Below are 112,450 nucleotides of genomic sequence, written 5' to 3'. Positions count from 1 at the left end.
CGCTGACACCACCAGGAGCCGCCCATCATGCGAGGCAAGAAGATACTCATCACCGGGGGGACCGGACAGGTCGCGAGGCCCGTCGCCGAATCGCTCGCCGTCGACAACGAGGTGTGGTGCCTGGGCCGGTTCGGCGACCCCCACGCCCGCGAGGCGCTGGAGGAAGCGGGCGCCCACACCGCCACCTGGGACATGGCCACCGATGACCTGGAGGGCCTGCCGCGCGACTTCACCCATGTGCTGCACTCGGCGGTGCACCGGGGCGACGGCAAGGACTTCGAGGACACCGCGCGCGTCAACGCGGTCGGCACCGCACGGCTGATGACCCACTGCTCCGCCGCCGAGTCGTTCCTGTACGTCTCGTCCGGGGTCGTCTACAACCGCGCCGACCGGACACATCGCTACCGGGAGAGCGATCCGCTGGGCGGGGCCGCGCCATGGCTGCCGACCTACCCCGTCGCCAAGATCACCGCCGAAGGCGTGGCACGCGGTCTGGCCGAGACACTCGGGCTGCCGACGGTGATCGCCCGCCTCAACATCGCCTACGGCCCGTACGGCCACGGCGGCGTGCCCATGATCCTGTTCCACCAGATGCGCAAGGGGCAGCCCTGCGCGGTGCCCCGCGAGGGCCAGAACTACTGCAATCTGCTGCACACCGATGACGTCGTGCGCCAGGTGCCGCTGCTGTGGGATGTGGCGCGGGCGCCCGCGCGGGTCGTGAACTGGGGTGGGGACGAGGAGGTCGGCATCACCGACCTGCTGGAGTACCTGTCCGCGCTCACCGGCGTGCCGGTGCGGCTGGACCGCGGCGACTACAGCCGGGAAACGGCCATCTTCGACCACGACGTCCGCCGGCGCCTGATCGGCGACTGCACCATCGGCTGGCGGGCCGGTATCGCCCGCACCGTGGCCGACCTGTTCGAGGAGTACCGCGACCGCATCGACGCGTACCTGGACGCGCACCGGGCCGGGACACCCCAGTGACCACGAGGAGTGGAGAACGAGCATGCGCAGGTCCGCAGATATCGACGCGCTTCAGCATGTGCTGTCCGCCGCCCTCGGGTCCCCGGACCCGGTGTGCTCCTTGACCCGACTGGACCAAGGAGCGGGCGCGTTCGCCGCCCTGGACCCCGCGGTGCTCGAGCGCCCCACCCTGATGGGCGGCGGGTCCCCGTACCACCCGACCAGCCCCGCCCCCGCCCGCCGCGCCCTCGATGAACTGGTCCGCCGCGCCGAGGCACTGGGGGTGTCCCAGGTCCTGGTGCCCAACGTGCGCCGCAGCGACGACACCGGCGGGCTGCGGGCGGCGGGGCTCGTTCCGATCGCCACCGAGAGCGAGTGTGTCGTCCGGCTGACCGGAGACGTGGACGAGGTCCTGCGGACCCGTATCGGCGCCGAGCGACTCGACGACCTCCGCCGCCGCGACCGCGAGGTCTCCCGCGAGATGACCTGGGAGCGGATCCGGCTGAGCGAGCTCGACGGGAGTCCCTGGGCGCGAGACGCCTTCGTCACGCTCCACCGGCGTCAGGCCGAGCGCCACGGCGGCCACGACAACCTGTACAGCGCCGACGCCCTCGACGCCCTGGCACACGGCCCGTTGGCGAAACGCACCGAGATGCTCGTGCGCCGCAGACAGGACGCCGTGGTCCAGGCCGGGCTCCTCACCACGTCCCACAACGGCCGGGGGATCTACTCCCTCACCCAGGCCATTGACCACGACGACCCCGCCGCACGGGACGGCCTCCTCGCCGCGTCCGTGTACCTGCTGTACCTCCACGCCCGGCGCTCCGGCCTGGAGTGGGTCCACCTCGGCCGGGGAGACGTCCCCCGCGCGCGCCGCCTCGGAGCCGATCTGTTCGTGCCCCTCGACCACTGGCTGCGCGCCCCCGGCCTCGCGTCCCCGGAGGGAGGGGGCGCGGAACACACGCTGTCGGAGTACGCGGCTCCCCCCGTCACGGGGGTGCCGGTCCCGGGCCCGGCCCGCTTCCGCCAAGTGCCCCGGTTCGACACGATCGACCTGTCCAGCAACACCAACCCGTTCCTGGGCGCCGCGGGCGAGTATCCCCACCTCGACACGACAGAGCTGGCCGCCACCTACCTGGCCACGATCGCGGCATTGCCCGGCCACGAGGGCGTGGACGCGCTCAGCGCGGACCACCTGCTGTTCAGCAGCGGCTCGGTGGACGGCGTCATGCTGCTCCTGGCGGCGCTGGCGTCACCCGGCGAGCGCGTCTGCGTCACGCCACCCACCTTCCCGCTCTACGGCCACTTCGCCCACCTCCTGCGCCTGCCCGTCGTCGACGTACCGCTGCGCGGCGACGACCTGTCCGAGCTCGACACCGACCGCATCCTGGCGGCCGATCCACGGGTGACCATCCTGTGCGACCCCAACAACCCCGTCGGGACCAGGCTCGACCCGGAGCAGGTCCACGAACTGGTGGCGCCCGGCCGGGGGCTGGTGGTGATCGACGAAGCCTATGTCGAGTTCAGCGAGAAGCCCTCGTACGCCCGGCTGATCGCCCAGCATGACAACCTCATCGTGCTCAGAACACTCTCCAAGGCATGGGGACTCGCCGGCGCGCGCTGCGGGATCGCCCTGGCCCAGCCCGGCATCATCGAGGCGCTGCGCCGGGTGCAGGTGCCCTTCGGGTTCACCAACGCCTCCCAGCACGCCGTGCGGGACCGGCTGACCGACGTACGGCGGGTGCTCGCCGGCATCCAGCGCATCCGCACCGAACGCGACCGGATGGCCTCGGCGCTGACCGAGCACCCCGCGGTGGCCCGGGTGTTCCCCTCCGAGACCAACTTCCTCCTCGTCCGGCTGCACAAGCACGAGCGCGTGATGGACCAGCTTCGGGGCGCGGGCATCGTCGTCGCCGACACCGGGCGGGTGATCCCGGATACCTGCCGCATCACCATCGGCGATCGGCGCGCGAACACCGCCCTGCTCGAAGCACTCACCTCCGCTCTGTGAGCCGTATCGTTCAGCGAAAGGATCCCGCTCGTGGGTAAAGATTCTCGCTCCGATATCCCCGTGTCCAGCACTGTCGTCGCCGAGGGTTACGCCCGCTGGAGCCCGCAGCTGCACAAGGAATTCGACACCAATGCCCATCATGGGTGGATCGGCCAGACGCTGGTGAAAGAGACCGATTCACTGCGCATCTGGGAGACCCACCTTCGGCCGGGAGAACGCATTCCCGTCCACCGGCATGTGCTCGACTATTTCTGGATAGCCCTGACAAACGGCCGGGCCCGCCAGCACTCGAGCGATGGCACCACCCACGAGATCTCTTATGGCCGCGGACAGACTCAGCATTTCCGCTGCCCCGCGGGGCGATACCATATTCATGACCTGAAAAACATCGGCGATGACGTCCTGTCGTTCCTGACCATCGAGACAAAGGGCGGGCCGAACGAGCCCATTCAGCTCCCGAAGGATTGAGCGGTGCCGGCCCGCGGGGCGCACGCGCCCTGCGGGCCGGCGGCTCAGCTCCCCTTCTTGGTGATCACGAACCGGTCGATGACCAGATAGTCGATCTCGGTGGCCAGGAAGCACTCCAACGCGTCCCGCGGCGAGCAGACGATGGGCTCACCGGCCACGTTGAAGGACGTGTTGAGCAGGCAGGGCACCTCCGTCCGCGCCGTGAAGGCACGCAACAGCCGGGCGAGCGCGGGGTTCTGCCGCTCGTTCACCGTCTGGGCCCGCGCCGTTCCGTCCACGTGACAGGCGCCGGGGATCCGCTCCTGGTACTCCTTCCGCACCGGAAAGACGAAGGTCATGTACGGGGACGAGGTCTTCTTGCCCATCGAGAAGACGCGTGGCGCCTCCGACTCGAGGATGACGGGCGCGAACGGCCGGAAGGGCTCCCGGTGTTTCACCCGGAGATTGATGATGTCCTTGATGTCGGGGAAGGCCGGGTTGGCGAGGATGCTGCGGTTGCCCAGCGCACGCGGCCCGAACTCGGTCCGGCCCTGGAACCATCCCACGACGTTCTTCCCGGCCAGCAGCTCCGCCGTCCGGTCGGCGATCGAGGCGGCGTCGGGCTCCTCCTGCCACTCGACGCGGTCCGCGTACTCCGCCAGCGCGTCCTGGACCTGCCGCTCGTCGTACGAAGGCCCCAGGTAGGGGGTGGTGACCGCGTCAGACGGCCGATTCCTGAGACCGGCGGCGTACACGGCCGCGCCGATGGCGACCCCGGGATCGCTGGCCCCGAAGCTGACCTCCATGCCGGTGAACGACGATCTCTCCAGCATCTTCGTGTTGGCCACGCAGTTCAGTGCCAGCCCGCCCTCGAAGAGCAGGGTGTCCAGGCCGGAGGCCGCGGTCAGCGCCCGCACCTGATGAGCGGTGACGGCCTCGACCATGTGCTGTGCCAGCCCGGCGACCTTGACGCGGAAGTCGAACTGCTCGCGCTTCTCGCTGTCACCGCCGAAAAGCTCGTCGAACAGCGCGTAGTAGGCCGAAATGTCCCGTGGGGTGGAGATGGTGTACGAGCCGTTCTCGTGCAGCCGCACAACGCGCTCGAGCAGCGGGTTGTGCTGCGGCGGCGGGCCGTACGCGGCCAGGCCCATCACCTTGTACTCGTCGTTGTTCGGTACGAACCCCAGATAGCGGGTGATCCTCCCGAACGTCACCCCGAGCGAGCTGGTCATGGGGACCGCGGTCCCGTCGAACAGGCGGACCACGCCGTTCCGCAGCTCGCCCATGACCGAGGACAGGGTCTCCGCCCGGCCGTCGCTCACCACGAAGGCGGCGTCGCCCCCGCCGGCCAGGTAGGCGCCGCACATGAGATGGGCCAGATGGTGGGGCACCAGGGTGAGCTTGTTGGGATCCAGCTCGTGGCCGGTGCGCTCGACGAAGTCGTGGTACACCGCGTCGGGGCTGAGCATGCCGGTGTAGAGCTCACCCGTGCTGCGCAGGGCGTCGAACTTGGCGGTGACCGGCATGTCGGAGTCACATATCCCCGAAATCATCTCCTCGGCCACCGTCGGCGAAAACCGCCAGGGGAAAGCGAAAACGTCGACCTGGTCGAGGTCGACACCGGCGGAGTTCAGACACCAGGTGATGGCGTGGGCCGGGAAATCGGAGGTCTTCTTGACCCGGCTCAGCCGCTCCTCCTCGACCGCCGCCACCACCTCGCCGTCGATCACCAGAGCCGCCGCGGCGTCATGACCCACCAAGAGATTACGGCCGACACCAGTCGCCCCGTAGAGACGGCCGAAAAGCTCCGCACCTCTGCTGAATCCGTTGTAACCGAGTACGATCACTGGCTCTCAGCCTCCCAAGCACGACGGTATCGGCGGTAGAACAGGCTACTCGGGCCGGATACTTGAGGGATAGGCATGATGCACAGGCAGATCGTGGATTTCTTTCCCGGGGATACGGCGGACCGGAAGATACCGCGAACCCGGGATACGGCGGACCGGAGAGAATTGCGCGCCGAATGCTTGACGGGCCCGGATCGCGGGCCGGCGCGGCCTTCGTTACGTATACTTTTGCGCATGTTGAGGTTGGAACGGCTCCGGGCCGACCACGCGCCTGCCCTGCTGGCCTTCGAGCGCGAGAACCGGGAGTACTTCGCTCGGACGATCTCGGACCGGGGGGACGCCTACTTCGAGGAGTTCGCATCCGTGCACCGTGCCCGGCTCGCCGAGCAGGACGCCGGTATATGCCACTTCCATGTCGTCGTGGACGACCAGGGGGAGTTGGTCGGCCGCGTCAATCTCGTGGACGTCGAGGAAGGGGGCGCCGAACTCGGCTACCGGATCGGCGAGCGCGCCGCGGGCCGGGGGATGGCGACCGCCGCGGTGGAAGAGGTGTGCCGCCTGGCCGCGACGGCGTACCGGCTCTCCGCCCTCACCGCGTACACCACCCTCGACAACGTGGCCTCCAGGACCGTGCTCGGCCGCAATGGATTCACCGTCGTGGCGGACGCCACCGTTGGCGGACGCCCCGGCCTGCGCCATCACCGCCGGCTCGTCGCGGAGCCCGGGTGACGTTGACCGGGGGCGATGGTTGGGCCTCGGCGACAGGAGCCTAACGCGACTGATCGAAGAGCCAGTCGATGACGACGTCGTTCTCATAGGTCTGTGCCCACGCGAAGTGCGGGCTCACCGGCGTCGTTCCGGGCGTGTAGCTGGTGAACAGCACATGGCTGCCGGCCCGGCGGGCCCGGTTCAGCAGGGCCCTGGACCGGGCTTCGAACTCCGCTTTGGGCAGGTCGTTGGCCCACTCCCCGCGGGTGATCCGCGCACCGGCGCTCTCCAGCGCGTTCATCAGCGTCCAGGTGCCGGGCTTTCCGAACCGTCCCTCGCGGTAGGGGACCACCGGGTCGTCGATGGAGTGATCGGCCCAGATCGGGATGTGTGTGATCCCGCCCATGGTGGACGGGTCGCCCCAGCCGGCGGTGGCCAGGGCCGCGGCGAAGGTGTGGGGGCGCCTCGGGAGCAGGTCGAAGATGCCTCGCCCGCCCGATGACAGGCCGACGAGATAGATCCGATCCGCGTCGACGGGACGCTGGGTGGTGAAGGCGTCGACGAGTTCGACCAGCGCCGCCCGGACCCTGGGGTCCGTCCAGTCCGTACCGTCGGGTCCGTCCATGGGGCGGGGGAGGGGGATTTGTGGGGCGAGCACGAACGCCGGGTGCCGACGCTGGCGTTCCGGCTTGGCGAAGGTGACGGCGACGCGATTGGCCGTGAGCTGGGTCATGTTGTTGTCGGCCACCTCGCCGCCGCCGTGCAGGGTGACGACGAGCGGATACCGGGTGGCCGCCCCCGGCCTCCGTACGAAGCCCTCCGGCTGGTGGAGCCGGAAGGCCAGCTCGAATCCCGTGGAGTCGGTGAACGATCCCGCCGTGAAGCCGTCGACCACCGGGGTGATGACGTCGTCGTTCCGGATCGCCAGCGGGCCGGCCGCGAGCACCAGGTCGCCGTCCGGGGTCCGCACATCGGCCACCTGCCTGATGGCGTAGGCGCGATGGAGCGGAAGGGGGTCGGTGCCGGAGGCCTGCGCATTGGGGTCGTTCGGGTCGAGCTCGATGATGAGGTATCTGCCCGGCCGTCCCGGGGTGTGGTGGTCGTCCGTCCCGGCCGCGGTGTTCGGGTAGACCCGGGTGACCGTCCGGGCCGCGCTCTGCCTGCCGAGGTCGGCGGTGACCTGGAACGCGGTGGGTGGGATGACGCCGCCGCGCGGGTCGATGGGGTTCGCGTAGTGGATGGCGACGGCGGTCACCCGCCAGTTGTTCCTGGGTGTCACCCGTGTGACGAGGGCGGTCCGCAGAGCGGGACCGGCTCCGGACGCCGCCCGTCGGCGCGGCGCCTGGGCATCGGCCGCCGCGGTGGCCGCGTTGCTCACCGCCGAGGCGGTGACGGTACCCGCGGCGATGGTGAGCGCCGTACGTCTGGTGAGGTCGCGCATGGGTCCTCCGTAAGGTGTCGGGCGGCCCGGGGGAGGGCCGGATGTGGAGCCGTTCGCCTGGTGCGGTGAACCGAGGAAGAGCCGTACGGCGTGGTGCGCGCCGACGCGTGGCGGGGCGGCGTCGTTCCGGGGGCGGGGCAGATGGCGAGGCAGGTGGCGGGGCGTCGCCGTGTCAGGGTGAGTCTCCAAGCCGTGGCCGAACGGTGTCCAGCATCCGGACCGGGATCTGTCGATGCGTCATGTGCATCAATCCGGCCCCGCCCGGCACCGCACAGCCCCGAACTCCTGGACGGGACGGCCGGGCCGGGCGCGCCCGTGCCGCCCAGCCTCATCGCGGACCTCGGGCCGGCCGGGGCGCGGCACGGCGCCTCGCGGGTCAGGGCATCGGGACGGCCCCCGCGGCGGCGGATCGCCCGCCGGCAAGGCGCGGGCGGGAAACACCAGTTGCGCGAGGGGTGTTGACGTCTCTCGCCACCTGCCTATCATCCATGCTTGTCCGAACTGCCGATTGTCGTTCGGTATCTCGAATGGCTATCGGGTGGGGCGGGCATGCCGTGGCACGAGGCACATCCGCGCGCATGTGATGCCGTACGTCCATCGTCGCCCCTGTGACTCCTCCGCTCATGCCAGAAGGAGAGTGATCCTCCATGTCATGGCGTCATCACGAGCACAGCCGCCGCGCGGCCCTGGCAACGGCCACCGGCCTGATCGCGGGGGCCGCGGCCCCCGCCGCCTTCGCGGCTCGCGCCGCCGCCTCCAGCGGCAACCCCGCGATCGCCGCCCCCACGGCCACCGCGGCGCAGTACACCAATCCGGTGATCTGGCAGGACTTCGCGGACATCGACATCATCCGCGTCGGCAACGCCTACTACTACTCGGCCTCTACGATGCACTACTCGCCGGGTGCGCCCATCCTCCGCTCGTACGACCTGGTCAACTGGGAATTCGCCGGTCACTCGGTGCCGGTGCTGGACTTCGGCCCCGCGTACGATCTGGGTGGCTCCCGCGCCTACGTCAAGGGCATCTGGGCGTCGTCGCTGGCCTACCGCCCGAGCAACCGGACGTTCTACTGGCTCGGCTGCGTGGAGTTCTCCACGTCGTACATCTACACCGCCCCGTCCGTCGAAGGGCCCTGGAACAGGCTCACGACCATCAACAACGCCTACTACGACGCTGGTCTGCTCATCGACAGCGACGACACCATGTACGTGTCGTACGGGAACACCACCATCAGCGTGGCCCAGCTCACCGCCGACGGGCGCGGCCAGGTCCGTGCGCAGCGGGTGTTCACCACGCCGTCGAGCGTCGGGACCCTGGAGGGCTCCCGCTTCTACAAGATCAACGGCAACTACTACATCTTCCTCACCCGTCCGGCGAACGGCCAGTACATCCTGAAGTCGACCAGTGGCCCGTTCGGCCCCTACACGATGCGGCAGGTCCTGCTCGACCTGCGCGGTCCGGTCCCGGGTGGCGGGGTGCCGCACCAGGGCGGGCTCGTACAGACTCCCGGCGGAGCCTGGTACTACATGGCCTTCGTGGACGCCTACCCCGGCGGCCGGATCCCGGTACTGGCCCCGGTCACCTGGACCTCCGACGGCTGGCCGGTGGTGCAGCTGGTCAACGGTGCCTGGGGCGCGTCATATCCCAGCCCTGCCGCCGCCCCGGCCCCGCCCCTCCGGGCCGCCCCGCTGACCGGCGTCGACACCTTCGACGGTACGACCCTGAAGCCGACGTGGGAGTGGAACCACAACCCGGACAACACCAAGTGGTCGGTGAACAACGGCCTGACCTTGCGCACCGCGACGGTCACGAACGACCTGTACGGGGCCCGCAACACCCTCACCCACCGGATCCAGGGGCCCACCTCCACCGCCACCGTCCAGCTCGACTATTCCGCGATGCGAGACGGCGACCGGGCCGGACTGGCGCTGCTGCGCGACTCGTCCGCGTGGATCGGTGTGAAACGGGACGGCGGTGCGACCCGGGTGGCGATGGTGAGCGGGCTGACCATGGACGGCAACTGGAACACCACCGGCACCGGAACGGAACTCGCGAGCGCCGCTGTCCAGGGCGGCCGCATCTGGCTGCGCGCCACCGCCGACATCCGCCCCGGCGCGGGACGGCCGGGCACCTTCTCCTACAGCACCGACGGCACTCGCTTCACCCCTCTCGGGCCCTCGTTCACCATGGGCAACGACTGGCGGTTCTTCATGGGCTACCGGTACGCCATCTTCAACCACGCCACCCAGGCACTCGGCGGCTCGGTCAACGTCTCCCGGTTCGAACTCACCACCCCCTGACCGGCCCTCTTTGGGCCACTGTCCGGACACGGACGCGAGCGCACTCGTACGGCCAATTCTGGGAGCGCTCCCAAGGTAACTCCCACCCCTTCGAGGAGAGAGATGAACCTCCACGAACGACGCGAACGACGCGAACGACACGAACGACACGAACGGCGCGGTCGACACAACCGACGCCGCGCCTCGGCGTTAGGGCTCATCGCCGCCGGTGTCATGGCGGTGGCCGGGACCGCCACCGCCGTACCCGCATCCGCATCCGGGTCCTCATCCGCACCCTCATCCGCACCCTCATCCCCCAAGGCTTCCACCCTGGGCGCACAGGCGGCGCAGTCCGGGCGGTACTTCGGGGCCGCCGTGGCCGCGGGCAAGCTCGGCGACTCGACGTACTCGACCATCCTGGACCGCGAGTTCAACATGGTCACACCCGAGAACGAGATGAAGTGGGACACCACCGAGCGGTCCCGCGGCTCGTTCAACTTCGGCCCCGCCGACCAGATCGTCAACCGTGCCCTCTCGCGCGGGCAGCGCGTACGGGGCCACACCCTGGTCTGGCACTCCCAGCTGCCCGGCTGGGTCAGCTCCATCGGCGACGCGAACACCCTGCGCAGCGTGATGAACAACCACATCACCACGCAGATGGCCCACTACAAGGGCAAGGTCTACGCCTGGGACGTGGTCAACGAGGCGTTCGCCGACGGCGGCAGCGGCCAGCACCGCCCCTCGGTCTTCCAGAACCTGCTGGGCGACGGCTTCATCGAGCAGGCCTTCCGCACCGCACGCTCGGCCGACCCCGCGGCCAAGCTCTGCTACAACGACTACAACATCGAGAACTGGAGCGACGCGAAGACCCAGGGCGTCTACCGGATGGTGCGCGACTTCACGTCACGTGGCGTACCCATCGACTGCGTCGGCTTCCAGGCCCACTTCGGCACCGGCGGCCCGCCGGCGAGCTTCCAGACCACCCTGGCCAACTTCGCCGCCCTCGGTGTGGACGTGCAGATCACCGAACTGGACATCGCCCAGGCGCCGACGACCGCGTACGCCAACACGGTCAAGGCCTGCATGAACGTCGCGCGCTGCGCCGGCATCACCGTCTGGGGCATCCGGGACACCGACTCCTGGCGCGCCGGGGAGAACCCCCTGCTCTTCAACGGCAGTGGCAACAAGAAGCCCGCCTACAACGCCACTCTGACCGCCTTGGGCGGCACCCCCGCGGCCAGGGCCACGGCCTCACCGGCGTCCTCCGCATCGTCCGCCTCCCCCTCCGGGTACTAACACCCTGCCCTGGCGCCTCGGCCTCCTCACCCAGGCCAGCTCCACCTGCTGATCGCACCGCGGGGGCGTCGCCGCCGCCCCCGCGGCCGACCGGCCCTTTGGTTGATTGCGCATGGCCCTGGGGGCACTCTGGAGTGCATGAAGGACCGCGTGACGCCGTCCGACGAGGCGCCCGCGCTGCCCGGAGACACGGGAACACCACTGGCTGTGACGGACGCGCTGGGCCGTGTCGTGGCGTGGAGCGCCGATGCGGCCCGGTTGACCGGCCTCGGCGCCGGTGATGCCGTCGGCCGTCCGGTGGCCGACCTGCTCGACACCCATCCCCACTGGCGGACCTCAGGCGCGGACGAGTGGCGCGGCACACTCGGGGTCCGGCGCCCGGAAGGCCGGCGCCGGCGGGTGCGGGGCCGGGCGTATTGCCTCCTGAGAGGGGCCGCCGAGGGGCCGCTCTGGCTGCTGGTCCAGGAGCCGGGGACGGTGTCCCGGGCGGAGCAGGTGTCCCCGACGGCCGAGGCGCTGGCGGACTGGGTCCTGACCGGCTCTCCTGTCGCCGTGGCGGTCTACGACACCGGGATGCGTTGTGTACGGCAGAACGAAGCGATGCGCCGGCTGACGGGCGTACCCGACGAGGAGCGGATCGGTCAGGGCCTGTCCGCGGCCGTGACCGGGGCCGATGTCGGGGAGTGGGAGGCGCGGATGCGCCGGGTGCTGGACACGGGGCGGGCCGAGGAGGGTTTCCTCCTCTCCGGGAGAACCGTGCGCGACCCCGACCACGACAGGCGTTTCACCGTGTCCGCCTCCCCGCTGCGCGACCGGGCCGGCCATGTGGTCGGTGTCTGCGCCACGATGATCGACTCGACCGAGCAGTACAGAGCCCGGGAACGGCTGGCCCTGCTGAACGAGGCCAGCACGCGCGTCGGCAGCACCCTCGATGTGATGCGCACGGGACAGGAGCTGACCGACCTGGTGGTTCCCCGGCTCGCCGACTTCGTCTGCGTCGACCTGGTGGAAGCGCTGCTGACCGGCGAGGAGCCGCCGCCGGGCCCGGTCCACGGGGTGGTGCTGCGCCGGGTGGCGCACCGGTCCGTTCGGGAGGGCACGCCGGAGGCCGTGGTCAGGGTGGGGGAGGTGGACTGGTACACGGCGAACTCGGCACAGGCCCGCTGCCTGGCCACTGGTCGGTCCGCGCTGTACCGGACCATGCGCGAGGCGATCTCCTGGATCGCGGAGGATCCGGCGCGCCTGGCCAAGGTGAAGGAGTACGGGATCCACTCCTGGATGATCGTGCCCGTGCGCGCCCGGGGCACGACGCTGGGTGTGGCGATGTTCCTCCGGTCGCGACGTGGTGAGCCTTTCGAGGCCGAGGATCTGTCCCTCGCCGAGGAACTGGTCGCGCGGGCCGCCGTCTGCCTGGACAACGCCCGGCGCTTCACCCGCGAGCACATGGCGGCCCTGACACTGCAGCGCAGCCTCCTGCCCCAGCGGCTGCCGGAACAATCCGCGGTCCATGCGGCGTTCCGGTATCTGCCGGGCGCCCCCGAACTCGGTGTGGGCGGCGACTGGTTCGATGTGATTCCGCTGTCCGGCGCGCGGGTGGCGCTCGTCGTCGGTGACGTCGTCGGCCACGGTCTCCAGGCATCCGCGACCATGGGTCGGCTGCGCACCGCCGTGCGGACTCTCGCGGACGTCGATCTGGCTCCGGCCGAATTGCTGACCCGGCTCGACGACCTCGTCATCCGGCTGGCCACCGAGTCCGAGACGGGGGCGGAGGGGATCGCACCCGGAGACACCGGCGCCACCTGCCTGTATGCCGTATACGACCCGGTGGCCGGCCACTGCTGCCTCGCCCGCGCGGGGCATCCGCTCCCCGCGGCGGTGTGGCCGGACGGGACAGCGGAGCTGCTGGAACTGCCCGGCGGCCCTCCGCTGGGCCTGGGTGGCCTGCCGTTCGAGTCGATCGACGTGGAGCTGCCGGCGGGCAGCCTCCTCGCGCTCTACACCGACGGCCTCATCGAGTCCCGGCAGCGCGACGCGGCCACGGGAGTCCATCGGCTGCTGCGCGAGCTGACCGGTGGGAGTGGCTCGCCCGACGCCCTGTGCGACCGGGTCTCCAGGGCGCTGTTCCCCGACCACCCCGCCGATGACGCCGCGCTGCTGCTGGCCCGGGTCCAGCGCCTCGACGTGGACCGGGTCGCCACCTGGGATGTGCCGGCCGAGCCCGAGGCGGTGTCGGTCGCTCGTGCGCGGGCCGTCGGTCAAATGCGCGAGTGGGGCTTGGAAACAGCCGGCTACGTCACCGAGCTGGTGGTCAGCGAGCTGGTCACGAACGCCGTTCGCCACGGTGGGACGCCCATTGAGCTGCGGCTCATTCGCGACCGTTCACTGATCTGCGAAGTATTCGACGGCAGTAGCACCGCGCCGCATCTGCGCAGAGCCCGGGTGTTCGACGAAGGCGGCCGTGGCCTGATGCTCGTGGCACAGCTCACTCAGCGCTGGGGCACGAGGCAGACACCGGGCGGCAAGCTCATCTGGTGCGAGCAGCCGCTGCCCTGACCTCGGGAACGGGTCCGGCGAGGTGCCTGAACCGTCACCTGAAGCTGGTCGGCCATGGGGCCCCGCGGAGGGCCCCTTCTCAGTCGTCGCGTGGGAGATGCGGCGGAAGGGCTCACGCTCGTCGCCGTGCAGGTCGAAGCCGCCCTCACCCGCACCATTCGGGCTGATGCGGTACGCGCCGTCACGTGAGCGCGGATGCCCCGGCTGGAAGGGGGCCTCGGCCTCCGCCCGCCGGTCGACGTCGTAGGCCCACTGCTCCTGCTCCTCCGGCTCGTCAACCCGCAAGTGGTCTGACAGCGACGCTCAAGCGCACCTGCGGCCACGGCTGGAGGGTCGGCCCCTACTCCGAGGAACACAGAGCGTGGTCGACGAGGCCGGCGACATCCCGGAGCTGGCGCCCTTCGGTGTCCTCATCGCCCGGTCGGCTGTGCAAGGAAACGGTGATGGCGCTTCGCCCGTCGGAGGCCGGCCACGCCGTATAGCCGAATCCATTGCCGCTGTGTCCCCAGTACCCACCACCGCAGGACAGCGGGGTCCACTCGAGGCCGAGCCCATAGCGTGTGCCCGGCGGGGATCCGTGGTCGGGGGGCACTTCGACCGTGTGCTGCATCTCGGCCAGCTGCGCGGGGGCCAGGAGCTCACCTCCTACCAGCGCGGTGAAGAACCTGTTGGTGTCCTCCTGCGTGCTGATCAGCGACCCGTCGGCGTCACCGTCGAAGGGCAAGTAGGCGATGGTGGTGTCGGTCATGGCGCCGCGCGGCCCGAACTGCTGGTAGTTGCGGGCGTGGGGGCCAGGGATGAGGGGCCAGTTGCCGGGGGCGAACGTGTGCGTGAGCCCCAGGGGACGCACGATTCTGTCCTGAACCTCCTGTTCCCAGGCATGGCCGGTGACCGCTTTGATCACCATGCCCACGAGGAGGTAATTGGTGTTGGAGTACTTCCAGCCGGTGCCGGGTGCGAAGGACGGCGGGTGCCGCATGGCGAAGGCGACGCGTTCCTCGGAGGTATAGGTGGTCCAGCGATTCTCGCGATATCCGGCGGCGCTGAGGTCCGGGACGACGTCACCGACGTAGTCGGGCAGCCCGCTGGTGTGCTGAAGCAGTTGGCGCAGAGTGATCCTGCGTCCGTCGTTGCCTTGGCCGTGCACGACGCCCGGCAGCCAGCTGTCCACCGTGTCGTCCAGCGACAGCCGTCCTTCGCCGACGAGTTGGAGCAACACGGTCGCCACGAACGTCTTCGTGGTGCTGCCGATCCTCACATAGCCGTTCCGAGGCACCGGCCGTCCGGTGCTGAGGTCACCGACCCCGCTGCGGGCCGTTCGCACTCCTTCGGGCGTTTCCAGGGTGACCGACACCCCCGTGACACCATCGGCATGAAGTGCGTCGGTGTCCTGCTGGAGTGGGGAAGGGCGGGCGGTGGCTGCGGTTCCGGACCCCGCCGGGCCGAGTGCGACAAGGGACGCGGCGGCGACGATGGTTACTGTCCGGCAGGTGGTCCTGCGACGGGTCATCGACATGCGTCCGAGCCTAGAAACGAGCGTGTCGGACCAGCCATCCGGCCAACCCGAGGTCTCGGCTTCGGGTTTTCCACAGTCCCCGTCCCGGATCAGGGCCACGGGCGGTTCCCGCCCATCGGGAGGAACGGCCCGATCGACGCGGTATCAGTGAATCAACACGCGCTTCCGGGTACGAAGCTCGGTCACGTAGCCCGCGCCAATGGCGAGCAGCGCAATGGAGGCCGCGGAAGCGGCGGCCAGCCATGCGCCACGCCGCATCAGGTAAGTGGCCCTCACCGACGGGGGATGCGGTGAGGGCCACTCACAGTGTGGCACGCCATAGGTGCGGAAGCGTATGTTCCGAGCGAGACAGACGCATATATCTACAACCGGAACTCGACGGCCCGCACGATGTCCCGTCACCCGCGCCGCTCGACCGGGCCGACCATGGCCGCCGGGTCGGCGATGCGGTCGAAGTCCTCCGGGGTGACGTCGCCGGAGGCCAGCGCGGCCTCGCGCAGGGTGGTGCCCTCGTCGTCGGCCTTGTGCGCGATGGCCGAGGCCCTGTCGTAGCCGATGACGGGGGAGAGCGCGGTGACCAGCATGAGGGACCGGTTGACGTCATCGTCGATCCGGTCGCGGTTGAGCCGGGCGCCCTCGATGCAGTACTGGCGCAGCTTGGCGCAGGCGTCGGTGAGGATGGTGGCCGCGTGCAGGAAGTTGTTGATGATGACCGGGCGCATGGCGTTGAGCTCGAAATTGCCCTGCGAGCCCGCGAAGGCGATGGCCGAGTCCTCGGACAGCACCTGGATGCAGACCATGACCATCGCCTCGCACTGGGTCGGGTTGACCTTGCCCGGCATGATCGAGGATCCCGGCTCGTTCGCCGGGAGACGCAGTTCACCGAGGCCGCAGCGGGGCCCCGAGGCCAGCCACCGGATGTCGTTGGCGATTTTCATCAGCGGCACGGCAAGGGCCCGCAGCCCGGCCGAGGCGCCGACCATGGCGTCCAGGCCGCCCTGCGCGGCGAACTTGTTGGCGGCGGTGGTGAACGGGTAGCCGGTGGCCGAGGCGATCTCGGCGGCGATCCGTTCGCCGAAGTCCGGTGGCGCGTTCAGCCCCGTGCCGACCGCCGTGCCGCCCGCGGCGAGTTCGTGCAGTCCTTCCGCGGACCGGGCGACCCGGTCGGCGGCCTGGTCCAGTTGCCGGGCGTAGCCGGACCACTGCTGTCCGACGGTGAGCGGGACCGCGTCCTCCAGGTGGGTGCGGCCGATCTTCACCACGTCGCGCCACTGGTCCGCCTTGGCCTCGATCGCCCGCTGGAGCGCCCGCACGCTGGGCAGCAGACGTTCGTGGACCGCCTTGACCGCGGCCACGTGCATGGCGGTGGGGAAGGTGTCGTTCGAGGACTGCCCCATGTTGACGTGGTCGTTGGGGTGGATGGGCGACTTGCTGCCCAACTCGCCACCGACCAGCTGGATCGCCCGGTTGCTGATCACCTCGTTGGTGTTCATGTTGGACTGCGTTCCCGACCCGGTCTGCCACACGTACAACGGGAAGTGGTCATCGAGCCTGCCCGCGATGACCTCGTCGGCCACCCGCTGGATCAGATTGGCCTTCCAGGCCGGCAGCCGCCCGGCCCGCCCGTTGACGACCGCGGCGGCCTTCTTGACGTGGCCGTAGGCGTGGTAGACGGCCTTGGGCATCCGGTCGTCCCCGATGGAGAAGTGGATCAGGGACCGCTGTGTCTGCGCGCCCCAGTACCGGTCCGCCGGGACGTCGATGGCGCCCATCGAGTCGGTCTCCCGGCGGGTCCCGGCCGCGTGCAGACCGATGGGCAGGTCGAGGATCTCCGGGGCGTCGTCGCCGCCCCCGGCCGAGGCGGGGTGGCGCGCGGTCATGACGCCGCTCCGTCGCCGTAGACGGGCTCCCACATGGCCTGGCGGACGGTCTGGGCGGGATCGGCCGGCTCGCTGGAGGCGACGCCCTCGCCGACCGCCGCCTTGACCACCGCCGTCGCGGTGGCCGCCGAGGACTCCCGCAGGTTCTCCACCGGCGGCAGCAGGGAAGCGCCCGGTTGCCCGAGGTCGACCTGGTCGGCCACCGCTTGAGCGGCCGCGAGCAGCATGTCCGCGGTCACCGTGGACACTCCGGAGACGATCGTGCCCAGGCCCAGTCCGGGGTACAGCAGCGCGTTGTTGGCCTGCGCGATCCGGTAGGTCACCCCGTCGTGTTCCACGGGTGGGACGGGGATGCCGGTCGCTATCAGGGCCTTGCCCTGCGACCAGGCGATGATGTCGTCCGGCATGGCCTCGATGCGCGAGGTCGGGTTGGAGAGCGGGAAGACGATCGGGCGCTCGGTCCCCGCGGCCATGGCCTCGACGACCTCGCGGGTGAACGCCCCGGGGACGGTGGAGGTGCCGAGCAGGATCGTCGGTTCGGCCCGGCGCACGGTCTCCAGCAGGGGGATCGCGCCGCCGTCGGCGGCCCAGTCGGCGACCTCCGACGGGTCGCGCGCGTAGGGCTGCTGGAAGTCGCGCAGGTCGGTCATGTCACGTGTGAGCAGACCCTGTTTGTCGATCAGCCAGACCTGCGCGGTGGCCTGCTCGGGGCTCGCGCCGTCGCGGATCATGGCATCGCGGAGCTGGTCGGCGATGCCCACCCCGGCGGTGCCCGCGCCGAAGACCACGAGCTTGTGGTCGCGCATCGGCACCCCGCCGACCTTGACCGCCGACAGGGCCGCGGCCAGGGTGATCGCACCGGTGCCCTGCATGTCGTCGTTGAAGATCCGGTAGCTGCGGCCGTACGTCTCCAGGATCCGCCGGGCGTTGCTCGGGCCGAAGTCCTCGAAGTGCAGCAGCGCGCGCGGGAACATCGACGAGGCCGTCCGGAGATACGTCTCGATGAACGCGTCGTAGTCGGCGCCGCGGACCCTGGGATGCCGGTTGCCGAGGTACAGCGGGTCCTTCAGCAGCGACTCACGGTCCGTGCCCACGTCCAGTGACACGGCGATGACACGGCGCGGATCGATACCGGCCGCCGCGGTGTAGACGGCCAGCTTGCCGACCGATATCTGGATCCCGCCCACGCCCCAGTCGCCGATGCCCAGGATCTGCTCGGCGTCGGTGCACACGATCAGGTCCACGTCCTCGGGCCCGAGCCGCAGAGTGGCGAAAGCCTTCTCCATGCCCTCCGGGTCGTCGATGGAGAGGAAGACGCCACGGGGGCGGCGGTACTCATGGGAGTACTTCTCGATCGCCTCGCCGACCGTGGGGTCGTACACGATCGGCAACAGCTCCACGAGGTGGTCGGTGAGCACCTTGAAGTACAGGGTCTCGTTGCGGTCGTGCAGCTGCTCCAGGTACACGTTCTTGGCCAGGTCACTGCCTTGAGATCGCAACTGCTGGTGGGCGCGTTGCGCCTGCTGCTCCAGCGTCAGCACCCCGGACGGCAGCCGGCCGGTCAGGCCCAGCTCGTCCCGCTCCGGCCGTGTAAACGCCACGCCACGGTTGAGGAGTGGATCCATCAGCGCGTCCGGAGTGGCAGGAGTCCGCGCGGTGCTCTTGGCCATGATGCCTGTCTCCCCAATGTGTGTGCATGCGTGTGCGTGTGTGCGTGTGTGCGTGTGTGCGTGCGGGCGCCGCCCGGCGCGCCCGCAGCCGGGAGAGGCCCGCGACGCCACCTCTACCGTGCGCACAGAGCCCCCGCCCCCGCTCGTCGATCTTTGAGCGAGGCGACATGGCATCCCGGGAGCCATCCCCTCCAAGGCCGTGGACGGCCTTGGACGGAACGTGCTCGAGCTCGGTGCATGGATTGACGTATGGGGGTTATCCATCCCGTTACGGACATACCTCGACGAAAGGCCTGTTATGAAGTTCGCGGTCATCGGCGGCACCGGGCTCATCGGGTCGCAGGTCGTCAAGAATCTGAAAGCCGCCGGGCACGAGGCGGTACCGCATTCGCCATCCACGGGAGTCGACATCATCAGCGGCAAGGGGCTGGACGAGGCCGTGGCGGGGGTCGACGTCCTCGTCAACGTGGCGAACTCCCCGACCTTCGACGAAGCCTCCCTGGCCTTCTTCCGGACTTCGATGGAGAACCTGCTGGCCGCGTCCCAGAAGGCCGGTGTCGGCCACTTCGTGATCCTCTCGATCGTCGGGGTGGACCAGGTGCCGGAGCTGGACTACTACCGGGCGAAGGCGCTCCAGGAGGAGCTCCTCGCGACCGGGCCGATCCCCTACTCGATCGTCCGGGCGACGCAGTTCATGGAGTTCATGGACGCCGCCATGTCCTGGACCGCCGATAGCGAGACCGTCCGGCTGCCCGCCACGCCGATCCAGCCGATCGCCGCCAAGGACGTGGCCGCCGCGGTGACGGATGTGGCCCAGGGTCCCCCACTGCGCGGCATTCGAAACATCGCGGGTCCCGAGGTCTTCCCCCTGGACGAGCTGGGCCGGATCACCCTGTCCGCCAAGGGTGACAACCGCACCGTCGTCACCGACCCGACCGCCGGCATGTTCGGCGCGGTCAAGGGCGACGTCCTCACCGACACGGGCGCCGACCTCGCCCCCACCCGCTACGCCGACTGGCTCTCCTGACCCGCGCGCCGCTACGGGGCGGCCCGCCGCACCCGAGCGCGCCCTCGCCGATCCGCGCACGGCGGACCTGGTGCGGGCGGCGGTGGCCCAGACCGGCCTGCGCGAGCGATCTACGCGGTGAAGGGCCCGTGGTCGACGAAGCGGTGCAGCTGGCGGGCGAAGGTCCGCGCTTCGCCGGGCGGCCAGGAGGCGAGGGAGTCCTCGATGTGCGCGGCGAGGCGCTGCCGCGTCGTTTCGATCGCCGCTCGCCCGGCTTCGGTCAGGGCGAGCAGGGTGGCGCGCCGGTCGGCGGGGTCGGGCTCGCGGCGTAGCAGACCGGCTTCCTCCAGGCGGGTCGCGCGGCGGGTGACGCCGGAGCGGTCCAGGCCGATCTCGTCGGCGAGACCCGCGGCGCTGCGCGGGCCGGTGCGGGCGAGCCCGCTGAGCACGGGGTAGGTCACCTCGTCCACGGCCTCGCCCAGGCCCTCGGTCAGGCGTCGGTGGATCTGCTCACGGGTGCTGCGCTTGAGCAGCGTTCCCAGCGCGTCGGCGATCTCGTGTCCCACATCGTTCGGCATGACCCCCAGACTAGCGTGCGCAGCGCACGCAATATGCGGTAGGGTGCAAACGCGTGCTCGGCGCACGCAGTTTTCGATCCTCCGAAACCGAAGGGCACCGTCATGACCACTGCCACCGCCACCCCCACCTCCCGTACCGACATCGCCACGGCCCTCACCGACCTGCTCTTCACCCCCGGTCTCGACCTGACCGAGGCCGTCGACCGGCACTTCGCCCCCGACTACCGCCAGCGCACCGACGGCCGCTGGGACGACCGCGGTGAGTTCATGGCCCACATCGCCCACCTGCGTACGATCGTCGCCGACGGATCGGTCCAGGTCCTCGACGAGCTCGCGCGGGGCGACCGCTACGCGGACCGTCATGTCATCGACGTCGTCAAGGCCGATGGCTCCACCGTGCGCACGGAGGTCTACCTCTTCGCCGAGTTCGCCCCTGACGGGCGCTTCCGCCGCATCGAGGAGACCACCCTCATGCTCGAGGGCGCCGACGCCGACCGAGGCCTGGGCAGCGCCCGCTGACACGCCGACACTCCCGGATTACTTCGATTCGACTCGTCCGAGTGGGCGGGGGTCGGCCGCCAGCGCGTCGCACGCCGCCCGCCACGCGGAATCCCCGGGGTTCAGCTGCGTGCGGAGGTAGGCCGAGGTGAGCCGCTGGACCGCGGACACGCGCTCGGGGCTCTCGTCGGTGGTCTCGGCGACGTCGTAGCCGGAGACCCCGCCGAGTCCGTGCTCCGCGTCGAACAGGGTGAGCAGGGACTTGGGGCCGGGGGACAGGAGGTACGGATCGGTGTGCCATTCCGGGCCCCGGACCGTCAGGTGGGGAGAGGCGTCCTTGTCGCCGGCGACCACGAGCGCGGGCGTGGTCATCGTGGAGAAGTCCGTGGTCAGGAAGAAGGGGAAGTTCTCGGCCGTGGACCCGGTGAGGGCATCGCCGCCCCTGCCGGGCGCGGCGAGCAGCACACCCGCGGTGATCCGGGGCTCGGTCAGGTTCACTTCCGTGCCGTCGTCCGGATCGGTGAGCCGGGCGCCCAGCAGCAGGCTCGCGGTGTGCCCGCCCATCGAGTGCCCGGCCACGGCCACCTTGCTCCGGTCGAGGCGCCCGGGGAGCTGTGGAACGGCGGCCTCGATCGCGTCGAGCTGGTCGAGGACGCGCATCATGTCCTCGGCCCGCGATCGCCAGAACAGCGGCGCGCCGGGGGTGTTGGGGTCCAGGCTCAGCGTTCGCGAGCTCAGATGGGTGGGCTGGATCACGACGAAGCCGTGTGCGGCCCAGAAGTTGACCAGAGGGGCGTATCCGTTCAGCGAGGAGAGGTGGTTCGAGTAGCCCTGGCCGTGCGAGAGGAGGATGACCGGCAGGTCGGCCCCGGTCACGGGCGCGGATACGCGCACTTCCAGGTCCACGGCCCGGCCGGGAGCCGGCAGTGCCACCGGGCTGACCGAGAGGACGGGAGTGGGTGAGCCGAAGGCGTCGGCCGCGTATGTCGATTCACTCATGAGGTGCGCATATCCCTTCAATGGCCTCTGCCGCCGGTTTCGTTCGGCCGGGGTGGATGAGGCGGTCAGGAGCGTCCGGCTTCGGGCGGTCGGGCAGCCGAGCGGCGCCGAAAACGGATCGTCGTTCCGATTAATGTACGGAGCGGCGTTCCGTTTTGTCAAAGCGGGCGGCGGAGCGCATCGCTCCGGAGGTCACATGCGCAGCGTCCCGGGGGCAGGCCGAGCGGCCTGCCCCCGGGACGCGACCAGCCTCAGGCCCGCCGCGCCGCCACGCAGCGGGCGTGGGCCGCCAGGAGGGCCGGCATCGCCAGTCGCGGGCCGTCCGGGTCCTTGGCCGCGTCGTCCCAGCGGCGCAGCGCGACCGCGTCCGCGGCCAGCGGATGGGCCGCGAACTCCGCCACCTCGCGCTCGTCCATCGGGCCGCCCTGGGCCTTCAGGGACGCGACCGACGCCGGGCTGAGCAGGGCGTGGTACGCCGCGTCGGTCGCCACCAGATAGCGCTTGGCCGGTACGTGCTGGGCGATGACCCACGCCGCCCGTTCGCTCACCCGGCGGCGGGCGAACTCGGCGCCCGCCATCTCGTGCGGCAGACCCGGGTGTTCGGCCCGGACCGATCGGGCCCGGCCGATGTCGTGCAGCGCCGAGGCCACCACCAGTTCGTCGTCCGCGCCCGCGTCCATCGCCAGCCACGCCGTCTGCAGCGCGTGTGTCCGCTGGTCGACGGCCTCTCCGCCGTACGGCAGGCCCGCGAGGCCGTCCACGAGCGCGGTCAGTTCCTCGTCCGTCAGCGGGTCCAGGGGGATACGGGTGGTCATCGCTCCTCCGTTCCGCGGATGGTCTCCGCCAGTTCCTCCGCGAGCCGCGGGGTGGCCGCGACCACACCCGACCAGCGGCGGGTGAGGTCCGGGTCGATCTCCAGCGGGCGGCCGCGCACATCGATCACCGCGCCGCCCGCCGCGGGGACGGTCACCATCGCGGCCGCCAGGTCCACGATCCGGTGGGTGTCGGAACCGGCGTCGGCGAACGCGTCCGTGGACCCCTCGGCCACCAGCACCGCCTCCAGGCAACTCGTGGACAGGATGCGGATCCTGGCCGCCCGCGTCGCCACCCGCCACCACGCGTCGGCGATGTGCCGCTGCGGCCGCAGCAGACTCACCGCCGCGCCGTCCAGCTCCGTACGGCCGCTCGTGCGGTACGGCGACGGCTGACCCGCCACCGTGTGCCAGCAGCGCCCGGTGTCCAGCCAACTGGTCAGCGCCTCGGTCGGCACACCGTCCACCGCGATGACACCCGCGAACGCGGACAGCGGGACACCCGAGGCGGCGTTCGCCGTGCCGTCCACCGGGTCGGTGACCAGGGTGACGGCGGATCCGTTGTCGATGCTGCCCAGTTCCTCGCTGAGCAGATTGATCCGGTGGGCGTTCACCACCTCGGCGATCGCGGTGTCCACCAGGATGTCCAGCCGCATCGTGGGCGTACCGTCCGCGCCCACCCGCACCTTCTCGGCCAGCTGGGCCCGGTCGTACGCCTCGCGCGCGGCGCGGAACGCGTCCGTGGCGGCGCGGGTCGCCGCGGCCAGCGCCGGGTGGACACCGGTCGGCAGCTGCGGTTCGGGCACCGGCCAGGGGATACGGCCACTCATGCCACGTCACCTCCCGAGTGCGAACCCGAGTGCGAACCCGAGTCCGTTTCCGAGTCCGTTTCCGAGTTCGTTTCCGAGCCTGCGCGCAGGACGGCCGCCACGACGGGCCAGGGGCGGCCCGGTTCGGCCAGCACCAGGTCGGCCCGCAGACCCGCCTCGAGGCGGCCGCGGTCCGGGAGACCGGCGACGGCCGCCGCGCCGCCGGTGACCAGGCCGACCGCCGCGGGCAGCGGCGCCAGCCCCTCCTCGGCGAGCAGCAGTGCCGCCGAGAGCAGCCCCGACGGCAGGTAGTCGGAGGCGAGCGCGGTGACCAGGCCGCGCCCGACCAACTCGCGGCCGGAGGCGTTGCCGTTGTGCGAGTTGCCGCGCAGCACGTTGGGCGCGCCCATCACCGTCGGCATGCCGTGCTCGTACGCGGCCTCCGCGGCGGCCACCGTGGTGGGGAACTCCGCCACCGCGCCACCCCGCATCCGCAGCTCCTCGATCTCCCCCGCCGAGCCGGGGTCGTGGCCGAGCAGCCGGATACGGCCCGCGCGGGCCTGCTCGCCGAGCCAGTCCAGCGCCTCCTCGCGGACGTCGAGCCGGCCGTCCCGGTCCTCGATGAGCCGGTCCACGTAGGCGCGGGCCTCGTCCTCGGTGACCCCGCGGGTGCCGACGAGATACCGCTCGTAGTAGCCGCGGTCCGCGTACTGCCCCTGGCCCGGGGTGTGGTCCTCGTGCGACACCAGGACCGGTCCGCGCTCGGCGCCCCCGATCCGCTCCAGCCGCTGCCGCAGCCCGGCCAGACCCTCCGGGCAGCGGACGTCCAGCCGGTGCAGGATCCGGTGGTCCACCAGGCCCTCGTCGGCGCGGCTCGCCACGGCCGCGCAGATCCGTCGCGCGTTCTCCAGGGTACGGCGCATGCCGCGCCCGCCGCTCTCCTCGAACGCCGCGCCGTGGTACGCCGTGGTGACACCGGCCGCGCGCAGCTTGCCCTCGAAGGACAACAGCGCGAATTCCAGGGGCAGTTCGGCCCCGGGGCGCGGCAGCAGCTCCTTCTCCAGACCGTCGCTGTGCACATCCACCAGACCGGGCAGACACAGCATCCCCTGGCCGTCGACGTCGGCCTCCACACCGGCCGGGTGCGGTGCGACCTCCGCGATCCTGCCGTCACGGACCGCGACCAGCGCGTCGTCCAGCACCCGGTCCGGCAGCACCGCCCGTACGTGTCCCAGCACGTAGTCCCGGGGCGGACCGCCCAGCGTCCAGCCCTGGGCCGGCGCCTCGGCCGGCCCCCCGCTCACCAGTCCCGTGCTCATGCCGCCGCCTCCAGCGTCCGATCCGGCGCGCCCTGCCGGGCGATCCGGCCGTCGCCGACGAACACCGCCCGGGACGCCAGCCGCCGGATGGCGTCCATGTCGTGGAAGACGGCGAGGACGGCGGCATCCCGCCCCGCCAGCGAGTCGACCAGTTCCAGTGCCGCCTCCCGGTTGGCCGGGTCCAGCGCGGACACCAGCTCGTCGAGCAGCAGCAGCAGCCGGCCGGGGTCGACGGGTTCACCGACCGCCCGCCGCGGCAGGGTGGACCGCTGCGCGCGCAGCAGGTGCGACGCCTCCAGGGTGTCCCCCTCGGCCTGCCGGAAGGCGTCGGCCGCGGTGGGCTCGTCGTACAGCCCGGCCTCGCCCGTCACCCGGTCGACGGCCAGCCGGAAGCGGGCGGTGATCTGCTCGGTGGACGCCCATGTGGCGGGCGCGTGGTCGCGCTTGCGGCGGACCAGGTCCTCGGCGGCGAGAATCGCCTCGAGTCCGCCACGTGCTCCCGAGTACCCCATCAGTCCTCCTCCTCGGCCACGACACCGGCCATGACACCGGCCACGGCATTGGCCACGACACTGGCCACGGCACCGGTCGCGTCGTCCACGGCATCGGTCACGATCGTGACGGTCGTGCTGCGCGGCAGGCCCATGACGCGGCCGTCGGGCGTGGCCAGCAGCAGATCGACCCCCGCGGGGAAACCGCCGACGGCCTCGGCGCGCGCCGCCACGAAGTCGTCCGGCACACCCTGCGGGGCGATGTCCCGCTCACCCGGTACGCCGGGCCCGGACAGCCGCCAGGCGGACGGTCCGCCCTCCAGCGCGGTCGCCGGCAGGCACAGCACGGCGCCGTCCTCCGGCGCCTCGGCGGTGCCCCGGGCCAGCCGAGGGATCTCCTCCGCCGCGACGGGCCGTACGGCGGCGACGAGCCGGGCCCTCTCCAGCGACACCGCGGGGGCGTTGGTGGCCACGTTCACCACGTCCGACCAGCGCCGCGAGCAGTCCTCCTCCAGGTCGTGGACACCGGTGCCGAGGTCCGCGAGCGCGAGGACCGGCAGCAGCGCGGACGGCACCACGCCGGGGACGTCCGAGGGGACCCGGGTCACCGTGGCCGGCCGCGCCAGGGCGTCGAGCACGGCGCGGAAGACGCCCTGTGCCTGGGCGGGGCGCAGCTTGGCCGCGGTCACCAGCTCCGCGGTTCCGGCGGCGTTCGCGGCGGGTGCCGGAACCCTCTCCACAGCGGTCACGTCAGCTCCTCGAACGCGACGACGGTCGGGGCGAGCTCCGCCCACTCCTGGTCCTCCCGCCGCTCCCGGCGCGTCGCGATCCGTTCGCACAGCGCGTCGATCTCGGCGGCCCGGGGGCGGCCGGACTGCGCCTCGGCGTCGAGCACCGCGGCGGCCAGCGCGGCCGCGCGGTCGTCCCCGAAGCGCATGGCCCAGCCGCGGTGGCCGGCGAGCTCCACCGCGGCCCGGCAGGCCAGGACGTCACCGAGCAGGAAGCGCTGCTCCAGGACCGGTTCGCGGACCTGCGCGGTCACACAGCCGACCTCGGGCCCCACCAGCACCCGTACCCGCGCGCCGTCGGCGAGGCAGGCGTCGGCCAGTTCGATCAGTTCGGCCCGCTCGGCCTCGGCCAGCAGGGCACAGCGATGCTCCCTGCTCATGACGTATGTCACCACTTCTCCTGGTTCATCGCGGTGTGACAACTCTCTGCGGTGTGACGGCCACGTCGGCGATGGCCGTACGGTCGTCGAGCTCGACCACGACCCGGACGGCGTCGGCGCGGGTCCGGGTACGGCCGCACATCAGGACGTTGCCGATCGCCTCGTCCCGGCTGGCGCTCTCCACCAGCCAGGCGGGCCGGCAGCTCTCCATGCCCAGCCGCCGAACCGCTCCGCGATCTCCAGATACCTGGTCGCACTCACACCGGGAACTGTGATCGGCCCACTCGTCCGGACAATCTGCCGACGGCCAACGAGACCGGACCGGGAAGGTGAACAACCGGGACAGTTGTTTCGCGATCCGAACCGGCCCCACCGGCGCCCCACCGGCGCCGCCCCGGCCGCCGGCCCCACCGGCGCCGGTGGGCCGTACGCTCGAGCCGACGGAGAATGTGTGGTCAGCCGGGCAAGGAACAGCAGCAACAGCAGCCCGCGGTCGGAGGAGCGATGTCAGGCGCGTGTTGTGCCCCCACGTCCGGGGGCGGCGAGGAGATTCCCGAAGCGTCCGCCGTGCGGGCCCGGGCCCCGGAGCGGGACCGGGTGCGGGGGCTGCGCGCCATGCTGCGCATCCCCGGAGGGACGTTCCGGATGGGGGGTGACGACGCGGACGCGTTTCCCGAGGACGGTGAAGGCCCGGTCCGGGAGGTGCGGCTGTCACCGTTCCTCATCGACGCGACCACCGTCACCAACAGGCAGTTCGCGACATTCGTGCGCAGCAGCGGCTACCGGACCGACGCCGAGCGCCACGGCTGGTCCTTCGTGTTCTACGCACTCGTCCACCCCGGCGCCCGGCGCATGGTGCGCGACGGCACGGTGGCGCAGGCGCCCTGGTGGCTCGCGGTCGACGGGGCGTGCTGGCGGGCCCCGTACGGGCCGGGGTCGTCATGGACCGATCTGTCGAACCACCCCGTCGTCCACGTCTCCTGGCGCGACGCGTCCGCCTACGCGGAGTGGGCGGGCAAACGCCTGCCCACGGAGGCGGAGTGGGAGAGGGCGGCGCGTGGCGGCCTGGAGCGCTCCCGTTACCCCTGGGGGGATGAGCTCCTGCCTCGGGGACAGCACCGCTGCAACATTTGGCAGGGGCAGTTCCCGCAGGTCAACACCGGTGAGGACGGGTATCTGGGCACCGCGCCGGTCAAGGCCTACCGGCCCAACAACTTCGGCCTGTACAACACATCCGGCAATGTGTGGGAATGGTGCTCCGACTGGTGGAGCACCACATGGCAGGTGGCCGACCGCCCGGAGACCCGCCAGGACCCGGCCGGACCTCCCACCGGGGAGGCGAAGGTGATCCGCGGCGGCTCTTACCTGTGCCACGCGTCGTACTGCAACCGCTACCGCGTCGCCGCGCGCACGTCCAACACACCGGACAGCTCCACCGGCCACATGGGGTTCCGCTGCGCGGCTGATCTGCCTCCGACCCGCTGACGGCGCCTTGGTTGACACCACTTCGGGAGCGGGTGAGACTTACACCGCCTACTGGTAAGACCAGTTAACCGGAGCGTCCTCGGACCGAAACGTCCACGCCAAGGAGCGTCCTGGATGACCAACGCCTCTCCTCATGCGCCGTCCGTGGGCGGCACCTTCCACGGCAGGATCGGCACCACCTACGAGGAGTCGACTCCCTGGTGGCCCGAGCAGCAGACGCTTCCCGAGGACACGCCCAACGTCGTGGTCATCGTGCTCGACGACGTCGGCTTCTCCGATCTGGGCTGCTTCGGCTCGGACATCGACACCCCCGCCATGGACGCCCTCGCCACCGGTGGCCTTCGCTACGCCAACTTCCACACCACCACGCTGTGTTCGCCGACCCGTGCCTCCCTGCTGACCGGCCGGAACCACCACTCCGTCGGCATGCGGATGCTGTCCAACTTCGACACCGGCTTCCCCAGCGGCCGGGGGCGGATCACCACGGCCGCCGCGACCCTGCCCGAGGTGCTGCGCGACAACGGCTTCAACACCATGGCCGTCGGCAAGTGGCATCTGGCGCCGATGGAGCAGACCACCCCGTCCGGGCCGTACACCCAGTGGCCGCTGTCGCGCGGGTTCGAGCGCTACTACGGATTCCTGGAGGCCGAGACGGACAGCTTCCACCCGGAGCTGTTCTACGACAACCACGCCGTGGACCCGCCGAAGACCCCGGAGGAGGGCTATCACCTCAGTGAGGACCTGGTCGACCGGGCGATCGAGTTCGTCCGCGACCAGACGTCGGTCACTCCGGAGAAGCCCTTCTTCCTCTACCTGGCATTCGGCGCGGCGCACGCCCCGCACCAGGCTCCCCGGGAGTACGTGGAGAAGTACCGTGGCCGGTTCGACCACGGCTGGGACGCCGAGCGCGCCACTCGCCACGCCCGCCAGCTCGAACGGGGCATCCTGCCACCCGGCACCGAACTGGCGCCGCGCAACCCCGGGGTCGTTCCGTTCGACGAGCTGTCGGACGACGAGAGGAAGCTGTCCGTACGCCTCCAGGAGGCCTACGCGGCGATGCTCGACCACACCGACCACCACATCGGCCGGCTCATGGAGTTCCTGGAGCGGATAGGCCAGATGGAGAACACCATCACCATCCTGCTCTCGGACAACGGGGCCAGCCAGGAAGGCGGGCAGAAGGGGTCGCTCAACCCCACCGCGTTCCAGAACGGCATCGCCGAGGACGTCGAGGAGATGGTGGCGCGGATCGATGACATCGGCACCACCCGCGCGCACGCCAACTACCCCTGGGGCTGGGCACAGGCGGGCAACACCCCGTTCAAGCGCTACAAGCAGAACACCCACGAAGGCGGCGTCCGCTGCCCGCTCATCGTGCGGTGGCCCCGGGGGCTGCCGCGCACCGGCGAGGTCAGGCAGCAGTTCCACCATGTCAACGACATCGTCCCGACCCTCTTCGAGGTACTCGGTGTGCGGGCTCCCGAGGTGTACAACGGCATCCCCCAACTGCCCATCCACGGTGTCAGCATGGCGTACACCTTCGGCTCGCCGACCGCGCCCACGCGCAAGGAAGCCCAGTACTTCGAGATGTTCGGGCACCGCGCGATCTGGCACGACGGCTGGAAGGCCGTCGCCTTCCACCAGCGCGGAACGTCCTTCGACGACGATCAGTGGGAGCTGTACCACCACGACACCGACTTCTCGGAGTGCGACGACCTGGCGCGGACCCACCCCGAACAACTCCAGAAGATGATCGCCCGCTTCTGGGTGGAGGCGGGGAAGTACGATGTGCTGCCGCTGGACGACAACGGGTTCGCCTACCGGGCGAAGATTCCGCGCCCCGGCTCCCCGCGCAGGCGCACCACCTTCACCTACTACCCCGGCATGGCCCATCTGCCCGTCGCCGCGGTGCCTCCGGTGATGAACCGCGCACACCGCATCACCGCGCATGTCGACCGGGCCACCGCGGCGGACGAGGGTGTCCTGGTGTCCCTGGGCAACATCAGCAGCGGATACGTCCTGTACGTCAAGGACAACCGGCTGGTCTACGAGTACAACTTCCTCGGCACCCGGTACACGGTGACCTCGGTGGAAGAACTCCCGACCGGCCCGGCGGAGCTGACCTTCGCATTCGTCAAGACCGGCGACATGCGGGGCGTGGGACACCTCTATGTGTCCGGCAGGCCGGTGGGCGCCGGGGACATTCCGCGGGTCCTCCCGCACTTCCTGGGATGGCAGGGGCTCGACGTCGGCCGGGACACCCTGTCGCCCTCCTCGCCCAGCTACGAGGGTGAATTCGCGTTCACCGGAGGGTTCGAGAAGGTCGTGTTCACGGTCGCCCCGGACGAAGAGGGCACCGTACCCTTCGAGCGCATCGACTGATCCGGCCCCCGACGGCTTCAGGCCCCTCTTCCGGGGTTGAACACCTCCGGAAGAGGGGCCCGAAGCATGTGCGACGTTGCGGTCAGCTGGGCGGTGTGAAGCGCCCGTCGATCGCCGTCCAGCCCCCGTCCACGAAGAGCTGGCTCCCCGTGACGAAGGACGACGCGTCCGACGCGAGGTAGACGACGGCGCCGGCCAGCTCGTCGGCCCGGGACCAGCGGCCCAGGGCGCTCTTGCTGGCGTAGGCCTCCGACCACTCCGGCACCGCCCTGATCTGCGCGGTCAGCGGGGTGTCCACGACGCCCGGGGCGATGGTGTTCACCCGCACACCCGACGGGCCCAGCTCGGCCGCAGCGGTCCGCAGCAGCTGGACGAGGCCGGCCTTCGTGGCCGCGTACACCCCCTGGCCCGGCTCGACGGCCACCGCGCGGATCGAGCTGAAGCCGATGATGCTTCCCTCGCCGCGTTCGGCCATGCCGCGGCCGAACGCCCGCACCAAGTCGAAGGACGCGCGCAGATTGAGCGCCACGACCCGCTCGAATTCCTCCGCCGTGTAGTCCAGCAGGGGCTTGCGCACATTCGTCGCGGCGGTGAAGACGAGCACGTCGACGGGGCCGAGCTCCTCGGCGGCACGCGCGACCGCCTCGCCGTCGAGCACATCGAGGGCGTACGCGGCGAGGCCGGGCCCCATCGACGCCGACTCCTCGGCCGCCGTCAGGTCACGGTCGGCGCACACCACCGTGGCGCCGTGTGCCGCGAGCGCCAGGGCGCTCTCGCGGCCGATTCCACTGCCCGCGCCCACCACGACGGCCTTGCGGCCGTCGAGCCTGAACAGGCGGGAGTACGCGTCCACCGCATCGGTGTGGTCCTTCGCTCGCACTGTGGTCCTCACGGCTTCCTCGTCGTCGGGCGGATCACTGCCATACGGGTGACGGTGAGCTCTTCGATGGCGAACCTCGGGCCCTCCCGTCCGGCCCCGGAGTCCTTCACACCGCCGTACGGCATGACATCGGACCGGAAACCGGGAACCTCGTTGACGACCACTCCACCCACCTCCAGGCGGTCGAGAGCGGTGAACGCCGTCTCCAGGGCGCTGGTGTAGACGCTCGCGTGCAGGCCGTAGCGCGAGTCGTTGACCAGGTCCAGGGCCGTGTCCAGATCGGGGACGGACCGTACCGCGACCACGGGGGCGAAGACCTCCTCGTTCCACACCGGGAGGGCGCGGTCCACGTCGAGCAGCACGGTGGGCTCGATCACCCCGTCGGTGACACCGCCTCCGGCGACGAGCGAGGCACCCGCCGCCACCGCCTCGTCCAGCCACGCGCGCACCCGCTCGGTCGACCGCTTGTCGATGAGTGCCGAGACACGCGTCCGCGGATCGCGGGGGTCACCCACGGCCACCTGGGCCACGCGCTCCGTCAGACGGGCCATGAACTCCTCGCGCACGGCGTCCACCACGATGACCCGCTGCACACTGATACACGCCTGGCCCGACGCGTAGTACCCGCCGCGCACCACCGCGTCGGCGGCGGCGTCGAGGTCGGCGTCGGCGGCCACCACCAGGGCGGCGTTGGAGCCGAGTTCGAGCAGCACCTTGGTGGGTGCCGCGTCCCGGGCGATCCGGTGGCCAACGGCGGCGGAACCGGTGAAGGACACCGCACCGATCCGGCGGTCGCAGGTCAGCGCGGCACCCACCTCGGGGCCCCCGGTCACCAACTGGACGGCGGCGCGGGGCGCGTCGGCGGCGCCCAGGGCCTCGCGGAGGAGGTGCACCAGCCACAGGGTGGCCAGGGGCGTCTGCGGGGCGGGCTTGACGATGACCGGGCAGCCGGCGGCCAGCGAGGGCGCGACCTTGTGCGCGGCGAGCAGCAGCGGGTAGTTGAAGCCCGCGATGCCCACCACCACACCGATCGGCTTGCGGGTCCAGAAGCCGAGCAGCCCCTCACCCGACGGCAGCAGGTCCAGCGGCACCGTCTCCCCGTGCAGCCGGGCCACTTCCTCGGCCGCCGTCAGCAGGGTCAGCAGCGTGCGGTCCACTTCCACACGGCAGTCGACCAGCGGCTTTCCGGTCTCCAGGACCAGAAGCCGCTCGAAGTCCGCGCGTCGGGAGGCGATCGCCTCGTGCGTGGCGAGCAGCGCCGCCCGGCGGGTGTGCGAGGGGAGCCGTCCGACCCGCTCGCGGATCGCGACGGCGGCGTCCACCGCCTGGCGTGCGAGACCGGTGTCCCCGACCGGGGCCCGGGCGACGAGCGTCCCGTCGTAGGGAAAGCGGACGTCCCCGGCGGCGGGTGCCTCGACCCAGTGGTCGCCGATGGGAAGGCCCTCGGGAAACTCCCTCACCACGGGGGATTCGCCATCGGCGGGTTTGACGTGGGTGGTCACGGTCGCTACTCCCGGTTGAGGTCGGCCGCCGACACTCCGGACAGTGCCTTGCCCAGCGTCGGAACGGCGGCGATCAGCCTGCGTGTGTAGGAATGCTGCGGGTTCTCGTACACCTGCTCCGTGGACCCGCTCTCCACGATCTGCCCGGCGTGCATGACCGCGACCCGATCGCACACATGGCGGACCACGGACAGGTCGTGGGAGACGAAGACCAGCGTGAGGGACAGCTCGTCGACGAGGTCGGCGATGAGGTTGAGCACCTGGGCCCGTACGGACACGTCCAGGGCGCTCACCGGCTCATCGGCCACGATGATCTTCGGGCGGGGGGCGAGGGCGCGTGCGATCGAGATGCGCTGCCGCTGGCCGCCGGAGAACTGGTGCGGATACCGGTCCGCCGCGTCGGCCCGCAGGCCGACGGCCTCGAGCAACTCGGCCACCCGCTCCCGGCGGTTCCGGTGTCCCTGCGCGACCAGCGGCTCGGCCACGATGTCGCCGACGCGCATGCGCGGGTCCAGTGAACTCATCGGATCCTGGAAGACGAGCTGGAGCCGCTCGCGGACGAACTTCAGCCGTCTCTCCCGGAGCCCGGTGATGTCCCGGCCGTCGATCGCGACGCTGCCACTGGTGGGGCGGTCGAGCCCGGCCAGGATCCGCAGCAGCGTCGACTTCCCGCACCCCGACTCGCCCACGATGCCGAACCGCTGCCCCTGCGGGATGTCGAAGCTGACCCCGCGCAGGGCACGCACCGACGGGCTGGGGTGGCGCAGTGAGGTACGAGGCCGCCCGTAGACGCGGGTGACGTCGCGGACGCTGATGGCGTCCACGGGGCCGGTACCCGACGCGGGCGCGAGGGGGGCACTGGTCGGCTGCTCAGCCACGGCCGGCCTCCTGGTTCGTGGGGCTGCCGGTCCCGGGCGCGCCGCTTCCGGCGGGCACCGGGTGGAAGCAGGCGTAGCCGGAGTCCGGCCCGGTCGGGACCCATTCCGGTCTGGTGGCGCAGACGTCGGTCGCCTGGGCGCATCTGTTCCTGAAGACGCATCCGGCGGGGAACCGCCCCGCCGCCGGAACCGACCCGGGGATCGTGGCCAGCCGGCCGCGGTCGTCGGCCACGGTCAGATCCGACGCGCCGATCAGGCCCTGGGTATAGCGGTGCCGGGGGCGTGTGAACACCTCCCGGACCGGGCCGGACTCGACCAGCCGCCCGCCGTACATGACCATGACCCGCTCGCAGGCGGTGGCCACCACGGCCAGGTCGTGGGTGATGAAGAGCATGGCCGATCTGCGGTCCTGGACGCCCCGCACGATCAGGTCGAGCACCCGCGCCTGCACCGTGACGTCGAGCGCGGTGGTGGGTTCGTCGCACACCAGGAGCGCGGGGTCGTTCGCGAGGGCGATGGCCAGTACCACCCGCTGCCGCTGGCCCCCGGAGAACTGGTGCGGATAGGCCTGCGCGGCGGCCTCGGGATCGGGGAGCCCCACCTGGGCGAGCAGTTCCACGGCGGCGGCCCGGGCGGACGCGCGGTCGGGCCTGGTCCGGTGGATCAGCAGCACCTCGGCGATCTGCCGCCCGACCCGCATCGTGGGGTTCAGAGCGGTCATGGGCTCCTGGAAGACCATGGCGATCTCCTTGCCCCGCACCCGGGACATCCGCGCCTCGTCGGCGCCCACCAGGTCATGGCCGACTCCGGCGAGCCGTACCGAACCCGAGGCCCGCAGCCCCTCCGGGAGCAGGCCCATGACGCTCAGCGCGGTCAGCGACTTGCCCGACCCCGACTCACCGATCAGGCCGACCCGCTCGCCCGCCCGGATGGTGAAGTCGACGTCTTCGACGAGCTTGCGCCCGCCCACCGTGACGCCGAGGTTCCGCACGGCCAACACGTCATCGGGGGAGCCATGTGCGGCGGCGGCCGGTCCCGTCTCAGGTACCGGGGTCATCGGCGGTCCTCCAGCTTGGGGTCGAAACGGTCGCGCAGGCCGTCACCGAGCAGATTGAATCCGAGCACCGCCACCGCGATCGCCACGCCCGGGAACACGGCGAGCCGGGGCGCGATCGACAGCAGTTCCTGGCTCTCCTGGAGCATCCGGCCCCAGGACGGTGTGGGCGGCGGGGTTCCGAAGCCCAGGAAGGACAGCGCGGCTTCGGCGAGCACGGCGATGGCGAAACCGACCGACGCCTGCACGATGACCAGACTGCTGACGTTGGGCAGGACATGCCGCACGGCGATGGCGAACGGTCCACGGCCCGCCGCGCGCGCGGCGGTGACGTACTCGGTCTCCATGACCTGCAACGTGCCACCGCGGATCAGCCGGGCGAAATGGGGGATGGACGCGATGCCGATGGCGATCATCGCGACCAGCGTGCCGGCGCCGTACACGGCCGCGAACATGATGGCCAGCAGGAGCGCCGGGAAGGCAAGCAGCAGGTCGTTGCCGCGCATCAGCAGCTCGCCGAACCAGCGGGGCGCCATTCCGGCGACGATGCCGAGGGGCACGCCGACCACGGCGGCGACCCCCACCGCCACGAAGCCGACGAACAGCGTGGTGCGCGAGCCCACCAGGATCTGGCTGAACACATCACGGCCGAATTTGTCCGTGCCGAACCAGTAGTCGGGCGACGGCTCCCGCAGCCGCACCGAGGGATCCACCAGGGTCGGGTCGTGCGGGGTCCACACGAAGGACAGCAGCGCCATGCCGATCACGATCGCGACGACGAGGCCGCCCACCAGGAGGCTGCCCGTGACCGGGCGGCGCCGACGGCGGCCGGCGGGCACCGCGGACGCCACGGTGGCTTCCCTCTCCGGAGTGCTCATGACGCACCTCCCCTGAGCCGTGGGTCGATCAGCAGATAGACCATGTCCACCAGGAAGTTCACGAGCAGCACCGCCATTGCGATGATCATGACCACGTCCTGCACCACGATGAGGTCCCGGTTGGCGACGCTGTCCAGCAGCAGGCTGCCCAGCCCGGGGATGACGAAGACCCGTTCGATGACGACGGAGCCCACCAGCAGCGTGGCGAGCTGCAGGGCCAGGACGGTGACCACGGGCACCGCCGCGTTCCGCAGCCCGTGCCGCAGCAGTGCCCGCGTCGGGCGAAGTCCCTTGGCCCGGGCGGTGCGCAGATAGTCCTCCCGGAGGACATCGAGCACCGCGCTGCGGACATAGCGGGTGAGCACCGCCGCCTGCACGATGCCGAGGGACAGCGCGGGCATCAGCAGCTGTTTGAGGAACAGGACCGGATCCTGCACCGGAGGTGTCCAGCCGTTCGCCGGCAGCCATCCGAGCCCCACCGCGAACACGGTGATCAGGAGGATGCCGGCGAGGAAGGCCGGGATGGCCACGCCGACTTGGGAGAGGGCCGAGAGAACCAGCCCGGACGGCTTGCGGTGCCGCACGGCCATGAGCGTGCCCATGGGGAGGGCCAGAACGCAGGCGATCACCATTCCGGTGCCGACGAGCCACAGGGTGACCTGGAGACGGTCGGCGAGCTGCGGGCCGATCGGCGCCTGGGAGATGTAGGAGTTCCCCGGGTCGAAGGTCAGCAGCCCGTGTACCCAGTGGAGGTACTGGGCCACGAGTGGCCTGTCGAGCCCGAACTGTTCGCGCAGTTGCGCCACCGCCGAGTCCGACGCGCTGGTTCCCAGGGCGACACGGGCCGGATCCCCCGGCAGCACCGCCATGAACGCGAACACCAATACGGAGCTCACGGCCAGGCTGGCCAGGAGGATGCCGATCCGCTGTACGAGACGGACGATCATTGGTTCACGCCGCCTTTCAGGACCGGCCCAGGCCGGTGAGATCCAGTGACTCGGACACGGAGTTCACGGGCAGGCCGGTGATGTCCTCGTCCGCCACCATCAGGTTGGGCAGCAGGAACAGCCAGTCGGCCGCCGCGTCCTTGGACACCAGCCGGGCAGCCGCCCGCATGTCGGTGATCTGCTGCTCCCGGGTGCCCTGGTCCGCCTTCGCCAGCAACGCCCGGAACTCGGGGTTGTCGTAGCGGATGTAGGACTTCTCGCTCCCGAACACCGTCTGCATGTCGCGGGGCTCCACATGGCCGATGATGGACATGTCGTAGTCGGCGTTCTTGAACACGGTGGTCAGCCACGCGGCGGGGAACTCCAGCTGGTCCAGCTTGACCTTGAACCCGGCCTGTTCGAGCTGGCTCTTGACCACGGTGCCGCACGCGGTGGCATACGGCAGCGTCGGAATCCGCAGCCGCAGCGTACGCCCGGCTTCGCCGGACTCCTCGAGGAGCTTCTTGGCCTTGTCGCGGTCGTAACGGTACAGGTCGGTGAGGTTCTGGTACCACGGGTCGGTCGGCGGGACCATGCTGCCGATGAGCTTGCCGCGCCCCGCCCAGCAGGTGTCCATCAGGGCCTTGTGGTCGATGGCGTAGCGGACCGCCTGGCGGGCCTTCCGATTCTTCATCGGGCCCGAGCCGTTGTTGAGGGAGAGGACCACCTCGCCGTTGGTCGTACCCTCGATCACCTTGTACTTCGAGTTGTTCTGGAACCGGTACAAGGACTCCGGGGACTGCATCTGGCCGATCACATTGATGGTGCCCGTGAGCAGCGCGTTGTTCATGGCCGTCGGGTCCTTGAAGTACTTGAGGGTGACCGACGCGAAGTGCGGGGTGCGCCCCCAGTAGCCATGACGACGGGCCAGCGTGATCGAGTCGCCGCGGTTCCAGTTCTTCACCACGTACGGGCCGGTGCCCACCGGCTCGGTGGCCAGCTTGCCCACCCCGGTCCGGCTGAACATCGCGCCGACGCGGGTGGTCATCCGGTACAGCCAGTCGTTGCTCGGCCGCTTCAGGGTGACCTTGAGTTCGGTGGGCGACACCGCCCGCACCGCGTCGACGACATCCATCTGGGTCTTCTGCACCAGCGTCCAGTCGGTGGTGACGCGTTCGATGGAGAACTTGGCGTCCTCGGCCGTGAACCGTGCGCCATTGCTGAACGTGGCGTTCTTCACCAGGTGGAACGTGTACGTCCTGCGGTCCTTGGACAGGCTCCAGGACGTGGCCAGTTGGGGCCGGATCTTCCCGGACTGATCCAGCTTCACCAGCGTCTCGTAGACGTTGTAGAGCAGTGCCTGCGGAATGGCGGCACCTTCGGTCCTGGTGAAGTCGAAGTTGGCCGGCTCCGCGGTGAGGCCGATGTTCAGGGAGTTCTTCCCCGCGCTGCCGGTCGCCGTGGACCCGGCCGAGCAGGATGCCAGCAGCAGGCACGCGAGCGTGGCCGCGACCGCCCCGGTTCCCCGCGTCGGCCGCCTGTCATGTCTCATACGTTCTACTCCTGGCTTTCGATCGCCATGGTGGAACCTTCCGTTATCACTGGCCTGACCAGTAAGCTCACTTGGCAGGTACCGTGGCGATTGAAGCTGTACTTGTCAAGGGTCCGAACGCCCTCGGGCATCGCGAGGGGCGCCGCCCAGCGGTTGCTGGGGGAGTAAGGAGAGTGCGAGTGCTCACGGAACAGGGCCTGGCCGCCATGTCGGCCGTCGAGATGGTGGCAGGATTCGCCGACCGCACGTTGTCGCCGGTCGAGGTCCACGACGCCGTCCAGTCGGTGATCGAGGCACGCGAGAGTGTGCTCAACGCGTTCTGGGCGCGGGATCCGGACGAGTCCCGCAAGGCGGCCCTGGCCAGCGAGGCCCGATGGGCGGCGGGGGAACCGCTCGGGCTCATCGACGGCGTGCCCGTGACGCTCAAGGAGAACGTCGCCCGCAGGGGCGTCCCGATGCCCTCGGGCAACGCGGGGACCGAACCGGTCGTCCCCGAGGCGGACGCGCCCATCACCGCGCGCGTCCTCGAATCCGGAGGGGTGATACTCGGGTCGACCGTGATGCCGGACTGGGGCATGCTCTCCTCGGGCGTCTCCAGCCGGCACGGCATTTCGCGCAGCCCCTGGAACCCGGAGTGGACGACGGGCGGTTCCAGCTCGGGCGCGGGGGCCGCGGCCGCCGGGGGATACGGTCCGCTCCACGTCGGCACCGACATCGGGGGATCGATCCGGCTGCCGGGCACCTGGCTGGGCCTCGCCACGCTCAAGCCCAGCTACGGGAGGATCCCGCTGGACACCCCGTACCTGGGGCGCGCCGCCGGACCCATGGCCCGCACCGTGGCGGACGCGGCCCTGTTCATGCGGGTCCTGAGCCAACCCGATCCCCGTGACTGGTCGAGCCTGCCGCCGCAGGACATCGACTGGTCGGACCTGGACGGCGAGGTGCGCGGACTGCGGGTGGGAGTGCACCTGGACGCCGGCTGCGGGGAGCCGTGCGACGCCGAGATCCTCGCCGCGGTGAACCGTGCCGCCGGGCTCTTCGAGGCGGCGGGAGCCGTCGTGGAGCCGGTCGGACCGTTTATGACCCAAGAGCTCCTGGACGACCTGGACCTGTTCTGGCGGGTGCGGTCCTGGAACGACTTCCGCGCCCTGGAGCCCGAGGCCCGGCTGCGCGTCCACCCCCACATCATCCGGTGGTGTCAGGGGGGCGCCGATGTGCCGGGTACGCGGGTCCTCCAGTGCTACCAGCAGATCATGGGCATCCAGGCGCGGACCGTGGCGGCCACGCTCCCGTACGATCTGGTGCTCTCGCCGGTGGCGCCGGTGGCGGCGTTTCCCGCCGAGCAGCCGATGCCCTTCCCGGGGGACGAGAAGACCATGGCCCACATCGGCTTCACCGCGCCGTACAACATGTCGGGCCAGCCGGCCGCGACCGTCAACTGCGGCTTCACCGCGGACCGCCGGCCCATCGGGGTGCAGATCGCGGGCCGCCGTTTCGACGATCTCGGCGTCCTGAGGGCGGCGGCGTGGTACGAACGGAACCGGCCCGCCGAGGCGGTCCCGCACTGGCCGGACAGCGCCCACGGGGCGCCCACGGGGCAGAAGACGGGGGAGAAGACGGCATCGACCACGCCCGAAGGGGAGAAGCCTTGAGCGACGGGGCACAATTCCGGCAGGTCTCGCCGGTACGGCTCTACCAGCGCATCGTCGAGCAGATCGAGCAGGCGATCGTGCGCGGTGACCTCAAGCCCGGTCAACGGCTGCCGAGCGAGCGGGAGTTGGTGGCGCAGTTCGGGGCCAGCCGTCCCACGGTGCGCGAGGCGTTGCGCGTGCTGGAGAGCGACGGCCTCGTCCGGTCCCGCCCGGGTGACCCGAACGGCCCGGAGATCCTGCCCTTCTCGTCGGCCGGTCTGACCAAGCAGATGACCCGGCTCGTCCAGTTCGACAACGTGTCGATGGCCGAGCTGATCTCGTTCCGCATGATCCTCGACGGGTCGGCGAGCTCACTGGCGGCCCGGCTGCGGTCCGAGGAGGAGCTGTCCGCCATGGAACGGACGATCGCCGTCATGTCGGATGCGATCGAGGCCGGGTACGAGGAGTTCAGCAAGGCCGACGTCGCCTTCCACGAGGCGGTGGCCGTGGCCAGCCGCAACTCCCTGATCGAGGTCTGCAACCAGGTGGTCAGGGGCGCCGTCCTCGCGCTGATCTCGGACAAGGTCGCCCATGCGCACAACAGCGCGGCGCTCATGCGGGAGTCCCTCCGCCACCATCAGGAGGTGCTCGGGGCGATCCGGGCGGGGGACGGCCAGGCGGCGGCACGCATCTCGCGGCGCAAGCTCTACGAGTACTACGCCGGCTACGTCCCCGAGAACGAGCGGGGGCCGCTGCTGGCGCTCGTGGAGGACGAGGAGAGCTGACCCCCGCTGCCGCCCGCCCGGCGCGGGATCGGATCAGCGTCGCGCGCGAGCGCTGGATGGCTCGACGAGGCGATCGTCGGAGAGCCGAGTGCCGGCCTGCTTGATGTGTCTCAGCACGGGGGAGACCTCCATGCTCTGCAGTCCGGTCAGGGACCCAAGGCGATCCGCGGTGAACTCGAACAGTTCGTCGAGGTCCCGGCAGTGTGCGACGGCGTGGATGTTCCAGGGCCCGGAGATGGCCGCGGCGAAGGCGATCTCGGGTTCCTGCGCGAGTGTGCGGCCCGCGCTCTTCACCGCCGACGGGTGCACGCGAAGCCAGAGGTTCGCGCGAGCGTGCTAGCCCAAGGCCGCCGCGGCGATCTCGACGTCGATGTGGACGCCCCGGTGCTGGAGCAGAGCATCAAGGCGGCGCGAGACGCGTCCCGGAGTGAGGTCGGCGGCTCTGGCGAGATCGACGAGACTGGCGCGGCCGTCCGCGGCGAGCGCACCGAGCATCTTCTCGTCCTCGGGGGTGAGGCGCAGGGGCTCGCGAGTGACGACCGGAGACTCGGTGAAGGGGGGCCCGCCGCTCCCCAACGCCTCTTCCTCCTTCGGGGACAGTGTGCCCTGTAGGGCGGACCAGTAGTGGGCGCGGCCTGGGAGGAATTGGCGGAGCATGGCGAAGGCGTTGATGTCGATCACCGCTGCGGTGCGGGGAAGCCGCTGCCCCAGGAGGTCCTCGCGTTGTTCCCGGGTCCGGGATTGCGTCGCGCAGGTGATCTCGCAACCCGCCGCGCTCAGGGCTACCCAGTTGACGTCGTCACGCTCGGCGAGCGCGTCGGCGATCGCCGCGACGCTGCCAGGGCGGCAGCGCAGGCGCACCAGCCACCTGCTCTGTCCCAGGGCGCCCGGGTTGACCACGCCGGCCACGCGGATGACGCCGTCGGCGCGCAGGCGTCGGTACCGACGGTTGACGGCGCTTCGAAGACCTGGTGTCCCCGGCGGGGCTCATCGGGGCGATGTCCTCCGGGCAGGGCAGCATCACGAACAACACGACCGGAGGCCGTGAGGTCTACCGGGGGAGCAAAGCGGCCCTGAACTTCCTGCGGAGCTTCGCGGCCCGGCAAGGTGAGACGCGGCGCGCCTTCGTGCTCATGGCGCCGGGCTGGATACGCACCGCCCTGGGTGGGCCGGATGCGCCGTTCACCATCGAGGAGACCGTCCCCTTGCTGGTGGACACCCTGCTCTCCCGACTGGGCACGCCCGGCCTGGCGTATCTGGACCGCTTCGGCCAGACCGTCCCTTGGTAGACGCAGCGATTGAAACGATCACCAGGACGATGTGACTCCGGCTGTCAGAGGCTGAACGACACGCCTGTGAGCTTCTCCGAGGCGTCCCAGAGCCGCCGGGCAACCTGCGTGTCCCGCGCGGTCTTGGACCGGCCGATCGGTTCGGCACCGCCCCGCATGTGCATCCAGTGCTCCGGTCCGATGAAGCTGTCACCGGGGACATCGCCGGTGGCGGCGTGCAGTACCGGCAGAGCGCCGTCCTCCGGGCCCTGCGCGAGCAGGCGGAGCATCAGCTTCGTGCCGAGCCCGGGCGACCGGTCGTAGATGTTGGTGGCGACGAAGCCGGGGTGTGCCGTGACGGCCAGCACCTTCGACCCGGCGGCGGTCAGCCGGCGTTGCAGCTCCGATGAGAACAGCACGTTCGCCAGCTTGGACGTCGCATAGGCGCTGGACTGCTTGTAGCGGGTGCGTTCCCAGTTGAGATCGTCGAAGTTGATCCGCCCCATTCGCTCCGCCTGTGACGACAGGGTTACCACTCGTCCGGTGATGTAGGGCAGGAGCAGGTTCGTCAGGGCGAACGGACCAAGGTGATTGGTTCCGAATTGCAGCTCGAATCCGTCGGCGGTCCTTTCGAACTCGGGGACCGAGGTGCCCGCGTTGTTGATCAGCAGATGGATCGGCTCCTGCCAACCGGCGGCGAAGCGGCGGATCGACGCCAGATCGGCCAGATCCAGCTGACGCACTTCGGTGAGGCCGGGCGCCGTCCTGGCGGCGCTCGCACCCTTCGCCGTGTTACGCACCGCGAAGACGACGCGCGCGCCGTACCTGGCGAAGGCCTGGGCGGTGGCGAGGCCGATTCCGCCGTTCGCGCCGGTCACGATGACTGTCTTGCCTGTGAGGTCTGGGGTCATGGCGGTGAGACTCATGGCAGCGAGACTAGACACTGCCTAGTAACTAGTCAATGTCTAGTTCGAGGTAGGCTGGGGGAGTGACCCACAAGCCCTTCCACCACGGCAACCTGCGAGCCGTCCTGCTGGACCAGGCCGAGCAAACCTTGCGCGAGGGCGGCATCGACGCGCTGTCGCTGCGTGAGCTGGCGCGAAAGGCCGGTGTCAGTCACGGCGCACCCCGGAGCCACTTCGTCGACCGGCAGTCACTCCTGGACGCGCTCGCCGAGCGAGGCTTCAACCGCCTCGCCGATGAAGTGGAAGCAGTGATCGGTTCCGACGCCGCGGACTACAAGCAACGTTTCCGCGCCATCGCGACCGCATACGTGCGCTTCGCCGTCACGGACGCCGCACTCCTGGACCTCATGTTCACCGCGAAGAACGGCAACGCCCCCGAGGGGCTGCGCGCCGCCTCGGAACGGCTTTTCGCGGCCTTCGGCGACCTGATCGAGCGCAGTACCGAGGCCGGAGAGCTCAGGCCCCAGGACCCGTACCGACTACAGCTGCTCTTCGCCGCCGTCATGCAGGGAATCGCCTCCCTCGTCACCACCCGCCGCATCTCCGCGGAGGACGGTGACTCCCTCGTCGACGACGCGATCTCCCTCTTGGTCCACGCGTAGGTCCGGGTGCTGTCATACCGATGTTCCCCGAGGCCGGACCACCGCTTCAACGCCGGGCGAGCAGGTCTTCCAGGGCTCGCAACGCCATGGCGTTGTCGGCCCGGCGGCGCTTGTGCTCCACCCAGTAGATGGTCCGGTCCGGTGGCCCGTCGCGCAGCGGGACGACACGGCATCCCGTTCGCGCCCTCAGGTCGTCGGCCATGAAGGAGGGGGCGACGGTCCAGCAGTCCGGGGTGCGCAGCAGCGGTGGCAGCGTATGCACCATGGTGACCGTGTGGACGGGCTCCCGCAGCAGGTTCCGCTCCCGCCACAGGTCGTAGTCGGGGCCCCAGGGCAGGTATATCTCGTTCGACCGGGACAGCGCGGAGAGCGGCAGCGCCCCGGCCGCTCCCCGGTATGCGTCGTCCATCGACGGTGAGTTGACGGCGGCGAGCATCGGATACCGCGCGAGTGGACGCACCCGAAGGTCGGTGTGGACCGGCTCGTAGAAGACGAAGGCCACGTCGAGATGGCCGGCGACGACGCGGTCGCACAGCGCCGTGCTGCGCCCGCTTTCCAGGGTGAGCCGCAACTGGGGGAGCCGCGCGCGCAGTTCTGCGACGAGCGAGTCGAACACATAGATGCTGATGGCGTCGGCGCCCCCCACCGCCAGGGCCGCGTCCGGCGCTTCGCGGATCCGGGCGGCCTCGCCGACGAGCCGCTCCCACTGCTCGGCGAGCTCGCGATAGCGCTCACCCGCGGCCGTCAGCCCGATCCCCTTCGCTCCTCGTGCCCGGAGGACAAGCCGCCGCCCCAGGCGCTTTTCCAGCCGCTCCAGGCGGTAGCTCACGGTCGACTGGGAGGTGTGCACGATCCGGGCGGCTTGGGCGAGGCTTCCCGAGCGGGCGATCGCGAGGAAAGTCTCGACCTCCTCTACGACGAACATATCGATCCCGTCGATATTCGGTGTCGAAAACTTGAGCGTGACAGGCATCTTAAGCCCGACCTAACGTGTGTCCACCGGCCGGAGACCTACGTCACATCCGACTGCCGATTCCCCTGGGGAGATGAGACTGTGGACACGCGCAAAGTCCCCCTGGACGACCTGCCCACCTGCCGATTCCATCGCAAGGTCGCCTTCGTCGCGGCGGGCGGCCCCTTCTGCGACGGCTACCTCCTCGGCATCATCGCCGTGGCGCTGCCCACGATCGCCACGGACCTGGGGATCGGCTCGCTGGGTGAGGGACTCATCGGCGCCTCGGCGCTGATGGGCATGTTCCTCGGCGGCCTGATCTTCGGCCCGCTCACCGACCGGCTCGGACGCAGCGGAATGTACACCGTGAACCTCATGGTGTTCGTGGTGTGTTCCGCGCTCCAGTTCTTCGCGGTGGACGCCGTGTCCCTGTTCCTCATGCGCTTCGTCATGGGGGTGGCACTCGGCGCCGACTACCCCATTGCCACGGCCCTGGCCACCGAATTCCTGCCCCGGCGGCTGCGCGGGCCGGTGCTCGCCTCGCTGGTGCTGGTCCTGTGGGTGGGTTTCACCGCGAGCTACGCCGTCGGCTACCTGATGGCCGGTCTCGGTGACGGAGCCTGGCGCTGGATGCTGGCCAGTGCGGCCGTCCCCTCGCTCGTCTTCCTGCTGCTGCGGCTGGGCACCCCCGAGTCCCCGCGCTGGCTGCTGAGCGTCGGCCGCACCGACGAAGCGCGCGCGGTCGTCGCCGAACACCTCGGTCCGGGGGCCGACTTCGAGGCGCTGGTCGCCGAGACGCGCGCCGCCCCCGTGCGGAAGGGCCCGGCGCTGAGCGGCATCGGTGAGCTGTTCCGCCGCGGCTACGGGCCGATGCTGGCGTTCTGCTCGATCTTCTGGGTCTGCCAGGTGGCGCCCTCGTTCGCGGTGAAGACCTTCCAGCCGCAGCTGCTCACCTCGCTCGGGGTGGACAACGCGCTGGGGGCCAGTGTGCTGGTGCAGTCGTTCGCGATCGTGGGCACCGCCCTCGGCATGCTCGTCATCAACGCACTGGGCCGCAGGACGCTGCTGCTCGCCTCCACGGCCGTGTTCACCGTGGCGCTGCTGGTCCTCGGGATCAATCCATGGGCCACCAGCGGGCTGGTGATCACGCTGTTCATCGTGTTCAACCTGGCCGAGGCGGCCGGCGCGGCGCTGCAGTTCGTCTACCCCAACGAGCTGTTCCCCACCGATCTGCGCGGCACGGGCATGGGCGTGGCCACGGCCGTGAGCCGCATCGGGTCGGCCACGGGCACGTTCCTGCTGCCCCTCACCACCGACCGATGGGGCGCCGGCACCGGTCTGTACATCGCCGCGGGCATCGGAACGATCGGGCTCGCCGTCTCGTGGCGCATGGCGCCGGAAACCCGCCGGCTCAGCCTCGCCCAGGCGAGCGGGGCCGAGGAGCGGAGCCACGGACCGCGGCAGCCGACCGACACCCCACGGCCGGGCCAGCCGACCGACACCCCACGGCCGGGCCAGCCGACCCCATAGCCCATCCGTCACCAGAGACCACAACGAGCAAGGAGACTCATGCCACCCCTCCCTTCCCCCTCCTCCGCCCATGTGGTGGTCGTCGGCGCCGGGATCGTCGGCACCGCGCTGGCCCGGCAGCTCGCCCTGAGCGGCGCCCGCGTGACCGTCCTGGACCGCGAGGGTCCCGCGGCCGGGGCCACGTCCGCCGCCTTCGCCTGGCTCACCAACCAGACGTACTTCCGCAACGGCACCTCGCTGTCGGACGGCACGTCCCGGCACTACTTCGGCCTGCACCGTCTCGCGCTCGGCGCCTGGCGGCGACTGCACCACGAGCTCGGTGAGGCCCTGGCGGTCCGCTGGGGCGGAACGGTGCAGCTCGCACCCGGCCACGGCGCGGAACACGACCTTCTCCGCAGTGACCTGCGCCGTCGGCTGGCCTGGGGCAGCCCCTCCCGCGCCATCACCGCCACCGAGGCCAGGGAACTGCTCCCCGGAGCCGTCGTCGCCGACGACACCGTCGGCTTCTTCACACCTGACGAGGGCTCCGTCGACCCCGCCAGGGCCGTCGCCGCACTGGTGGACGCCGGCACGAGGCTCGGGGTGGACTTCCGCTACGGCGCCGAGGTCACGGCTGTCGAGGGCGCCGGGGACCGCGTCCGCGCCGTGGTCACCCCGAGCGGGCGGATCGAGTGCGACCACGTGGTCGTCGCCTGCGGCGCGGACTCGCCGTCACTGCTGGGCCCGTTGGGCATCACCGTGCCGCTGGCCGATTCCTCCGGCACCATCGTCCATCTCGCCCCGCTGCCGCCCTTCCTGGAGCGGGTGCTCCTCTCCTCGGACATCCACGCCATCCAGCGCACGGACGGGCGGGTGGTGCTGGCCAAGCACTACACCGGCACGCCGGTCTCCGACCCGGCGGGGCTGGACGGCGAGGGGCTCCTGGCCGACGCGGCCGCGGTGCTGCCACCGCTGCGGGGGGCGGAGATCGAGAAGGTCACCGTCGGGCGCCGCATCGTTCCCGCCGACGGCCTCCCCGTCATCGGCCGCAGCCCCCTGTATCACAACGTCCACAGCGTCACCACGAACGCGGGTATCACCCTCGGCCCCTGTCTCGCGCAACTGCTGGCCACGGAGGTCCTGGACGACATCAGGGTGGACGTACTGGACCCCTACCGGGCGACCCGGTTCACACCGGTCAGCGGATAGCACAGGCTGACCACCCCGGCGACCGGACGGCCCCGCCCCGCCCGGTCGCCGGTACGGTGACACGGCGATCTCACGGCGGTGGAAGTCCGCCACCGCCGGTGCCATCAGCGAGCCGGCCGCCTTGATGAAGGCACGCTTGCCGTTCTCCAGACGCACTCGTGCGGCGAGCCCCTCGGAAAAGCCGCCCCGCTGGCTGATCGCATCGGCCACCGGGCTGCCGAGCAGCTGCCCGATCCGGGCCGTCACTTCACGCGGCATCGCCGCCCAGTCCATCCTTCGGCTGCCGGTGGCCTCGGGCAGGCCCAGGTGTGCCGCCACGAGTCCCTCGTCGGCATCGCGTGTCATGGTGATCTCCCCGTCTTCGGTGACCGAGTAGCGGATGGTGGCCGGCGTGCTCAGCTCCGCGGTCGCGCTTCACCGTTCTCCGCCACCGCGTAACCGGGTACGGACGGCCATCGGACGGTCAGCACCACCGACTCCTCCTCCGCGAACCACGAATGGTCGACTCCGTGCCCCCACACGACGTAATCGCCCTGCTCTTCCAGGAGAACGTCGCGGCCGGGAAGTGCCACGCGGAACCGGCCGCTGATGAGAACCAGCAGGGCTGTGCGTTCCTCGCCCCTCACCCACTCCGCTCGTTCGTCGCCAGGAGGGTGGACGCCCCATTTGATCTCCACGGCCTCGCTGTGGCGTGGATCGCCGACGTCCTTGAAGTGTCCGAGGAGCCATCCCCGGTCCAGTGCCGCATCCTTGCCCGCGTTGCCCACGTACACGCTGTCGCTCACGGTGCCGGACGCTAGCAGCTCCTCGTGTGCGCGTCTTGGCATCCCCGTGGCCGTCGTGTCCTCTTCTTACGTCGGCTTCTTACGTCGGCCGGGGGCGGGGCCGGATGACCGTGCCCAGGACGTGGGTCGTGGGGAAGTAGCCCGCCTCGCGGGAGTCGTAGCTGTTGTGGGTGTTGTCGCCCAGGAGGACCAGTGCTCCGGGCGGGACGGGGCCACCGGTGGCGTACGGGCCGGGGAGGGCTCCCGGGGGTGGTCGGTCGCCCGCCACAGCCGCCACCCGCTTGATCATCCACTCGTGTGCGGTACCGACGGCCGCTACCGCCTGGCCGGGGGTGGGTGACAAGTGCCCGTCGGCCTCCTGTCGCACGACGACCACGTGCCCGACCGCACACCGTCCGCCGCGCCGCACCAGCACTCGCTCCCCGTCGCGGTACGTGGGTTCCATGCTCCCGCCCCGTACGGTCACGACCACGAGCGTCCGCCGCAGCACCGCTCCGGTGATGACCATCCCCAGCCCGAGCACGATCAGACCCATCACACGGCCTCTTCCGGCGCTGCCGGAGACTCTTCGGCGGAGAGCTGATAGCCACCGGCCTGGAGGGTGAAGAGCCGGGCGTACTCGCCGCCCGCCGCCATCAGCAGGGTGTGGTTCCCCCGCTCCGCGACCCGCCCGTCCTTGAGCACGACGATGATGTCCGCGTCCCGCAGCGCGCTGAGCCGGTGCGAGATCAGCAGGCTGGTGCGGGCACTCCGGTCACGTCGCAGGGACGCGTGGATCTCGTGCTCCGCTTCCGCGTCGAGCCCTGCCGAGGGCTCGTCGAGGATCATCAGTTCCCGGCGCGTACACGCATCGCGCAGGAACGCCCTCGCCAGTGCCAGCCGTTGCCACTGACCGCCGGAGAGGACCACGCCCGTCTCCGGGTTGCCCTTGTCCTCCTCCGTGAAGAACATCCGGGTCAGCAATGTGTCGTACCCCCGGGGGAGTGCGGCCAACTGCCGGTCGATACCGGCACGTTGGGCGGCCTGGCGCATCCGCTCAGGCGATCGGTCCCGATCCGTCAGCACCGTGAGGTCGCCGAGGGCGATGTTCTCCGCCGCCGTCATGTCGTACTGCATATAGTCCTGGAACACCGCGCCCACGCGTTCCCGCAACCGCGCCGGATCGACCTCGCGGATGTCCACGCCGTCCCACAGGATCGCGCCGCGCGTCGGGTCGTAGAACCGGCAGAGCAGCTTCACCAGAGTGGACTTGCCCGCCCCGTTGAGCCCGACGAGGGCCAGCGCACGGCCCTGCGGAATGTGCAGGTCGACGCCGCGCAGCACCCAGGGGAGATCGGGGGAATAGCGGAACCAGACGTCCCGGAGCTCGATTCCGCGGCGCAGCACGGGCAGCGGGCGGGGCCGGTCCGCGACCGGGAGGTCCGAGGTGGCCTGCGTCACCGCCGTGTAGTGGTCGAACATCAGCAGCGTCTGCTGGCCCTGCGCCGCGTCGCCCGCCAGCGAGGCCAGCGCCCCCTGCACACCCGCGATCGCGGCCACGAACATGGTCACATCGCCCACCGACAGCGCCCCGCCACGCGCCGCGAGGACCGCCCAGAGCAGCCCACCGCCGGATACCAGCGCCGCCAAGCCGCCCAGCCCCGTCTGCACGGCGATTTCGCGCCGGTCCATGGCCCGCTTCGCGGCGTTGGCCGTACGCCGTTCCGTCAGCATCCGCCCGCGCAGAAACGGGCCGATGCCGAAGAGCCGGACCTCCTTGGCCGCCTCCACGCTCGACAGCAGATCGGCGTAGAAGAACTCCCGCCGCTCGACCGGCCCGACCTCCCACAGCATCCGCGCCCGCCGCCGTGCCAGGGCGACCTCCGACCACAGCACGGGCACCCCCGCCACCAGCAGAATCCCGGCCATCACGGGACTGACGAGGAGGAGCGAGCCGAGGAATCCACCGATGGTCGCCCCTGCGCGCACGACGCCCAGGATGCTCTCCGCGACATGGGTGGCCGTCTCGTGGCCCGCCTGCTGGGCCAGCCGCAGGCGGTCCAGGAAGTGCGGGTTCTCGAACTTTCCCAGCCCGACGAAACCATCGACGGCGGCGAACAGCCGGTCCTGCATCTCCAGCCCCACCCGGCGGTCCAGCTCCGCTCGTGCGTAGCGCATGGCCTGCGAGGCCACCACCGCCGTCACACCGAGGCAGGCCATCGCCGTACCGGGCCACAGCAGCGTGCTCGGGGCACCGCTCGCCAGGTCGTCCAGGACCAGCTTCATCAGCCAGGCCGTCACCACGGGTAACGCGCTCACCAGCAGTGACAGTCCCATGTGGAGCAGCAGGGTGCCGGGGGCGGCGCGGGCGGTGACCGCGCAGACGGCGGCGAGCCGCCGCAGCGCGATCACGGCGCGCCCGCCCGTGGCACCCGAAGGGGCGTAAGCGGTGTCCGCCGACTCCTCGTGGCCGCCTCGCCCGCGCACGGTGCTCACACCGGAAGCGTCGGCCGGGACAGGTCCACCGCGTCGTCGGTGACCACGACATCGCCCTCGGCATCCGGCGCGACCATGAGCACCGTGGGAAACGCCATGATCTCGAATGCCGCGCCCATGGGTTCCTCGTTGCGGGTCTGGGTCACGACCTTCGCCACCGACCGCAGTTCGGCGACCATGGGTGCGGCCAGGTCCGCATCGCCCACCACGGCGGCCAGCACCCGATCGCGTCCGCCGGGCATCGTACGGGCGTACTCCACGAACTTCGGCAGCTGCTCCTTGCACGGCCCGCAGGTCGGCGTGAAGAAGCCCACCAAGGTGGTCCCGGTCATCGTGGCGCGGCTCAGCGGCTCGCCGTCCACGGTGTGGGTGGCGAACTCACCGACCGGCTCGTCGAGTTCGATCGCCGAGCGTGGCCGGTCGACGGCCCTCGCCGCCAGCAGCTCGCCGTGCTCCCGCAGGCGCTTGATCACGCCCAGGGTGAGGATCAGATCCAGCGAACACAGTGCCCCCACGAGCACCACGGCGCTGATCAGGACTGGCATGGTTCCTCCCGGATGTACCGGATATCCCGGATGGCCTTCGGATGGTGTGTGCGCGCGTCGCATCGGGGATCTGCCGGGCCCTGGACGGGCCGAAGAGCGCGGCCAGGTCGTCGAGTACGGTCACCAGGGCACCCGCGACGAGCCCGGCCGCCGCCGCCACGAGCGCTCCCGTCGCCGTCGCCGGTGCCCGGTCCGCCAGTGTCATCAGGCCGGCCGCCGCCGCGACGGCGGTCAGCAGCACATTGCGCAGGAGGTGGCGGTGGCCGAGCGGGTCCGCCGAGGCCCCGAAACACCGGCAGGCGGCGCCCGTTCCCCGCCGTATCGTGCGGGCTATCGCCGCCGCGAAAACGCTCAACAGCCCCGCCGCGAGGGCCAGTCCGGTCACGGTGGCGCCCTCGGACGGCGCGATGAGCAGGGCGCAGACGGCGCCCTCCGCGGTGACCACGGCCCCCGCCGCGGGTCTGACCAGCCGCGGCGGCACCACTCCCATGGCGGGCAGCGACTCCACGAAGGCCGCGAACCTGCCCCGCCCCGCCGACTTGCTCAGGAAGGCGATCAGGAAGACCACACCGATCATGGCCCGGACCGCGATCACCAGATACTGCACGGCAACCCTTTCACTCGAGGTAGGGGTGCGGGCTGAGCGCGAAGACGGCCCCCGAATGCCCCCGTTGGCCACTCGGGGGCCGCCCGTCCGCTGTCGTTCAGCGGTGCGCCGCGTACACCGTCGTCCAGGAGCGGACGGCGGTCGGCGCGGCCCCGCGTGGTGTCAGCAGCCCACGCAACCGTTGCAGTCGAAGCCTCCGGCCGAGTTCTTGCAGCACCGGGCGTTGCAGCCGCACGGACCGCCGTACTGCCTGTTGCACTGCCAGCATTGCGGCCAGCACTGCTTCACCTGCACGGCAGAGGCCTCCACCTGGGGAACGAACAGGCCGAGCAGCCTGCTGCCCATCGTGGTGAGCGTCCTGTACATGTCCACCCTCCTTCCGTCGAGTCCGGCCCGGCTCTGTGGACTGGGCACGGGCCGATGTCGGGTCGAGCCGACAGACGGCGCCTGCCGACTCCGCCACCCTCGCGATCCGGCGGGAAGGATGTCTTGTACGAATGCGACGCTGAAGGAGACGCCGCCACTCGGCGCGCGGGACGCCCTCACTCGGCGAGCAGAACGCTGGTGACCTGGTCGGGCAGGAAGTCCAGCGGGTCGCCGGGCTTGGAGGACGCCCGGCGGGTTCCGAACCGGCCCGGCGTACAGCCGACCCGGTCCCTGAAGGCCCGGGTGAAATGGGCCTGGTCGTAGTAGCCCGCGAGGGCCGCCGCCTCCGCCCACGGCAGGCCGCCGTCCTGTAGGCGCAGCGCCTCCTGCAGCCGCAGCACCTGGGCGAACTGCTTGGGCGGAAGGCCGACTTGCTCGCGGAAGCGGCGCTCCAGCCGTCGGCGGCTCCAGCCGGTCTCGGTGGCCAGGTACGCCACGCGTATCCGGCCGTGGGTGCGTCCCAGCCGCCGCCATGCCCAGACCACCTCGGGCGCGCACTCCGGGCCGGCCTGGGCCCGGGCCGCGAACACCCCGTCGAGCAGGGCGAAGCGCGATGCCCAGCCGCGGCACTCGGCCAGGCGGCAGAGGAGGCGGCCCGCCTCCCGGCCGAGGAGATCGGCCGGATCCAGGTTGCGCTCCGCCAGCTCGGCCATCGGCACGCCGAAGAAGCGGAAGGCCGCGATCGGCGTCAGCATGACCGTCACGCCGGATAGCTGGCCGGTGTGCTCGCCCAGCGTGGCCGTGGCCCGTAACCCGTTGATCATCGAGGTTCCGGTGACGGACTGGCGGGGATCCACCGCGTCGGCGATCCGTACCGGCTCGCCGAACCCGAGCATCACCTTCACCACACCGTCCGGCACCAGCAGCCGACATCGGGGCCGGCGCGCCCCGAACCGGAAGCCCCGGTATCCCAGCACATGCTCGCGCGCGGCGGCGCCGGGTTTCCTGGTGATCAGCTCTCGCGAATCCGCCGCGGCCGTCGCAGTCGATGAGGCCCTCGGCGTGTGCTTCTCGTGCATGGTGCTTCCCCCTCGTGTCCGTGGATCGGTCACATGAGGCCCATCGTGTCGGGCGCGGTGAGACGGGGACCACAGGGATCAGGCCAATGCGGACGGCGAGGCGGCCCAGCCGCCTCAGACGGTCGGCACGGTGGAAGCGCCCGGTCCCACCAGGGCCGTACCGTCGGACCGCGGGTCAGAGCTGCCCGGTCGCCTGCCAGCAGGCGCGTACCTAGTCCAGCACCAGGGGACGGTGGTCGTCGGCACGCCGGGCGAGCGCGTACTGGCTGGGCGAGATGCCGCGCACCGGCCGGGTGACGACCCCGCCCAGGGTGATGAGCGGGAGACCTCGTGGCCGCGCACCCCGACCAGGTGGAGGCGCTGACGCTGGACGTCACCGATACCGCCGGGATCGAGGCCACCGTGCGGGATGTGGTGAGTCGTCACGGCAGGTTCGACGTCCTGGTCAACAACGCGGGGCGCGGCCACGTCGGCGCGGCCGAGGAAACCACCGACGCCGAGCTGCGTTCGCTGTTCGACCTGCATGTCTTCGGCCCCGCCGCCCTGGTCAGGGCCGTGCTTCCCGCCATGCGCCGGCGCGAGCGATGAGATCGCCGACTACGCCGAGACGGTCGGGCCCACCCGGCGGATGACCCAGACCGCCGGGGGCGCGGAGCCGGGCGACCCGGCCGGGGCCGCGGCGGCGATCCTGGCCGCGCTGGACGCCGAGCGGACGCCGCTGCGTCTGCCCCTGGGCAGCGACGCGGTCGACGCGGTCCTCAGCCACCTCGACACCATCCGCTCCGACGTCACCACCTGGGAGAAGACCGCTCGCGACACCGCCTACCCGCGGTAGGCCCGCGGCAGGCGGTAGGCCCCGGGGATGCGGCAGGCGGCTCAGCGCCCGGTGCTGCCGTCGATGAGTTCGCGCAGGATGTCCGCGTGACCGGCGTGGCGACCGGTTTCCTCGATCATGTGGGTGAGTGCCCAGCGAACGCTCGGAGCCGGGCCCGGACGTCCCGCACGGGGCAGCGGCGCGCCGAGGTCGGTGCATGCGTCGAGCACCTTGTTCGCGCGCTCGACGGTCGACCGGTAGCGCCTGACGACATCGGAGACGCCGTCCTCGGGGGCGGGCCGGAGCGTCGCCTGCCAATCTGTGACCTTCTCGCCGAGGAATGTCGCGCTCTCGACGGCGATCAAATGGTTGAGCAGGCCGAGCAGGCTCGTGCCCGAGGGCACCGCCGGTGTCCGGGCCTGAGGTTCCGCGGCTCCGTCGACCTTCGCGGCGATCGAGGCACGCAGATAGTCGAGGAAGCCACGCAGGACGTCCGCTTCGCTGTTCGCGGTGCGGGGCGGCGGGGTGTCCTTGCGGCGGGAGGCGGTGGGCACGGCGTACTCCTCGTGTGGCGCTCGTCGGGGCGGCCCTCGGTGTCGGTGGGGCCAGTCTCGGCGGGGGCGCCACACAGTGGCGAGGAACCTTGCCGTTTCGGCAAGCCGCCTCGAAGGTTCACCGCCGCCGCACTCGTCGCCCTCCTCGCCTTCCACTTCCGTCCCCGGAACACCCTCGGCGGGCATCGGCGCCCGGCCGGTGGCCGCCACCTCAGGGCCGGTGAGGTGACGGCCCGGCCGAGGCGCCGGGCGAAGAACCGGACCGCGCTGTCGGCCTCGAACCCAGGAGCACCAGCGGCGCGCGCTCGGGGCCGGACGCGGTACGACGTCGCCGATCGTCGACGGCCCGGGACCTACCCCGCCCAGGCGAAGGTGGCGGTTCCCCGCACCCCCTCGAAGACGACCGTATCGCCCACGCGGTGGGCTCCTCGCCCCGCATCCCCCGACGGGCGGCCGTCGTGCCAGGCGATCCGGCCGTCCACGGCGATGGTGCGGTCCTTGTGGAGGAGGGGCACCGCGACCCGGCCGGTCGTGCCTTCCGGTGCCCGGACGGTGAGGACGAACGAGTCGTCGCCCGTCCCGCGCCGCCACCGCACGGACAACGCGCCCGCCGGTACCGGGACGTCGCCCTGTGCCCAGCCCAGGTCGACCGGGTCGGGCTCCACCGCCCACCTGCGGTAGCCGTCGGCGAGCGGTCGGACGCCGAGCACGTTCAGCGACAGCGCGGGCACCGCGGTGCTCCAGGCGTGGGCCATACCGACGTGTCCGCCCCAGGCCAGCGATGTGCCGGGCCGGGGCACGGCCGGCTTCCCGTCGGCACCGGCCTCCTCCCACGGCGTTCCGGGACCGTTGCGGATCATGTGGTCCCACGCGGTGCGGATCAGCCGGAGCGCCCCGGCGCCGTCCCCGTGGCGGAACCGTCCCAGGCTCTCCTGGGCCATCACATACGGGGAGATGTACCGCGTCATGTACGGGTTGTCGGTGTGCCGGGTGGTGAGCGTGCCGTACGGACCGCTGAGGTGCGTGTCCAGGTACGCGATGGCGCGCCGGGCCCGCGGGCGGTCGAGCACCCCGAAGGCGAGGGCGGCGGCGTTGGCATCGGCGGTGTGGTCGCGGCGCGGGTCGTCGGTGTTGAGCGTCATGGCCCCGGCCTCCGGATCCCACAGCCTGGTGAGGAGCGCGGCCCGGACCCGGTCCGCCCGGCGGTCGAGCGCCGCCGCGGCGCCCCGGTCGCCCGCCACGGACCGTTCGAGCCGGGCCAGTGAGCGCAGAGCCGCGTAGTAGGCGGCGTTGGTGGTGGCGTCGACGCCGGCGGCCCGGTCCGGGGTGTGCCAGTTCTGGGCGGGCAGCCCGTCGTAATCGGCGGTCCGGAACAGCCCGCCGTCGGCGTTCGGGGCGTGTTCGCCGAAGAACCGCAGGGCGCGGCGTGCGACGGGCAGCAGCGGCCTCACAAAGGCACTGTCCCCGGTGAAGCGCAGGTAGTCGGCCACGCTGACGACCCACAGGAGGGTGAAGCTGTCGAGCCTGACCTTCCCGGCCGCGCCCGGCGGTTCGAACCCCTCCGGCGACCCGTCCGGCGGGCCGGGGTCGCCGAGTTCGCACGGGACGTCGATGAGGCTGGTGGCCTGAAGCGTGCCGTCGGGCCGCTGCTGGCAGGCGAACAGGTTGATGGTGTCGCGCAGTACGCGGCGGTACGCGCCGCCCTGCTGGTACGCGGCCAGGGCCACGAGCTGGACGTCGCCCGCGTACACGGTGCGATCCCGCTTGGGGCCGTCCATGACGACCCACGGCCGCCCCACGGCGGTACGACGTCCACGGGCCGTCGACAGATCCAGGCCGTAGGCGCTCGCGTACCAGGCACGGTTGAGCACCGGGTCGCTGGAGAGGAAGTGCCCGTCGTACGCGCCGGGAAAGGTCGTCTGCCGCACCCGTACGAAGTCCAGGGCGAGCGAGCCTGGTCCGTCCAGCGTGATCGCGACGTACCGCTGGGAGCCGCGCAGACCGGGGCTGCGCAGCACGGTGGATCCGCGCGGCGGGGCGTAGACGTCCGCCCGTCCGTCGGGATCGTCGTCGGTGCCCAGGGACCGGCCCAGGTAGAAGAAACCGCCGGGGTCGGGATCGGCGTCGCCGGCCGGGCCGAGGTACTGGCGCGCCTCCGCGTACGACGCTCTGATCGGCGCGCCCGACGCCCTCCGGATCCCCAACTCGACGTATCCTCCGGCCAGTACGCCGAGGTCGAGCACCAGTCGCGCGCCCCGTGGCGCGGTCGTGGTGAGGATCGCCGCCGCGCCGTCCTCCCGTAACGCCCCATCGGCGCCGGTGACGGTGCCACCGTCTCCCTCGACCGTCACCGAGGTGGGCCGCACGAAGGTGCCGGGCACGCGCGGCAGCTGCTGTCGCCAGGCCGGGTCCATGCCGACCGGCTTCCGGGACAGGGCCACCGCCCGGTCCTGAGGTCCGGCGGCGAGAGTCCCGGAGAGGGTGGCGGCGAGACAGGCGAGGACGACGGTTGAACGAGTCATTCGGTTGGATTTCATTGTTTATGCTGTACGCATACGCCGAGTGGTGGTCAACGTGGGGCGGGGTGAGGGCGGATGCGATCCGGCCACAGCGGGGAAGCGAGCGCCGTGCGCGGCCTGGAACTGCTCTGGGGGCTGGGCGAGCGCCCCAGCCGAGGCCGGCGCCCCGCCTTCACCCTTGAGGAGATCGTGCGCACCGCCGTCGGGATCGCCGACGCACAAGGACTGGCCGCCGTGTCCATGCGCCGGGTCGCCGAACGGCTCGGCTGCACCACGATGTCGCTCTACCGGTACGTGCCCGGCAAGGCCGAGCTGCTCGACCTCATGACGGACGCCGTGATGGGCGAGGTCCCGCCCGCCGATGCCGCCCCGGGCGGCTGGCGGACCAGGCTGGAGCTGTCCGCCCGCGCCGACTGGGGCCTCTACCACCGTCACCCCTGGATCCTGCGCCTTCCGGCCGGGCGTCCCGCCCTGGGCCCCCACGGCCTCGCCTGGTACGAGTCCGTCCTGCGGGTGCTCACCGCGACCGGTCTGCCCCCATCGGCGCTGGTCCACGTCTTCGACCTGGTCGACGCCTATGTGCGTGGCGCCGCCCGCGACGCCCTCGACGCGGCCGCCGTCGAGCGCCATTCCGGCCTGACCGACGAGCAGTGGTGGGCCGCCCGCGCCCACTTCTGGGACGCCGTCTTCGTCCCGGCGCGCTATCCCGTGGTGGCGAGCCTCCGCGCCGCCGGTGCCCTGCGTCACCCCCGCGACCGTGGCTTCGAGTTCGGCCTCCGGCTCGTGCTGGACAGCATCGAGACGTTCGTCCGGAACCAGACCAATGGTCGCGACGAAACATCAAGGCGTTACGAAACTCCCTGTCCGCAATGCGGCAACCCCGTACCTCGCCCCGCCGCCACCGGTCGTCCACGCACCTACTGCTCCGACGCCTGCCGCCAACGCGCCTACCGCGCCCGCCGGCCCCGCCCGGCGTAGGAAGCCCGGTGCCGAAAGTCCAGCCAGGAGTAGCGAGCAAGACCGGATCATCTCGATCACCGCAAGCTCCGCGTTCCCTTTTCCCTGCCCGTGGCTACGCTCGTCCCCGTGATGCAGCCGTGGAAAGACCACGTCATCCGTCATCCCCTGTGGGGCGCGGTGGAGTTGACGATCGCATGGCATATCGTGCTGCTGCTGTTCGCCAAGGTGATCCTGCCTCCCCTGGACCCCTCGTGGTTTCCGGATCTCGGCGCCACCCTGGTCAACGCCATCTGCGCCACGGGGGCGTGGCTCGTGCTGTGGCGGTGGGGGTGGCCGCGCGTCTCCGGAGTGGCCACGCTCGGCCGTTCGCGCCGCTGGTGGCTGGCCGCGCCGATGCTGCTGATCGCCTGCTCGTACACCGTGGCCGGCCTCGACGGCCGTGCGACCGTTGTCGTCAGCGGTCTGGTGTCGCTGCTGTGGGTCGGCATCAACGAGGAGATGTACAGCCGGGGGCTGGTCCAGCAAACCCTCGGCCCACTCGGCCCGGTCCGCGCGGCCATCGGCGTCGCCGTCCTCTTCGGAGCGGGCCACATCCAGAACTTCCTGTTCTTCGGTGACCCGCTCGACGACACGCTGTGGCAGATGCTGTCCGCCGGATTCTTCGGCTTCACCTGCGCCGCGCTGCGCTACGCGATCGGCTCGATCTGGCCGATGGTGGTCATCCACGGCCTCGACGACTTCTTCCAGATCCGCTCGCCCGGCTCGGCCCCGGACGGGTGGCAGGCGAGCGTATACGCCTTCCACCTGGTGTACGGCCTGTGGCTGCTGCGCCGGTACGGCGCGGGCGGGTCGTACGAGCGCACATGAATCACTCGTGGCGGCCGTGACCGGCGGGGCGTGGACGTCAACCAGCGAGCGCTCAGGCGTCACGCTCACCCGTCACCCCGGCCGGTGCCAGACGGTGCCCCCGGCGCCACACCGCGCGGGTGTTCAGCGTCGAGGAGAGCTGTGAGGTCGGGTCACCGTCCACGAGCACCAGGTCCGCCGAGGCGCCGGGCTCGATCCGCCCGCGGTCGGTAAGGCCGAACCGGTCAGCGGTACGCCGTGTCGCCGCGGTGAGCGCCTCGACCGGACTCAGCCCGCCGGCCTCGAGCAGGCGTAGCTCGTCGTGCAGGCTGGCGCCGTGAGCGAGGCCCGGGGCACCGAGGTGGGCCGCATCGGTACCGGCCAGAATCTCGACGCCGGCGGCGTGGAGCAGCCCGACCGAGCGCAGGGCGTTGGGCAACTGGGCGTTCCAGGCGAACTCGCGCCCCAGGTTGTCGCGCCACGCCGCGTCCAGGCGGGATGCCACACGCAGGTCGGCGCCCAGGCGTGGGCCGGCGCCGTCGGAGGCGCCGGAGGCGGTGACGGCCAGGGTGCTGATGACGAACATGCCCTGTTCGCGCATCCGGGCGATCAGATCGTCGCTGATGACCTCGTCATAGTGCAGGTGGGTCACGCCGTCCGCACCCGCCTCGACGGCCACCCGTGTAGCCGTGGCGGTGAGGGCGTGGACCAGGGCCATCACCCCGCGCTCGTGAGCCGCCTCGACCGTCGCGGCGACGACCTCGGGTGGCACCACGGGCAGCGAGGTGCCGAACGCGGTGCCGTCCTCGACCATGATCTTGATGTAGTCCGCGCCCTCGGACAGGCGCCCCTCGACGAAGGCAGGCGCCTCGCTCGGGACGGTGGCGGTGGGCCACACCGGGTCGTCCAGGTCGCGCCGCAGCTGGTGGGGATGTCCGTCGGGGTGGGCGAGGCCCCACGAGGCGGTGCGGACGTCGGCCAGATCGAACTCGGTCCGCACCTTCTTCCGTACCGGGTTCATCGCGTCCGGCACCGACATCATGTCCAGCTCGGTGGTCACACCGAAGCGCAGGGCCGTGCGCAGACCGTCCTCGTCCGTGTGGGTGTGGGCGTCGATCAGACCCGGCAGCACGGTCCCGCCCCCGCCGTCGAGCTCCTCCACACCCTCGGGGACCTCGTGGCCGACCGCGGCGATCGTCCCGTCCTCGACGACGACCACCGAAGCATCGGCTATGTCCGTCCCGGTGAAAACTCGTGTGTTCGTGATCGCGAACCGACTCACAGCTTCTCCTCGGTCTCGTTGGTCTCGCCGCCGCGGACTGTATTGCAGAGTACAAAAGATCTGGCGCAGACTGTATCAGCAAGTACAAAACCTCTGTGCTGTGAGGCGCGGAACACGGAAGGGGCTCCATGGGACACACACCGACCACCGCACGGGGGCGCGCGACCAGAGAGCGCATCCTCGGTTCGGCAGCAGACCTCATCCAGCGTCGCGGCGTCGCGGCGGTGACGCTGGACGATGTCGAACGCGCCGCGGGGGTCGGCCGCAGCCAGCTCTACCACTACTTCGACGACCGGGACGATCTCATCCGCTCCGTGGTTCATTCCACCGTGGACACGGTGCTGGCCGCGCAGGAACCGCTGCTCCTGGAGGTCGACTCACTGGCCGGCATCGACCGCTGGTTCGACGCGATCGTGGCCAACGGGACGCGGCAGGACGCGGTGGGCGGCTGCGCGATCGGTTCGTTGGCCAGCCAGCTCAGCGGTCGGGACGACCTCACCCGACAGGCGTTCGTGGACGCCTTCGCGCGCTGGGAGGCCCCCCTCATCGCGGGTCTGCGCCGGATGCAGGAGTCGGGCGAGCTGCGCCCGGACGCGGACGTGACGGAGCTGGCCGACCTCACCATGGCCGCGATCCAGGGCGGTCTCCTGCTGGCCCAAGTCCGCCGTAGACCGGACCAGCTCCGTCTCGCCCTGCGCGGCGCGCGGGCGGCGCTGGAGGACGCACTCACCCCCCTGCCCTGAACGCATGCGGGCGCGGCGGTAGCGACGTTGCACCGTTGGCCAGAGGTAGGGGAAGGAGACCGGGGCCTTTCACCGGTGCCTTTCAGAGACGCCGTCGGTGGCGGGCGTATTCCCCGGCCAGGGCCCGAAAGGATTCCTTGGGCTCCCAGTGCCAGGGGGAATCCGGCTCCGCCGGGCGGTCCCGGATCACCTTCACCAGGCCGTAGGCGGCCATGTCCAGGTCGAGTCGCGGCTCGCGGCGGTGTGGGGCGTCGGGTGTGACGAAGGTGTAGGCCATGGCCGCGTACAGGTTCATCGACTCGAACACATCGAGCACATCGGTCAGATATGCCGCCTGTGTGTGCTCGCTGCGCACCAGCCCCTTCTTGACCCGCGGCGGCGTCGTGTCGTAGTCGACGACGTCCCAGGCCATACCGCCCAGGCGGGGTGCGCCCTCGAAGGTGCAGCAGCCGAACTCGGTGATCGCGAGCGGCTTGCCGTGGCGCTGGTACGTACGCAGCTCCTTGACGTGCCCGGCGCGGTTCGGAAACCAGCCGTAGTAGTCGATGCACACCAGGTCGAACAGGTCCCAGTCCACCTCCTCGTCCTGCGCGGCCCCGTACGACAGCGTCCCGTGGAAGACCGAGCGGCCGACGGCGGCGGCACGTGCGGTGAAGCGGCGCAGTCGCCGGGCGGTCTTCACCGGGTCGTAGTTGCCCTTGACCAGGTTCTCGATCCGCTCGGTCGCGGTGGCGCCGGGCACGATCCCGGGGACGAACAGCAGGAACTCACAACCTACGTTGAGGTGCACCCGCACGCCCTGCCGACGCAGTCGTTCGGCGAACCGTCCGGTCTCCGCGAGGTGATCGAGGATGTCCGAAGCGGGCACATCGCCGAGGGTCGGCTCCAGCCAGACATGCAGCCCGTGCTCGGCCGCCTCGGCCGCGGTGCGGGTGAGCCGTTCGACGCCATCGCCGGTGATCTTCACCGTGTCGGCGTGCAACTCGCGGCGAATCGCCCGCAGATCGGCGCGGGTGCGCGCCGCGCTCCACGCCGTCGCGGGCGTCTCGCCTTCCCCCACCTCGTAGACCACTCCGCGATATCGCACCCCACCCGGCCGGGCGTCCCCCGCCCGCTTCCGATCGGCCGGGGTACGTGCGCTGTCGTGCCACTCCGTCGCGGCGGCGTACCCGGCGGGCAGTGCCGCGCCGACTGCGACGGCCCCCGCGAGCCGCAGAAACCGCGCCCTGTTGACCTTGGCTGCACCCATCTCGTCCTCTCCCGTCTTCCGGATGCAAGCAGCCTGCGGGAGCCACCGGGGTCGGCACCATTCGCCGATGGTCCACGAGGAGGGGGCGGGAGTTGGACCGATGGCCAGGGGGCGTCTGGCCGGTTGGCCGATGTGCCGCCCTTCGCGACCCGCATACCCTCACTTCATGACCAACGGCCTTGACCTCGCCCTCCCGGCCGGGCGCACCTGGCGCGACCGGGCGGTGGACGCGGTCCTCTGCTGCGTGGCCGTCCTCCTCGGCATGGTCGTGCTCGGCGTGGTGAAGGAGCAGGGCGATCTGCCGGGGTGGGCGGCGGAAGTGGACCCGCTGCTGGGGCTCGTGGCCTGCTGTGCGCTGTGGTGGCGGCGCGGTTCCCCGCTCGCCGTGGCGCTGATCGGGCTGCCCGCCGTGGCGCTGGCGACCAGCGCTCTGCCTGCCGGCGCGGTGATCGTCACCAACCTCGCGCTCCGCCTCCGCTGGCGGCAGGCGCTGCTGATGCTCGGTGCGTACGTGGTGTGCATGGTGCCCTCCGGTCCGTTGCTGTCGGGAGCGGCCGACGACCTGTGGTTCGACGCCGCGTTCTCGCTGGCCTACCTCCTGACCGCCTTCGCCTCGGGCAGCGCCCTGCGTTCCCGGCGGCTGCTCGTCGAGCGGCTGCGCGTGGACGCCGAGCGGGCCCGGGCCGAACACGAGCGCCGGCTCGCCGACGCCCGCCGGGGCGAACGCCAGGCCATCGCCCGCGAGATGCACGACGTGCTGGCGCACCGCATCTCCCTGCTCTCCGTGCACGCGGGCGCGTTGGCCTACCGCACCCGGCAGGCGGAGGCGGGCGCCGGTCCCGCGCTGAGCAGTGCCGAGGTCGCCGAGAGTGCCGAGGTGATCCGGGGGAACGCGCACCAGGCCGTGGAGGAGTTGCAGGAGGTGCTGAACGTGCTGCGGGCGGAGGGCGGCGGCGAGCCGGTGTCGCTGCTCCCACGGATCGCGGACATCGACGGTCTGGTCGCGGACGCCCGTGCCACCGGCCAGCCGGTGGACTTCCGTACCGAGCTGACCGCCGACGCCGTCCGCGACCTGCGGTGGCAAATGCACCGGACCGTCTACCGCGTGGCCCAGGAGGGCCTGACCAACGCCCGCAAGCACGCGCCCGGTACACCCGTCAGGGTACGTCTGGCCGGAGGTCCCGGCGGCGGCCTCACGGTGGAGGTCCGCAACGGGCTGCCCGCCGCGCCACGCGCCGACGGGGCGGTCCCGGGCACCGGAGCGGGTCTGACCGGGCTCGCCGAGCGGGTCCGTCTCGACGGCGGCACCCTCGACCACACCGCCACCGATGGCACCTTCACGCTGCGCGCCCGGCTACCGTGGCCCGCGAGGTGACGCGATGATCCGAGTGCTGCTGGCCGACGACGACCCCCTGGTGCGGACCGGGCTGAAGCTGATGCTGCGCGGGGCGGACGGTATCGAGGTCGTGGGGGAGGCGTCGGACGGCGCCGAGGTGGCCGCCGCCGTCCGCGAACACACGCCCGATGTGGTCCTGATGGACATCCGGATGCCGGTCATGGACGGCCTCGCGGCCACTCGGGCGCTTGCCCGCGGCGGTGCCCAGGCCCCGCGGGTGATCGTGCTGACCACCTTCGACGAACACGGCCTGGTGCTGGAGGCGATGCGCGCCGGTGCCGCCGGGTACCTCGTCAAACACGCCGTGCCCGAGGAAATCGTCGAGGCGGTGCGACGGGCCGCCCGCGGCGAGCCCGCGCTGTCGCCGTCCGCCGCGCGTGCCCTCATCCGGCACGCGGCGGGCGGGCCGGGCGACCGCTCCGAACTGGCCCGGCAGCGGCTGGCTTCGCTCACCGAACGCGAGCGCGAGGTGGCCGAGGCGGTCGCCGAAGGCCTGTCCAACACCGACATCGGCGCCCGCCTGCACCTTTCCCTCGGCACGGTCAAGGCCCATCTCTCCAGCGCCCTGGCCAAACTGGACCTGGACAACCGCGTCCAGCTCGCCCTCCTCACCCACGACGCCCATCCGCGACCCTGACCGGAGGCGCGAGCGGATCCGGCCGCCGGGGTTCGCCACCGCCGTCAGGGCTGACCGGTGAGGATCGGGGTCTGCCAGTTCCGCCATTCGGCCAGGTTGCCCGCCTTCTTGCCCGAGACCCTGATCACGCCGGGGTCATTCCCCGTCCTCAGCAGGAACTTCCGGATGTTCTGCTGCAGCGGAGCCTTCCACTCGGACCGGACGGCGCAATGGTTGCCGTCCTGGACGTCGGACCAGTAGCTGATGTTGCTCCCCGCGCCGAGCGCCTTGTAGACCTCCGCTCCGCCGAGGGCCGCCACGCTCCCGGACCTGGCACCCAGCCAGTCGATGTGTGGGTTCTCCATGACGAACAGCCCCCGCGGCGCGACCATGGCCACGATCTCGTGGGTGTCCACCGGCAGCGTGGCCGGGTTGCCCGTGAAGGAGCCGAACGCGTCGCCCAGCCACGGCTGTTCGGAGTAGGCGCTGCTCAGCGGCTGTGCGCCGCTCTCTCCCGGAACCCCGCGGTAGATGGGCAGACCGGCGGTGCCCGACTCGATCGGCATGGTCAAGGCGATGCGCTGGTCGAACGCGCCGACCGCGAAGGCACCCTTCCCGTACCGCGAGCATCCCGTGACGCCGATCGCGTCCGCCCTGAGAATGCCGCCGCCCGACTGCTCGATGACGTCGATGATCCGGCTCGCACCCCAGGCCCAGGCCATGAGCAGTCCCGTGCTGCTCGATGAGCCGTAGACGCTGTAGAACGCGCCTTGCTTGTTGTTCCGTGGAGTGCCCTCTCTGCCGACGGCGAGAGGGTCGTAGGAGATGACGGCCGCGCCGGAGGCTTTGATGGTGGCCGTGTCCGCCCCGAACCCTCCCAGGACGACCACGGCCGGGAACGGTCCCGAGCCACTGGGCAGTTCGACCTTCGCCGAGAAGCTGGAACTCCTGCCCTGATCCGTCACATTCACGGTGATGCTGGTGCCGGAGACCGTACCGGTGACACTCGCGGGCTTTGTGTGCTTCTCGCCGTAGACGAACCTCTCCGCCAGCTTCTTGATCTCTGCCCGTCGGCACCGCCAGTCGGACTTGGCGGTCACGCGCGTACCGTCCAGCTTGGTGAAGGGGTCGGGCAGTTTGGAGTTGGCGGTCCCGGCGCCCGGTTCCGGCGCCGCGCAGTCGGCTCCGTCGTCCTCGACACCGGGCTTGATACCGGGACCGGCCCTGAGGCTGTCGTCGGCGCCCGCCGGTGTGCCGAGGGCGGTGGCGGCCAGGCTCGCCGCGGCGAGAAAGACCGCGGCCGCCCACGCCCGGGGCCGAGGACGATGAATGCGCATGGGGGACCTCCATGAAGGGGCGCGCGGTTGGGGTGGACCCTGGGGCCACGGTGCTATGGGGCCATGGCTATGGGAGCGCTCCCAATGTAGGAGCGTGCCAAGGGGCCGACAACGCCCGGATCGCCGGACCGTGAAGTTGGCTGTTTTTTTCTCCCGCAGTGCTACCGGTGTCCGTGCCGACATGACCAATCTCCGCCGCTCGAACGGGAGTTGTGTCATCGAGATCAAATCACTGCTTTAATTGGGTAGCTGATCTTGAGTCCCGGCCCCTCGGAAAGGCAGCCTTGATGTCCCCGGTCCTCTACCCCACCCGCTCCCGCTCCGAGGCCCCGTTCGAGGCTGCCGACGCCGGTGTTCTCCGCGTCATGTCCAACTCCCGCACTCCGGTGTTCTGCACCGTGCACGCCAGTGGACGGCGCCGGTACGGCTACTGGCAGCCGTACGACTCCGTCACCAACAGGGGAGGCTGCTACGTCGCGCTGCCCACCCCCGTATGCGACAGGCTGTACTCCCAGGGGCGGATCACTCTCGGTGAGCCCCTGGTGGATCCGGCCAAGACCACATACCGCGTGTGGCCCGCTCATGGCCCGGTCGCGCCGGTACGCATCCCGTCGGCGCCCCTGCCCGCGAGGGCGGTGGCACAGGCGCTCGCCGCCTGATGGGCGGCTAGGCCCCGCACGCCCTTGTCCGGCTGGCATTGCGGCAGGTCAGACGTAGAAGCGGGACAGGCTCTGCACCACGGCCGCGGGCTTCGTGCCGCCGTCGACCTCGATCGTGCCGTCGACGGTGATCTGGACGCCACCGGGTACGTCCTCGACCGAGGCGAGCCGGGCCACGAGCCGTATCCGGGATCCGGCCTTCACCGGTGCGGGGAAGCGCACCTTGTTCAGACCGTAGTTGACCTTGGTGGTCACCCCCCGCACGTCCAGCAGTTGGGTGAAGAGAGGGATGAACAGCGACAGCGTGAGGTAGCCGTGCGCGATCGGCGCGCCGAAGGGGCCCCGGGCCGCTCGCTCCGGGTCGGTGTGGATCCACTGGTGATCGTCGGTGGCATCGGCGAAGGTGTCGATGCGGTCCTGTGTGACCTCGATCCACTCGCTGGTGCCGAGGTCCGCGTCGGCGAGCTTCTTCAGTTCGTCCAGGCCGTTGACGGTGATGCTCATGAATCGGCTTCCTGTTCAGGGGCGGGGGTGCCGTAGCGGTCGCGCACCCGGGACTTGAGGAGCTTTCCGGAGGCGGTGCGCGGAAGGTCGTCCACGACCACCACCGACTTGGGAATCTTGTACTTGGCGAGCCGGCCGGACAGTGATGCCAGCACCTGCTCCGGGTCGAGTTCGGTACCCGCTGCCGGGACGACGACCGCGCGGGGCACCTCGCCCCACGTGTCGTCCGGGACACCGATCACCGCACACTCGGCGACGCCCGGGTGGGTGAGCAGGACGTCCTCGATCTCGGCGGGGTAGATGTTCTCGCCGCCGGAGATGATCATGTCCTTGATCCGGTCGACGATATACACATAACCGTCTTCGTCGACCCGGGCCGCGTCCCCGCTGCGGAACCAGCCGTCCGCGAAGGCGGCCTCCGTCTCCTCGGGCAGCCCCCAGTAGCCGGACATCACATGGGGTCCGCGCACCACCACTTCGCCGGTCTCGCCGGTGCCGACCGGGGTGAGGTCGCGCCGTACGACCCGTACGTCGCTGAAGAAGTGCGGTACGCCTGCCGAGCCCGCCTTGTCGGCGGCGTGCTCGGCGTCCAGGAAGAGTGTGCCGGGCGCGGCCTCGGTCATGCCGTAGCCCTGGAGGAAGGTGAGCCCGCGTTCCTGGTAGGTGGCGATGAGCGGGGTCGGCACCGGGGATCCGCCGCAGGTGAGGATGCGGAGCGAGGACAGATCGGCGTTCGCCCAGCGGGGGTGCCGGGCCACCTGGTCGAACATCGTCGGCACTCCGAACATGAAGGTGATGCGATGCCGTTCGATCAGGTCGAGGGTCGTCCCCGGGTCGAAGGCCTCCACCAGGACGCAGGCGCCACCCTTGAGCAGTACCGGCAAGGTGATCATGTTCAGTCCGGCGGTGTGGAACAGCGGGGCGGACACCAGGGCGCGCTCGTCGGCGAACAGATCGTGGTCGACCAGGACATTGACGGCGTTCCAGATGATGTTGGAGTGGGTGAGCATCGCGCCCTTGGGGCGGCCGGTCGTCCCCGAGGTGTACATGATGAGGCAGGTGTCGTCGGGGGAGACCGGTTCGTCGATCGGCTCGGCCGACGCGGCTGCCAGGGCCGCTTCGTATGCGTCGCCGATCTCGACGTGGATCCGTACATCGATGCCGGCCGGCAGTCCGGCGACGAGCCCGGCGTGTGCCGCGCCGTGGATGAGGGCCTTGGCGCCGGAGTCGGCGAGCTGGTAGGCGATCTCGGGGCCGGTGAGCCGGGTGTTGAGGGGGACGAAGACGGCGCCGAGGAGACCGGCGGCGAACAGGGTCTCCAGATAGGCGGGGTGGTTGGGGCCGAGGTGGGCGATGCGGTCGCCACGCCTGATGCCCCGGGCGCGCAGGGCGTGGGCCAGGCGGGTGGTGCGGGTGTGCAGGGTGCGGTAGTCGGTCGACTGCTCGCCGTGGATCAGGGCCGTGCGGTGCGGGGTCTTGCGGGCCCGGCGTGCGGGCCATGACCCCAGTCCCTCGTTGCGCATCTGGCACCCCTTACAGTGTGGTCAGCCCGAGCAGCCGGGCCGCGTTCTCCTTGAGGATCTTCGGCTTGACCGCGTCCTTGATGGAGAGTTTGTCGAAGTCGGCCAGCCATCGGTCCGGGGTGAGCACCGGGAAGTCCGAACCGAACAGGACCTTGTCCTTCAACAGCGTGTTGGCGTACTGCACGAGCTGCGGTGGGAAGTACTTCGGCGACCAGCCGGACAGGTCGATGTGCACGCCGGGCTTGTGGGTCGCCACCGCCAGCGCCTCGTCCTGCCAGGGGAACGACGGATGCGCCAGGATGATCTTCAGATGCGGGAAGTCGGCGGCCACGTCGTCCACATGGAGCGGGTTGGAATACTTCAGGCGGATGCCGCCCCCGCCGGGAACACCGGCGCCGATGCCGGTCTGGCCGGTGTGGAACAGAGCGATGGTGCCGGTCTCCTCGATCACCTCGTACAGGCCGTACGCCACCGAGCGGTCGTTGGGGAAGAAGCCCTGGATGCTGGGGTGGAACTTGAAGCCCTTCACCCCGTACTCCTCGACCAGTCGCCGGGCCCGCCGCACGCCCGCCTTCCCCCGGAAGGGGTCGATGGAGGCGAAGGGGATGAGGACGTCCGCGTTGGCGGCGGCGGCCTCGGCGACCTCCTCGTTCGGGACGGGCGCGGTGCCGGTGGCGGACTCGGCGTCCACCGTGAAGATGACGGCGGCCATCCGCCGCTCGCGGTAGTAGGCGGCCGTCTCCTCGAGAGTGGGCTTCCTTTTGCCCTCGACCTTGAAGTAGGCGGAGGAGGCGTCGTGCAGATCGTCGTCCAGGGAGGAGTGGCCCTTGGCGGACACCTCCGCATGGGTGTGGACGTCGATGGCGACCAGATTCTCCAGGTCCATCACGCCTCCGGAGTCTTCGGCGCGGGGATGCCCACCGTCTGCGGCTCGGCGCCGATCGATGTGGGCCAGGCGGCGGCGAGGGCCTCGGCGGTCCAGCCGCCGTCGGCGTAGGCGGTCCGGATCTCCTGCGGATGCGACCAGAGCGCCACCTTGTCGCCGCCGATGCCCACGCACTGGCCGGTGATGCCTCGGGCGGCGTCGGAGGCCAGGAAGGGGACGAGGGCGGCGCAGTCCTCCGGGGTGCCGAATCCCTCGCCCTTGCGCAGGAAGTCCGGCAGCGGTTCTCCCCTCCTCAGGGCCTCCACATACGGGGCGAGGGCGGGAATGGTCTCGGTCATCGCGGTGGCGGCGACCGGCACGATCGCGTTGACGGTGATGTTCGCGCGGGACAGTTCCATGGACCAGGTGCGGGCCATGGCGGCGATTCCGGCCTTGGCGGCGGCGTAGTTGGTCTGGCCGAAGTTGCCGCGCTGCCCGGCCGGGGAGCCGACGAGGACGAGTGTGCCGCCTTCGCCCTGCTCGCGCATGCGCACGGCGGCGGCGCGGGCGCAGGTGAAGGTGGCGCGCAGATGGGTGGTGATGACCGCGTCGAAGTCCTCGTCGGTCATCTTCCACAGCACCTTGTCACGCAGGATGCCCGCGTTGGTGACCAGGACGTCGAGCCGGCCGAACTCCTCGACGGCACGGCTCACCAGCCGGTCCGCGGCCTCCGCGGAGCCGACCGGGACCACCTCGGCCACGGCGGTGCCACCGGCCTCGGTGATGGACTTGACGGCCCGTTCGGCCACGGCTTCGTCGACGTCGTTGACGACCACGGACGCGCCGTGGGCGGCGAGGGCGTGTGCGTAGGCGAGGCCGAGACCTCGGCCGCTGCCGGTGACGACGGCGGCCTTGCCGGTCAGATCGATGGTGGGCACGAGCGGGTCCCTTCGCATGGGGTGCGTCTGTGCCGCGCCGGGTGCGGCGGCGAGATCGAAGCTAAGCGCAATAATTGGTGTCGTCAACAGTTGTTGTCGACCTCGGGTGCGTCATGCTGGACTCTGCACACGAGACCCACCCCTCCGGGAGCCGAGACCGGCGCCCCGGGGCCGAGACCAGGGAGCCCGCCATCGCCCGCCGGCACACCGACACCCCGCCCCCCATCGACGCGGACGAACCGTGGATGCGGGAGCTGCACGCGGACACGGGCTATCTGCTGTACCGCCTCGGTCTGCGCTCCGGTCAGCTGTTCAACACCTTCCTCCAGGAGTCGGGGCTGCGGCTGCGGCACTACGCCGTGCTGCGCTACCTCGTCACCTGCGAGGGCGCGTTGCAGCGAGAGCTCAGCGCCCGGCTCGGCTATGACCCGAGCGCGATCGTCGGCCTGGTGGACGACCTGGAGAAGCTCGGCTTCGCCGAGCGCCGCCCGGCCCCCGACGACCGCCGCAGCCGCATCGTCGTCCTCACCGAGGACGGCCGCGCGTTCCTCCGCGACACGGATCAGGCGGGCCGGCGGGTGACCGACGAACTGCTCACCCCGCTCGCCCCCACCGAACGGGAGGCGCTGCACACGCTCCTGGCGCGCGTCGCCGGGAACGGGCTCGCCTGACGCTTCACTCGGCGAACGCGCCCTTCCGCGACGAACTCGTCTCCCTGCGCTCGCGCTACGACAGCCCGAAGGAGTTCGTCCGGGGCCCCTGCCGGACGCGTGGGCACGTCAGCTCGCGGTGGTGGGCACGCCGTCACAGGCACGGTCCCAGCTGACGGACCTGTTCGACGCGGGTGAAGACGACCGTCAGCCTCGGCCAACGTCGGACCGCCGTATTCGCCCTGTTCTTCCTGCCCGGCCTGGCCATGGCGTCCTGGGTGACACGCACCCCCGATGTGCGCGACCTGCTCGGAGCCTCCACCGGACGCATGGGCCTGGTGCTGTTCGGACTCTCGGTCGGATCCATGGTCGGCATCCTGTGCTCGGGACCGCTGGTGGCCCGCTGGGGCGCCCGGCCCCTCATCGCGGCCGGAACGCTGGCGACCGCCGCGGGGTCCGGCGTCATCGGGCTGGGGGCGGCGGCGGGCGCGGACGCGGTCGTGGCCCTCGGGCTCGGACTCATCGGCCTCGGGATGGGCGGTGGCGAGGTGGCCCTCAACGTCGAAGGCGCGGAGGTGGAGCGGCTGCTCGGCCGGTCCACCCTCCCCGCGATGCACGGCTTCAACAGCTTCGGTACGGTGGTCGGCGCGGTCGGCGGCATGGCTCTGACCGCCGTCTCGTTCCCCGTCCTGTGGCATCTCGCCGTCGTCACCGTGGTGGTGATGGCCGTACTGGTGCCGATGATCCGATGCGTTCCCGCCGGGGTGGGCCGACGAACCGACAGCGGCGACGGCACGCCCGCGCGGGCCTCCGCGCGCCCCACGGTGTGGAGGGAGCCGAGACTGCTGCTCCTCGGCGGCATCATCCGCGCCCTCGCCATGGCCGAGGGAACGGCGAACGACTGGCTGCCGCTGGTCATGGTCTCGACGGCCATGGCTTCGACCCCGCGCTCGGATCGGCCGTGTACGCGGTCTTCGCGGCCTCGATGACTGTCGGCCGCTTCGTGGGCGGCCGGTTCGTCGACCGCTACGGACGCGCGGCCGCCCTGTGCGCCAGCGCGGTCGTCGGCGCCGTCGGCATCGCACTCGTGATCCTGGTCGACAATCAGGCTGTCGCGGCGGCAGCCGCCGTCCTGTGGGGCATCGGCGCGTCCCTGGGCTTTCCCGTCGCGCTCTCCGCGGCTGGCGACTCCGGCGACAACTCGGCCGCAAGGGTCTCCCTCGCCGCCACCGTCGGCTACGTCGCCTTCCTCGTGGGACCGCCCTCGCTCGGCCATCTTGGCGAGCAGTTCGGGCTCCGGAACGCGCTGTTGGTGGTCCTGATACTCGTGGTGGCCGCGTCCTTCGTCACGCCCGCCGCCCGCACGGCCCACCCCGCACCCAGCCCGTGAGCGGGCAACCGCCGTCGTCCTCAAGGTCCCAGGGCACGGTCCTCGGGTGCGGTCCTCGGGTGCCGGGGGAGCATCCCACGGGACACCTCGGAATCCGGCGTGGCCGTGAATCAGTCATGGCCCGCCGGGGGTCTCAGGCCGCCGGTTGAGTGAAGCGGAGGCGGTTGCCGAACGGGTCACGCAGGCCGCAGTCGATCCCGTACGGGCGCTCGGTGGGTTCCTCGGTGAATTCCACGCCCTGCGCCAGCAGGGTCTCGTAGGTCTTGCGGCAGTCGGAGGTGGTCAAGATGAGCCAGCCGCCCATCACCCCCTTGGTCACCAGCTCACGGACCTGCTCGGCCGTCTCCTCCGACATCGCCGGAGCGCCCGGCTTCTCCAGCAGGATCTGCCGCTCGGGATGACCGGGCACGCTGACGGCGAGCCAGCGCATGAAGCCCAAGTTGACGTCCGCGGCGACCTCCAGGCCGAGCTTGCCGACGTAGAAGTCGAGGGCCTCGTCCTGGTCGAGGACGTAAATCTGCGAATGTGTGATGGCGTTGAACATGGGCCTCACGCTACCGAGCGGACCGGACGAAAACTTATCCGAAACTGCTCAGTCGGCGGGCGGCTGACACCGGGACGGGACGGGACGGTACGGATACGGCCGATGGTCGTCAGTCGCTCGGTCGTGTCCACGCCATCGTGAAGCATGTCGGCACGCCCGTGGCCACCGCTTCCTTGCGGTAGGCCCGCGGCGATCGGCCGACGATGTCGCGGAACGTGCGGCTGAAGGTGCCCGGACTGCCGAAGCCGACGTCGAAGCAGATGTCCGTCACACTGCGGTCGGTCTCCCGCAGCAGGAACATCGCTCGCTCCACACGACGGCGCTGGAGATAGCGGTGCGGTGTTTCACCGAACGTGGCCCGGAAGGTACGGGTGAAGTGCGCCTCGGACACGTGCGCGATCCGGGCCAGGGCCGGGACGTCCAGCGGCCGCGCGTAGTCGCGGTCCATGGCGTCCCGGGCCCGGAGCATGCGGCGGTTGGTCTCTTCTGCGGCGCGGCTCACGGTGTCATCACATCATGGTCCACCGACACCGACGCCGACACCGACTCCGACGGCTCGGCCATGTCCCGCTCCGGCGGCACACCCGCCTTGTACTGAAAGCCGGACGCGGCCACACTTGGGCGAGTGCTGAACTACGGACAGGCAGTTGGCGACGCAGCCGTCGCACGTCGAATGCGGAAGGCTTTCCGCCTACTTCCTTCGAGTGTCCGTAAAGACCCGGTAAGGGTAGCCGAGATTTATGGGAAAAGACTCTTCGACGCACAGCTGCGGAGGGTCCGGGATGAAGCCGGCTTCGTCCGGTCCAACTTCAGCGTTGGATTGACGATTGACAGCGGAAAATTCGAGGACCTCACCAAGCGTACTACCCTCATCTCGGACACCCTGCTGCTGTCCCATGGCTGGACCGCTCCCTACTGCGAGGTGGGGGAGTACAACCCCACGGAATGGGGAGTGATGATGGGAGCGGCGAACGAGGCGCGAACGCGACAATACACATCACCGCAGGGAGACAATGGGCATTGGCGTCATAGGCAGGTGAACTACACCGCCCTTTCCTATGGCATGCACTGCCCCGACCTGGCGGCCCTCGGAACCTGGCTGCTTCAAGCCGAGCCGCTCCTCAAAGCCGGACTTGCCTGGTATCTCCCAAGCTATTCCACCCGTGGGCAAGAAATGGTCCGAGGGGTCAGACAGCCCCCGCAGGCGGTCGAGCAGGTAGCGGCAGTTGACTACATCATCAGGAACGGGCGGCTGATCGACCCTTCGGAGTCGAACCCGGTCAAGGATCGGCTCATCCGCCCTGTCCTGGAAATCGACCTGCCGTTCATTGACGGTGTCCCCCTCAAAGACTTCAGTAAGATCACTACGGGGGAGTTCGACTCATACAGAGGGTTTCGTAATTTTCTGCGCAGCAGTTTCCTTTCCATGGATCAGGCGCTCAACGGGGAGCAGACCCAGATTGAGCTGACCAAACTGCGTCTGGAGATCGAAGACCAGGTGCAGGCGATGCGGGCCGAATTCCTCGCCGCCAGGAGGAAAAGGGTTTGGGCGGTGACTGGAGCTGTGGCCGCATCGACGGCGGCCTTGCTCATCGCCGTGAACGGCTCGGTCCTCGAACGTGTACTCACGACGCTCGGATTCACCACCGCAGGGACCTTCTGGGGAGCCATTACGGCCAGGGTTGAAAACAGCCCTCACGTGATGAAGAGCGGAAAGTGGTACTACGTATGGATCCTCTCCAAGAAGAGTAGTGCGCTGTAATGGAGTTCGGCGGCGGCTTCAGCCCGCGGGGTGCTCCGCCGGCGGGCTGACGTCTTCGGTGGCGGCCCAGGAGGCGAGCAGGCGCAGTCCTTCTTCCGAGGAGGAGCCGGGTTCGGCGGTGTAGATGGTCATGCTGAGCCCGGGTTCGGCGGCCAGGTCCAGGGCCTCGTAGGCGAGGGTGAGGTCGCCGACCGCGGGGTGGCGGAACCGCTTGGTGCCGGTTCCGTGGCGTCGGACATCGTGGGCACCCCAACGGGTGCGGAAGTCCTCGCTGCGGGTGGACAGCTCCCCGACGAGGTCTTGCAGGCCCTTGTCGTGGGCGTCGCGGCCGGCCTCGCGGCGCAGGATGGCCACCGCCATGTCCCCGAACAGCTCCCAGTCGGGGTAGAACCGGCGGGAGGCCGGGTCGAGGAAGTTGAAGCGGGCCAGGTTCCGCTGGTTGTCCGCGTTGGCGAAGAGATCGGTGTAGAAGGCGCGGGCGAGGGGGTTGGCGGCCAGGATGTCCATCCGGCCGTTGGTCACGATCGCGGGCCCCGCCGTGATCGCGTCCAGAGTCCATTGCAGGCTGCGGTGCAAGGTCGACTGCCGGGCGGTGCGGCGCCGGGGGCGGGTGAGGGCGTCGGAGCCGTCGGCGGCCTGGGCCAGGTGCAGGAGATGGGCGCGTTCGGCGTCGTCCAGCTGAAGCGCGCGGGCGACGGCTTCGAGGACGGCCGGGGAGGCGCCGGCGAGGCTGCCGCGCTCCAGTTTCGCGTAGTACTCGACGCTCATGTCGGCCAGCGCGGCCACCTCGCTCCTGCGCAGCCCCGGCACGCGCCGCCGGGACCCGGTGGGCAGGCCGGCCTGCTCCGGGGTGATCTTCGCTCGCCGCGAGGTCAGGAACTCGCGGGCCTCCTCACGGTGGTCCATGCCTCCGACCGTACGACGCGCACGCCACCGGAGCGATGTACCAGCAGTACACCCCTCACTGGTGACTCGTTGCCCGCGCGAGATGGGGTTTTCCTGGGTGACGTGGCGCTCGACGCCGGCCCGTGAGAGCGGGCAGGCACAGCGCTCGGTCCCGGGCCGCGGGCGGCAGCTTCGCCGCCGCACCGGGGCCGCCATCGCACAGCGGTGTCCGGTTCCGGTACACCCCGGTACCGGACGCCTCAGCAGGTAAGGAGCCTCCTTCATGCGTGGAGCAGTGATTCACGCCCCCGGCGACGTGCGTTTCGAGACCGTGGACGACGCGAAGATCCTGAAGCCGACCGACGCGGTCATCCGCACCGCCGTCACCTGTGTGTGCGGCTCGGACCTGTGGCCGTATCGTGGCGCGGAGCCGACCGGGCATCCGCATCCCATGGGGCACGAGTACGTCGGCTTCGTGGAAGAGGTAGGAGCCGAGGTCACCGCGGTCGAGCCGGGCCAGTTCGTCGTCGGTTCGTTCGCCACCTCGGACAACACCTGCGCGAACTGCCGCAACGGCTTCCCGTCGAGCTGTCTGAACCGTGAGTTCATGAGCACCTGCCAGGCCGAGTACGTGCGCATCCCCAACGCCCAGGGCACCCTGGTCGCCACCGACGAGGTGCCGGGCGAGGAATACTGGCCCGGGCTGTTGGCCGTCTCCGATGTCATGGGCACCGGCTGGTGGGCCGCCGAGGCCGCCGAGGTCAGGCCCGGCTCCACCGCCGTCGTCGTCGGCGACGGCGCGGTCGGCCTGTGCGCGGTGATCGCGGCCAAGGAGATGGGCGCGGAGCGGATCATCGCCATGTCGCGCCACGAGCCCCGGCAGCGGCTCGCCCGCGAGTTCGGCGCCACCGACATCGTGACGGAGCGCGGCGAGGAGGGCGTGGCCCGGATCAAGGAGCTGACGAACGGGATCGGCGCGGACTCGGTCCTGGAGTGCGTGGGCACCGCCCAGGCCATGCGGCAGGCCCTGCACTCGGCCCGGCCCGGCGGCGGCGTCGGCTTCGTCGGCGTCCCGCACGAGGTGGCCGTCGACGGCCGGGAGCTGTTCTTCTCCCACGTCGGCCTGCGCGGCGGGCCCGCCCCCGTGCGCCGCTATCTGCCCGACCTGATCGAGCGCGTGCTGACCGGACGGATCGACCCGGGCAAGGTCTTCGACCTCACCCTGCCCCTGGACCAGGTCGCCGAGGGCTACCGGGCCATGGACGAACGCCGCGCCATCAAGACCCTCCTCAAACCCTGACTCAAGCCCGACAGCTCAAGCCCGACACCGACCGGACAAGGAAACGACCTTGCAGATCACCCGAAGCTCGATCAACACCGTCAAGGGGCCCGCCGACTGGTTCACCGGCGAGGTCTACATCGACGCCGTCGCCGCGGCCCCCGCCCCGTCCCGGGTCAGCGCCGCCCTGGTGCACTTCATGCCCGGGGCCCGCACCCACTGGCACCGCCACCCGCTGAGCCAGACCGTCTTCGTCACCGAGGGGATCGGTCTGTGCCAGCGCCGCGGTGGACCCATCGAGGTCATCCGCCCCGGCGACCGCGTCCTGTTCGAGGCCGACGAGGAGCATTGGCACGGCGCCGCGCCGAACCGGCTGATGGTCCACCTGGCCATCAACGAAGCCGATGCCGACCACGATGTCGTGCACTGGCTGACCCCCGTCACGGACGACGAGTACGCCGCGGCTCCGCCCACCGACTGACACCGGCCGACTGGCGCTGTGCGAGTCCCGCCGTAGACACGGCGTGGCAGACTGACGGCACATCGACCTTGGAGGTCTTGATGCGTACGGGTGTCATTGTCGCCGCGCACCCCGGCGTGGAGGACCTCGCGGTGCGGGCCGAGGAGTTGGGCTTGCACAGCTTCTGGGTCTACGACACCCCGATGGTCCACGGTGACCCCTTCGTCGCCTTGAGCCTGTGTGCGAAGGCCACCCGCCGCATCAGGCTCGGCATCGGCGTGACCTCACCGGCGCTGCGCTCGGCCCCGGCCGCCGCGAGCGGGCTGGCCAGCCTCAACGCCCTGGCACAGGGCCGGATCATCTGCGGGGTCGGCACCGGAAACACCGCCCGGCGCACCCTGGGCATGCGGCCGGCCACGGCGGCCAGGCTGGAGAACTTCACCACCGCATTGCAGGACCTGTGCGCCGGACGCTCGACCGAGTACCGCGAAGGTGACCGGGTCCGCGACATCCGGTTCCTGCACACCGGGGCGCACGTGAACACCGCCGACCCGATCGAGTTCGTCGTGGCCGCGCTGCAAGGGCCGAAGGCCGCCGCCGTCGCCGGCCGCCGCGGCACCGGCCTCATCTCCTTCGGCTTGCTGGACCCCACCGCCTGGCACGCGCTGCACGACGCCCGCCGCCACGCCGCCCAGGCCACACCCCATGACCCCGACTCCCACATGGACTCCCGGGCGGACTCCTACGTAATCACCTCGCTCCACCTCCTCGACGAGGACGAGGACCCCCACGGCGACTCGGCCCGGGACGCCACAGGCCACCTCGTCATGTCGCTGCTGGCCTTCGCCGCCGACACACCCGCCTTCGCCGAGCAACTCGGCCCTGAGGAAGGCGAGGCGGTGCGGCGGCTCCTCGACCGGCGCGGCACCACCGCCACCGCACCGGACCGCCACACCAAGCTCTACCCCAACTACCTCGGACGCATCGCACCGCAGGACCGCGACTTGATCCTGCCCTCGCTGATGAACACCCTGGCCCTGGTCGGCACCCGCGACGACCTCCTCACCCGCATCACCGCCCTGGAACAGGCCGGAATCGACGAACTCCTCATCCAGCCGGTGATCGACCCGCCCACCGAGATGGCCCAGCTCGCGAAACCCCTCACCTGAGCGGACCCGCCCGCCCGGGGGACGTCATTCGCCCGCGGCGTCCTCGGCCTCCCAGCGCAGCAGGTCGCCCGGCTGGCACTTGAGCACTTCGCAGAGGGCGGCGAGCGTCGCGAAACGCACTGCCTTGGCGCGGCCGTTCTTGAGTACCGCCAGGTTGGCGGGCGTGATCCCGACGCGGTCCGCGAGGTCGCCCACGGACATCTTCCGCCTGGCCAGCATCACGTCGATGTCGACGACGATCGGCATCAGATCACCTCGTCCAACTCGGCCTGCATCTGTGCCGCTTCGGCGTCGCGCGCGACGGCCTGGGCGAGCAGCATGCGCAGCACGAGGACGATGAGTGCGACCCCCAAGATGGCCACGCCAATCCCGCTCATGATGACGGTGACGCCCGGGTCGTCCCGCTGGCCCGGCGCGTTGATGGCGGTGACCGTGAACCACAGGAGGGCAGCCGCCAGGATCGCTCCGATCACGGCGTCCACGTACCGGAAGGCGGCATGGGAGAACACGGTTCCGCGTCGCACCATCGTCACCAGTCGCCATACGCTGACCAGGGCGACCTGGGCCGAGCCAATGCCCAGGATCGTGATCACGCGCAGCGGGGTCAGGGGGAGCGACCCGTCCTCCGGATCGCTCCCGCTGACCAACACCCACACCATCAATGCCTGCACGAACACGGTGCCGGCGAGCACCGCCACGAGCACGGCGCGAAGCGCACGCACTGCCAGCTGTCCCATGTCTCATCCTTCCATCGACTTGCGATGGAAATCTATCGAATATCGATAGATGCATCAAGGGTTGGTAGTCTCAATGACTGATACCGAGTTTCATCTGCGGAGGCTGTATGACCTCGCCCGTCACCACCACATCCGCTCTCGGACCGGGTTCCGGGGCCCTGGATCGCGGTCTGGCCATGCTCGACCACTTGGCCGTGGTCCGTACCTGCTCCACGCAGGATCTTGCCGCGGCGCTCGGGCTGAGCCGCAGCACCGCCTATCGGCTGGTCGACCGGCTTGTCGCGGGCGGCTGGCTCGCCGTGGAGCAGGGGAGCGGGCTGCTGCGGCTCGGGCCTTCGGCCACGCGGCTGGCCTCCGCGGCGGTGAGCTCGACGGATCTGACCGCCACGGCGATGCCGGTCATCTCCCGGTTGATGCGGGAGACCCGGGAGACGGCCAGCCTCGCGGTGCCGAGCGGTGTGAACATGGTGTTCGTGCACCGCGAGCGCGGCCCGCGCCCGGTGGCGGTGACGAGCGAGCTGGGTGCGGGGCGGCCGCTGCACTGTACGTCGCTCGGGCGGGCCTATCTGGCGGCGCTCCCGCAGCAGGCGGTGGAGGAGAAGCTGGGGGAGCTCGTGGCTTCGGGCGACTCGCCGGTCGATGAGGACTCGCTCGGTCCGCTGAGGAAGATCCTTCAGGAGACGCGGGAGCGCGGCTGGTCGGAGGACCGGCGTGAGTTCGATGAGTCCAGTTGCTGCTGTGGGGCCGCTGTCTACGATCACACGGGTATGCCCGTCGCGGCGATCAGCGTTGCCGGAGTGGCGGAGCGCATGGAACGGGTCTTGAGTGACGTCGGCCCGCTGGTGGCCGAGGCGGCCGCTGAGATTTCAGCGGGGCTCGGCCACGTGCGGCGCTGAGCGGGGCGACGCTCCGTGTGACGTTCAGGGAATTCCCTGGCCGGTGCGGTGGGGTCAGTGTTCGGTGTCGTCGTATTCGGCGTCGGGGTGGGGGCGCGCGACGGGGGGCTTGAGGTGGAAGCCGTTTGCGGCGTAGTCGTAGCCCTCCAGGGTTACTTCGGACCGTCCGTCGGGTGCTGACGCGTAGAAGGCGCGGATCTCGGTGATCAAGCCCGTCTCGGGGTCGAAGCGGTACCACTCGTCACCCCGGAGGTAGCCGCCGGGCCTGGTCTTCCAGTGGGTCCACTCGATGACGGCCTGGAGCGTCTCGGGCTCGGCGATGACGCGTTCGATGGACCAGGCGGAGCCGATGGTGAGGGTGAGCCGGCGCCAGTTCTCGCCGATCGTGGTGTTGCCGGTCCACGGTCCGTCCAGGCCGGGCGGGAAGTAGTGGACGGCGTCGGGGGTGAACTGGGCGGCCATCTTGGCCACGTCGGCCTCGTTGCAGCCGTCGAAGTAGGTGCGGATCGTGGCCTCCATCCGGGCGCGCTTCGTGGCGCGGGGGAGATCGGCGAAGGAGTTCATGTACGGGCCTCCTGGTGCTGGTGTTCCTGGTGGGCGGACTGCCACGGTGCTGGCGTTCCTAGTCGGCGGACTGCCACGCCTCGTATGCCTTCAGCGTCTCGGCGCTGGGCGGGTAGGTGCCCCACAGTGGCTCGCCGTCCCGCACCCGCTGGTGCAGCCATGCCTCCAGCCGCTCCTGTTCGACGGAGGGCTGGGCTATCCCGGCGGCGAGGGACCGGGGCACGACGATGACCCCGTCGCGGTCGCCCACGAGGATGTCTCCGGGGTAGACCGCCACATCCGCGCAGGCGATGGGCACGTTGAGGTCGGCCACATGGAACGCGGCCGGCCTGGTGGTGGCCGTGGTGGCACGTGCGTAGGCCGGAAAGCCGAGTGCGGCGATCGCGGCGCCGTCCCGGAAGGCCCCGTCGGTGACGAAGCCGGCCGCGCCGCGCTTCATGGCCCGGGTCAGGAGCATGTCGCCGGCCGACGCCGCCGAAGTGTCGTTGCGGCTGTCGACGACGAGCACCTGGCGGGGCCCTACGCTCTCGACCGCCTCCCACTGAAGGACGTTTCCGGTCCGGTAGGGGTCGCCCATCGGGTCGATGTCCTCACGGGAGGGGATGAAGCGCATGGTGAACGCCTCTCCCACGAACCCGTGGAAGCCGTCGCCGACGGGGGAGAGCCCCACGAGGAACGGCTGCCGGATCCCGCGTTTGTACAGCTGGGTCGCGAGGGTCGCGGTGCTCACCCGGCCGAGTTGATCGAAGACGGCGCCGTCCAGGGGCACCGGGGCGTCTGAGGACACCTGATCGTCCTTTCTGACCTCCGTGGCGTGTACTCCCGCCTGACGGGGAGCGCCATGGGGTCGCGACTGGTGTGCCGGAACGCTAACACCGCACCACGCCAAAATCCCAGTGAAGGAAACATGTTCCCAGTGAATGGGACACCGTGATGAAGGGCGCCCTTGTGGGCTCCCCGCTCCGAGTCCTTGACACCCCTCCAGGGCGACCCTACGTTGTGCTTCCTACTGGTCGGCATCTCATCCCATTCATTGGGACTCACCAGGGTGTCGACCGGATCCTGTCAATGACGACGGAAGAAACGGCTGCACCATGACATCCCATCCCGGAGGCGCCGATACCGGCAGCGCCGCACCACCGTCCTCGAAAGCGACACCGCTCTCCGGAGCCGTCGCCAAGATAATGCGCCGAGTCACCCCGCTGTTCGCCGTCATGATGATGTGCAATCAGCTCAATCGTTCCAACATCGGCTATGCCGAATCACATCTCGAAGCCGATCTCGGAATAGGCGCCACGGCCTACGGCCTCGGCGCGGGGCTCTTCTTCATCGCCTACTTCCTCTTCGAAGTCCCGAGCAATGTGCTGATGAAGCGGTTCGGCCCCAAGATATGGCTGTCCAGGATCTGTGTGAGCTGGGGCGTCGTCTCGGCCTGCATGCTGTTCGCCCAGGGCCCCATCAGCTTCTACGTGCTGCGGTTCCTGCTCGGCGTGGCCGAAGCCGGCTTCGTACCCGCCGTCCTCTACTACCTGGCGAGGTGGCTGCCCAATGACTACCGGGGCAGGGCCAACGCGCGGTACGCCGTCGGCGCGCTCGTCGCGTTCTCCGTCTCGGGCCCGCTGTCGGGGCCGCTGCTGCGGATGGACGGCACCTTCGGGCTCCGGGGCTGGCAGTGGATGTTCCTGGTCGAGGGCGTCATGTCGGTCGCCATCGGCGTCGTCGCCTTCTTCCGCCTGGACTCCCGGATCGAGGATGCGCGCTGGCTCACCGCCGACGAGAAGCGCGAGCTCACGGCGGCCATCGACGCGGAGGACGCGGAGCACGCCGACCCGGCCGGCGACGACCGCCGGTCCATGTGGGCCGTACTGCGTGACCCCAGGATCCTGCTGTTCGTCTTCGTCTACTTCTCGGTCCAGATGTCGATCTACGCCAACACCTTCTGGCTGCCGTCGATCGTCCGGGACATCAAGGGCACCAACGACATCACCGTGGGCCTGCTCTCCTCCGTGCCCTGGATCTTCGCCATGGTCGCGATGTTCCTGCTGGCCCGGATCGGGGACCGCACCAACCGGCGCAAGCCGCTGCTCATCGGGGCCCTCGTCGCCGCGGCCGCCGGATCGTACCTCGCCGCCGTGACCTCCCCCTGGCTCGCCCTGGCGATGCTCACGATCGCCGCCATGGGCTTCAAGAGCATCAGCCCGATCTTCTGGCCCATCGTCCAGCGCACGGTCCATCCGATGGTGATCGGTGTCGCCATCGCCATCATCAACTCGATAGCGAATCTGGGCGGTTTCGTCGCGCCTTACGGATTCGGGATCGTCAAGGACCGGACGGGCAGTACGCAATGGGGACTCATCGGTCTGGCCGTCTTCTCTCTCATCGCCGCGCTGGCCTCCTTGCTCATCCGGGAAAACGATGACCGCGACTCGGGCCTGTCCCGGAAAAGGGAATCCGGAACGGCCGCACCCGGCCGGTATCCGGCGGCCGGCGGGATGGCAGCCGGCGACATATCCGCCAAGAGCATCTGAACCATTGGTCCGGGAGGTTCCCATCCATGCGACTGAGCACCATCGTCCATGACGGCAGCCGCACACTCGGCACGGCGGAAGGGCCCGGCGCCCCATGGCGTCTCGCCCCCGGCCACCTCCGCCTGGAGGACGCCATAGCCGGCGCGCCCATCCCCGAAGGCGGCGAGACGGTCCCCGACGAGGAGGCCGTGCCCGCGCTGCCGCACCGGCCCGGCACGATCTTCGGCATCGGCCTCAACTACCGCGACACCATCGCCGAGATGGGATGGCCGCGTCCCGAGGTCCCGTATCTGTTCACCAAGCTCTCCTCCAGCGCCATCGGCACCGGGGAGCCCATCGTCCTCGACCCCGCGGTCACCCGGCGCGTCGACTGGGAGACCGAACTCGCCGTCGTCATCGGCTCCGAGGCCCGCGACATCCCCGAGGAGAGGGCGCTCGACGTCGTCTTCGGCTATACCGTCGCCAACGATGTGTCGGCCCGCGACCTCCAGGCCGACGACGGGCAGTGGGTGCGCGGCAAGGGGCTCGACACCTTCTGCCCGCTCGGGCCCGTCGTCGTCACGGCGGACGAGATCAAGGACCCGCAGCGGCTCGCGGTGCGGACGTGGGTCAACGGCGAACAGGTGCAGGACGGCACCACCGCCGACATGCTCTTCGGCGTCCGCTCGCTCATCGCCTACCTCAGCCGCTTCTTCACGCTGCGCCCCGGAGACGTGATCCTCACCGGAACCCCCTCGGGATGCGGCGACTTCATGGACCCGCCACGCGCACTGCGGCCCGGGGACGTCGTGGAGTCGGAGGTCGAGGGCATCGGCCGACTCGTCAACCCGGTACGCGCGCGACGCCATCCGTGACCGCCATCCACCACTCACCCTCACGCGCCCGCGTTTCGAGTATCAAGGAGCAAGCAATGAGCACTGCCCCCAGCGAGACGGTCGCCTTCAAGCCCTGGGCGTCCGCGCCGGGCGAGGCCACCACCGACCGCATAGAGTCGGTCCGCCTCTCCCTCGTCCACCTGCCGCTGCACGCGCCCATCAGCGACGCCAAGGTGCTGACCGGCCGCCAGAAGCCGCTCACCGAGATCGCCTTTCTCTTCGCCGAGATCAGGACCGAGGGCGGCCATGAGGGCCTGGGCTTCAGCTACTCCAAGCGCGCCGGTGGTCCCGCCCTCTACGCCCACGCCAAGGAGATCGCCCCCGAGCTGATCGGCGAGGACCCGAACGACATCGCCCGGCTGTGGACCAAGCTGGTGTGGGCCGGAGCCTCCATGGGCCGCAGCGGCGTGGCCGTCCAGGGCATCGCGGCCCTCGACATCGCCCTGTGGGACCTCAAGGCGCGTCGGGCCGGACTGCCGCTGGCCAAGCTGCTGGGCGCCCACCGCGACGCGGTGGACGTCTACAACACCAGCGGCGGCTACCTGTCGATGCCGATCGAGCAGGTGCTGGAGAACATCGACCTCGCCCGGGCCCGTGGCGTCGGCGGCATCAAACTCAAGGTCGGCTCACCGGATCCGTCGATCGACCTCAAGCGGGTCGAGGCGGTCCGCGCACACCTCGGTGACGGTGTTCCGCTGATGGTCGACGCCAACCAGCAGTGGGACCGGATCACCGCCACCCGTGTCGGCCGGGTGCTGGAGAAGTTCGACCTCACCTGGATCGAGGAACCTCTCGACGCCTACGACGCCGAGGGGCACGCCGCGCTCGCGGCGACGCTGGACACCCCGGTGGCCACCGGTGAGATGCTGACCAGCGTCGGTGAGCACGCGGCGCTCATCGAGGCGGGCTCCTCCGACTTCGTACAGCCCGACGCGCCGCGGGTGGGCGGCATCACCCCGTTCCTGCGGATCTCCGCGCTCGCGGACTACAAGGGCCGGGCCCTGGCACCGCACTTCGTGATGGAGATCCACGTCCATCTGTCCGCCGCCTATCCGCGCACGGCCTGGGTGGAGCACTTCGAGTGGCTGGAGCCGATGTTCAACGAGCGCCTCGAGCTGAGGGACGGCCGTATGGTCATCCCCAACCGCGGCGGGCTGGGCCTCTCCCTCAGCGAGCAGGCCGCCGCGTGGACCAGGGAGTCGGCGGTCTTCGGCGGCGGCCCCCGGTGACCGCCGCCACCCGCGATGTGCCCTTCTTCCGCGCCAGGTGACCGGCGCGCTCACCCGGAGGGCCGCTGCCCGGACGTCGCGGCGGTGTCGGTGTCGAGCAGTGACTCCGTGCTGGTCTCCGGTGCCCACACCCAGCAGACCACTCCGCCGACGAGGAGGATCACCACACATCCGACGAGGGCGGTGTTGATGCCGTGGCCCGCCTCGACGACCGGGAGCAGGAAGGTGCTCGCGGCCGATCCGAGCCGGCTGGCGGCCGTCGCGATGCCCACGCCCGAGGCTCGCAGATCGGTGGGGAACAACTCCGGTGGATAGACGAACTCCAGGTTCACCGCGGCGGACATGAGGAAGGCGAAGGCGGCGAACACCCCGATGACGACGATGGCGGACGCGCCCGCGCCGGCGAACAGGATGAGCGCGGTGAGCAGTACCGCGCCGATGAAAAAGGTTCCCACCAGGAACCGGCGGCGGCTGATGTGGTCGATCAGCACCAGGCCGACGACGGCCCCGATGAGCAGGAACACGTTGTAGAGCGCACCGGCGCCCATCTTGCTGGTGACGCCGAGGGACTCCATCACCTGGGAGGAGAAGGTGCCGAGCGCGAAGAAGGGGATGACCTGACAGACGTAGAAGAGCGCGCCCACCGCGGTCCGCCTGCGGTAGGCGGGTCCGAAGAGGGCTGTGAAGCCGCGGTCCCGGCTCGGCGGGGGAGCGGTGGGCGGAAGGACACCCGGGCCGAGGTGGCGGCGGACGACATCGGAGGCTTCGGCGTTCCGCTGGTGCCTGGCGAGCCAGAGCGGGGATTCGGGCACTCCCAGGCGGAAGCCGAAGACGAGCAGGGCCGGGAGCGCGCTGATGGCGAGCATGTACCGCCAGGCGTTGTCTCCTTGCCCGGTCAGGAGGAAACCGATGAGATACGCGAACACGTAACCGGCGGCCCAGGCGACGGCCAGCAGGCTCATGAGGCGGCCGCGGAACTTGCGCGGTGAGTGCTCGGTGACGAGGGACTTGCTCACGACGTAGTCGGCGCCGAGCACCAGTCCGAGGAGCAGCCGCAGGATCAGGAGCTGTCCGGGTGTCTGCACGAAGAACTGAAGGAGCGACAGGACGGCGAAGAAGAGCATGTCCCAGCCGAAGATCGATCTGCGGCCGATCCGGTCCGCGACCGGGCCCACGGCGATGGCACCGACGAACAGGCCGGTCAGCGTCGCCGCGCCCAGCGCGCCGGTCCACAGCGGAGTGAGACCGAGGGTGTCGCCCGCCGAGGCGATGACGATGCCGATGATGCCGAGGATGAACCCGTCGCTGAACTGTCCGCCGGTGCCGGCGACGGCGATCCTGATGTGGAAACGCGTGAGCGGGGCGTCGTCGTAGGCGATGGACGCGGGCTGGGTGGGGGAGACGGGAGTGGTCATCGTGCCGCTCCTCCGTCGCTTCCGCCCGCTCGCAGTTCAGCGGTGGCCGACTCATAGCCGCGGGTCGCCGACATCTCGACCCACCGGTCGAGCGCCCCGGCGAGGTTGCGCTCGCGGTGGGGGCCGTTCCAGTCCAGGCCGAGGACGCAGCGTTCGGTGAAGGTCGTGGCGGCCGCGGCCAGATCGTCGAAGATGTTGCTCAGGGCGTCGAGGATCACCGGTTCCATGACGTTGAGTTCGAGTTCGCCCGCGGCGACGGCGCATTCAACGGTGTGGGCGCTTCCCCTGACGCGATAGCTGAGCTGCATCACATACTCCGGTATCACCGGATTGACCTTGGCGGGCATGATCGAGGATCCGGCCTGGACCGCCGGAATCGTCAGCTCGCCGAACCCGCCCCGCGGCCCGGAGGACAGCAGCCGGACATCTGCGGCGATCTTCGCCATGGTGATCGCCGCCCGCGCGCCCGCCGAGGCGATCCGGGCGTAGGGATCGAAATGCGCGAGGCTGTCGTAGGGGTTCTCGGACGCGCTGATGGGAAGCCCGGTGAGCCGTGCCAGTTCCTCGGCGCAGCGTTCCGCGAAGTGGGCGGGCGCGCCGATCCCGGTACCCACCGCGGTCGCTCCGACCGGGACGGTGGTCAGGGCGTGGGTGGCCGCCTCGAGAACGCCGGTGGTGCGGCGGACGGCCGCCGCCTGTGCCCGGTGGGTGTCACCAGCGGTCAGCGTGACCGCGTCCTGGAGACACGTACGGCCCAGGCGGCGGGTCGTGTCGAACTCGGCCGCCTTCGACTCCAAGGCGTCCGCGAGCCGGTTCAGCGCGGCCACGGGCGCGTCGACCTGGCTCAGCAGTGCGAGCGCCATGGCGGTCGGATAGGTGTCGTTGGTGGACTGGGACGCGTTCACATGGTCGTTCGGATGGACCGTGGCTCCGGCCAGCTCACCGGCGCGTGCCGCGATCACCTCGTTGACGTTCATGTTGGCGGTGGTGCCGCCGCCACCGTGCACCAGCGCGGTGGGGAAGTGGTCGGCGTGCTCACCGTCGAGGATCTCCTGGCACGCCTTGGTGATGGCGTCGCAGCGCTGTTCGTCCAGCACATCCAGGGCCTGGTTGGCGCGTGCCGCGGCCAGCTTCACCTGGGTGTACGCGCGCACCAGGGGCGGGAAGTCACCGAAGGTGCGGCCACGAGGCGGGAAGTTGTCCATGGCCAGCTCGGTCTGCGCTCCGTACAGGGGCGCCCACGTCGAATCCGGATGGATACCGGTGCTCACAAGCTGCTCCGTTCTTCGGGGGAGAGGGGTTCGACCACCACCGCGTCCGCGGTGCGCGTCACCCTAGGCACCGATATACGGCCTGAACAGGGATGATGCTCTCCCAGCAACAACCTTGTGGCATCTTGGCTGGTGAGATAGAAAGGCGGCGACAGCATGTTGCTGTGGCAACAACAAGTTGGAAGGTGGCGGGCATGGATTCGGCAGCCGAACGCGTAGCCGTACTCCTGCTGGCCTTCGGGCGTCGCGGCACCACCGGGGACCACTCCGTCAGCGACCTGGCCAGAGCCGTCGGCCGTGAGCGCAGCCAGGTCTCCCGCATGCTCCAGGCCCTCGGCCGCGGCGGTCTCGTCGAGCAGGACAGCCAGACCAAGCGCTACCGACTGAGCTGGAACATGCTGGTCCTGGCCGCCGGTGCCGGGGACAGCTCGCTGCTGCGGGCGGCCAGACCCGTGCTGCGCGCGCTCGTCGCACGCACCGGCGAAGTGGCGCTGCTGTCCGTGCAACGCGGCAACCGGTCGCTGACCGTACTGCGCGAGGAGTCGAACCAGTCCCTCCGGGCCGGTGGATGGGTGGGCCGCAGCTCACCTCTGCACTGCACGGCCTCCGGCCGGGCCCTGCTCTTCGACACCGACGACGATCTCGTGGCGGAGCTCGTCGCGGAGGACCTGACGACGCCCATATCGGGCCTGTCCGCTCCCCGGACCCTGGAGGAGGTTCTCGAACGCCTGCGGAGCGAACGTGACCGTGGGTACAGCATGGCGAGCGAAGAGGTCGAGATCGGCTTGACCTCGGTGGGAGTTCCGCTGCGGACACCGGCCGGTGGGCTGGTCGGCGTGATCAACGTATCCGGCCCCACATCTCGGATGATCAACCGGCTCGATGACGCGGCCCGGCGGCTCCGCGCCGCCGCCACCGCCATCGAGAGCACCCTCGGGCGCATGCCGGACGGGAACGGGCCGGGCCGGTCCTCCTGACCGGCCCGGCCCGTTCCCCTCGGCGTGGCCTGCGCCAAGGCCTTCATGAGGCGCCGAGGTCTTCATGAGGCGCGGGCGACCGCCGCGTCGCTGTGGTCGTCTGGGCGCACGCCGCCGTGACGCTCGCCGGTATCGACACCCTGCTCGAGGGTGGTGCCACTGGTCTCCTTGAGGAAACAGAAAACGATCACACCGGAGATGAGTGCGATCGAGGACGCGTAGATGGCGGGGGAGACCAGCAGGCCGGTCAGGGATACCAGCCACGCGGCGATGAAGGGGGCGGTACCGGCGAAGACCGTGTAGGCGAGGTTGTAGCTCATCGAATTACAGCTGTACCGGACCGAGGTGGGGAACAGCTCGGCCGAAAGGGCCGGTACGACACCCGAGACAGGTGCGGTGCACAGGCCGAAGACGGTCTGACCGAGCAGCACACCGGCGAGGTGTCCGGTCTGCATCAGCAAGAAAGCCGGCACCCCGAGGACGACCAGGGCGACCAGCCCCGTCATGATGACCGGTCGGCGGCCGAATCGGTCGGCCGCGCGACCGCCGAGGAGCACCGCCACGCAGAAGATCACGATGGCCGTGCTGTTCATGAAGAGCGAGGCGTTCCGGCTGACACCCAACTCCGTCTCCGTATAGGTGACCATGTACGAGTTCAGGATGTAGAAAGACGACGCGGTGACGGCGGCGGCGCAGAACACGAGGAGCATCTTGCGCCACTGGGTCCGGAGGCCGGTCAGCAGCGGGTTGCGGGGGGCGACTCCCGCCGCCTTCATCTCGGTGAAGACTTCGGGCTCGGCCAGACGCAACCGCACATACAGCCCGATCAGCCCCAGTGGCGCGCCCAGCAGGAACGGGATGCGCCAGCCCCATGCGGTGAAGGCGGCGTCGTCCAGCAGGACGGAGATCGTCAGGATGACGATGGCGCCCAGGACGGCCGGGATCGCGGAGGACACCGTGACCGTGCTGACGAATGTCGCCCGCTTGCCGTGCGGCGCCGATTCGGCCAGGTAAGAGGTGGCCCCGGCGAACTCGCCGCCGTTGGAAACGCTCTGGAGACATCGGCAGACCAGCAGCAGCACCGGGGACAGCAGCCCCACGCCGGCATAGGTGGGAAGCAGGCCGATCGCGGTCGTGGTCGCCGCCATCAGGAGTATCGCCGAGGTCAGCGCTTTTGTGCGCCCGAACTTGTCGCCGAGGTAGCCGAAGATGAATCCGCCCAGCGGGCGGAACAGGAACCCCAGGGCGAAGACCACGAAGGTGCTCAGCAGCGCGGCCCTGGGGTCGGCCTTGGGGAAGAACTGGCTTGCGATGGTCGGTGCCATCAGACCGTAGATGGCGAAGTCGTAATATTCCGTCAGCGTCCCGACGGTGGCTCCGAAGACCGTACGCCGGTTGGTGGAGCGTCCTGGCGGGGTTGAGGGGATTGCGGTCATTGCTCGTCCTTCTCGTCGCCGAAGCGGTGACTGCGTCGTGGGCCCGAAGCCGGGGCAGCCGGGTGGTCGGGGGACGGACCCGGCACAGGGGTCACGACGACACCGGCGCACGGCCGCGCAGGGCCGCTCTGACCGTGGCGGTGGCGCTCCAGTCGATGGACAGGGCGCTCCCGCTGCCGGTGATCACCACGCCATACGCCTCGCGGGCGTGGCCGATGCTCTCCCACCGGCCGAGCACGTCCTTCAGGACGCGCTCGGGGTCGCGGTCCAGCGGGTCGCCGTAGCCACCACCGGAGCACTCCACACCCCGGACGGCCTGGCCGGTGTCGAGGGTGACGACCGCGTTGTTGGGCAGGAGGGTCTCGCTGCCGTCGGTGTCGATCATCCAGCCGGCGGCCAGGGCGCCGTCCTGCCCGCCGAGTACGCCCCTGGGCGGGACGATCTGCCCGTCGCAGGGATAGATGACCGAGACGCCGTCCTCCTTGGACTCGAAGGCCATGTCGACGGTGCACCCGCCGCGGTGACGTCCCGCGCCGCCGGAGTCGGCCATCATCCGGAGGTGCCGATACTGGATCGGCATCTTGAGCTCGTCGATCTCGATGGAGTCCCGGTAGGTCAGGCCTGCCGTACTGGGCACGTTCCAGGTCAGCCAGCCGTCGGCGGTGGCGCTGCCGGGCCCGCCGGCCGCGCCCATCAGCAGCTGGTTGACGAAGCGCTCGCCGGTGCGTGAGTCGTATCCGGAGACCACCGCGTGCGGAACCCCCATGCCGACCGGACCCTCGGCGATCCCGTAGCCGTCACCGAGCTGGGCGAAGGCCGCGCCGACGCAGTTGGTCAGCCGGTCCGCGACGTTGGTGGTGGCGACCGAGCAGCTGTGGGGGAACTCCGGGATGCCGACGGCAGCGCCCTTCTTGAGACGGACCTCGACGCGCCGGAACGCACCGGAGTTCTTGGGCACCTGCCCGCACAGACCGTGGAAGATGCCGCTGTACACGGCGGCCAGCGTGGTGGCCTCGGTGAGGTTGAGCCCGCAGTCGACGTTCGGGGCGTTGTCGGTGAGGTCGACCAGGATCCGCCCGTCCCGCGGGTGGATGTCGATGTCGACCTGGAACTCCAGCCCGTCGGGCAGGTAGGGCTGGAACGGGTCGTGTGCACCGGTGTTGTGCAGGTGGGCCTCGGGCAGTTGTGCGATGGTCTTGCGCATGAGGTCTTCGGAGTAGTCGAACCAGCCGCGGATGAACCGCTTGACCTGGTCCTTGCCGTACTTCGCGCACAGCTCCCCGAGGCGCCGCTCGGCGATCCGCGCGGCTCCGAGTGAGGCGAGGAAGTCGCCGTGCCACTGCCGCGGGACGCGGATGCGGGCCATGCACATCCGCATGACGTCGTCGATGGTGGTGTAGTTCCGCTGCACCTGGACCGCGGGGAAGATCAGTGACCCTTCCTCGTACACGTCCTTCGCACCGGCGAAGTAGGTGGTGGGCAGGGAGTTGCCGGTATCGGCCTGATGTGCCTTGGCCACGGCGGTGAACATGTGCTCACCGTCGATGAATACGGGCACGAGCACGGAGTGATCGGCGGCGTGGGAGTTTCCCCCGTAGGGGTTGTTGTCCAGGTAGGCGTCGCCCTCGGCCAGGTCCGGGTGGGCGGCCAGGATCGCCTCCGCCTGTAGCTGCACGCCGAAGATGTGCACCGGCAGACCTTCCGCGGCGGCCAGCAGCTGGTTGTCGGCCGTGGCGATGGCACACGAGAAGTCGCGCCCGCTGTTGATCACCGCCGAGCGCGCCGAACGCAGCAGGGTGGTGGTCATCTCGCGCACGATGCCGTCCAGGCGGTTGGCCAGGATGGCGGTCAGGATCGGGTCGAACTCGTGGTTGTCCACGGCGAGTGTGCTGTCGTCGGCCACCATCACTCGTCTCCCTCCGGAGTCGTCACATGCAGGATGTAGTTGCCGGATCCGCTGACCTCGGTGGCCATGCCCGGATGGACGACCAATGTGGTGGTCGGCTCCTGGATGATCGCGGGGCCGGGCACGTACTGGCCCGGGCGCAGATCCTGGGGCAGGTACACGGGAGTGTCAGTCAGTCCTGAGGGGCCGAAATAGCAGGTCCGTTTCTTCGAAGGGGCCCCGTTGGTCCGGGCCACGGCCTGGACCGGCGGGTGACCGGTGCGCAGGTCGGCGGTCAGCCGTGCCTTCCAGCTGATGAACTCCAGGTCCGCGGTGTCGTCCCAGAACGCGAAGAGGCGTTCGTGCTCGTCGTTGAACGCCTTGCGGAGCTGAGCGATGTCCTCGCCGCCGCGGAACTCGCTCACGGGCACCGGGGTGACGATGTCCCACACCTGGGCCTCGTAGCGCGCCTCGGTGAAGTACTCGATCACATAGTCGCCCTCGGCGAGGCCGACCCGGCCCGCGAAGGCGGCGAGCCTGTCGCGCAGACGCGTCAGCGCCGTGTTGACGCCGTCCGCGTCGAAGGCGGACCAGCGGGTGATCAGCGGCGCGGACTCCTCCTTGACGATGTCCGCGAAGTGCATGCCCGCCGCCGACAGGGCCCCCGCGGTCTTGGGCAGGAGCACCCGGCTGCTGCCCAGCTCGGCGGCGATCCGCATGATGTTGATGCCGGCGGCCCCGCCGCCGGCCACGACCGTGCTCTCCTTGGGATCCAGACCCTGGGAGATGGTCATGTCATAGACCGCCTTGACCATGTGGTCGGTCGCCCGGGTCAGGATCCCCCAGGCCGTCTCCTCGACGCTCCTGCCCAGCCTCTCGGCCACCCGGGCCACGGCCTCACGGGCGGCGGCGGTGTCCAGATCCATGCGCCCGCCCAGGAAGTAGTGCGGGTCGAAGAAGCCCAGGACGCACGCGGCGTCCGAGAGCGTGGCCTCGGTGCCGCCGCGCCCGTAGCAGGCAGGACCGGGTTCGGACCCGGCCGACTGGGGGCCGACTCGCAGCAGTCCGCCGTCGTCGACCCAGGCGATCGACCCGCCTCCGGAGCCGATCGAGCGGATGTCGACCGACGAGATGCCGAGCAGGTCTCCTTCCCACTCGCCACCGAGCCAGGTCTCGCGGGTGTAGACCAGTCCGGAGTCGTGCGACAGCCCGACGTCGAACGTGGTGCCACCGGTGTCGCACACGATGGTGTCGCCGCCGAAGCCTTCGGCGTTGGAGAAGTTGACGGCCGCTACCGGGGCCATCGCGGGCCCGGACTTGGCGGCGTTGATCGGCGCGGCGATCATCTCCTCGACGGTCATCACGCCGCCGATGCTCGAGGAGACCAGGAGCTGACCGGTGTAGCCGAAGGCCCGCAGGTCCGATTCGAGTTCGCGGAAGTGGTTCTGCATCAGGGGCTTGAGCGAGGCGTCGATGGCGGTCGCCGAGGCCCGCCGGTACTCGCGGACGACCGGTGCGATCCGGTGCGAGAGCGTGTACGGGACGCCCGGGAGGAGCTCTTCGACGAGCTCGCCGATGCGCAGCTCATGCGCGGGTTCGACGACCGACCACAGCAGGGACACGGCCACTGCCTCGTAGTTCTCCCGGCGCAGCCGGCGCAGGATGTCCCGCACGGCCTGTTCGTCCAGCGGCTTGGTGATCCGCGCCTCGGAGCTGACACGCTCCGGGACCTCGAACGTCCTGCGCCGCGGGATGTAGGGGTCGGGGAACTCGGTGGTGTAGTCGAAGACGTCCCGCTTGCCGCCCTCCTTCAGCACCAGGATGTCGGGGAAGCCCTCGGTGGTGAGCAGGGCGGTCTTGGCCACCCGACGGGTCACGATCGCGTTGGTCGCCCGCGTGGTTCCGTAGAGGAACAGGTCGGTGTGGGCCAGCAGGGCCTGCGCGGTCGTCCCGAGGCCGTCGGCGATGCCTTCGAGGGCTTGGCGCATGCCGTCGAAGACGTGCTGGTGGGTGGTGAGCGCCTTGCCGACATAGTGGTTGTTGTCCTCGTCGCGGACGACGACGTCGATGAAGGTGCCGCCGGTGTCGGCGGAGACAGAGAATCGCATGAGTGCCTCTCGGGTGGGCGACGGCGGTATGGGGCCCGCTGCCACGGGAGCTGGCGCGGCGGCGGCCCGGGACGCGGTCAGGAGGTCGTGGCCACCGAGCGTTGGTCGGCCGGCGAGCTGGAAACCGCGGTCAGTGCCCGGTCGACGGCGGCCAGGGTCCTGTCCACGTCGTCGTCGGTGTGGGCCGCGGAGACGTACCACAGTCCGGTCTCGCGGGCGTGGACACCGTTGCGGACCATGTGCTCGGAGAAGTCGCGCAGCGGTGCGGTGCGACCGACGAGCGTGTCCGCGTAACCGCGCGGCGGTTCGGGGGCGTCCCAGTGCAGACGGATCAGCGCACCGGCGCGCAGGGCTTGGAGCGGTGCCCCGTGGCGGGCGGCGAGCCGCTCGATGCCGTCCGCGAGCTGCCCGGTCAGACGGTCGAGACGTGGGTAGAGGGAGTCCTGGCCGGTCTCGAGGACATCGAGGGTCGCGTTGGCCGCGACGACCGACAACGCGTTGCCGTTGTACGTTCCGGCGTGCCCGATGGTGTGCTCGGCCACGCGCATCACCTCGGCGCGTCCGGCCACCGCGCTGATCGGGAAGCCGGACCCGAGGGCCTTGGCGAGCACGGTGAGGTCCGGGGTCACACCGGTGCGCTGCTGGGCCCCGCCGGGTGCCAGGCGGAAGCCGGTCACGACCTCGTCGAAGACGAGCAGGCAGCCGTGTCGCTCGCACAGGCGGCGGGCGGTGGCCAGATACCCGTCGTCGGCCCACAGGTTGCCGCCGTTGACCGCCACGGGCTCCATGATGACCGCGGCGACGTCCGCACCATGGTGTGCCAGCAGACCGGCCAGGGCCTGTGGGTCGTTCCAGGGGCACACCAGGATCTCGGGACCGACCACATCGTGGTCCGCGGCGATCACCGGACGCGGTGCCGGGCCGGTTCCGACGGGGCTGCCCGGCCCGTTGGCGGTCATGGGGTCGATCCACCCGTGGTAGTGGCCCTCGAACTTGACCGTCTTGCGTCGCCCGGTCGCGGCGCGGGCGATCCGCAACGCCGCCTGCACGGCCTCGCTCCCGGTCACGTTGAGCAGGACACTTTCCGCGCTGGGCACCATCCGGACGATGCGCTCGGCCAGCTCGGCCTCCGCCTCGTGCTGACCGCCGTACAGAACCCCGGCGGCGAGCTGCGTGCGCACGGCCTCGACCACCTCGGGCGGCTGGTGCCCGAGCAGCATGGGACCGTACCCGGCGACATAGTCCACGTACTCGTTGCCGTCGACGTCGGTGATCCGGCTGCCCCGCGCACCGGTGAAGGCCAGCGGCGTGGGGCGCAGCACGGCCCGGCGCGAGGAGTTCACCCCGCGCGGGATGACCTGGTGGGCGCGGTGCAGATACCTTTCCGAGCCGGTGAAGGACTCCGCGTTCACAGGGCGGCTCCCGCGGTCACCCCGCGCAGTGTGGCGTCGTCGTCCCAGGCGGAGATCGGCGGGAAGGCGTCCGCGGCGGTCATCACGTCGATCACGGTGACGGCGGGGGAGCGCAGACCGTCATGGAGCGCACCGGCGAGATCGTCCGCGGAGTCGACCCGGACACCTCGCGCCCCGCACGCGGTGGCGATGGCCGCGTGATCGATCCGGGTGATGTCGATGGCACTGGTGTGTTCGGCGAACTGGTGCAACTCGGAGTGCTTCTGGTAGCCGAGGATCGCGTTGTTCAGCACGATGACCGCGATGGGCAGGTCCATCCGGACGGCCGTCTCCAGCTCGGACCAGCAGTGTGCGAACCCGCCGTCACCGACCACGGCGACCACGGGGCTGTCCGGGCTCGCCGCCTTGGCGCCGATCGCCATGGGGACTCCCCAGCCGAGCCCCGCCAGGCCGCGAGGGGACAGGAACCGCTGACCGCCGCGCCGGGCGCGCAGGTAGTTGGACATCCAGATGGAGCTGTAGCTCGCGTCGGCGACGACGATCGTGTCCGGCGTCAGCAGGGCATCGAGCTCCCGCATGATCCTCTCGGGCCGGATCGGTGAGCCGCCGGCCGTCGCCCGGGGCTCGATACGCTCCTCGTGCCCGGCCCGGGCCCGCGCGATCCGACCGATCACCTGGTCGCGGGCCGCCGCGCGGGTGTCGAGCGGGGTGGACTTCAGCTCGTCGACGATCGCGCGCAGGGTGAGCTTGGCGTCGCCGACCAGGCGGAGGGCTTCGTAGTTGCGGCCCACCTCGACCGGGTCCATGTCGATGTGGACGTACGTCGCCGTGGGCGGGAAGAGACGCCAGGCGTCCGTGGCGTTCTCGTTGGTCCGCGTACCCACGAACACGATCAGGTCCGCGTCCTCCACCAGGGGGCGGGCGTCGTGGGTGGCCGAGTAGCTCCCCATGGCGTAGCCGATCACACCGACGGACAGCGGGTCGGTCTCGTCCACCGATCCCTTGCCCATGGGTGTCGTCGCCACCGGCAGCGCCCCAAGTCGCTGGAGCTCGGCCAGCTCGGGCACGGCCCCGGAGACGTGTACGCCGCCCCCGGCGACCACCAGCGGCCGCTCGGCCGTGGCGAGCAGCTCGGCGACGTGTTTGATCTGCTCGGGGCCCGGGAGATACCGGTCCAGCGGGAAGTGGCCGTAGCCGGCGCGGCGTGACGACGCGACCGGGACGGGCTCGGCCAGGACGTCCTTGGGGACCAGCAGCACGACCGGACCGGGGCGGCCGGACGTCGCTTCGGTGACCGCCGCGTCGACATAGTCGTCGACCCTGGCGGGGTCGTCGATCCGGTGGATCGCCTTGGTGCAGGCGTCGAAGAGTTTCTCATGGTCCAGCTCCTGGAAGGCGTTGCGGTTCCGGGCCGCCTGCGGGACTTCCTGGACGATCGCGATCACGGGGACCGACGCCTTGAGGGCTTCGGCCAGTGGCGGCACGAGCAGGGTCGCGGCCGGACCGTTCTGAGCGGCCACGACGCCGACCTTGCCCGACACCCGTGCGTATCCGTCGGCCATCGCGCCGCCCGCGTTTTCGGTACGGTATACGATTTGCCGAATCGATTCTTCAGGTGCGGCCAGGAAGAACAGCGACGGCAGACTCTGTCCGAACACGTCGCTGACACCGTGCCGCCGCAATGCCGCTGCCAGCCCTCGCGCGACCGTACTTCCCATCTGGGATCTCCTCCATCAACGCTGTTCGGCGATTGTTCATGGAGTGGATCACGCGCATTCTCCGGAGGTCCAATAGATGGAATTGCGCTCGCGATAATCGTTGCTTATCGAGGTGTGTTGCGCGGTTGGCGCGGACCTCACGGCAGCCAGAGGGTGCGAAGGCTGTTCAGTGTGTCGTGGAAGCCGGGAAAGGTCTTCTTCACGCAGCCGGGATCGTCCAGGGTGATGCCGGGAGTGCGCAGGCCGGTGATGCTGAAGGCCATGGCGATGCGGTGGTCGCCGCGGCAGGCGAGGTGTGCCGGGCGGGGCCGCGAGGGGTGGATCTCGATCCAGTCCCGGCCGACCAGGACCGGGACCCCGAGGGCGCGCAGGTTCTCGGCACAGGCCTCGAGCCGGTCGCATTCCTTGATCCGGGTGTTGTAGACGTCCTCGATGCGGACCGGGCCGTCGGCGAACGGCGCGATGGCGGCCAGCGTGGGCATGGTGTCGGAGATGTCGCGCATGTTCACGGTGATGCCGGCCAGCCGCCCGCCGTCGGCACCGGCGACGGTCACGTGGTCCTCGGCCAGCGTGACGTGTGCTCCCATCCGGGAGAGCACCTGGGCGAAGCGCAGGTCGCCCTGGAGGCTGCCCGAGCCGAGCCCGGGGATGGTGACACGGCGTCCGGTGAGCGCGGCGGCCGCCAGGAAGTAACTGGCGGTGGAGGCGTCCGGCTCGATCGTGTAGTCGGTGGCCAGGTAGGGCTGAGCGGGCACCGTGAAGGTGTCCCCGTCGCGGTGCACACGCACCCCGAAGCACTCCATCATCGCCATGGTGATGTCCACGTACGGTGCGGAGACCAGGTCGCTCACGGTGATGGTGAGCCCTTGCTCGGTGAGCGGGCCGACCAGCAGCAGCGCGGTGAGGAACTGGGAGGACAGTCCGGCGTCCAGGGTGACGTGCCCTCCCTTGATCCCGTCGGCGTGGACGGTCAACGGGTGGTGGCCCTCCCGCTCCCGGTGGACGAGGGTGACGCCGAGGTCGCGCAGTGCTCGGGTGAGCGGGCCGAGAGGGCGGCGGCGCATCTGGGCGGAGGCGTCGAAGTGGAAGACGCCGTGGCCGGCGGCGGCCAGCGCCGGAAGGAACCGCGCGGTGGTGGCGCCGTCGCGGCAGAAGACCGACGCCTCTTCAACCGCCGGTCCCCGTACGCGGCCCTCGACTGTCCACCGGTCCGGCTCGCGCTCCAGCCGGTAGCCGAGCGCGGTGAGTCCCTCGGCGAACCCCGTCGAGTCATCCGAGACCAGGGGTCTGCGCAGCACCGTGGTGCCTCGTGCCGCGGCCGCCAGGAACAGCGCGCGGGCGGTGACGGACTTCGAGCCCGGGACGTCCTGGAACGGGAAGCGACCCTTGTGCAGGGGCGGGGAGAGTACGTCGTTCATGCCTTTGCGCTGGTCCTTCGCGCGGGTCGGGGTCTCGCCGGCCGGGGTTGGCCTCAGGGGAGGTCTGCCGGTTCGACTGTCGATGCGGTCAGGAGACTAGCATGGTCTGGAATATCAATCCCGCTACTTCTGATTTCTCTAGATAGTTCATCCTTCGGTATTCCGGGCGTGGTTCGTGCGCAACGTCGCCCGGATATGGTTCACTTCGCGAGCCGTCCGCCCGCCCGGCGGCGAGCGGCGTCGCCGCGCCGCTGCCGGTTGTGCTCGGCGAACCACGCGCTCCACACCCTCAGGTCCCAGTGCATGACGCCGTTGATCATGCGCGGGGTCGGGTGGCCGTTCTCCTCGCGATCCCGCCACATCCTGGACAGGGGACCCCGGGTGTAGCCGGTGTGCTCCATGAGGTCGTGGCGGTTGGCGAACTGGCGGCCGTCGATGGTCTCCATCATCTGCTCCGTACCGTGGACTGCTCGGCCAGGTGCACAGGTTAGGCAAGGGAGACGGGGGAGGGCATGGGCGCGAGCCCCATAAGGAAGGCGGCCCTTGTGGGGGTTGAGGGAGAAGCGGCAAGGGCCGGTGGCGCGCTTGTCCGGTTGTCTCCGAAGGCGGGCGCGCGGGTTCCTACTCTCCCGTGGTGTGACGGCCCGCCCCGGCTTCGAGCCTGCGCCGGATTCGGTCGCGCGCCTCGGCGTCACCGGTGTCGAGGGTCGTGTCACGTATTGGGTGTGGGCGGCCGGCGGCCATGACGAAGCCGGGCTTGTGGAGGCCGGCGATGTCCTGGGTGGGGTCGCCGTCGACGGCGATCAGGTCGGCGTTCAGACCGGGCGCCAGTCGGCCGGTGACGTCTTTCAGGCCGCAGGCTTCGGCGGCGACGTCGGTCGCGCTGGCGATCACCTGGCGGTGGTTCATTCCGGCGTCGAGGTAGACCTCCAGGCAGTCGGCGTAGCGTTCGAAGTGGACGAGCGGGATGCCGGCGTCGGTGCCGGCGACCACGATGGCGTCCAGGGCGATGAGCTCGCGGAGATTGCCGATGACGGAGTCCCGCTCGTCCCAAGGACACATGTAATGTTCGGCGGTGCAGGCGGTGTTCATCGCGGGGCTGACGATGACGCCCCGTTCGATGATCATGGCTGCGATACGAGGGTCGAATCGGGTGCCGGTCTGGGTGACCCAGCCGCAGTGTTCGATGCAGTCGACACCCGCGAGGACGGCCCGTTCGATGCCTTCGACGCCGAGTACGTGTGTGGTCACGGGCAGGCCGTGGGCATGGGCCTCGGTGACGAGGGCGGTGAGTTCGTCAAGGGAGTAACGGGTCTGGGACGGGTGGCTGCCGGGTGTCATGAACCCGCCTGTGGTCATGACCTTGATCAGGTCCACCCCTTGTTCGGCGTGCTCACGTACCCGTTCCCGTATCTGGTCGACGCCGTCGGCGACACCGCCCATGGACCAGGCATGGCCGCCTGCCACGGTGATCGGCGCGTTCGCGACCAGCATCCGGGGGGTGGCGTGGGTGAGTGTGGTGAGCCGATCGCGTATCTCGGTTCCCAGAGTGCCGGGTGCCCCGAGGTCGCGGGCGGTGGTGACGCCGGCGTCGAGCAGCCGCCGTGCGTTGGCCACCATCGTCCGGCGCAAGTCGTCCTGGTCCGAGGAGATCCCCACGAGCAGACCGCTCGAGGTCGGATCCTGGCACAGGTGCACATGGCAGTCGATGAGCCCGGGCATCAAGGTGGTGTCCCCGAGGTCGGTGACCGTCTCGGCCGTGCTCGCCCAGGCCGGTGCGGAGCCGCGGGGTCCGGCGTAGGCGATCGTGTCGTCCTCGACGCACACCACCGCGTCGTGGATCAGCGGTGCGGAGGACTCGGTCAGAAGTCTGGCAGCCGTGAGGGTGGTACGGGTGGTCACGACTGCCTCCGGTAGTCCTTGATCGCCGCGCACAGGCGGTCGATGTCGTCGCTGGTGTTGTAGTAGTGGAAGGCGACGCGCAGGTTCGATCCGCGCGGTGCGGTGACGATCCGGCGGGTGGCCAGGAAGGCCGCCAAGGTGTCCGGGTCGGTGTCGGCCACCGCGACCTGCGGTCCGGGCCGGGCACCGGGGGCCGACGGGCTCAGCGTCTCGCCCGCCACGGTCAGCCGGGCACCGGCTTCGGCGACCAGGTTCTCGACGTGTTCCCACCGGGTGGCCGGGTCGACCTGGTTGAGTGTCTCGATTCCGGCCCGCGCCGCGTACACCGAGGGGATGGCGAGCGTACCGGATTCGAAGCGGCGGGCCTCCTCGGGGAAATCGAGGCCGGTCGGATCGAAGTCGAACGGGTTGGGGCGTCCGAACCAGCCGGTCATCCGTGGCGGATGCTGGTCCGTGACACCGGACCGGGCGAAGAGCGCGGCGATCCCGGCAAGGCCCAGCATGTACTTCAGCGTGCCGAAGACGAGGTAGTCACAGTCGATCTCGGCCACGTCGATCGGGACCACGCCGGCCGCCTGGTAGGCATCGACCAGCACGCGCGCCCCCACCGCACGCGCGTGTTTGGCGATCTCGTTGACCGGCTGGAGGGATCCGTTCGTGTACAGGGCCAGCGGGACGGACACCAGCCGGGTGCTGTCGTCGATTTGGGCGCGGTAGGCCTCCACCACACCCAGTGTGCGCATCGCCTCCTGGCCGACCCACCGGACCTCGCCGGGCCCCGGACGCCGGGCGTGCAGCACCTGACCGACGCTGGGGAACTCCGCGGCCATCGAGACGATCACACCGCCTCCGGCGAAGTCCACCGCGTTGGCCACCTGGAAGGCGCCGTGCGATGCGGAAGGCACGAGGGCGACCTCGCTGGTGGACGCGTTGAGAAAGCCTGCCACCGCGGTGCGTAGCCGCTCCACCTCCACCATCCAGTCACCCCACGGCGCGCCCTGATCGCGCAGCGCGTAGGCCATTTCGGCCAGTGCCGTGGTGACACCGGCGGAGATGGCGCCCTGACTGCACGAGGCCAGGTGGGTGGTGTCGACCATGCTGGGGAACTGTGCCCGAAACCGGTCGGGATCCATGAGTCTCCTCCGTGAGCAACGCTCTACAAGTTTCAGCCACAGTGAACACGCGTCAGCGTGGCTGCGCAATACCGAGGAGATATCCGCGTCCGAAGGGTTGACGGTGCGCCGTGCGTCACTCACATTGATGCAAATTCATCTCGGCTGAACACGTAGGCGGCGTTCGGTCAAGCCGAGTCAAGGCCATGTGCTGATCGGAGTAGCATGTCTAGACCACCAACCCCCGTGGCCGGGTCCACCCCCCGGCGCCGCTGGCACTGGCTCCTGCTGGCGGTCCCGCCCGTGTGGTGCATCGGCGTGATTCCCCTGGTCAACCGCGTCGACTACGTCCTTGGCTCGATCCCGTTCCTGCTGGTGTGGATGACACTCGGCGTCCTGATCGGATCGGCTGCCCTTGCGGGCGTCTACCTCGTCGACCGCTCCCGCGGCGACGCGGACCGGGTCTAGGAGCGCGGCATGGCACTTTTTCTAGCCTTCGTGATCGCGGTCGGCTCCATCGTGTGGGGAGCCGTGGCATCCGCCCGCGGCCGGACGATGAACATGCAGGAGTGGTCCGTGGGCGGGCGGCGCTTCGGCACCCTGCTGTTCTGGTTCCTGCTCGTCGGGGAAACGTTCACCACGTCCGCGCTGCTCGGCGCGTCTCAGGGAGTCTTCAGCAACGGCGCGCCCGGCTTCTTCGTCCTCGGCACCGTGGTCCTCAATGCCACGGTCGGCTACTGGATGGTCCCCAAGATCTGGCGCGCGGGTAAGCGGCGTGGGTTGGTGACCATGGCGGACTACTTCACCGCGCGGTTCGAGGCGCCGTGGTTCGGTGGCCTGATCGCCGTGTTCGGCATCGTGGTCCTGCTGCTCTACGGCCAGTTGCAGCTGACCGGACTGGGCCTCATCCTGGGCAGCCTGTTCGGTACCGGGGTGCCGACGGTCGCCTACGTCGTGGCCGGCGGTGTCCTGGTGGCCGCGTTCGTCCTGGTCGGAGGCATGCGCAGTGCCGCCTACACGGCGATCGTCAAGGACGTTCTCCTGGTCGTGGTCCTGATCGTGATCGCCGTCGGCGCGGCGAAGGCGGCCGGCGTCCACGGCCTGCCGGGCATCTTCGACGGCGTCAAGCATGCCCACCCCGCCGCGGCCACTCTCCCGGGAATCCTCGGAGGCGCCGCGACGAACACCTGGTGGTGGATGAGCTTCCTGCTGCTCACTCCGCTGGGCGCCTTCGCCCTGCCCCATGTGTTCCAGGTGTCCTACAGCGCCAAGGACGTGACGACGATCCGCCGCAACCAGGTGATCCAGCCGTTGTACTCGCTGTTCTACGTCCTGATCATCGTCATCGCGTTCGCCGCGCTGCTCGCGCTGCCGCACCTGGCCGACCACCAGGCCAACCAGTCTCTGCTCCTGTTCGTACAGGAGAAGTATCCGGACTGGGTCATCGGGGTTCTCGGAGGCGTGGGCATCCTCGTGGCACTCGTGCCCACCGCGGTGCTCATGCTCGCGGCCAGCACCCTGCTGAGCAGCAACCTGATCGGCGCGGTATCGCCACGGTGGTCCTCGTCGCTGCCGCTGACCCGGTTCGGTGTGATCGTGTTCACCGGCCTGTCGGTGCTCCTGGCCGCCACCAGCAACGACCAGTTGCTCACCGTCATGACCAGCGTGTACAGCGCTGTCGGCCAGTTGGCACCCGCGTTGTTCCTGTCCATGATGTGGCGACGGGTCACCGCACAGGGACTGGCCGCCGGTGCCATCTGCGGCGGGCTGATCGTCGGCGTCCCCGACCTGGGCTCAACCGTGCTCCATCTCGTTCCCGCCGGCACGGTCGTCGGCCTGCCCGCTCTTATCATCAACCTCATCGTGACGGTCGCGGTCACCCTGGCTACCGCGCCTCCCTCGGACACCGCGATCGATGTCGGGATCGAAGAAGGGACGCCCACGGACCCGCGAGGAACCAAGCAAGCCAGCCTCGCCGGGTAACCCGAGGGGTTCCGGTCCCGGTCGCGTGTGCCGGGCTCTCCGCCCGGCACACGCGACCGAGGGCCGTACTGGATAATGATGCCGTGGCCGTGACAAGGATCCGTGAATACCGCACCCTCCGGGGCATGACCGTCCGGGAACTCGCCGACCGCGCCGGGGTGTCCACCGGTCTGATCAGCCAGGTTGAGCGTGGTGTCACCGATCCCAGCCTGGAAACGATGCGACGGATCGCCGAGGCCCTCGACACCCCCTTGTTCAATCTGTTCCAGGAGGGGGACCAGCAGACGGTCGCCGTCATCCGCCGCGACGACCGGTACCGGATCTCCTCGCCCCACCACGCCATCACCTACACCCGTGCCTCACCGGGCGGAGCAAGACTGGAAGTCCTCGAAGGGTCACTCGAGCCCGGTGCCGTCTCCTCCGACACCCCCCGATCACACCCCTCGGAGGAGTGCGTAGTCGTCCTCACCGGTCGGCTCACGGTCCAGGTGGGCGACCAGACCCACGTACTGAAGGCCGGAGACAGCTGCCACTTCGACTCCAACATTCCCCACCGCTTTCGCAACGAGAGCAGGAGCACCGTTCGCTTCATGCTCAGCATCACGCCACCCAGCTACTGACTCCCGGCCCGGGCGCGCCGCACGTCACCGTCCCGCGGACTTCAGCAGCCGGGCCACGGAGACCGGAGCGCCGTCGGCGTCCCGGGACTCCTCGGCGAGCAGGGACATCCGTACGGTGGACCGGCCGCCCTCGGTGCTGACGACGACGAGGTCGGCGCGCAGCCCCGGGACGAGGGCTCCCCGATCGGCGAGCCCCGCGGTGCGCGCGGCGCCCGAGGTGATGAGCGCCACCGCGGTGTGCAGCGGCACCACCCCGCGCTCCGCCAGGCGCAGTACGGCCGCCAGCAGGGCGGTGGGCATGTAGTCACTGGACAGGTTGTCCACCAGCCCTTCGGCGATCAGGGCCTCGGCGCCGACGTTGCCGCTGTGCGACCCGCCGCGCAGCACGTTGGGGGCACCGGCGACGACCGGCATCCCGGCGTCCTGGGCGGCGCGGGCCGCCTCGCGGGTGGTGGGGAACTCGGCGACGGCGGCGCCCGCGGCCCGTACCCCGGCGAGCTCTTCCGCGCTCTCCACGTCGTGGGCGAGCAGCCGGATCCGCCCCGCGCGCGCCTCCTGGCCGAGGTGGGCGAGGGTGCGGACGCGCTGGGGGATGCCGTCGGCGCGTTCGTCGATGCGGTGGCGAATGAACCGGTCGGCCTCCTCGGCGGACAGGTGCTCCTGCTGCTGGATCACCGTCCGGTACGCGTCCAGGTTCCGGTACTGGCCCTGGCCGGGGGTGTGGTCCTCGTAGGAGACCAGTGGCGGCACGTCGGTGGTGTGCGGCTGCCGCGCGAGGGCCTCCTGGAGGGCGTCCAGCGCGTCGGCGTCGCGGGCGTCGAGGCGGTGCAGCAGCCGGTGGTCGACCAGGCCGACACCGGCCGCGGCCCGTTCCCGCACGGCTGCGGCGAGCGCCAGTGAGCGCTCGACGGTGCGGTCCTTGCCGGCGTTGGTCTGATAGCTGACCGCGTGGTGCATCGTGGTGATGCCGGCGGCGCGGACCCGGCCCTCGAAGCTCAGGACGGCGAACCCCGGCTCGAACTCCACGGTGGGGCGGGGGCGTTGCTCCTTCTCCAGAGCGTCGCTGTGGGTGTCGACGATGCCCGGCAGCAGCAGGGCGCCACCGAGGTCGACGGCTCCGGCCGGGACCGCACCCGGGACGACGGGGGCGACGTCGGTGATCCGGCCGTCGTCCACCACGACGAGGGCGTCGTCGAGGGTGCGGTCGGGGAGCACGGCCCGGGCGTGCGCGAACACATAGTGGCTCATCGGGCCACCTCCAGCGGCAGGTTCGGATCGCGCAGGATGTCCCCGGGGGCGCCGGTGGCCAGCACCCGGCCGCCGCCGAGCACCACCACACGGGTGGCGAGGCGCTCGATGGCGTCCAGGTCGTGGAAGACGGACAGGACGGCGGTGCCGGTCTCCTCCAGGCGGGCGATCAGGTCCAGGACCGCGGCGCGGTTGGCCGGGTCGAGGGCGGAGACGGGCTCGTCGAGCAGCAGCAACCGGGGCGGCGCGATGGTGCCCGCGGCGATGTTGACGCGCTGCTTCTGGCCTCCGGACAGGACGGTGGCGTGCATGTCCCACAGGTGTTCGGCGATGGCCACCTGACGCAGCGCGGTGGCGGCGGCCTCCTGGGCGTCGGCCCGGTCCATGCCACGTGCGACACCGGCCGAGGCGACGATGGAGATCACCGAGCGGCGCGGCTGGGGGCGCAGGAACTGCGAGACGTAGCCGATCTCGTGGCCGCGCAGTTCGGCGGCCTCGGCGTCGGGCAGTGCGGCCACGTCGAGGAGCGCACCGTTCGCGGTACGGAACCAGATGTGGCCGGAGCCGGTCAGATAGGTGCGGTACACGCAGCGCAGCAGGGTGGACTTGCCGGCGCCCGAGGTGCCGGCCAGGGCGACGTGCTCGCCGGGCCGGACGTCGAGGTCGACGCCGTACAGGGCGTCGACGGTCCGGCCGTCGATGGTGTGCAGGGTGAAGTCCTTGCGCAGCCCGCGCACCGACAGGACGGTGTCGCCGGGCACGTCCGTGGGAACGGTGGGCCGGGTGGGGGCCATGACGGGGGTTGTCATCGCGGTCATCCTCGGGCCGCCGCGACGAGTTGCTGGCTGTAGGGGTGCTGGGGGTCTTCCAGGAGCTGGTCGGTGAGGCCGGACTCGACCACCCGGCCGTGCTTCATGACCAGCACCCTGCGGGTGAGCATGTCGATGACGCCGAAGTCGTGGGAGACGACGACGGCGGCCACCCCGGTCTCCTCCAACAGACCGCGCAGCAGGTCGAGCACGCCCGCGGCGACGGAGGCGTCGAGTCCGGTGGTCGGCTCGTCCAGGAGCAGCACCGGCGGGTCGTTGGCGAGGGCCTTGGCGATCTGTACGCGCTGGCGCATCCCACCGGAGAAGGTGCGGACCAGGTCGTCCATCCGGCTGAGCGGGACCTCGACCCGGTCCAGGAGTTCGGCCGCGCGCCGCCGGATGTCACCGTAAGAGCGCCAGCCGACCGCCGTGAGCGGGTCAGCGATGTTGCCGCCGGCGGTCACATCCAGGTTGAGCCCGGCGGCCGGGTCCTGGTAGACGGCGGCGATGTCCTTGAGGCGGAGCCGGCGCCGGGCCGACGGCAGGAGGTCGCACAGGTTGACGGTGCCGTCGGCGACGGAGCGCAGCGCGATGGCGCCGGTGGTGGCCGCCTCGTCGCCGGCGATGCAGCGCATCACGGTGGACTTGCCCGAGCCGGACTCGCCGATGATGCCGAGGGCCTCACCGGGCGCCACGTCGAAGGAGACGTCCCAGGCGGCCACGACCGCGCCCGTCGCGGGTGAGACGGCGGTGCCGTGCTCCGGTCCGGTGCCGGTCAGGGAGGCGGGTGACGGGTCTCCGTAGACGCGGCCGAGGCCGGTCACCTTCAGGGCCCAGGGGAGCGCCTGCGGGGTGTGCGTGCTCATGCGGTTTCTTCCTGTTCTCCTGTGGTGCGCCGCAGTGCCGCGCGGGCCAGGTCGGCCGGCCGCCCGGCGACGTCGGCGGGGGCGTCGCCGGTACGGCGCCGGGTGCAGAAGTCGGTGTCCGAGCACACCCAGGTGCTGAACCTGTCGTCCTCGCCCGGCTCCTGGATGAGGTAGGTGTCGTCGGAGCCGCACAGCCGGCAGGCGGCGCCGGGGGTGTACTCGACCTCGAAGGGCCGGTCGTCGAAGGTGAGGGGTACGACCCGGGTGTGCGGGGGGACGGCCATCAGCCGCTTCTCGCGGCCGGCCGAGAGGACGGTGATCGCCTCGGAGTGGTTCATCTTCGGCACGTCCCAGCGCGGGATCGGGCTCGGCGTCATCACATACCGGCCCTCCACGAACACGGGGTAGCCGGCCGCCGCCGTGATCAGGCCGTTGTGGACGATGTCCTCATACAGCCGCACCCACATCTTGGCGTAGTCCGCCTCGGCATGCATGCGGCGCTGCTCGTCCATCTCGCGCACGATGCCGAACAGCGGCTCGGCGCCGGGCACCTGGAGGACGAGTACCTGGCCGTCGGTGAGGGGCTGTTCGGGGATGCGGTGCCGCGACTGGATGATGTCGGCGGCGCGGGTGTCGGTCTCCTCGGCACAGCCCGTCTGCTGGGTGATCAGCCGGCGCAGGTTGGAGGCGTTGACGCCGGCGTCCTCGCCCTGGTCGATCACCTTCAGCCGGGTGTCCTCGCCGACCAGGGCGAGGGTGGCCTGGAGGCCACCGGAACCCCAGCCGCGGGCGATGGGCATCTCCCGCGAGCCGTAAGGGACCTGGTAGCCGGGGATGGCGATGCCGCTGAGGATGGTGCGGCGCAGCTCGCGCTTGGACAGTTCGTCGAAGACGCCGGGGCGGGGGTCGGGCCCGGCGAGGTCTCCGGCACGGGAGGTGCCGGTGCGGGGCAGGGGCAGGGTGGTCATGCGGTGTCTCCGGGAGGGTTGGCGTCCTGGTGGGCGGCCTCGGCGCGTTCCAGCACCGAGCGGTACTCCACGTGGTGCGGCAGCTTGAGGTGCTGCACATAGCCGGTGGCGTCCAGGCCGTCGAGGGTCAGCAGGACATCGTGGTGGATGTCGGTGGAGTCCCCGTAGTGGGCCAGCATCAGGTCGAGCCCGGCCGTGGCGATGGCCTTGCGTTCGTTGTGGCCGAAGCAGATGCCGTAACCGACACTGAGGCGGTCGGGCGGTCCACCGGCCCGGGTCAGGCTGTAGAAGCTCTCGACCTCGCTGACCCGTACCTCCGCGGCCACGACCGGGCGGCCGGTGTACGGGTGTGTCACGCGGACCGGCAGGGTGCCGTGGCGCAGATCGCCGGGGATCTCGTGGTCGGGGCGCCAGTCGCAGCCGTACCACCACAGGTGCACCAGCGAGCCGGTGTCGGCGCGCGCCATGGCCTGCAGCCACGCGGACCGAGGGACGCCGGGCCGGGCCGGGCGCCGGGTGATGTCGTACGGATCGGGGTCAGCGGGGTGTTCGGGGAGCGGGGCGACCAGGCCCATCTCACGGAGGACGGCGAGGACATGGCCGGGGGCGCGCTCGACGGCCTCGGGGCCCGCGTCGTCGGGGTCGGGATCGCGCCCGGGGGCGTGGTCGTGCGAGTGGTCGTGGTCGTGCGTGTGGCCGTGTGTGTGGTGGTGGTCGTGGCCTTCGTGGGTGTGCTCGCCACCGTCCGGAGCGGGGGGCTCGTCGATGCCCGGAGCGGGGGATTCGCCCGCGAGGCGGGACCGGCCCTCGTCCTCGGGGAGCAGGTCGAGCAGGCGGCCGGCGTAGTCCAGGGTGCGGCCGAGGACCTGGCCGCCGGGCGGGTTGCGGAAGGCGGAGCTGATCCGGCGCACCACCCGCAGTTCGGAGGTGCGTACCGGTTCGGAAACCGCCAGGCGGGGCAGCGCGGCACGGTGGGCCCGCAGCAGGTGGGCGGCTTCCACCGGGTCGCCCTCCGCCTGGCGCACGGCGCGGGCCGCCAGCTCGGGAGCCCACAGGCCGCCCTCGCCCATCGCCCGGTCCACGGCGAGGTCGAGGCGTTCGGTGAGCTGGTCCAGCTCCAGCCACGCCGGGTATTCGGCGTTGGCGGCGGCCGTGCGGGCGGGGGCGGGGGGATTCATGAGCGTTCCCCCGCGGCTGCCGCCCAGACCGCGCGGATCCGGTCGACGATCGAGCGGAAGTCCACGTAGTGCGGGAGTTTGAGGTGTTCGAGGTAGCCGGCCGCCTCAGGGCCGTCCAGGGCGGTCAGCACTTGCTGCTCCAATCGGTCGGTGACCCCGTCGCGGTGCACCAGCAGGTCCAGGCCCGCCATGGCGAGCGCCTTGGCCTCGTTGTCGCCGAGGCACAGCCCGTAGCCGATGTCGAAGCGGCTGCCGTCCGGGCGGGGCCGGGCGTCGGGACGGACCGTGCGCGCCTCGGTCACCCGGACGCCCGCGACCGTCACCGGGGAGCCGGTGAAGGGGTGCTCGACGCGCAGCGGCAGATGGCCGCGGCGCAGTTCGAGGGGGGTCTCCGGCTGGTCGTGGCGCGGCGCTCGGGTGACCAGGTACCACAGGTGGGTCAGCGAGCCGGTCTCGGCGCGGGCCATCGAGGACAGCCGGGCCGAGCGCGGGGCGCCGGGGCGGGCGGGTGCCCGGGTGATGTCGAAGGGGTGGGGGTCGGTGGCGTCACGGCGGTCGGCCAGCAGCCCGGCGGGCGGGAGCCCGGAGGGCCGCGCGATCGGGTCCGGTGCGGTGACGGGGGCCCCGCTGGTGGCGGGCCTGCGCGGTGGCGGCGGGGTGGCCCGGGACGTGTCCTCGTCGGTGAGGTCGAGGATCCGGGGCGTGTAGTCACCGGTGATGCCCAGGACCTGGCCGCCGGGCGGATTGCGGTGTGCCGGGGCGATCCGGCGCACCGGGCGCAGCGCGGTGGCGGCGACCGGCGAGCTGTAGGCGAGCCGGGGCAGGGTGGAGCGGTGGGCGCGCAGCAGCTGCGCGGCCTCCAGCAGGTCGCCGCGTGACTGCCGGATCGCGCGTGCCGCGCGTTCCGGGGCCCACAGTCCCGCCTCACCCATCACCCGGTCCACGGCCAAGCCCAGCCGTCCGGTGATCTGGTCCAGCTCCAGCCACCGGCTGGATCCGGCGAACCGGTCCCGGTGGACGAGGCGCTCGGCGGCGGCGATGGCCTCCTGGCCGCCGCGTACTCCGGAGTAGCCCATCTCTAGCCCTCCTCCGGACGCCGCACCCGGGTGGTGCGCGGCAGCCCGGCCACCGAACCGTCGGCGGCGGCGAGGAAGAGGTCGACGCCGCGGGGGAACGCCGCGTTGGCCGCCGCGAGCGCGGCGACCGTGTCCGTGGCCAGCCCGCGCACCGCGAGGCGCCGCTCGACGCCGTCCGGGACACCCGGCCCGCTCAGGTGGAGTTCGGTGTCGTGAGGGCCCTGGCCGCCGAGCGCGTCCACCTGGGCGAAGACCCGGGCGCCGGTCTCCGGGTCGAGTGGCGTGCCCCGGTTCAGGGCGGCGATGTCCTCGGGGGTGAGCGGGCGCAGCGCGATCACGGCACGGGCGTCGGCCAGCTCCGCGCGCGGCGCGCTGGTCGCGGCGTACACCGCCTCCGCCCAGGCCGCGGAGTCCGGGTCGGGACCGGTCAGAACGTGCACCGGAACCTCGACGTCGATCAGTCCGCAACCGGCGACGGCGGCGGCCGGCGCCGCGTCGGGGACGGTGAGCCGGCGGACGCGGCCGGGCCGGGCAAGGACATCGAGCAGCGCGGTGAAGTCGCGCTGGGACTGCTGGGACGTGCGGCGCAGGGCGCGGATGCGCTGTGCGTCGGGGGCGCCGGAGGGCGCGCGGTGGGCGGGGGCCAGGGCGGTTCCGGCCGCTCGGTCGATCACGTCAGCTCCTCGAAGACGACGGTGGTGGCGGTGACATCGGCCCACTCGGCGGCGTCCTGGGAGGCGTGTCGCTCGGCGACGGCCGCGCACAGGGCGTCGATCTCGGCGGTGGCGGGGCCGCCGGCCGCGGCGACGGCGTCCAGGAGCGCTCCGGCGAGCGCGGCGACCCGGTCGTCGCCGGGCCGCATGCACCAGCCGGGCACCCCGGCGACATCGACGGAACACTCGGTGACCAGCACTTCACCGAGGTAGAAGCGGGTCTCCTCGATGGGCTCGCGCACCTGGAGGACCACCATGCCGGTCTCGGGGGACTTCAGGACGGTCGGTTCGGGAAGGGCGCCGTCGGCCAGGAGCCGTTCGGCGAGCGGGACGATCTCCTCGTGCGCGGCGGCTGCGAGCAGTTCACAGCGCCGTTCACGAGTCGGTGTCGAAGACACGCGTGTTCTCCTTACTTCCTTGCGGGGTCGCCGCGCGTGCGAGGCTTCGCTCGCGGTCGCGGCCGTAGAGGTGTGGCGGGACGCGGCGGGCCGGCGGCCTCCGGTCCAGGCGGTCAGTCGAGGTCGTCGAGTTCGATGACCAGGCGCAGGCCGTCCGGGCGGGACCAGCCCTCGCTGCACATCAGGGGAGCCCCGGTGCGGGAATCCCGGCTCATGCTCTCCAGCAACCAGACCGGCCGGTTGCGCTCGGCATCCAGTTCTGCCGCCACCTCGGGCGGGGGCAGTACGCTGCTGACCCGGCACCAGGCGCGCACCGGCACAACACCGCACATCTGCCGCAGAATCACATCGAGGGACTCCACGGCTCGCACCGCCGAGCCGAGATCGGGCAGCAGGTCGACCGGGACCCACGCCTGGGTCCAGCCGCTGACCAGGCCGTTGAGATAGGTCTGCGACACGAGCAGATGGGCGGGGCTGCCCTCGCCGCGGCGTAGCCGGTCGGCGTGCTCCGCGCTGAGGCCGACGCGGCGTACATCCCGCACCACGCGGCGGTGCACGCCGCCCGCCTCCTCGATGGTTCGGCTTCCCGACGGGGGCTGGCGCCGCGACAGCAGGTAGTCGATCGGGCGGTTGACGAATGTGCCGGCGCCGCGGACCCGCCGCACCATCAGGCGGCCCTCCAGTTCCTGGAGGGCGGCGCGGGCCGCGGCACGGCTGACGCCGAAGCGCGCGGCGATCTCGTGCTCGCTGGAGACGCGGGTGCCGGCCGGCTGGTCGGCGATCTCGGCCGCGAGTACCTCGGCTATCTCTGCGTACCTGCTCTTCTTGGCCACGCCTTCGACTCTGGAACCCGGAGTTGTCCGTACAAGTGTCCGCACCTCATCGGTCCCCGGCGCGCAAGTGAACAACGGGAACACTTGTTTCGCCTTTCCGGCCGCGTTCCGGCGGCGTCGAGTGGGCGGCGCGGTCCGGGAGGGGGACGGGGAACGACGGCGGCCCGCTCTGTCCGGGACAGAGCGGGCCGTTCGGGTCGGCGTGTGTCTCCACCGGCCTCCGCGCGTCGTGTCAGGCGTACACCTTTCGTACCCATACCGCGAGGCCTTCCACCAGCAGCACGATGGCGAGGACCATCAGCACCACGGTGGTCACCACGCCGAACTCCAGGACCCGGGTGGCGTTGAGCAGGTCGTAGCCGATGCCGCCCGCGCCCACGATGCCGAGCAGGGTGGCCGAGCGGATGTTGACGTCGAGCTGGTACAGCACATGGCCGAGCACGGCGGGCCAGGCACGTGGCAGGATCGCGCCGAAGAAGATCTGGTGCCGCCGGGCGCCGGTGGCCAGCAGGGCGCGTACGGGGCCTGGCTCCACTTCCTCGAGTGAGTCGGCCACCAGCTTGCCGAGCAGCCCGATGGACCCGACGCCGAGTGCCAGTGCCCCGGCCACCGGGCCGAGGCCGGTGACCACGACGAGGACGATGGCCAGGATGAGCTCCGGTATGCCCCGCACACACAGGATCACGGTCCTGAAGAACCGTGCCACGCGCGGCGACCCCACCACG

General features: G+C 70.6%; 105 protein-coding genes and 4 pseudogenes (1 of these 109 cut by a window edge). 39 read left to right on the top strand and 70 right to left on the bottom strand.

Going from position 1 to position 112,450, the window contains the following annotated elements:
* Nucleotides 1-27: 27 nt before the first annotated feature.
* The 3 genes from IEJ02_RS00790 to IEJ02_RS00780 are packed head-to-tail and all read left to right on the top strand — an operon-like array spanning nt 28 to nt 3,442.
* Entirely contained in the window at nt 28-984 is a 957-nt protein-coding gene (locus IEJ02_RS00790) for an NAD-dependent epimerase/dehydratase family protein (RefSeq protein WP_191062839.1), read from the top strand.
* A 22-nt stretch (nt 985-1,006) separates the two neighbouring features.
* Nucleotides 1,007-2,974, top strand: a complete 1,968-nt coding sequence (locus tag IEJ02_RS00785) for a pyridoxal phosphate-dependent aminotransferase (protein WP_191062838.1) — start codon at nt 1,007-1,009, stop codon at nt 2,972-2,974.
* Between the two features lie 60 nt (nt 2,975-3,034).
* Nucleotides 3,035-3,442 carry a cupin domain-containing protein gene (locus IEJ02_RS00780; RefSeq protein ID WP_275557976.1) on the top strand — a complete coding sequence of 136 codons (408 nt, stop codon included), beginning with the start codon at nt 3,035-3,037 and terminating at the stop codon, nt 3,440-3,442.
* A gap of 44 nt (nt 3,443-3,486) precedes the next feature.
* On the opposite strand, the gene IEJ02_RS00775 is transcribed toward IEJ02_RS00780, so the two are convergent.
* Nucleotides 3,487-5,268, bottom strand: a complete 1,782-nt coding sequence (locus IEJ02_RS00775; protein WP_191062836.1) for a carbamoyltransferase family protein — start codon at nt 5,266-5,268, stop codon at nt 3,487-3,489.
* Between the two features lie 234 nt (nt 5,269-5,502).
* Between IEJ02_RS00775 and IEJ02_RS00770 the strand changes: the two genes are divergently transcribed.
* Nucleotides 5,503-5,997, top strand: a complete 495-nt coding sequence (locus IEJ02_RS00770; RefSeq protein ID WP_191062835.1) for a GNAT family N-acetyltransferase — start codon at nt 5,503-5,505, stop codon at nt 5,995-5,997.
* A 40-nt stretch (nt 5,998-6,037) separates the two neighbouring features.
* On the opposite strand, the gene IEJ02_RS00765 is transcribed toward IEJ02_RS00770, so the two are convergent.
* The gene (locus IEJ02_RS00765) at nt 6,038-7,417 is read right to left on the bottom strand and encodes a PHB depolymerase family esterase (protein WP_191062834.1); all 1,380 of its coding nucleotides are present in this window, start codon (nt 7,415-7,417) and stop codon (nt 6,038-6,040) included.
* 647 nt (nt 7,418-8,064) lie between these two features.
* Here IEJ02_RS00765 and IEJ02_RS00760 point away from each other — a divergent pair.
* The 3 genes and pseudogenes from IEJ02_RS00760 to IEJ02_RS00750 all read left to right on the top strand — a co-directional run bounded on the left by IEJ02_RS00760 (nt 8,065) and on the right by IEJ02_RS00750 (nt 13,545).
* Entirely contained in the window at nt 8,065-9,717 is a 1,653-nt protein-coding gene (locus IEJ02_RS00760) for a glycoside hydrolase family 43 protein (RefSeq protein ID WP_191062833.1), read from the top strand.
* Nucleotides 9,718-9,930: 213 nt separating this feature from the next.
* A pseudogene (locus IEJ02_RS00755) lies at nt 9,931-10,986 on the top strand (glycoside hydrolase family 10 protein); the annotation flags it as partial.
* A gap of 144 nt (nt 10,987-11,130) precedes the next feature.
* Nucleotides 11,131-13,545, top strand: a complete 2,415-nt coding sequence (locus tag IEJ02_RS00750) for an ATP-binding SpoIIE family protein phosphatase (protein ID WP_191062832.1) — start codon at nt 11,131-11,133, stop codon at nt 13,543-13,545.
* 340 nt (nt 13,546-13,885) lie between these two features.
* Here the strand turns inward: IEJ02_RS00750 and IEJ02_RS00745 are convergent, their stop codons facing one another.
* The 3 genes from IEJ02_RS00745 to IEJ02_RS00735 all read right to left on the bottom strand — a co-directional run bounded on the left by IEJ02_RS00745 (nt 13,886) and on the right by IEJ02_RS00735 (nt 18,611).
* A complete protein-coding gene (locus IEJ02_RS00745) occupies nt 13,886-15,061 on the bottom strand; it encodes a serine hydrolase domain-containing protein (protein ID WP_223863185.1) in 1,176 nt (391 codons plus the stop codon).
* 398 nt (nt 15,062-15,459) lie between these two features.
* Complete coding sequence (fumC, locus tag IEJ02_RS00740; protein WP_191062831.1) at nt 15,460-16,941, bottom strand: class II fumarate hydratase; 1,482 nt, start codon at nt 16,939-16,941, stop codon at nt 15,460-15,462.
* Nucleotides 16,938-18,611, bottom strand: a complete 1,674-nt coding sequence (locus tag IEJ02_RS00735) for an NAD-dependent malic enzyme (protein ID WP_191062830.1) — start codon at nt 18,609-18,611, stop codon at nt 16,938-16,940. Before IEJ02_RS00735 ends, fumC begins: the two co-directional genes overlap by 4 nt.
* A 298-nt stretch (nt 18,612-18,909) precedes the next feature.
* On the opposite strand from IEJ02_RS00735, the gene IEJ02_RS00730 reads away from it, so the two are divergent.
* The gene (locus IEJ02_RS00730) at nt 18,910-19,638 is read left to right on the top strand and encodes an SDR family oxidoreductase (RefSeq protein WP_191062829.1); all 729 of its coding nucleotides are present in this window, start codon (nt 18,910-18,912) and stop codon (nt 19,636-19,638) included.
* Nucleotides 19,639-19,748: 110 nt separating this feature from the next.
* On the opposite strand, the gene IEJ02_RS00725 is transcribed toward IEJ02_RS00730, so the two are convergent.
* Nucleotides 19,749-20,195 (bottom strand): MarR family winged helix-turn-helix transcriptional regulator, encoded by a 447-nt coding sequence (locus tag IEJ02_RS00725; RefSeq protein WP_191062828.1) that lies wholly within the window; start codon nt 20,193-20,195, stop codon nt 19,749-19,751.
* Between the two features lie 102 nt (nt 20,196-20,297).
* On the opposite strand from IEJ02_RS00725, the gene IEJ02_RS00720 reads away from it, so the two are divergent.
* Complete coding sequence (locus IEJ02_RS00720) at nt 20,298-20,714, top strand: nuclear transport factor 2 family protein (RefSeq protein ID WP_191062827.1); 417 nt, start codon at nt 20,298-20,300, stop codon at nt 20,712-20,714.
* Between the two features lie 18 nt (nt 20,715-20,732).
* Here the strand turns inward: IEJ02_RS00720 and IEJ02_RS00715 are convergent, their stop codons facing one another.
* The 8 genes from IEJ02_RS00715 to IEJ02_RS00680 all read right to left on the bottom strand — a co-directional run bounded on the left by IEJ02_RS00715 (nt 20,733) and on the right by IEJ02_RS00680 (nt 26,502).
* The gene (locus IEJ02_RS00715; protein ID WP_191062826.1) at nt 20,733-21,692 is read right to left on the bottom strand and encodes an alpha/beta hydrolase family protein; all 960 of its coding nucleotides are present in this window, start codon (nt 21,690-21,692) and stop codon (nt 20,733-20,735) included.
* A 251-nt stretch (nt 21,693-21,943) separates the two neighbouring features.
* Nucleotides 21,944-22,507, bottom strand: coding sequence for an HD domain-containing protein (locus tag IEJ02_RS00710; protein WP_223863184.1), 564 nt, complete (start codon nt 22,505-22,507; stop codon nt 21,944-21,946).
* A complete protein-coding gene (locus IEJ02_RS00705; RefSeq protein ID WP_191062825.1) occupies nt 22,504-23,334 on the bottom strand; it encodes an inositol monophosphatase family protein in 831 nt (276 codons plus the stop codon). The genes IEJ02_RS00710 and IEJ02_RS00705 overlap by 4 nt, the downstream gene beginning before the upstream one ends.
* Nucleotides 23,331-24,632 (bottom strand): alpha-D-ribose 1-methylphosphonate 5-triphosphate diphosphatase, encoded by a 1,302-nt coding sequence (locus IEJ02_RS00700; RefSeq protein ID WP_191062824.1) that lies wholly within the window; start codon nt 24,630-24,632, stop codon nt 23,331-23,333. Before IEJ02_RS00700 ends, IEJ02_RS00705 begins: the two co-directional genes overlap by 4 nt.
* Nucleotides 24,629-25,144, bottom strand: coding sequence for a carbon-phosphorus lyase complex subunit PhnI (locus tag IEJ02_RS00695; protein WP_191062823.1), 516 nt, complete (start codon nt 25,142-25,144; stop codon nt 24,629-24,631). Before IEJ02_RS00695 ends, IEJ02_RS00700 begins: the two co-directional genes overlap by 4 nt.
* On the bottom strand, nt 25,144-25,872 hold the full coding sequence (phnH, locus tag IEJ02_RS00690; RefSeq protein WP_191062822.1) for a phosphonate C-P lyase system protein PhnH: 729 nt from the start codon (nt 25,870-25,872) through the stop codon (nt 25,144-25,146). Before phnH (IEJ02_RS00690) ends, IEJ02_RS00695 begins: the two co-directional genes overlap by 1 nt.
* Nucleotides 25,869-26,291 (bottom strand): phosphonate C-P lyase system protein PhnG, encoded by a 423-nt coding sequence (locus IEJ02_RS00685; RefSeq protein WP_191062821.1) that lies wholly within the window; start codon nt 26,289-26,291, stop codon nt 25,869-25,871. Before IEJ02_RS00685 ends, phnH (IEJ02_RS00690) begins: the two co-directional genes overlap by 4 nt.
* Before the next feature lie 25 nt (nt 26,292-26,316).
* Nucleotides 26,317-26,502 (bottom strand): hypothetical protein, encoded by a 186-nt coding sequence (locus IEJ02_RS00680; protein WP_191062820.1) that lies wholly within the window; start codon nt 26,500-26,502, stop codon nt 26,317-26,319.
* 293 nt (nt 26,503-26,795) lie between these two features.
* Here IEJ02_RS00680 and IEJ02_RS00675 point away from each other — a divergent pair, with 293 nt between their 5' ends.
* Both IEJ02_RS00675 and IEJ02_RS00670 read left to right on the top strand, forming a co-directional pair.
* Complete coding sequence (locus tag IEJ02_RS00675; RefSeq protein WP_191062819.1) at nt 26,796-27,776, top strand: formylglycine-generating enzyme family protein; 981 nt, start codon at nt 26,796-26,798, stop codon at nt 27,774-27,776.
* A 114-nt stretch (nt 27,777-27,890) separates the two neighbouring features.
* Nucleotides 27,891-30,158: an arylsulfatase gene (locus IEJ02_RS00670; protein ID WP_191062818.1), complete on the top strand. Its 2,268-nt coding sequence runs from the start codon at nt 27,891-27,893 to the stop codon at nt 30,156-30,158.
* Nucleotides 30,159-30,240: 82 nt separating this feature from the next.
* Here IEJ02_RS00670 and IEJ02_RS00665 read toward each other — a convergent pair whose 3' ends face one another.
* From IEJ02_RS00665 to IEJ02_RS00635, 7 genes are read right to left on the bottom strand one after another with little or no spacing between them, the layout of a single operon-like run.
* Entirely contained in the window at nt 30,241-31,038 is a 798-nt protein-coding gene (locus IEJ02_RS00665; RefSeq protein WP_191063100.1) for an SDR family NAD(P)-dependent oxidoreductase, read from the bottom strand.
* Between the two features lie 8 nt (nt 31,039-31,046).
* Entirely contained in the window at nt 31,047-32,540 is a 1,494-nt protein-coding gene (locus tag IEJ02_RS00660; RefSeq protein WP_191062817.1) for an aldehyde dehydrogenase family protein, read from the bottom strand.
* Nucleotides 32,541-32,545: 5 nt separating this feature from the next.
* The gene (locus tag IEJ02_RS00655; protein ID WP_191062816.1) at nt 32,546-33,418 is read right to left on the bottom strand and encodes an ATP-binding cassette domain-containing protein; all 873 of its coding nucleotides are present in this window, start codon (nt 33,416-33,418) and stop codon (nt 32,546-32,548) included.
* Nucleotides 33,411-34,475 carry an ABC transporter ATP-binding protein gene (locus IEJ02_RS00650; RefSeq protein ID WP_191062815.1) on the bottom strand — a complete coding sequence of 355 codons (1,065 nt, stop codon included), beginning with the start codon at nt 34,473-34,475 and terminating at the stop codon, nt 33,411-33,413. Before IEJ02_RS00650 ends, IEJ02_RS00655 begins: the two co-directional genes overlap by 8 nt.
* Nucleotides 34,472-35,350: an ABC transporter permease gene (locus tag IEJ02_RS00645; RefSeq protein ID WP_191062814.1), complete on the bottom strand. Its 879-nt coding sequence runs from the start codon at nt 35,348-35,350 to the stop codon at nt 34,472-34,474. The genes IEJ02_RS00650 and IEJ02_RS00645 overlap by 4 nt, the downstream gene beginning before the upstream one ends.
* On the bottom strand, nt 35,347-36,297 hold the full coding sequence (locus IEJ02_RS00640) for an ABC transporter permease (protein WP_191062813.1): 951 nt from the start codon (nt 36,295-36,297) through the stop codon (nt 35,347-35,349). Before IEJ02_RS00640 ends, IEJ02_RS00645 begins: the two co-directional genes overlap by 4 nt.
* Nucleotides 36,298-36,313: 16 nt before the next feature.
* A complete protein-coding gene (locus IEJ02_RS00635; protein ID WP_191062812.1) occupies nt 36,314-37,828 on the bottom strand; it encodes an ABC transporter substrate-binding protein in 1,515 nt (504 codons plus the stop codon).
* A 179-nt stretch (nt 37,829-38,007) separates the two neighbouring features.
* On the opposite strand from IEJ02_RS00635, the gene IEJ02_RS00630 reads away from it, so the two are divergent.
* Nucleotides 38,008-39,480: an amidase gene (locus tag IEJ02_RS00630; RefSeq protein ID WP_317985689.1), complete on the top strand. Its 1,473-nt coding sequence runs from the start codon at nt 38,008-38,010 to the stop codon at nt 39,478-39,480.
* The gene (locus tag IEJ02_RS00625) at nt 39,477-40,244 is read left to right on the top strand and encodes a FadR/GntR family transcriptional regulator (RefSeq protein WP_191062811.1); all 768 of its coding nucleotides are present in this window, start codon (nt 39,477-39,479) and stop codon (nt 40,242-40,244) included. The genes IEJ02_RS00630 and IEJ02_RS00625 overlap by 4 nt, the downstream gene beginning before the upstream one ends.
* 33 nt (nt 40,245-40,277) lie before the next feature.
* On the opposite strand, the gene IEJ02_RS48135 is transcribed toward IEJ02_RS00625, so the two are convergent.
* Both IEJ02_RS48135 and IEJ02_RS50210 read right to left on the bottom strand, forming a co-directional pair.
* Nucleotides 40,278-40,553, bottom strand: a complete 276-nt coding sequence (locus IEJ02_RS48135) for an Lrp/AsnC family transcriptional regulator (protein WP_317985688.1) — start codon at nt 40,551-40,553, stop codon at nt 40,278-40,280.
* Nucleotides 40,554-40,580: 27 nt separating this feature from the next.
* Nucleotides 40,581-41,144: an AsnC family transcriptional regulator gene (locus IEJ02_RS50210; RefSeq protein ID WP_317985687.1), complete on the bottom strand. Its 564-nt coding sequence runs from the start codon at nt 41,142-41,144 to the stop codon at nt 40,581-40,583.
* Nucleotides 41,145-41,206: 62 nt separating this feature from the next.
* Here IEJ02_RS50210 and IEJ02_RS00615 point away from each other — a divergent pair.
* Nucleotides 41,207-41,533 (top strand): annotated as a pseudogene (locus tag IEJ02_RS00615) (Rossmann-fold NAD(P)-binding domain-containing protein); the annotation flags it as partial.
* A gap of 44 nt (nt 41,534-41,577) precedes the next feature.
* Here IEJ02_RS00615 and IEJ02_RS00610 read toward each other — a convergent pair.
* A complete protein-coding gene (locus IEJ02_RS00610) occupies nt 41,578-42,438 on the bottom strand; it encodes an oxidoreductase (RefSeq protein WP_275558000.1) in 861 nt (286 codons plus the stop codon).
* A gap of 62 nt (nt 42,439-42,500) precedes the next feature.
* On the opposite strand from IEJ02_RS00610, the gene IEJ02_RS00605 reads away from it, so the two are divergent.
* Nucleotides 42,501-43,079, top strand: a complete 579-nt coding sequence (locus tag IEJ02_RS00605; RefSeq protein WP_191062810.1) for a TetR/AcrR family transcriptional regulator — start codon at nt 42,501-42,503, stop codon at nt 43,077-43,079.
* 46 nt (nt 43,080-43,125) lie between these two features.
* On the opposite strand, the gene IEJ02_RS00600 is transcribed toward IEJ02_RS00605, so the two are convergent.
* Entirely contained in the window at nt 43,126-44,004 is an 879-nt protein-coding gene (locus tag IEJ02_RS00600; RefSeq protein WP_191062809.1) for a LysR family transcriptional regulator, read from the bottom strand.
* A 129-nt stretch (nt 44,005-44,133) separates the two neighbouring features.
* Between IEJ02_RS00600 and IEJ02_RS00595 the strand changes: the two genes are divergently transcribed.
* Entirely contained in the window at nt 44,134-45,561 is a 1,428-nt protein-coding gene (locus IEJ02_RS00595; RefSeq protein WP_191062808.1) for an MFS transporter, read from the top strand.
* 39 nt (nt 45,562-45,600) lie between these two features.
* Entirely contained in the window at nt 45,601-46,749 is a 1,149-nt protein-coding gene (locus IEJ02_RS00590; RefSeq protein WP_191062807.1) for an NAD(P)/FAD-dependent oxidoreductase, read from the top strand.
* 395 nt (nt 46,750-47,144) lie between these two features.
* Here the strand turns inward: IEJ02_RS00590 and IEJ02_RS00585 are convergent, their stop codons facing one another.
* The 8 genes and pseudogenes from IEJ02_RS00585 to IEJ02_RS48125 form a co-directional block, all read right to left on the bottom strand.
* Nucleotides 47,145-47,534, bottom strand: coding sequence for a cupin domain-containing protein (locus IEJ02_RS00585; RefSeq protein ID WP_191062806.1), 390 nt, complete (start codon nt 47,532-47,534; stop codon nt 47,145-47,147).
* Between the two features lie 79 nt (nt 47,535-47,613).
* A complete protein-coding gene (locus IEJ02_RS00580; protein ID WP_191062805.1) occupies nt 47,614-48,069 on the bottom strand; it encodes a S26 family signal peptidase in 456 nt (151 codons plus the stop codon).
* On the bottom strand, nt 48,069-50,009 hold the full coding sequence (locus IEJ02_RS00575) for an ABC transporter ATP-binding protein (protein ID WP_191062804.1): 1,941 nt from the start codon (nt 50,007-50,009) through the stop codon (nt 48,069-48,071). Before IEJ02_RS00575 ends, IEJ02_RS00580 begins: the two co-directional genes overlap by 1 nt.
* Nucleotides 50,006-50,497, bottom strand: coding sequence for a TlpA disulfide reductase family protein (locus IEJ02_RS00570; protein WP_369075640.1), 492 nt, complete (start codon nt 50,495-50,497; stop codon nt 50,006-50,008). Before IEJ02_RS00570 ends, IEJ02_RS00575 begins: the two co-directional genes overlap by 4 nt.
* The gene (locus tag IEJ02_RS50695; RefSeq protein ID WP_369075639.1) at nt 50,388-51,149 is read right to left on the bottom strand and encodes a MauE/DoxX family redox-associated membrane protein; all 762 of its coding nucleotides are present in this window, start codon (nt 51,147-51,149) and stop codon (nt 50,388-50,390) included. Before IEJ02_RS50695 ends, IEJ02_RS00570 begins: the two co-directional genes overlap by 110 nt.
* 174 nt (nt 51,150-51,323) lie before the next feature.
* Nucleotides 51,324-51,527 carry a hypothetical protein gene (locus IEJ02_RS00565; RefSeq protein WP_137976142.1) on the bottom strand — a complete coding sequence of 68 codons (204 nt, stop codon included), beginning with the start codon at nt 51,525-51,527 and terminating at the stop codon, nt 51,324-51,326.
* Nucleotides 51,528-51,703: 176 nt separating this feature from the next.
* The gene (locus IEJ02_RS00560; RefSeq protein ID WP_191062802.1) at nt 51,704-52,606 is read right to left on the bottom strand and encodes a helix-turn-helix domain-containing protein; all 903 of its coding nucleotides are present in this window, start codon (nt 52,604-52,606) and stop codon (nt 51,704-51,706) included.
* A gap of 211 nt (nt 52,607-52,817) precedes the next feature.
* A pseudogene (locus IEJ02_RS48125) lies at nt 52,818-52,928 on the bottom strand (LysR family transcriptional regulator); the annotation flags it as partial.
* A 2-nt stretch (nt 52,929-52,930) separates the two neighbouring features.
* Between IEJ02_RS48125 and IEJ02_RS00555 the strand changes: the two are divergent.
* Nucleotides 52,931-53,441 (top strand): annotated as a pseudogene (locus tag IEJ02_RS00555) (SDR family NAD(P)-dependent oxidoreductase); the annotation flags it as partial.
* A gap of 41 nt (nt 53,442-53,482) precedes the next feature.
* Here the strand turns inward: IEJ02_RS00555 and IEJ02_RS00550 are convergent.
* Both IEJ02_RS00550 and IEJ02_RS00545 read right to left on the bottom strand, forming a co-directional pair.
* Nucleotides 53,483-53,974 carry a DinB family protein gene (locus IEJ02_RS00550; RefSeq protein ID WP_191062801.1) on the bottom strand — a complete coding sequence of 164 codons (492 nt, stop codon included), beginning with the start codon at nt 53,972-53,974 and terminating at the stop codon, nt 53,483-53,485.
* Between the two features lie 353 nt (nt 53,975-54,327).
* Nucleotides 54,328-56,496 (bottom strand): alpha-L-rhamnosidase C-terminal domain-containing protein, encoded by a 2,169-nt coding sequence (locus IEJ02_RS00545; protein WP_191062800.1) that lies wholly within the window; start codon nt 56,494-56,496, stop codon nt 54,328-54,330.
* Nucleotides 56,497-56,568: 72 nt separating this feature from the next.
* Between IEJ02_RS00545 and IEJ02_RS00540 the strand changes: the two genes are divergently transcribed.
* Nucleotides 56,569-57,471 carry a TetR/AcrR family transcriptional regulator gene (locus IEJ02_RS00540; RefSeq protein WP_191062799.1) on the top strand — a complete coding sequence of 301 codons (903 nt, stop codon included), beginning with the start codon at nt 56,569-56,571 and terminating at the stop codon, nt 57,469-57,471.
* 111 nt (nt 57,472-57,582) lie between these two features.
* Complete coding sequence (locus tag IEJ02_RS00535; protein WP_191063097.1) at nt 57,583-58,320, top strand: CPBP family intramembrane glutamic endopeptidase; 738 nt, start codon at nt 57,583-57,585, stop codon at nt 58,318-58,320.
* A 52-nt stretch (nt 58,321-58,372) separates the two neighbouring features.
* Here the strand turns inward: IEJ02_RS00535 and IEJ02_RS00530 are convergent, their stop codons facing one another.
* Nucleotides 58,373-59,581 (bottom strand): amidohydrolase family protein, encoded by a 1,209-nt coding sequence (locus IEJ02_RS00530; RefSeq protein WP_191062798.1) that lies wholly within the window; start codon nt 59,579-59,581, stop codon nt 58,373-58,375.
* 128 nt (nt 59,582-59,709) lie between these two features.
* On the opposite strand from IEJ02_RS00530, the gene IEJ02_RS00525 reads away from it, so the two are divergent.
* Nucleotides 59,710-60,324 carry a TetR/AcrR family transcriptional regulator gene (locus IEJ02_RS00525; RefSeq protein ID WP_191062797.1) on the top strand — a complete coding sequence of 205 codons (615 nt, stop codon included), beginning with the start codon at nt 59,710-59,712 and terminating at the stop codon, nt 60,322-60,324.
* A gap of 82 nt (nt 60,325-60,406) precedes the next feature.
* Here the strand turns inward: IEJ02_RS00525 and IEJ02_RS00520 are convergent, their stop codons facing one another.
* Nucleotides 60,407-61,573, bottom strand: coding sequence for a glycoside hydrolase family 113 protein (locus tag IEJ02_RS00520; protein ID WP_191062796.1), 1,167 nt, complete (start codon nt 61,571-61,573; stop codon nt 60,407-60,409).
* Between the two features lie 166 nt (nt 61,574-61,739).
* Between IEJ02_RS00520 and IEJ02_RS00515 the strand changes: the two genes are divergently transcribed.
* Nucleotides 61,740-62,948, top strand: a complete 1,209-nt coding sequence (locus IEJ02_RS00515) for a sensor histidine kinase (RefSeq protein ID WP_191062795.1) — start codon at nt 61,740-61,742, stop codon at nt 62,946-62,948.
* A 4-nt stretch (nt 62,949-62,952) separates the two neighbouring features.
* Nucleotides 62,953-63,606, top strand: a complete 654-nt coding sequence (locus tag IEJ02_RS00510; protein ID WP_191062794.1) for a response regulator transcription factor — start codon at nt 62,953-62,955, stop codon at nt 63,604-63,606.
* Between the two features lie 44 nt (nt 63,607-63,650).
* On the opposite strand, the gene IEJ02_RS00505 is transcribed toward IEJ02_RS00510, so the two are convergent.
* Nucleotides 63,651-64,922, bottom strand: coding sequence for a glucuronyl esterase domain-containing protein (locus IEJ02_RS00505; RefSeq protein ID WP_191062793.1), 1,272 nt, complete (start codon nt 64,920-64,922; stop codon nt 63,651-63,653).
* A 287-nt stretch (nt 64,923-65,209) separates the two neighbouring features.
* On the opposite strand from IEJ02_RS00505, the gene IEJ02_RS00500 reads away from it, so the two are divergent.
* Complete coding sequence (locus IEJ02_RS00500; protein ID WP_191062792.1) at nt 65,210-65,581, top strand: hypothetical protein; 372 nt, start codon at nt 65,210-65,212, stop codon at nt 65,579-65,581.
* A gap of 48 nt (nt 65,582-65,629) precedes the next feature.
* On the opposite strand, the gene IEJ02_RS00495 is transcribed toward IEJ02_RS00500, so the two are convergent.
* From IEJ02_RS00495 to IEJ02_RS00480, 4 genes are read right to left on the bottom strand one after another with little or no spacing between them, the layout of a single operon-like run.
* Entirely contained in the window at nt 65,630-66,085 is a 456-nt protein-coding gene (locus IEJ02_RS00495) for a MaoC family dehydratase (protein WP_191062791.1), read from the bottom strand.
* Nucleotides 66,082-67,608, bottom strand: a complete 1,527-nt coding sequence (gene menE, locus IEJ02_RS00490) for an o-succinylbenzoate--CoA ligase (RefSeq protein WP_191062790.1) — start codon at nt 67,606-67,608, stop codon at nt 66,082-66,084. Before menE ends, IEJ02_RS00495 begins: the two co-directional genes overlap by 4 nt.
* A gap of 10 nt (nt 67,609-67,618) precedes the next feature.
* Nucleotides 67,619-68,494 carry an amidohydrolase family protein gene (locus IEJ02_RS00485; protein ID WP_191062789.1) on the bottom strand — a complete coding sequence of 292 codons (876 nt, stop codon included), beginning with the start codon at nt 68,492-68,494 and terminating at the stop codon, nt 67,619-67,621.
* Entirely contained in the window at nt 68,494-69,411 is a 918-nt protein-coding gene (locus IEJ02_RS00480; protein WP_317985686.1) for an SDR family NAD(P)-dependent oxidoreductase, read from the bottom strand. Before IEJ02_RS00480 ends, IEJ02_RS00485 begins: the two co-directional genes overlap by 1 nt.
* 245 nt (nt 69,412-69,656) lie before the next feature.
* Here IEJ02_RS00480 and IEJ02_RS00475 point away from each other — a divergent pair, with 245 nt between their 5' ends.
* The 3 genes from IEJ02_RS00475 to IEJ02_RS49675 all read left to right on the top strand — a co-directional run bounded on the left by IEJ02_RS00475 (nt 69,657) and on the right by IEJ02_RS49675 (nt 71,451).
* Entirely contained in the window at nt 69,657-70,082 is a 426-nt protein-coding gene (locus tag IEJ02_RS00475) for a MarR family winged helix-turn-helix transcriptional regulator (protein ID WP_191063095.1), read from the top strand.
* 173 nt (nt 70,083-70,255) lie between these two features.
* Nucleotides 70,256-71,050, top strand: coding sequence for an MFS transporter (locus IEJ02_RS49680; protein WP_263407889.1), 795 nt, complete (start codon nt 70,256-70,258; stop codon nt 71,048-71,050).
* Nucleotides 71,047-71,451 carry an MFS transporter gene (locus tag IEJ02_RS49675; RefSeq protein WP_263407888.1) on the top strand — a complete coding sequence of 135 codons (405 nt, stop codon included), beginning with the start codon at nt 71,047-71,049 and terminating at the stop codon, nt 71,449-71,451. The genes IEJ02_RS49680 and IEJ02_RS49675 overlap by 4 nt, the downstream gene beginning before the upstream one ends.
* 133 nt (nt 71,452-71,584) lie before the next feature.
* Here IEJ02_RS49675 and IEJ02_RS00465 read toward each other — a convergent pair whose 3' ends face one another.
* Entirely contained in the window at nt 71,585-71,995 is a 411-nt protein-coding gene (locus tag IEJ02_RS00465) for a VOC family protein (RefSeq protein ID WP_191062788.1), read from the bottom strand.
* A gap of 109 nt (nt 71,996-72,104) precedes the next feature.
* Nucleotides 72,105-72,497, bottom strand: coding sequence for a helix-turn-helix domain-containing protein (locus IEJ02_RS00460; protein ID WP_037961167.1), 393 nt, complete (start codon nt 72,495-72,497; stop codon nt 72,105-72,107).
* Between the two features lie 123 nt (nt 72,498-72,620).
* On the opposite strand from IEJ02_RS00460, the gene IEJ02_RS00455 reads away from it, so the two are divergent.
* Nucleotides 72,621-73,757, top strand: a complete 1,137-nt coding sequence (locus IEJ02_RS00455; protein ID WP_191062787.1) for a hypothetical protein — start codon at nt 72,621-72,623, stop codon at nt 73,755-73,757.
* An 18-nt stretch (nt 73,758-73,775) separates the two neighbouring features.
* Here the strand turns inward: IEJ02_RS00455 and IEJ02_RS00450 are convergent, their stop codons facing one another.
* Nucleotides 73,776-74,663 carry a helix-turn-helix transcriptional regulator gene (locus IEJ02_RS00450; RefSeq protein ID WP_191062786.1) on the bottom strand — a complete coding sequence of 296 codons (888 nt, stop codon included), beginning with the start codon at nt 74,661-74,663 and terminating at the stop codon, nt 73,776-73,778.
* A gap of 262 nt (nt 74,664-74,925) precedes the next feature.
* On the opposite strand from IEJ02_RS00450, the gene IEJ02_RS00445 reads away from it, so the two are divergent.
* The 3 genes from IEJ02_RS00445 (at nt 74,926) to IEJ02_RS00435 (ending at nt 77,550) form a co-directional block, all read left to right on the top strand.
* Nucleotides 74,926-75,942, top strand: coding sequence for a zinc-dependent alcohol dehydrogenase family protein (locus IEJ02_RS00445; RefSeq protein WP_191062785.1), 1,017 nt, complete (start codon nt 74,926-74,928; stop codon nt 75,940-75,942).
* A gap of 49 nt (nt 75,943-75,991) precedes the next feature.
* Nucleotides 75,992-76,402 carry a (R)-mandelonitrile lyase gene (locus IEJ02_RS00440; RefSeq protein WP_138913137.1) on the top strand — a complete coding sequence of 137 codons (411 nt, stop codon included), beginning with the start codon at nt 75,992-75,994 and terminating at the stop codon, nt 76,400-76,402.
* Nucleotides 76,403-76,482: 80 nt separating this feature from the next.
* Complete coding sequence (locus tag IEJ02_RS00435; protein ID WP_191062784.1) at nt 76,483-77,550, top strand: LLM class flavin-dependent oxidoreductase; 1,068 nt, start codon at nt 76,483-76,485, stop codon at nt 77,548-77,550.
* A gap of 24 nt (nt 77,551-77,574) precedes the next feature.
* On the opposite strand, the gene IEJ02_RS00430 is transcribed toward IEJ02_RS00435, so the two are convergent.
* Nucleotides 77,575-77,796, bottom strand: coding sequence for a helix-turn-helix domain-containing protein (locus IEJ02_RS00430; protein WP_037952025.1), 222 nt, complete (start codon nt 77,794-77,796; stop codon nt 77,575-77,577).
* On the bottom strand, nt 77,796-78,287 hold the full coding sequence (locus tag IEJ02_RS00425; RefSeq protein WP_191062783.1) for a DUF2975 domain-containing protein: 492 nt from the start codon (nt 78,285-78,287) through the stop codon (nt 77,796-77,798). Before IEJ02_RS00425 ends, IEJ02_RS00430 begins: the two co-directional genes overlap by 1 nt.
* A 107-nt stretch (nt 78,288-78,394) precedes the next feature.
* Between IEJ02_RS00425 and IEJ02_RS00420 the strand changes: the two genes are divergently transcribed.
* A complete protein-coding gene (locus IEJ02_RS00420) occupies nt 78,395-79,183 on the top strand; it encodes an IclR family transcriptional regulator (RefSeq protein WP_164426041.1) in 789 nt (262 codons plus the stop codon).
* Between the two features lie 54 nt (nt 79,184-79,237).
* Here IEJ02_RS00420 and IEJ02_RS00415 read toward each other — a convergent pair whose 3' ends face one another.
* Together IEJ02_RS00415 and IEJ02_RS00410 are read right to left on the bottom strand one after the other, a co-directional pair.
* Nucleotides 79,238-79,747: a nuclear transport factor 2 family protein gene (locus tag IEJ02_RS00415; RefSeq protein ID WP_191062782.1), complete on the bottom strand. Its 510-nt coding sequence runs from the start codon at nt 79,745-79,747 to the stop codon at nt 79,238-79,240.
* 58 nt (nt 79,748-79,805) lie between these two features.
* Nucleotides 79,806-80,534 (bottom strand): RraA family protein, encoded by a 729-nt coding sequence (locus IEJ02_RS00410; RefSeq protein WP_317985685.1) that lies wholly within the window; start codon nt 80,532-80,534, stop codon nt 79,806-79,808.
* Nucleotides 80,535-80,931: 397 nt separating this feature from the next.
* On the opposite strand from IEJ02_RS00410, the gene IEJ02_RS00405 reads away from it, so the two are divergent.
* The 3 genes from IEJ02_RS00405 to IEJ02_RS00395 are packed head-to-tail and all read left to right on the top strand — an operon-like array spanning nt 80,932 to nt 84,379.
* Entirely contained in the window at nt 80,932-82,275 is a 1,344-nt protein-coding gene (locus tag IEJ02_RS00405; RefSeq protein ID WP_223863180.1) for an MFS transporter, read from the top strand.
* Nucleotides 82,276-82,301: 26 nt separating this feature from the next.
* A complete protein-coding gene (locus IEJ02_RS00400; protein WP_164426035.1) occupies nt 82,302-83,129 on the top strand; it encodes a fumarylacetoacetate hydrolase family protein in 828 nt (275 codons plus the stop codon).
* Nucleotides 83,130-83,185: 56 nt separating this feature from the next.
* A complete protein-coding gene (locus tag IEJ02_RS00395; RefSeq protein WP_191062780.1) occupies nt 83,186-84,379 on the top strand; it encodes an L-talarate/galactarate dehydratase in 1,194 nt (397 codons plus the stop codon).
* A gap of 50 nt (nt 84,380-84,429) precedes the next feature.
* Here IEJ02_RS00395 and IEJ02_RS00390 read toward each other — a convergent pair whose 3' ends face one another.
* Together IEJ02_RS00390 and IEJ02_RS00385 are read right to left on the bottom strand one after the other, a co-directional pair.
* Nucleotides 84,430-85,794: an MFS transporter gene (locus IEJ02_RS00390; protein WP_191062779.1), complete on the bottom strand. Its 1,365-nt coding sequence runs from the start codon at nt 85,792-85,794 to the stop codon at nt 84,430-84,432.
* Complete coding sequence (locus tag IEJ02_RS00385) at nt 85,791-87,065, bottom strand: lyase family protein (RefSeq protein WP_317985684.1); 1,275 nt, start codon at nt 87,063-87,065, stop codon at nt 85,791-85,793. The genes IEJ02_RS00390 and IEJ02_RS00385 overlap by 4 nt, the downstream gene beginning before the upstream one ends.
* A gap of 194 nt (nt 87,066-87,259) precedes the next feature.
* Between IEJ02_RS00385 and IEJ02_RS00380 the strand changes: the two genes are divergently transcribed.
* Entirely contained in the window at nt 87,260-88,042 is a 783-nt protein-coding gene (locus IEJ02_RS00380; protein WP_164426029.1) for an IclR family transcriptional regulator, read from the top strand.
* A gap of 62 nt (nt 88,043-88,104) precedes the next feature.
* On the opposite strand, the gene IEJ02_RS00375 is transcribed toward IEJ02_RS00380, so the two are convergent.
* The 9 genes from IEJ02_RS00375 to IEJ02_RS00335 all read right to left on the bottom strand — a co-directional run bounded on the left by IEJ02_RS00375 (nt 88,105) and on the right by IEJ02_RS00335 (nt 101,018).
* Entirely contained in the window at nt 88,105-89,478 is a 1,374-nt protein-coding gene (locus IEJ02_RS00375; protein ID WP_191062778.1) for an MFS transporter, read from the bottom strand.
* A 91-nt stretch (nt 89,479-89,569) separates the two neighbouring features.
* Nucleotides 89,570-91,384 carry a hydantoinase B/oxoprolinase family protein gene (locus IEJ02_RS00370; protein WP_191062777.1) on the bottom strand — a complete coding sequence of 605 codons (1,815 nt, stop codon included), beginning with the start codon at nt 91,382-91,384 and terminating at the stop codon, nt 89,570-89,572.
* Complete coding sequence (locus tag IEJ02_RS00365; protein WP_191062776.1) at nt 91,384-93,471, bottom strand: hydantoinase/oxoprolinase family protein; 2,088 nt, start codon at nt 93,469-93,471, stop codon at nt 91,384-91,386. The genes IEJ02_RS00370 and IEJ02_RS00365 overlap by 1 nt, the downstream gene beginning before the upstream one ends.
* 77 nt (nt 93,472-93,548) lie before the next feature.
* Nucleotides 93,549-94,883 (bottom strand): aspartate aminotransferase family protein, encoded by a 1,335-nt coding sequence (locus IEJ02_RS00360; protein ID WP_191062775.1) that lies wholly within the window; start codon nt 94,881-94,883, stop codon nt 93,549-93,551.
* Nucleotides 94,880-96,601: an acetolactate synthase catalytic subunit gene (locus IEJ02_RS00355; RefSeq protein WP_191062774.1), complete on the bottom strand. Its 1,722-nt coding sequence runs from the start codon at nt 96,599-96,601 to the stop codon at nt 94,880-94,882. Before IEJ02_RS00355 ends, IEJ02_RS00360 begins: the two co-directional genes overlap by 4 nt.
* 137 nt (nt 96,602-96,738) lie before the next feature.
* The gene (aroA, locus tag IEJ02_RS00350) at nt 96,739-98,019 is read right to left on the bottom strand and encodes a 3-phosphoshikimate 1-carboxyvinyltransferase (RefSeq protein ID WP_191062773.1); all 1,281 of its coding nucleotides are present in this window, start codon (nt 98,017-98,019) and stop codon (nt 96,739-96,741) included.
* Nucleotides 98,020-98,219: 200 nt separating this feature from the next.
* Nucleotides 98,220-98,468, bottom strand: coding sequence for a hypothetical protein (locus tag IEJ02_RS00345; protein ID WP_223863179.1), 249 nt, complete (start codon nt 98,466-98,468; stop codon nt 98,220-98,222).
* Nucleotides 98,469-98,640: 172 nt separating this feature from the next.
* Entirely contained in the window at nt 98,641-99,921 is a 1,281-nt protein-coding gene (locus IEJ02_RS00340) for a metal-dependent hydrolase family protein (RefSeq protein ID WP_191062771.1), read from the bottom strand.
* Nucleotides 99,918-101,018, bottom strand: a complete 1,101-nt coding sequence (locus IEJ02_RS00335; protein WP_223863178.1) for an aminotransferase class V-fold PLP-dependent enzyme — start codon at nt 101,016-101,018, stop codon at nt 99,918-99,920. The genes IEJ02_RS00340 and IEJ02_RS00335 overlap by 4 nt, the downstream gene beginning before the upstream one ends.
* Nucleotides 101,019-101,258: 240 nt before the next feature.
* On the opposite strand from IEJ02_RS00335, the gene IEJ02_RS00330 reads away from it, so the two are divergent.
* From IEJ02_RS00330 to IEJ02_RS00320, 3 genes are all read left to right on the top strand, one after another.
* A complete protein-coding gene (locus IEJ02_RS00330) occupies nt 101,259-101,501 on the top strand; it encodes a DUF3311 domain-containing protein (RefSeq protein ID WP_182472965.1) in 243 nt (80 codons plus the stop codon).
* Nucleotides 101,502-101,510: 9 nt separating this feature from the next.
* The gene (locus IEJ02_RS00325) at nt 101,511-103,016 is read left to right on the top strand and encodes a sodium:solute symporter family protein (RefSeq protein WP_191062769.1); all 1,506 of its coding nucleotides are present in this window, start codon (nt 101,511-101,513) and stop codon (nt 103,014-103,016) included.
* An 83-nt stretch (nt 103,017-103,099) separates the two neighbouring features.
* Nucleotides 103,100-103,636 carry a helix-turn-helix domain-containing protein gene (locus tag IEJ02_RS00320; protein WP_182472967.1) on the top strand — a complete coding sequence of 179 codons (537 nt, stop codon included), beginning with the start codon at nt 103,100-103,102 and terminating at the stop codon, nt 103,634-103,636.
* Between the two features lie 24 nt (nt 103,637-103,660).
* On the opposite strand, the gene IEJ02_RS00315 is transcribed toward IEJ02_RS00320, so the two are convergent.
* The 10 genes from IEJ02_RS00315 to phnE all read right to left on the bottom strand — a co-directional run.
* Nucleotides 103,661-104,884 (bottom strand): alpha-D-ribose 1-methylphosphonate 5-triphosphate diphosphatase, encoded by a 1,224-nt coding sequence (locus IEJ02_RS00315; RefSeq protein WP_191062768.1) that lies wholly within the window; start codon nt 104,882-104,884, stop codon nt 103,661-103,663.
* Entirely contained in the window at nt 104,881-105,693 is an 813-nt protein-coding gene (locus IEJ02_RS00310; protein ID WP_223863177.1) for an ATP-binding cassette domain-containing protein, read from the bottom strand. The genes IEJ02_RS00315 and IEJ02_RS00310 overlap by 4 nt, the downstream gene beginning before the upstream one ends.
* A 5-nt stretch (nt 105,694-105,698) precedes the next feature.
* A complete protein-coding gene (locus IEJ02_RS00305; RefSeq protein ID WP_191062767.1) occupies nt 105,699-106,559 on the bottom strand; it encodes an ATP-binding cassette domain-containing protein in 861 nt (286 codons plus the stop codon).
* Nucleotides 106,556-107,527, bottom strand: a complete 972-nt coding sequence (locus tag IEJ02_RS00300) for an alpha-D-ribose 1-methylphosphonate 5-phosphate C-P-lyase PhnJ (protein WP_191062766.1) — start codon at nt 107,525-107,527, stop codon at nt 106,556-106,558. The genes IEJ02_RS00305 and IEJ02_RS00300 overlap by 4 nt, the downstream gene beginning before the upstream one ends.
* Nucleotides 107,524-108,705 (bottom strand): carbon-phosphorus lyase complex subunit PhnI, encoded by a 1,182-nt coding sequence (locus tag IEJ02_RS00295; RefSeq protein ID WP_191062765.1) that lies wholly within the window; start codon nt 108,703-108,705, stop codon nt 107,524-107,526. Before IEJ02_RS00295 ends, IEJ02_RS00300 begins: the two co-directional genes overlap by 4 nt.
* The gene (locus tag IEJ02_RS00290; RefSeq protein WP_191062764.1) at nt 108,702-109,781 is read right to left on the bottom strand and encodes a carbon-phosphorus lyase complex subunit PhnI; all 1,080 of its coding nucleotides are present in this window, start codon (nt 109,779-109,781) and stop codon (nt 108,702-108,704) included. Before IEJ02_RS00290 ends, IEJ02_RS00295 begins: the two co-directional genes overlap by 4 nt.
* Nucleotides 109,782-109,783: 2 nt before the next feature.
* Complete coding sequence (gene phnH, locus IEJ02_RS00285; protein WP_191062763.1) at nt 109,784-110,455, bottom strand: phosphonate C-P lyase system protein PhnH; 672 nt, start codon at nt 110,453-110,455, stop codon at nt 109,784-109,786.
* Nucleotides 110,452-110,892: a phosphonate C-P lyase system protein PhnG gene (gene phnG, locus IEJ02_RS00280; RefSeq protein WP_191062762.1), complete on the bottom strand. Its 441-nt coding sequence runs from the start codon at nt 110,890-110,892 to the stop codon at nt 110,452-110,454. Before phnG ends, phnH (IEJ02_RS00285) begins: the two co-directional genes overlap by 4 nt.
* 113 nt (nt 110,893-111,005) lie before the next feature.
* Entirely contained in the window at nt 111,006-111,725 is a 720-nt protein-coding gene (locus IEJ02_RS00275; protein WP_317985683.1) for a GntR family transcriptional regulator, read from the bottom strand.
* Between the two features lie 232 nt (nt 111,726-111,957).
* Nucleotides 111,958-112,450, bottom strand: the final stretch of a protein-coding gene (gene phnE, locus IEJ02_RS00270; protein WP_317985682.1) for a phosphonate ABC transporter, permease protein PhnE. The gene runs 1,286 nt beyond the window's last position; only the last 493 of its 1,779 coding nucleotides appear in the window; the start codon falls outside the window, past its right edge; its stop codon occupies nt 111,958-111,960.

The organism is Streptomyces sp. 5-10 (assembly GCF_014712245.1).
GTDB lineage: Bacteria > Actinomycetota > Actinomycetes > Streptomycetales > Streptomycetaceae > Streptomyces > Streptomyces violaceusniger.
This window is presented reverse-complemented; position numbering and strand designations above follow the sequence as displayed.

Excerpts from the sequence above, each read along its gene's own strand:
- IEJ02_RS00535 (WP_191063097.1), top strand. The coding sequence starts at position 57,583 with ATGCAGCCGTGGAAAGACCACGTCATCCGTCATCCCCTGTGGGGCGCG.
- IEJ02_RS00760 (WP_191062833.1), top strand. The coding sequence starts at position 8,065 with ATGTCATGGCGTCATCACGAGCACAGCCGCCGCGCGGCCCTGGCAACG.
- IEJ02_RS00345 (WP_223863179.1), bottom strand. The coding sequence starts at position 98,468 with ATGATGGAGACCATCGACGGCCGCCAGTTCGCCAACCGCCACGACCTC.
- IEJ02_RS00495 (WP_191062791.1), bottom strand. The coding sequence starts at position 66,085 with ATGAGCATCACCGTCAACGGCCTGGACGAACTGAAGAAGCTCGCCGAC.
- IEJ02_RS00635 (WP_191062812.1), bottom strand. The coding sequence starts at position 37,828 with ATGAGACATGACAGGCGGCCGACGCGGGGAACCGGGGCGGTCGCGGCC.
- IEJ02_RS00735 (WP_191062830.1), bottom strand. The coding sequence starts at position 18,611 with ATGGCCAAGAGCACCGCGCGGACTCCTGCCACTCCGGACGCGCTGATG.
- IEJ02_RS00705 (WP_191062825.1), bottom strand. The coding sequence starts at position 23,334 with ATGAGTGGCCGTATCCCCTGGCCGGTGCCCGAACCGCAGCTGCCGACC.
- IEJ02_RS00450 (WP_191062786.1), bottom strand. The coding sequence starts at position 74,663 with ATGGACCACCGTGAGGAGGCCCGCGAGTTCCTGACCTCGCGGCGAGCG.
- IEJ02_RS00515 (WP_191062795.1), top strand. The coding sequence starts at position 61,740 with ATGACCAACGGCCTTGACCTCGCCCTCCCGGCCGGGCGCACCTGGCGC.
- IEJ02_RS00390 (WP_191062779.1), bottom strand. The coding sequence starts at position 85,794 with ATGACCACTCCCGTCTCCCCCACCCAGCCCGCGTCCATCGCCTACGAC.
- IEJ02_RS00560 (WP_191062802.1), bottom strand. The coding sequence starts at position 52,606 with ATGCACGAGAAGCACACGCCGAGGGCCTCATCGACTGCGACGGCCGCG.
- IEJ02_RS00680 (WP_191062820.1), bottom strand. The coding sequence starts at position 26,502 with ATGGAGAGCTGCCGGCCCGCCTGGCTGGTGGAGAGCGCCAGCCGGGAC.
- IEJ02_RS00765 (WP_191062834.1), bottom strand. The coding sequence starts at position 7,417 with ATGCGCGACCTCACCAGACGTACGGCGCTCACCATCGCCGCGGGTACC.
- IEJ02_RS00475 (WP_191063095.1), top strand. The coding sequence starts at position 69,657 with ATGCGGGAGCTGCACGCGGACACGGGCTATCTGCTGTACCGCCTCGGT.
- fumC (WP_191062831.1), bottom strand. The coding sequence starts at position 16,941 with ATGACCGCGCGCCACCCCGCCTCGGCCGGGGGCGGCGACGACGCCCCG.
- IEJ02_RS00710 (WP_223863184.1), bottom strand. The coding sequence starts at position 22,507 with ATGACCACCCGTATCCCCCTGGACCCGCTGACGGACGAGGAACTGACC.
- IEJ02_RS00640 (WP_191062813.1), bottom strand. The coding sequence starts at position 36,297 with ATGATCGTCCGTCTCGTACAGCGGATCGGCATCCTCCTGGCCAGCCTG.
- IEJ02_RS00300 (WP_191062766.1), bottom strand. The coding sequence starts at position 107,527 with ATGACCACCCTGCCCCTGCCCCGCACCGGCACCTCCCGTGCCGGAGAC.
- IEJ02_RS00675 (WP_191062819.1), top strand. The coding sequence starts at position 26,796 with ATGTCAGGCGCGTGTTGTGCCCCCACGTCCGGGGGCGGCGAGGAGATT.
- IEJ02_RS00700 (WP_191062824.1), bottom strand. The coding sequence starts at position 24,632 with ATGAGCACGGGACTGGTGAGCGGGGGGCCGGCCGAGGCGCCGGCCCAG.
- IEJ02_RS00425 (WP_191062783.1), bottom strand. The coding sequence starts at position 78,287 with ATGGGACAGCTGGCAGTGCGTGCGCTTCGCGCCGTGCTCGTGGCGGTG.
- IEJ02_RS00465 (WP_191062788.1), bottom strand. The coding sequence starts at position 71,995 with ATGTTCAACGCCATCACACATTCGCAGATTTACGTCCTCGACCAGGAC.
- IEJ02_RS00505 (WP_191062793.1), bottom strand. The coding sequence starts at position 64,922 with ATGCGCATTCATCGTCCTCGGCCCCGGGCGTGGGCGGCCGCGGTCTTT.
- IEJ02_RS00565 (WP_137976142.1), bottom strand. The coding sequence starts at position 51,527 with ATGTACAGGACGCTCACCACGATGGGCAGCAGGCTGCTCGGCCTGTTC.
- IEJ02_RS00725 (WP_191062828.1), bottom strand. The coding sequence starts at position 20,195 with ATGCCGAACGATGTGGGACACGAGATCGCCGACGCGCTGGGAACGCTG.
- IEJ02_RS00695 (WP_191062823.1), bottom strand. The coding sequence starts at position 25,144 with ATGGGGTACTCGGGAGCACGTGGCGGACTCGAGGCGATTCTCGCCGCC.
- IEJ02_RS00790 (WP_191062839.1), top strand. The coding sequence starts at position 28 with ATGCGAGGCAAGAAGATACTCATCACCGGGGGGACCGGACAGGTCGCG.
- IEJ02_RS00770 (WP_191062835.1), top strand. The coding sequence starts at position 5,503 with ATGTTGAGGTTGGAACGGCTCCGGGCCGACCACGCGCCTGCCCTGCTG.
- IEJ02_RS00315 (WP_191062768.1), bottom strand. The coding sequence starts at position 104,884 with ATGAGCCACTATGTGTTCGCGCACGCCCGGGCCGTGCTCCCCGACCGC.
- IEJ02_RS00645 (WP_191062814.1), bottom strand. The coding sequence starts at position 35,350 with ATGAGCACTCCGGAGAGGGAAGCCACCGTGGCGTCCGCGGTGCCCGCC.
- IEJ02_RS00380 (WP_164426029.1), top strand. The coding sequence starts at position 87,260 with ATGGATTCGGCAGCCGAACGCGTAGCCGTACTCCTGCTGGCCTTCGGG.
- IEJ02_RS00485 (WP_191062789.1), bottom strand. The coding sequence starts at position 68,494 with ATGGACCTGGAGAATCTGGTCGCCATCGACGTCCACACCCATGCGGAG.
- IEJ02_RS49675 (WP_263407888.1), top strand. The coding sequence starts at position 71,047 with ATGACTGTCGGCCGCTTCGTGGGCGGCCGGTTCGTCGACCGCTACGGA.
- IEJ02_RS00395 (WP_191062780.1), top strand. The coding sequence starts at position 83,186 with ATGAGCACTGCCCCCAGCGAGACGGTCGCCTTCAAGCCCTGGGCGTCC.
- IEJ02_RS00430 (WP_037952025.1), bottom strand. The coding sequence starts at position 77,796 with ATGCCGATCGTCGTCGACATCGACGTGATGCTGGCCAGGCGGAAGATG.
- IEJ02_RS00540 (WP_191062799.1), top strand. The coding sequence starts at position 56,569 with ATGCGATCCGGCCACAGCGGGGAAGCGAGCGCCGTGCGCGGCCTGGAA.
- IEJ02_RS00785 (WP_191062838.1), top strand. The coding sequence starts at position 1,007 with ATGCGCAGGTCCGCAGATATCGACGCGCTTCAGCATGTGCTGTCCGCC.
- IEJ02_RS00720 (WP_191062827.1), top strand. The coding sequence starts at position 20,298 with ATGACCACTGCCACCGCCACCCCCACCTCCCGTACCGACATCGCCACG.
- IEJ02_RS00445 (WP_191062785.1), top strand. The coding sequence starts at position 74,926 with ATGCGTGGAGCAGTGATTCACGCCCCCGGCGACGTGCGTTTCGAGACC.
- IEJ02_RS00715 (WP_191062826.1), bottom strand. The coding sequence starts at position 21,692 with ATGAGTGAATCGACATACGCGGCCGACGCCTTCGGCTCACCCACTCCC.
- IEJ02_RS00650 (WP_191062815.1), bottom strand. The coding sequence starts at position 34,475 with ATGACCCCGGTACCTGAGACGGGACCGGCCGCCGCCGCACATGGCTCC.
- menE (WP_191062790.1), bottom strand. The coding sequence starts at position 67,608 with ATGCGCAACGAGGGACTGGGGTCATGGCCCGCACGCCGGGCCCGCAAG.
- IEJ02_RS00420 (WP_164426041.1), top strand. The coding sequence starts at position 78,395 with ATGACCTCGCCCGTCACCACCACATCCGCTCTCGGACCGGGTTCCGGG.
- IEJ02_RS00295 (WP_191062765.1), bottom strand. The coding sequence starts at position 108,705 with ATGAATCCCCCCGCCCCCGCCCGCACGGCCGCCGCCAACGCCGAATAC.
- IEJ02_RS00520 (WP_191062796.1), bottom strand. The coding sequence starts at position 61,573 with ATGGGTGCAGCCAAGGTCAACAGGGCGCGGTTTCTGCGGCTCGCGGGG.
- IEJ02_RS00325 (WP_191062769.1), top strand. The coding sequence starts at position 101,511 with ATGGCACTTTTTCTAGCCTTCGTGATCGCGGTCGGCTCCATCGTGTGG.
- IEJ02_RS00290 (WP_191062764.1), bottom strand. The coding sequence starts at position 109,781 with ATGGGCTACTCCGGAGTACGCGGCGGCCAGGAGGCCATCGCCGCCGCC.
- IEJ02_RS00525 (WP_191062797.1), top strand. The coding sequence starts at position 59,710 with ATGGGACACACACCGACCACCGCACGGGGGCGCGCGACCAGAGAGCGC.
- IEJ02_RS00355 (WP_191062774.1), bottom strand. The coding sequence starts at position 96,601 with ATGGGAAGTACGGTCGCGCGAGGGCTGGCAGCGGCATTGCGGCGGCAC.
- aroA (WP_191062773.1), bottom strand. The coding sequence starts at position 98,019 with ATGAACGACGTACTCTCCCCGCCCCTGCACAAGGGTCGCTTCCCGTTC.
- IEJ02_RS00375 (WP_191062778.1), bottom strand. The coding sequence starts at position 89,478 with ATGACCGCAATCCCCTCAACCCCGCCAGGACGCTCCACCAACCGGCGT.
- IEJ02_RS00305 (WP_191062767.1), bottom strand. The coding sequence starts at position 106,559 with ATGAGCACGCACACCCCGCAGGCGCTCCCCTGGGCCCTGAAGGTGACC.
- IEJ02_RS00310 (WP_223863177.1), bottom strand. The coding sequence starts at position 105,693 with ATGACAACCCCCGTCATGGCCCCCACCCGGCCCACCGTTCCCACGGAC.
- IEJ02_RS00405 (WP_223863180.1), top strand. The coding sequence starts at position 80,932 with ATGCGCCGAGTCACCCCGCTGTTCGCCGTCATGATGATGTGCAATCAG.
- IEJ02_RS00590 (WP_191062807.1), top strand. The coding sequence starts at position 45,601 with ATGCCACCCCTCCCTTCCCCCTCCTCCGCCCATGTGGTGGTCGTCGGC.
- IEJ02_RS00400 (WP_164426035.1), top strand. The coding sequence starts at position 82,302 with ATGCGACTGAGCACCATCGTCCATGACGGCAGCCGCACACTCGGCACG.
- IEJ02_RS00545 (WP_191062800.1), bottom strand. The coding sequence starts at position 56,496 with ATGACTCGTTCAACCGTCGTCCTCGCCTGTCTCGCCGCCACCCTCTCC.
- IEJ02_RS00670 (WP_191062818.1), top strand. The coding sequence starts at position 27,891 with ATGACCAACGCCTCTCCTCATGCGCCGTCCGTGGGCGGCACCTTCCAC.
- IEJ02_RS00580 (WP_191062805.1), bottom strand. The coding sequence starts at position 48,069 with ATGGGTCTGATCGTGCTCGGGCTGGGGATGGTCATCACCGGAGCGGTG.
- IEJ02_RS00610 (WP_275558000.1), bottom strand. The coding sequence starts at position 42,438 with ATGAGTCTCACCGCCATGACCCCAGACCTCACAGGCAAGACAGTCATC.
- IEJ02_RS00685 (WP_191062821.1), bottom strand. The coding sequence starts at position 26,291 with ATGAGCAGGGAGCATCGCTGTGCCCTGCTGGCCGAGGCCGAGCGGGCC.
- IEJ02_RS00500 (WP_191062792.1), top strand. The coding sequence starts at position 65,210 with ATGTCCCCGGTCCTCTACCCCACCCGCTCCCGCTCCGAGGCCCCGTTC.
- IEJ02_RS00510 (WP_191062794.1), top strand. The coding sequence starts at position 62,953 with ATGATCCGAGTGCTGCTGGCCGACGACGACCCCCTGGTGCGGACCGGG.
- IEJ02_RS00415 (WP_191062782.1), bottom strand. The coding sequence starts at position 79,747 with ATGAACTCCTTCGCCGATCTCCCCCGCGCCACGAAGCGCGCCCGGATG.
- IEJ02_RS00330 (WP_182472965.1), top strand. The coding sequence starts at position 101,259 with ATGTCTAGACCACCAACCCCCGTGGCCGGGTCCACCCCCCGGCGCCGC.
- IEJ02_RS00435 (WP_191062784.1), top strand. The coding sequence starts at position 76,483 with ATGCGTACGGGTGTCATTGTCGCCGCGCACCCCGGCGTGGAGGACCTC.
- IEJ02_RS00335 (WP_223863178.1), bottom strand. The coding sequence starts at position 101,018 with ATGGTCGACACCACCCACCTGGCCTCGTGCAGTCAGGGCGCCATCTCC.
- IEJ02_RS00750 (WP_191062832.1), top strand. The coding sequence starts at position 11,131 with ATGAAGGACCGCGTGACGCCGTCCGACGAGGCGCCCGCGCTGCCCGGA.
- IEJ02_RS00370 (WP_191062777.1), bottom strand. The coding sequence starts at position 91,384 with ATGGTGGCCGACGACAGCACACTCGCCGTGGACAACCACGAGTTCGAC.
- IEJ02_RS00600 (WP_191062809.1), bottom strand. The coding sequence starts at position 44,004 with ATGTTCGTCGTAGAGGAGGTCGAGACTTTCCTCGCGATCGCCCGCTCG.
- IEJ02_RS00365 (WP_191062776.1), bottom strand. The coding sequence starts at position 93,471 with ATGCGATTCTCTGTCTCCGCCGACACCGGCGGCACCTTCATCGACGTC.
- IEJ02_RS00730 (WP_191062829.1), top strand. The coding sequence starts at position 18,910 with ATGAAGTTCGCGGTCATCGGCGGCACCGGGCTCATCGGGTCGCAGGTC.
- IEJ02_RS00745 (WP_223863185.1), bottom strand. The coding sequence starts at position 15,061 with ATGTCGATGACCCGTCGCAGGACCACCTGCCGGACAGTAACCATCGTC.